Source organism: Rhizobium sp. AAP116 (genome assembly GCF_001295785.1).
In the GTDB taxonomy this organism is placed as follows: domain Bacteria; phylum Pseudomonadota; class Alphaproteobacteria; order Rhizobiales; family Rhizobiaceae; genus Allorhizobium.
This window is the reverse complement of sequence record NZ_LJIB01000007.1, coordinates 57,672-171,053: the sequence shown is the minus strand read 5'-3', so window position 1 is coordinate 171,053 and position 113,382 is coordinate 57,672. Positions and strand designations below refer to the sequence as shown.

Annotated in this window: 107 protein-coding genes and 1 tRNA gene (1 of these 108 cut by a window edge); 58 read left to right on the top strand and 50 right to left on the bottom strand. The window is 60.8% G+C overall.

The annotated features are described in order from the left end of the window. From groES to IP85_RS06180, 3 genes are all read left to right on the top strand, one after another. A protein-coding gene (gene groES, locus IP85_RS06190) for a co-chaperone GroES (RefSeq protein ID WP_054148802.1) crosses the window boundary here: on the top strand, positions 1–202 show its 3' portion. It extends 95 nt beyond the left edge of the window; 202 of the gene's 297 nt are visible here — the last part of the coding sequence; its start codon lies beyond the left edge, outside the window; the stop codon is at positions 200–202. Positions 203–272: 70 nt separating this feature from the next. Then, positions 273–1,913, top strand: coding sequence for a chaperonin GroEL (gene groL, locus IP85_RS06185; protein WP_054148801.1), 1,641 nt, complete (start codon positions 273–275; stop codon positions 1,911–1,913). An 835-nt stretch (positions 1,914–2,748) separates the two neighbouring features. Continuing rightward, the gene (locus tag IP85_RS06180) at positions 2,749–3,147 is read left to right on the top strand and encodes a hypothetical protein (protein WP_245280814.1); all 399 of its coding nucleotides are present in this window, start codon (positions 2,749–2,751) and stop codon (positions 3,145–3,147) included. A 54-nt stretch (positions 3,148–3,201) separates the two neighbouring features. Here IP85_RS06180 and IP85_RS06175 read toward each other — a convergent pair whose 3' ends face one another. Further along, positions 3,202–3,909 carry a glutathione binding-like protein gene (locus tag IP85_RS06175; protein WP_054148799.1) on the bottom strand — a complete coding sequence of 236 codons (708 nt, stop codon included), beginning with the start codon at positions 3,907–3,909 and terminating at the stop codon, positions 3,202–3,204. 223 nt (positions 3,910–4,132) lie between these two features. On the opposite strand from IP85_RS06175, the gene IP85_RS06170 reads away from it, so the two are divergent. Continuing rightward, positions 4,133–4,582, top strand: a complete 450-nt coding sequence (locus IP85_RS06170; protein ID WP_054148798.1) for a DoxX family protein — start codon at positions 4,133–4,135, stop codon at positions 4,580–4,582. 74 nt (positions 4,583–4,656) lie between these two features. Here the strand turns inward: IP85_RS06170 and IP85_RS06165 are convergent, their stop codons facing one another. From IP85_RS06165 to hisS, 4 genes are all read right to left on the bottom strand, one after another. Then, positions 4,657–5,256 (bottom strand): class I SAM-dependent methyltransferase, encoded by a 600-nt coding sequence (locus tag IP85_RS06165; protein ID WP_054148797.1) that lies wholly within the window; start codon positions 5,254–5,256, stop codon positions 4,657–4,659. Positions 5,257–5,263: 7 nt separating this feature from the next. Further along, positions 5,264–5,959, bottom strand: coding sequence for an ATP phosphoribosyltransferase (gene hisG, locus IP85_RS06160; protein WP_054148796.1), 696 nt, complete (start codon positions 5,957–5,959; stop codon positions 5,264–5,266). Continuing rightward, positions 5,956–7,077, bottom strand: coding sequence for an ATP phosphoribosyltransferase regulatory subunit (locus IP85_RS06155; protein ID WP_054148795.1), 1,122 nt, complete (start codon positions 7,075–7,077; stop codon positions 5,956–5,958). Before IP85_RS06155 ends, hisG begins: the two co-directional genes overlap by 4 nt. A gap of 205 nt (positions 7,078–7,282) precedes the next feature. Continuing rightward, positions 7,283–8,800, bottom strand: coding sequence for a histidine--tRNA ligase (hisS, locus tag IP85_RS06150; RefSeq protein WP_054148794.1), 1,518 nt, complete (start codon positions 8,798–8,800; stop codon positions 7,283–7,285). Positions 8,801–8,953: 153 nt separating this feature from the next. Here hisS and IP85_RS06145 point away from each other — a divergent pair, with 153 nt between their 5' ends. The 6 genes from IP85_RS06145 (at position 8,954) to IP85_RS06120 (ending at position 11,890) form a co-directional block, all read left to right on the top strand. Next, positions 8,954–9,181 (top strand): hypothetical protein, encoded by a 228-nt coding sequence (locus IP85_RS06145; protein WP_054148793.1) that lies wholly within the window; start codon positions 8,954–8,956, stop codon positions 9,179–9,181. Beyond that, positions 9,165–9,434 carry a type II toxin-antitoxin system RelE/ParE family toxin gene (locus IP85_RS06140; RefSeq protein ID WP_054148792.1) on the top strand — a complete coding sequence of 90 codons (270 nt, stop codon included), beginning with the start codon at positions 9,165–9,167 and terminating at the stop codon, positions 9,432–9,434. The genes IP85_RS06145 and IP85_RS06140 overlap by 17 nt, the downstream gene beginning before the upstream one ends. Before the next feature lie 3 nt (positions 9,435–9,437). Further along, complete coding sequence (locus IP85_RS06135; protein ID WP_054148791.1) at positions 9,438–10,184, top strand: hypothetical protein; 747 nt, start codon at positions 9,438–9,440, stop codon at positions 10,182–10,184. Next, entirely contained in the window at positions 10,181–10,633 is a 453-nt protein-coding gene (locus tag IP85_RS06130) for a hypothetical protein (protein WP_054148790.1), read from the top strand. Before IP85_RS06135 ends, IP85_RS06130 begins: the two co-directional genes overlap by 4 nt. Before the next feature lie 42 nt (positions 10,634–10,675). Beyond that, the gene (locus IP85_RS06125; protein ID WP_280949601.1) at positions 10,676–11,083 is read left to right on the top strand and encodes a DUF305 domain-containing protein; all 408 of its coding nucleotides are present in this window, start codon (positions 10,676–10,678) and stop codon (positions 11,081–11,083) included. A gap of 102 nt (positions 11,084–11,185) precedes the next feature. Beyond that, a complete protein-coding gene (locus IP85_RS06120) occupies positions 11,186–11,890 on the top strand; it encodes an HAD family hydrolase (protein ID WP_054148788.1) in 705 nt (234 codons plus the stop codon). On the opposite strand, the gene IP85_RS06115 is transcribed toward IP85_RS06120, so the two are convergent. After that, a complete protein-coding gene (locus IP85_RS06115) occupies positions 11,891–12,520 on the bottom strand; it encodes a DNA-3-methyladenine glycosylase I (RefSeq protein WP_054148975.1) in 630 nt (209 codons plus the stop codon). A 211-nt stretch (positions 12,521–12,731) separates the two neighbouring features. On the opposite strand from IP85_RS06115, the gene IP85_RS06110 reads away from it, so the two are divergent. Further along, positions 12,732–13,553 carry a L,D-transpeptidase gene (locus tag IP85_RS06110; RefSeq protein WP_054148787.1) on the top strand — a complete coding sequence of 274 codons (822 nt, stop codon included), beginning with the start codon at positions 12,732–12,734 and terminating at the stop codon, positions 13,551–13,553. Between the two features lie 91 nt (positions 13,554–13,644). Continuing rightward, positions 13,645–14,331 carry a L,D-transpeptidase gene (locus tag IP85_RS06105; protein ID WP_054148786.1) on the top strand — a complete coding sequence of 229 codons (687 nt, stop codon included), beginning with the start codon at positions 13,645–13,647 and terminating at the stop codon, positions 14,329–14,331. A gap of 78 nt (positions 14,332–14,409) precedes the next feature. On the opposite strand, the gene IP85_RS06100 is transcribed toward IP85_RS06105, so the two are convergent. The 5 genes from IP85_RS06100 to IP85_RS06080 form a co-directional block, all read right to left on the bottom strand. After that, complete coding sequence (locus tag IP85_RS06100; RefSeq protein ID WP_054148785.1) at positions 14,410–14,883, bottom strand: hypothetical protein; 474 nt, start codon at positions 14,881–14,883, stop codon at positions 14,410–14,412. Between the two features lie 61 nt (positions 14,884–14,944). Then, a complete protein-coding gene (gene glcF / locus IP85_RS06095) occupies positions 14,945–16,258 on the bottom strand; it encodes a glycolate oxidase subunit GlcF (RefSeq protein WP_054148784.1) in 1,314 nt (437 codons plus the stop codon). A 49-nt stretch (positions 16,259–16,307) separates the two neighbouring features. Beyond that, entirely contained in the window at positions 16,308–16,685 is a 378-nt protein-coding gene (locus tag IP85_RS06090; RefSeq protein WP_054148783.1) for a DUF4870 domain-containing protein, read from the bottom strand. 12 nt (positions 16,686–16,697) lie between these two features. Continuing rightward, positions 16,698–17,891, bottom strand: coding sequence for a glycolate oxidase subunit GlcE (glcE, locus tag IP85_RS06085; RefSeq protein ID WP_054148974.1), 1,194 nt, complete (start codon positions 17,889–17,891; stop codon positions 16,698–16,700). Positions 17,892–17,899: 8 nt separating this feature from the next. Then, positions 17,900–19,333: an FAD-linked oxidase C-terminal domain-containing protein gene (locus IP85_RS06080; RefSeq protein WP_054148782.1), complete on the bottom strand. Its 1,434-nt coding sequence runs from the start codon at positions 19,331–19,333 to the stop codon at positions 17,900–17,902. Between the two features lie 137 nt (positions 19,334–19,470). On the opposite strand from IP85_RS06080, the gene IP85_RS06075 reads away from it, so the two are divergent. After that, a complete protein-coding gene (locus tag IP85_RS06075; RefSeq protein ID WP_054148781.1) occupies positions 19,471–20,367 on the top strand; it encodes a LysR family transcriptional regulator in 897 nt (298 codons plus the stop codon). Positions 20,368–20,925: 558 nt separating this feature from the next. On the opposite strand, the gene IP85_RS06065 is transcribed toward IP85_RS06075, so the two are convergent. Continuing rightward, on the bottom strand, positions 20,926–22,338 hold the full coding sequence (locus tag IP85_RS06065; RefSeq protein ID WP_054148973.1) for a DUF6880 family protein: 1,413 nt from the start codon (positions 22,336–22,338) through the stop codon (positions 20,926–20,928). Between the two features lie 67 nt (positions 22,339–22,405). Then, positions 22,406–23,677, bottom strand: a complete 1,272-nt coding sequence (locus IP85_RS06060) for a DUF3422 family protein (RefSeq protein ID WP_054148779.1) — start codon at positions 23,675–23,677, stop codon at positions 22,406–22,408. A gap of 163 nt (positions 23,678–23,840) precedes the next feature. On the opposite strand from IP85_RS06060, the gene IP85_RS06055 reads away from it, so the two are divergent. The 11 genes from IP85_RS06055 to IP85_RS06005 all read left to right on the top strand — a co-directional run bounded on the left by IP85_RS06055 (position 23,841) and on the right by IP85_RS06005 (position 35,476). Beyond that, a complete protein-coding gene (locus tag IP85_RS06055; RefSeq protein WP_054148778.1) occupies positions 23,841–24,671 on the top strand; it encodes a FadR/GntR family transcriptional regulator in 831 nt (276 codons plus the stop codon). Next, positions 24,668–25,441 (top strand): (Fe-S)-binding protein, encoded by a 774-nt coding sequence (locus tag IP85_RS06050; RefSeq protein WP_054148777.1) that lies wholly within the window; start codon positions 24,668–24,670, stop codon positions 25,439–25,441. The genes IP85_RS06055 and IP85_RS06050 overlap by 4 nt, the downstream gene beginning before the upstream one ends. 24 nt (positions 25,442–25,465) lie before the next feature. Continuing rightward, positions 25,466–26,890 carry a LutB/LldF family L-lactate oxidation iron-sulfur protein gene (locus IP85_RS06045; RefSeq protein ID WP_054148776.1) on the top strand — a complete coding sequence of 475 codons (1,425 nt, stop codon included), beginning with the start codon at positions 25,466–25,468 and terminating at the stop codon, positions 26,888–26,890. Between the two features lie 3 nt (positions 26,891–26,893). Continuing rightward, positions 26,894–27,571: a lactate utilization protein gene (locus IP85_RS06040; protein WP_054148775.1), complete on the top strand. Its 678-nt coding sequence runs from the start codon at positions 26,894–26,896 to the stop codon at positions 27,569–27,571. 131 nt (positions 27,572–27,702) lie between these two features. Then, entirely contained in the window at positions 27,703–29,040 is a 1,338-nt protein-coding gene (locus tag IP85_RS06035; RefSeq protein WP_054148774.1) for a glycosyltransferase family 1 protein, read from the top strand. Then, the gene (locus IP85_RS06030; RefSeq protein ID WP_054148773.1) at positions 29,037–29,795 is read left to right on the top strand and encodes an HAD-IIB family hydrolase; all 759 of its coding nucleotides are present in this window, start codon (positions 29,037–29,039) and stop codon (positions 29,793–29,795) included. Before IP85_RS06035 ends, IP85_RS06030 begins: the two co-directional genes overlap by 4 nt. A 174-nt stretch (positions 29,796–29,969) precedes the next feature. Then, complete coding sequence (locus tag IP85_RS06025) at positions 29,970–30,479, top strand: NUDIX hydrolase (protein WP_194842775.1); 510 nt, start codon at positions 29,970–29,972, stop codon at positions 30,477–30,479. A 177-nt stretch (positions 30,480–30,656) separates the two neighbouring features. Next, positions 30,657–32,162, top strand: a complete 1,506-nt coding sequence (locus IP85_RS06020) for an inorganic phosphate transporter (protein WP_054148772.1) — start codon at positions 30,657–30,659, stop codon at positions 32,160–32,162. 19 nt (positions 32,163–32,181) lie between these two features. Next, positions 32,182–32,919, top strand: a complete 738-nt coding sequence (locus IP85_RS06015) for a 16S rRNA (uracil(1498)-N(3))-methyltransferase (RefSeq protein WP_054148771.1) — start codon at positions 32,182–32,184, stop codon at positions 32,917–32,919. 142 nt (positions 32,920–33,061) lie between these two features. Next, complete coding sequence (locus tag IP85_RS06010; RefSeq protein WP_054148770.1) at positions 33,062–34,435, top strand: glutamate--cysteine ligase; 1,374 nt, start codon at positions 33,062–33,064, stop codon at positions 34,433–34,435. 111 nt (positions 34,436–34,546) lie between these two features. After that, entirely contained in the window at positions 34,547–35,476 is a 930-nt protein-coding gene (locus IP85_RS06005; protein ID WP_054148769.1) for a DUF937 domain-containing protein, read from the top strand. A gap of 75 nt (positions 35,477–35,551) precedes the next feature. Here the strand turns inward: IP85_RS06005 and IP85_RS06000 are convergent, their stop codons facing one another. Beyond that, on the bottom strand, positions 35,552–38,059 hold the full coding sequence (locus IP85_RS06000) for a methyl-accepting chemotaxis protein (protein ID WP_054148768.1): 2,508 nt from the start codon (positions 38,057–38,059) through the stop codon (positions 35,552–35,554). 209 nt (positions 38,060–38,268) lie between these two features. Beyond that, positions 38,269–38,580: a DUF1127 domain-containing protein gene (locus IP85_RS05995; protein ID WP_054148767.1), complete on the bottom strand. Its 312-nt coding sequence runs from the start codon at positions 38,578–38,580 to the stop codon at positions 38,269–38,271. 194 nt (positions 38,581–38,774) lie between these two features. Between IP85_RS05995 and IP85_RS05990 the strand changes: the two genes are divergently transcribed. Further along, positions 38,775–39,728, top strand: a complete 954-nt coding sequence (locus IP85_RS05990) for a LysR substrate-binding domain-containing protein (protein WP_054148766.1) — start codon at positions 38,775–38,777, stop codon at positions 39,726–39,728. Between the two features lie 6 nt (positions 39,729–39,734). On the opposite strand, the gene IP85_RS05985 is transcribed toward IP85_RS05990, so the two are convergent. Both IP85_RS05985 and IP85_RS05980 read right to left on the bottom strand, forming a co-directional pair. Next, complete coding sequence (locus tag IP85_RS05985) at positions 39,735–40,361, bottom strand: TetR/AcrR family transcriptional regulator (protein WP_245280813.1); 627 nt, start codon at positions 40,359–40,361, stop codon at positions 39,735–39,737. A 137-nt stretch (positions 40,362–40,498) separates the two neighbouring features. Next, a complete protein-coding gene (locus IP85_RS05980) occupies positions 40,499–41,638 on the bottom strand; it encodes a DUF3734 domain-containing protein (protein WP_054148764.1) in 1,140 nt (379 codons plus the stop codon). 186 nt (positions 41,639–41,824) lie between these two features. Here IP85_RS05980 and IP85_RS05975 point away from each other — a divergent pair, with 186 nt between their 5' ends. Then, entirely contained in the window at positions 41,825–42,280 is a 456-nt protein-coding gene (locus IP85_RS05975) for a hypothetical protein (protein ID WP_054148763.1), read from the top strand. Positions 42,281–42,349: 69 nt separating this feature from the next. On the opposite strand, the gene adhP is transcribed toward IP85_RS05975, so the two are convergent. From adhP to guaB, 5 genes are all read right to left on the bottom strand, one after another. Next, positions 42,350–43,378 carry an alcohol dehydrogenase AdhP gene (gene adhP, locus IP85_RS05970; protein WP_054148762.1) on the bottom strand — a complete coding sequence of 343 codons (1,029 nt, stop codon included), beginning with the start codon at positions 43,376–43,378 and terminating at the stop codon, positions 42,350–42,352. Between the two features lie 158 nt (positions 43,379–43,536). Further along, on the bottom strand, positions 43,537–44,412 hold the full coding sequence (locus tag IP85_RS05965) for a dienelactone hydrolase family protein (protein ID WP_054148761.1): 876 nt from the start codon (positions 44,410–44,412) through the stop codon (positions 43,537–43,539). Between the two features lie 91 nt (positions 44,413–44,503). After that, positions 44,504–44,917, bottom strand: coding sequence for an MAPEG family protein (locus IP85_RS05960; protein WP_054148760.1), 414 nt, complete (start codon positions 44,915–44,917; stop codon positions 44,504–44,506). Positions 44,918–44,953: 36 nt separating this feature from the next. After that, positions 44,954–45,388, bottom strand: coding sequence for a hypothetical protein (locus tag IP85_RS05955; RefSeq protein WP_156322760.1), 435 nt, complete (start codon positions 45,386–45,388; stop codon positions 44,954–44,956). A 131-nt stretch (positions 45,389–45,519) separates the two neighbouring features. Next, positions 45,520–47,010, bottom strand: a complete 1,491-nt coding sequence (guaB, locus tag IP85_RS05950; RefSeq protein ID WP_054148758.1) for an IMP dehydrogenase — start codon at positions 47,008–47,010, stop codon at positions 45,520–45,522. Between the two features lie 301 nt (positions 47,011–47,311). Here guaB and IP85_RS05945 point away from each other — a divergent pair, with 301 nt between their 5' ends. Then, complete coding sequence (locus IP85_RS05945; protein WP_054148757.1) at positions 47,312–47,623, top strand: ATPase inhibitor subunit zeta; 312 nt, start codon at positions 47,312–47,314, stop codon at positions 47,621–47,623. 46 nt (positions 47,624–47,669) lie between these two features. On the opposite strand, the gene IP85_RS05940 is transcribed toward IP85_RS05945, so the two are convergent. Continuing rightward, positions 47,670–48,659 carry an MBL fold metallo-hydrolase gene (locus IP85_RS05940; protein WP_156322758.1) on the bottom strand — a complete coding sequence of 330 codons (990 nt, stop codon included), beginning with the start codon at positions 48,657–48,659 and terminating at the stop codon, positions 47,670–47,672. Positions 48,660–48,893: 234 nt separating this feature from the next. Here IP85_RS05940 and IP85_RS05935 point away from each other — a divergent pair, with 234 nt between their 5' ends. Then, complete coding sequence (locus tag IP85_RS05935; RefSeq protein WP_054148756.1) at positions 48,894–50,300, top strand: DHA2 family efflux MFS transporter permease subunit; 1,407 nt, start codon at positions 48,894–48,896, stop codon at positions 50,298–50,300. On the opposite strand, the gene IP85_RS05930 is transcribed toward IP85_RS05935, so the two are convergent. The 3 genes from IP85_RS05930 to IP85_RS05920 are packed head-to-tail and all read right to left on the bottom strand — an operon-like array spanning position 50,301 to position 53,184. Continuing rightward, positions 50,301–50,684 carry a VOC family protein gene (locus IP85_RS05930; protein ID WP_054148755.1) on the bottom strand — a complete coding sequence of 128 codons (384 nt, stop codon included), beginning with the start codon at positions 50,682–50,684 and terminating at the stop codon, positions 50,301–50,303. A gap of 56 nt (positions 50,685–50,740) precedes the next feature. Further along, a complete protein-coding gene (locus IP85_RS05925) occupies positions 50,741–51,523 on the bottom strand; it encodes an RlmE family RNA methyltransferase (protein ID WP_054148754.1) in 783 nt (260 codons plus the stop codon). Positions 51,524–51,525: 2 nt separating this feature from the next. After that, positions 51,526–53,184 (bottom strand): Ppx/GppA phosphatase family protein, encoded by a 1,659-nt coding sequence (locus IP85_RS05920; protein ID WP_054148753.1) that lies wholly within the window; start codon positions 53,182–53,184, stop codon positions 51,526–51,528. A gap of 298 nt (positions 53,185–53,482) precedes the next feature. On the opposite strand from IP85_RS05920, the gene IP85_RS05915 reads away from it, so the two are divergent. The 7 genes from IP85_RS05915 to IP85_RS05885 all read left to right on the top strand — a co-directional run bounded on the left by IP85_RS05915 (position 53,483) and on the right by IP85_RS05885 (position 60,587). Next, positions 53,483–53,556, top strand: a tRNA-Gln gene (locus tag IP85_RS05915). A 1,024-nt stretch (positions 53,557–54,580) separates the two neighbouring features. Then, positions 54,581–55,414 (top strand): 3-oxoacyl-[acyl-carrier-protein] synthase III C-terminal domain-containing protein, encoded by an 834-nt coding sequence (locus tag IP85_RS05910; protein WP_245280812.1) that lies wholly within the window; start codon positions 54,581–54,583, stop codon positions 55,412–55,414. Positions 55,415–55,419: 5 nt separating this feature from the next. After that, positions 55,420–56,397, top strand: a complete 978-nt coding sequence (locus tag IP85_RS05905) for an NAD(P)-dependent oxidoreductase (RefSeq protein ID WP_054148751.1) — start codon at positions 55,420–55,422, stop codon at positions 56,395–56,397. Continuing rightward, positions 56,394–57,215, top strand: coding sequence for an MBL fold metallo-hydrolase (locus IP85_RS05900; protein WP_054148750.1), 822 nt, complete (start codon positions 56,394–56,396; stop codon positions 57,213–57,215). The genes IP85_RS05905 and IP85_RS05900 overlap by 4 nt, the downstream gene beginning before the upstream one ends. Further along, positions 57,212–58,483: an AMP-binding protein gene (locus tag IP85_RS05895; protein ID WP_054148749.1), complete on the top strand. Its 1,272-nt coding sequence runs from the start codon at positions 57,212–57,214 to the stop codon at positions 58,481–58,483. Before IP85_RS05900 ends, IP85_RS05895 begins: the two co-directional genes overlap by 4 nt. Further along, entirely contained in the window at positions 58,480–59,601 is a 1,122-nt protein-coding gene (locus tag IP85_RS05890; RefSeq protein ID WP_054148748.1) for a hypothetical protein, read from the top strand. Before IP85_RS05895 ends, IP85_RS05890 begins: the two co-directional genes overlap by 4 nt. A gap of 2 nt (positions 59,602–59,603) precedes the next feature. Next, complete coding sequence (locus IP85_RS05885) at positions 59,604–60,587, top strand: Rieske (2Fe-2S) protein (RefSeq protein ID WP_054148747.1); 984 nt, start codon at positions 59,604–59,606, stop codon at positions 60,585–60,587. Here the strand turns inward: IP85_RS05885 and IP85_RS05880 are convergent. Then, positions 60,557–61,693, bottom strand: a complete 1,137-nt coding sequence (locus tag IP85_RS05880; RefSeq protein ID WP_245280811.1) for an ATP-grasp domain-containing protein — start codon at positions 61,691–61,693, stop codon at positions 60,557–60,559. The genes IP85_RS05885 and IP85_RS05880 overlap by 31 nt on opposite strands. A gap of 261 nt (positions 61,694–61,954) precedes the next feature. On the opposite strand from IP85_RS05880, the gene IP85_RS22520 reads away from it, so the two are divergent. Together IP85_RS22520 and IP85_RS05875 are read left to right on the top strand one after the other, a co-directional pair. After that, entirely contained in the window at positions 61,955–62,212 is a 258-nt protein-coding gene (locus IP85_RS22520) for a diguanylate cyclase (RefSeq protein WP_280949599.1), read from the top strand. Positions 62,213–62,525: 313 nt separating this feature from the next. Beyond that, on the top strand, positions 62,526–63,647 hold the full coding sequence (locus IP85_RS05875) for a trypsin-like serine protease (protein WP_082347603.1): 1,122 nt from the start codon (positions 62,526–62,528) through the stop codon (positions 63,645–63,647). A gap of 949 nt (positions 63,648–64,596) precedes the next feature. On the opposite strand, the gene IP85_RS05870 is transcribed toward IP85_RS05875, so the two are convergent. Beyond that, positions 64,597–65,589, bottom strand: coding sequence for a L,D-transpeptidase (locus IP85_RS05870; protein ID WP_054148744.1), 993 nt, complete (start codon positions 65,587–65,589; stop codon positions 64,597–64,599). 187 nt (positions 65,590–65,776) lie between these two features. Here IP85_RS05870 and IP85_RS05865 point away from each other — a divergent pair, with 187 nt between their 5' ends. From IP85_RS05865 to IP85_RS05825, 9 genes are all read left to right on the top strand, one after another. After that, complete coding sequence (locus IP85_RS05865; RefSeq protein ID WP_054148743.1) at positions 65,777–66,691, top strand: LysR family transcriptional regulator; 915 nt, start codon at positions 65,777–65,779, stop codon at positions 66,689–66,691. A gap of 118 nt (positions 66,692–66,809) precedes the next feature. Continuing rightward, on the top strand, positions 66,810–67,508 hold the full coding sequence (locus IP85_RS05860) for an SH3 domain-containing protein (RefSeq protein WP_245280810.1): 699 nt from the start codon (positions 66,810–66,812) through the stop codon (positions 67,506–67,508). Between the two features lie 42 nt (positions 67,509–67,550). Beyond that, positions 67,551–67,889 (top strand): hypothetical protein, encoded by a 339-nt coding sequence (locus IP85_RS05855; protein ID WP_054148742.1) that lies wholly within the window; start codon positions 67,551–67,553, stop codon positions 67,887–67,889. Between the two features lie 107 nt (positions 67,890–67,996). After that, entirely contained in the window at positions 67,997–70,063 is a 2,067-nt protein-coding gene (locus IP85_RS05850) for a M13 family metallopeptidase (RefSeq protein WP_245280809.1), read from the top strand. Between the two features lie 61 nt (positions 70,064–70,124). Continuing rightward, on the top strand, positions 70,125–70,673 hold the full coding sequence (locus IP85_RS05845; protein WP_054148741.1) for a hypothetical protein: 549 nt from the start codon (positions 70,125–70,127) through the stop codon (positions 70,671–70,673). A 77-nt stretch (positions 70,674–70,750) separates the two neighbouring features. After that, positions 70,751–72,715 carry an alpha/beta hydrolase gene (locus tag IP85_RS05840; protein WP_054148740.1) on the top strand — a complete coding sequence of 655 codons (1,965 nt, stop codon included), beginning with the start codon at positions 70,751–70,753 and terminating at the stop codon, positions 72,713–72,715. Positions 72,716–72,726: 11 nt separating this feature from the next. After that, positions 72,727–73,623, top strand: a complete 897-nt coding sequence (locus IP85_RS05835) for a CPBP family intramembrane glutamic endopeptidase (protein ID WP_245280808.1) — start codon at positions 72,727–72,729, stop codon at positions 73,621–73,623. Positions 73,624–73,696: 73 nt separating this feature from the next. Then, on the top strand, positions 73,697–74,467 hold the full coding sequence (locus tag IP85_RS05830; RefSeq protein WP_054148739.1) for a CPBP family intramembrane glutamic endopeptidase: 771 nt from the start codon (positions 73,697–73,699) through the stop codon (positions 74,465–74,467). A 358-nt stretch (positions 74,468–74,825) separates the two neighbouring features. Next, positions 74,826–76,463, top strand: coding sequence for a phosphoethanolamine--lipid A transferase (locus tag IP85_RS05825; protein ID WP_245280807.1), 1,638 nt, complete (start codon positions 74,826–74,828; stop codon positions 76,461–76,463). A 102-nt stretch (positions 76,464–76,565) separates the two neighbouring features. Here the strand turns inward: IP85_RS05825 and IP85_RS05820 are convergent, their stop codons facing one another. Further along, positions 76,566–77,105, bottom strand: coding sequence for a cytochrome b/b6 domain-containing protein (locus IP85_RS05820; protein WP_054148737.1), 540 nt, complete (start codon positions 77,103–77,105; stop codon positions 76,566–76,568). A gap of 3 nt (positions 77,106–77,108) precedes the next feature. Beyond that, positions 77,109–77,375 (bottom strand): PepSY domain-containing protein, encoded by a 267-nt coding sequence (locus tag IP85_RS05815; protein WP_054148736.1) that lies wholly within the window; start codon positions 77,373–77,375, stop codon positions 77,109–77,111. A 156-nt stretch (positions 77,376–77,531) separates the two neighbouring features. Here IP85_RS05815 and IP85_RS05810 point away from each other — a divergent pair, with 156 nt between their 5' ends. Continuing rightward, positions 77,532–78,200 carry a response regulator transcription factor gene (locus IP85_RS05810; RefSeq protein ID WP_054148735.1) on the top strand — a complete coding sequence of 223 codons (669 nt, stop codon included), beginning with the start codon at positions 77,532–77,534 and terminating at the stop codon, positions 78,198–78,200. Beyond that, positions 78,190–79,545, top strand: coding sequence for a HAMP domain-containing sensor histidine kinase (locus IP85_RS05805; RefSeq protein ID WP_054148734.1), 1,356 nt, complete (start codon positions 78,190–78,192; stop codon positions 79,543–79,545). The genes IP85_RS05810 and IP85_RS05805 overlap by 11 nt, the downstream gene beginning before the upstream one ends. A 799-nt stretch (positions 79,546–80,344) precedes the next feature. Here IP85_RS05805 and phnF read toward each other — a convergent pair. After that, positions 80,345–81,118 (bottom strand): phosphonate metabolism transcriptional regulator PhnF, encoded by a 774-nt coding sequence (gene phnF / locus IP85_RS05800; RefSeq protein WP_054148733.1) that lies wholly within the window; start codon positions 81,116–81,118, stop codon positions 80,345–80,347. 13 nt (positions 81,119–81,131) lie between these two features. Then, positions 81,132–82,298 (bottom strand): alpha-D-ribose 1-methylphosphonate 5-triphosphate diphosphatase, encoded by a 1,167-nt coding sequence (locus tag IP85_RS05795; RefSeq protein ID WP_082347602.1) that lies wholly within the window; start codon positions 82,296–82,298, stop codon positions 81,132–81,134. A gap of 119 nt (positions 82,299–82,417) precedes the next feature. Between IP85_RS05795 and IP85_RS05790 the strand changes: the two genes are divergently transcribed. The 4 genes from IP85_RS05790 to IP85_RS22515 all read left to right on the top strand — a co-directional run bounded on the left by IP85_RS05790 (position 82,418) and on the right by IP85_RS22515 (position 86,273). Next, positions 82,418–83,275, top strand: coding sequence for a PhnD/SsuA/transferrin family substrate-binding protein (locus tag IP85_RS05790; RefSeq protein ID WP_054148732.1), 858 nt, complete (start codon positions 82,418–82,420; stop codon positions 83,273–83,275). A gap of 78 nt (positions 83,276–83,353) precedes the next feature. Next, positions 83,354–84,100, top strand: coding sequence for an ATP-binding cassette domain-containing protein (locus IP85_RS05785; RefSeq protein ID WP_054148731.1), 747 nt, complete (start codon positions 83,354–83,356; stop codon positions 84,098–84,100). Continuing rightward, positions 84,093–84,884, top strand: coding sequence for a phosphonate ABC transporter, permease protein PhnE (phnE, locus tag IP85_RS05780; RefSeq protein WP_171901562.1), 792 nt, complete (start codon positions 84,093–84,095; stop codon positions 84,882–84,884). Before IP85_RS05785 ends, phnE begins: the two co-directional genes overlap by 8 nt. A gap of 726 nt (positions 84,885–85,610) precedes the next feature. Further along, entirely contained in the window at positions 85,611–86,273 is a 663-nt protein-coding gene (locus tag IP85_RS22515; RefSeq protein ID WP_245280806.1) for a hypothetical protein, read from the top strand. Between the two features lie 56 nt (positions 86,274–86,329). Here the strand turns inward: IP85_RS22515 and IP85_RS05770 are convergent, their stop codons facing one another. From IP85_RS05770 to IP85_RS05750, 5 genes are all read right to left on the bottom strand, one after another. Continuing rightward, positions 86,330–87,964: an FGGY-family carbohydrate kinase gene (locus IP85_RS05770; RefSeq protein WP_054148729.1), complete on the bottom strand. Its 1,635-nt coding sequence runs from the start codon at positions 87,962–87,964 to the stop codon at positions 86,330–86,332. A gap of 55 nt (positions 87,965–88,019) precedes the next feature. Continuing rightward, complete coding sequence (locus IP85_RS05765) at positions 88,020–88,748, bottom strand: SDR family oxidoreductase (protein WP_054148728.1); 729 nt, start codon at positions 88,746–88,748, stop codon at positions 88,020–88,022. 21 nt (positions 88,749–88,769) lie between these two features. After that, positions 88,770–90,032 (bottom strand): ABC transporter permease, encoded by a 1,263-nt coding sequence (locus tag IP85_RS05760; RefSeq protein ID WP_054148727.1) that lies wholly within the window; start codon positions 90,030–90,032, stop codon positions 88,770–88,772. Next, a complete protein-coding gene (locus tag IP85_RS05755) occupies positions 90,029–90,850 on the bottom strand; it encodes an ATP-binding cassette domain-containing protein (protein WP_054148726.1) in 822 nt (273 codons plus the stop codon). Before IP85_RS05755 ends, IP85_RS05760 begins: the two co-directional genes overlap by 4 nt. Before the next feature lie 72 nt (positions 90,851–90,922). Next, a complete protein-coding gene (locus tag IP85_RS05750; protein WP_245280822.1) occupies positions 90,923–91,924 on the bottom strand; it encodes a sugar ABC transporter substrate-binding protein in 1,002 nt (333 codons plus the stop codon). Positions 91,925–92,244: 320 nt separating this feature from the next. On the opposite strand from IP85_RS05750, the gene IP85_RS05745 reads away from it, so the two are divergent. Continuing rightward, positions 92,245–93,258, top strand: a complete 1,014-nt coding sequence (locus tag IP85_RS05745) for a LacI family DNA-binding transcriptional regulator (RefSeq protein ID WP_054148724.1) — start codon at positions 92,245–92,247, stop codon at positions 93,256–93,258. A gap of 567 nt (positions 93,259–93,825) precedes the next feature. On the opposite strand, the gene IP85_RS05740 is transcribed toward IP85_RS05745, so the two are convergent. Then, complete coding sequence (locus IP85_RS05740) at positions 93,826–95,145, bottom strand: MFS transporter (protein WP_054148723.1); 1,320 nt, start codon at positions 95,143–95,145, stop codon at positions 93,826–93,828. A 12-nt stretch (positions 95,146–95,157) separates the two neighbouring features. After that, positions 95,158–95,433, bottom strand: a complete 276-nt coding sequence (locus IP85_RS05735) for a metal-sensing transcriptional repressor (RefSeq protein ID WP_054148722.1) — start codon at positions 95,431–95,433, stop codon at positions 95,158–95,160. A gap of 119 nt (positions 95,434–95,552) precedes the next feature. Between IP85_RS05735 and IP85_RS22360 the strand changes: the two genes are divergently transcribed. The 3 genes from IP85_RS22360 to IP85_RS05720 are packed head-to-tail and all read left to right on the top strand — an operon-like array spanning position 95,553 to position 97,348. Continuing rightward, positions 95,553–95,888 (top strand): hypothetical protein, encoded by a 336-nt coding sequence (locus tag IP85_RS22360; RefSeq protein ID WP_054148721.1) that lies wholly within the window; start codon positions 95,553–95,555, stop codon positions 95,886–95,888. Positions 95,889–95,935: 47 nt separating this feature from the next. Next, positions 95,936–96,667 (top strand): HupE/UreJ family protein, encoded by a 732-nt coding sequence (locus IP85_RS05725; RefSeq protein ID WP_054148720.1) that lies wholly within the window; start codon positions 95,936–95,938, stop codon positions 96,665–96,667. An 18-nt stretch (positions 96,668–96,685) separates the two neighbouring features. Beyond that, the gene (locus tag IP85_RS05720) at positions 96,686–97,348 is read left to right on the top strand and encodes a hypothetical protein (RefSeq protein ID WP_054148719.1); all 663 of its coding nucleotides are present in this window, start codon (positions 96,686–96,688) and stop codon (positions 97,346–97,348) included. A gap of 60 nt (positions 97,349–97,408) precedes the next feature. On the opposite strand, the gene IP85_RS05715 is transcribed toward IP85_RS05720, so the two are convergent. Beyond that, the gene (locus tag IP85_RS05715) at positions 97,409–98,197 is read right to left on the bottom strand and encodes a glutaredoxin family protein (RefSeq protein ID WP_054148718.1); all 789 of its coding nucleotides are present in this window, start codon (positions 98,195–98,197) and stop codon (positions 97,409–97,411) included. 53 nt (positions 98,198–98,250) lie between these two features. On the opposite strand from IP85_RS05715, the gene IP85_RS05710 reads away from it, so the two are divergent. Continuing rightward, complete coding sequence (locus IP85_RS05710; protein ID WP_054148717.1) at positions 98,251–98,655, top strand: MerR family transcriptional regulator; 405 nt, start codon at positions 98,251–98,253, stop codon at positions 98,653–98,655. Between the two features lie 22 nt (positions 98,656–98,677). On the opposite strand, the gene IP85_RS05705 is transcribed toward IP85_RS05710, so the two are convergent. The 7 genes from IP85_RS05705 to IP85_RS21875 form a co-directional block, all read right to left on the bottom strand. After that, entirely contained in the window at positions 98,678–99,124 is a 447-nt protein-coding gene (locus IP85_RS05705) for a DUF411 domain-containing protein (RefSeq protein ID WP_054148716.1), read from the bottom strand. 157 nt (positions 99,125–99,281) lie between these two features. Next, complete coding sequence (locus IP85_RS05700; protein WP_054148715.1) at positions 99,282–99,656, bottom strand: hypothetical protein; 375 nt, start codon at positions 99,654–99,656, stop codon at positions 99,282–99,284. Positions 99,657–99,675: 19 nt separating this feature from the next. Further along, positions 99,676–102,828 (bottom strand): efflux RND transporter permease subunit, encoded by a 3,153-nt coding sequence (locus tag IP85_RS05695; protein WP_054148714.1) that lies wholly within the window; start codon positions 102,826–102,828, stop codon positions 99,676–99,678. 7 nt (positions 102,829–102,835) lie between these two features. Then, complete coding sequence (locus tag IP85_RS05690) at positions 102,836–104,515, bottom strand: HlyD family efflux transporter periplasmic adaptor subunit (RefSeq protein ID WP_054148713.1); 1,680 nt, start codon at positions 104,513–104,515, stop codon at positions 102,836–102,838. 81 nt (positions 104,516–104,596) lie between these two features. After that, on the bottom strand, positions 104,597–105,967 hold the full coding sequence (locus IP85_RS05685; RefSeq protein ID WP_197277990.1) for an ATP-binding protein: 1,371 nt from the start codon (positions 105,965–105,967) through the stop codon (positions 104,597–104,599). Next, positions 105,960–106,670 carry a response regulator gene (locus tag IP85_RS05680; protein ID WP_054148711.1) on the bottom strand — a complete coding sequence of 237 codons (711 nt, stop codon included), beginning with the start codon at positions 106,668–106,670 and terminating at the stop codon, positions 105,960–105,962. Before IP85_RS05680 ends, IP85_RS05685 begins: the two co-directional genes overlap by 8 nt. A 408-nt stretch (positions 106,671–107,078) precedes the next feature. Further along, complete coding sequence (locus IP85_RS21875) at positions 107,079–107,591, bottom strand: class I SAM-dependent methyltransferase (protein ID WP_348625553.1); 513 nt, start codon at positions 107,589–107,591, stop codon at positions 107,079–107,081. Between the two features lie 657 nt (positions 107,592–108,248). On the opposite strand from IP85_RS21875, the gene IP85_RS05670 reads away from it, so the two are divergent. Next, positions 108,249–109,280, top strand: coding sequence for a hemolysin family protein (locus IP85_RS05670; protein WP_054148709.1), 1,032 nt, complete (start codon positions 108,249–108,251; stop codon positions 109,278–109,280). Between the two features lie 22 nt (positions 109,281–109,302). On the opposite strand, the gene IP85_RS05665 is transcribed toward IP85_RS05670, so the two are convergent. The 3 genes from IP85_RS05665 to IP85_RS05655 all read right to left on the bottom strand — a co-directional run bounded on the left by IP85_RS05665 (position 109,303) and on the right by IP85_RS05655 (position 112,873). Continuing rightward, positions 109,303–110,754: a phospholipase D-like domain-containing protein gene (locus tag IP85_RS05665; protein WP_054148708.1), complete on the bottom strand. Its 1,452-nt coding sequence runs from the start codon at positions 110,752–110,754 to the stop codon at positions 109,303–109,305. Positions 110,755–110,834: 80 nt separating this feature from the next. Next, on the bottom strand, positions 110,835–111,299 hold the full coding sequence (locus IP85_RS05660; protein ID WP_054148707.1) for a hypothetical protein: 465 nt from the start codon (positions 111,297–111,299) through the stop codon (positions 110,835–110,837). Then, positions 111,296–112,873 carry a mechanosensitive ion channel family protein gene (locus IP85_RS05655; RefSeq protein ID WP_156322754.1) on the bottom strand — a complete coding sequence of 526 codons (1,578 nt, stop codon included), beginning with the start codon at positions 112,871–112,873 and terminating at the stop codon, positions 111,296–111,298. Before IP85_RS05655 ends, IP85_RS05660 begins: the two co-directional genes overlap by 4 nt. Positions 112,874–113,382: the final 509 nt, after the last annotated feature.

The following is a 113,382-nucleotide window of genomic DNA, read 5'->3' as shown; positions in this document are numbered from 1 at the left end:
CACTGCCAAGGAAAAGCCGGCTGAAGGCGAAGTCATCGCTGTTGGCCCGGGCGCCCGCGACGAAAGCGGCAAGCAGGTTGCTCTCGACGTCAAGGTCGGCGACCGCGTCCTGTTCGGCAAGTGGTCCGGCACCGAGGTCAAGCTCGATGGCGTTGACCTGCTGATCATGAAGGAAGCCGACATCATGGGCGTCATCGGCTGATTTCAGCACGATCACCCCTCTTCCTTTTTAACCAATTCACCAATGGGCTAGACGCCCGGGAGTTTTGACAATGGCTGCTAAAGAAATCAAGTTTGGCCGCACCGCGCGCGAAAAGATGCTGCATGGCGTCGACATCCTCGCAGACGCCGTGAAGGTAACGCTCGGCCCGAAGGGTCGTAACGTCATCATCGACAAGTCCTTCGGCGCACCGCGCATCACCAAGGACGGCGTATCGGTCGCCAAGGAAATCGAACTGGAAGACAAGTTCGAGAACATGGGCGCCCAGATGGTCCGCGAAGTTGCTTCGAAGACCAACGACATCGCCGGTGACGGCACCACGACCGCAACCGTTCTTGCCCAGGCCATCGTTCGCGAAGGCAACAAGGCCGTTGCTGCCGGCATGAACCCGATGGACCTGAAGCGCGGTATCGATCTGGCCGTTCTCGAAGTCGTCAAGGACCTCCAGGCCAAGGCCAAGAAGATCTCGACTTCGGAAGAAGTTGCCCAGGTCGGCACGATCTCGGCCAATGGCGACACGCAGGTCGGCAAGGACATTGCCGAAGCCATGCAGAAGGTCGGCAACGAAGGTGTTATCACCGTCGAAGAAGCCAAGACCGCTGAAACCGAACTCGAAGTCGTCGAAGGCATGCAGTTCGACCGCGGCTACCTGTCGCCTTACTTCGTGACCAACCCGGAAAAGATGGTCGCCGATCTCGACGACGCCTACATCCTCCTGCACGAAAAGAAGCTCTCGAACCTCCAGGCCATGCTGCCGGTTCTCGAAGCCGTCGTACAGACCGGCAAGCCGCTCGTCATCATCGCTGAAGACGTCGAAGGCGAAGCGCTTGCTACGCTCGTCGTCAACAAGCTGCGTGGCGGCCTGAAGATCGCTGCCGTCAAGGCTCCTGGCTTCGGCGATCGCCGCAAAGCCATGCTGGAAGACATCGCCATCCTGTCGGGCGGCACTGTCATCTCGGAAGACCTCGGCATCAAGCTCGAGTCTGTTACCCTCGACATGCTCGGCCGCGCCAAGAAGGTCTCGATCACCAAGGAAAACACCACCATCGTTGATGGTGCTGGCCAGAAGTCGGACATCGAAGGTCGCGTTGCCCAGATCAAGGCGCAGATCGAAGAAACCTCTTCGGACTACGACCGCGAAAAGCTGCAGGAACGTCTTGCCAAGCTCGCTGGCGGCGTCGCCGTCATCCGCGTTGGCGGCTCGACCGAGATCGAAGTCAAGGAACGCAAGGACCGCATCGACGACGCGCTGAACGCAACGCGCGCCGCCGTTCAGGAAGGCATCGTACCGGGCGGTGGTACCGCTCTGCTGCGTTCTTCCACGAAGATCACCGTCAAGGGTGCAAACGACGACCAGGAAGCCGGCATCAACATCGTTCGCCGCGCTCTCCAGTCGCTGGTTCGCCAGATCGCCACCAACGCTGGTGACGAAGCTTCGATCATCGTCGGCAAGATCCTCGACAAGAACGAAGAGAACTACGGCTACAACGCCCAGACCGGCGAATTCGGCGACATGATCGCCATGGGTATCGTCGATCCGGTCAAGGTTGTCCGTACGGCTCTGCAGAACGCAGCTTCGGTTGCTTCGCTGCTGATCACGACCGAAGCCATGATTGCCGAGCTTCCGAAGAAGGAATCTGCTGGCGGCATGCCGGGCGGCATGGGCGGTATGGGCGGCATGGACATGATGTAAGACCCATCGGGTCTTACCATCGGGTCCATCAAAGCCGCCCATCACTCTAAGTGGTTCAGCGCGTCAAGCGCGCTGAACAGGCGGCATGGACATGATGTAAGACCCATCGGGTCTGACATCTGAGCCATCCGGTTCAGTCTTTCGGAAGGGCGGCCCTCGGGCCGCCCTTTTGCTTGGGTGCCGCGCAAATGCCCAAAATTGGAGCGGCGACTATTGGCTCAGTGCGCTTGACACAAAACTGTCCCCTACTTCATGGTACGCACAATCACTCGGAAGAAGTGCCCCCTAACGGGAATGACCTCTTCTCTTAAAGCTCTTATTTTATTTTATTCTAATATTTGTCTATATTGCATGGCTCAAGAGTCTTGTGCCAAATTCAGACATGAGCCGTTTTCAGGCGAAATAAATCATGGTATCCATTCTATTACTTCCGGGGCACTCAACGTGTTCTTCTTTGACCTTCTTGTGGGGGAAGGTCGAAAACCTGGCGGGTGCAGCAAGCGTCGCCACGGTCAAAGACATGGCTGCGGTCGGATCAATATGCGGCGATTGACTTCGTCCAGGTCTGTCGGTCGGTCGGCCGCCGGATCTGGATCACGATGCTGTGCAGGCTCGATCAGGGGCGAGTGGGCACAGTGATTGCGGTGGCCGATTTCACCGCGCGATGACCTGAGAGGCGGGATCGTTCTTTCGGGGGGTGCCGGCCGAGGCCGGATGGGGTTCGGCTGCGGGGTTCACACACTTCGGGCCGGGGAAATTGGGGCCAGCGCTGGCTATCGACTTGGGGAACGCCTTGTTCAAAATAGCAAATGCCAATCTTGCGACCACCTTCAGGGTGAGCGAACAGGATGGAAACGGCCTGCTGGGGCAGCACGCCTGCCGCTTCGGGCTGTCCGAGGACTGGACGGGCGACCTGACCAACGGCCTGCTGAAACTCGGGAACCATGCACGCAACCTGCATGGCCTCGAAAACCATGAATGCGGCCTGCTGACCGTGATGCGCTGCTATGATCAGGCCGATCGCGGCCACATCCTTCGACTGTTCGAGCAGGCGGCCACGCAGCCGTCGCGCTTCTGCTATTCGACGACCATCGTGGCGGGCGCACAGCACCGGCAACCGGTGTTCTGCATCGGCGAATCCTCCGGATTCGAAGGCAGCGGCGGCAACATGGTCGGGCTGTTCATCTTCCCGCGTTTCCAACTGCCAACGACAGCATCCGTCATGCCGAGCTGAGCGCTCGCAGAGATACGAGAGAAGGCGCCGCGTCCGGCACCTTCTCTCATATAGTCAGTCTCGCGCCGGAATGTTCAACCCCTTCTGGCTTGCGGGACGCGCTTCGGCACGCGCCCACCAGTCAAGCACTTGCGGGAAGTCGGCAAGGCCGAGATCGGTTTCACCGGCATAGAAGATCTTGAGCGCACGCACCCAAGGCCATGTGGCGATATCGGCGATCGTATAGTCCTCGCCCGTCAACCACTGCCCCTTTTCGAGCTGAGCCTCCAGCACGCCCAGCAAGCGACGGGTCTCGTCACGGTAGCGCTCCGCCGGATAGGGATTGTTCTTCACCTTGTCGGCGGCGAACTTATAGAAGTGGCCATACTGGCCGAACATCGGCCCGACACCGCCCATCTGGAACATCAACCATTGCAGGACCTTGTAACGGGCAGCCCCGTCCTTGGGCAGCAACTTGCCAGTCTTGTCCGCGAGGTAGATCAGGATCGCGCCGGATTCAAAGATGCCGATCGGCTTGCCGTCCGGGCCATTGGGGTCGATCAGGGCCGGTATGCGACCATTCGGATTGAGCGAGACGAATTCAGGGCTCTTCTGCGCGTTACTGCCGAAATCCACCAGATGCGGCTCATAAGGGAGGCCGAGCTCTTCCAGAGCGATGGAGACCTTCACACCGTTCGGCGTCGGCAGGGAATAGAGCTGGATAATGCCGGGATCGGCGGGCGGCCATTTGGCGGTGATGGGAAAGGTCGAAAGATCTGCCATGGGGGAGGCTCCTTTGCGGTTTGAACAGGACAGAGGTAGGGAGCGCGGGTGGCGGCGGAAAGGGTTCGCGGAGAACGAAACCGCCGTGAGCGTTTCATTTTTGTGAACGATCAGTCAAAGACTGTTTACCTATGCCTGCGACAAAAAAGCATGCATCAAGGCGGCACTGACTGAGGCCGCCACCGATGGGGGTTTCAGCGTCAACGCTCAACGGAGTTCCCCCATGTCCGCGACCAATAACGGCCTTCTCGTTCTCGTCCGTATCCTTCTCTCCTTCATGTTCATCATGTCCGGCTTCGGCAAGCTGACCGATCCGGCCGGCACTGCCGGCATGATCTCCGGCGCCGGCCTGCCTGCCGCCGACCTCCTGGCCTATGCCGCCGGCCTCTATGAGCTGGTTGCCGGTCTCTTCATCCTCGTTGGCTTCCAGACCAAGGTCACTGCCTGGACCATCGCACTCTTCTGTGTGTTCACCGGTCTCGTCTTCCATTCCGGTACGGTTGCCATCGAAGGCTGGCCGGAAGGTGCTCTCGGCTGGATCAACACGCTGAACCAGATCATGATGATGAAGAACATCACGCTGGCCGGCGGCTATATCGCGCTCGCCATCGTCGGCGCCGGCGCCTACTCGCTCGACGCCCGCCGCGGTTCGGCCCAGGCCGTCGCTGCCTGATATCCCTGCCCCACAAGGCAAAAAGAAACCCGCTGGAGCGATCCGGCGGTTTTTTTTCGTGTCTGCATTTCCAACTAAGACCTTTGCGTCAGCCAGACTGTCGCGCCACCGCATAAGGGATCTTCGACCACATGTCGCAGGACCACAAAGCCGTTTTCCGACAGGAGGGACCGATACTCTTCGGGATCGAGGCTCGCGTGATAGAGTGGCTCGCCCTCAAACTCGCCGATTGCCACACCGGCTACCGGTCCCGATGTGAACATCAGGGTGCCGCCGCTGGCCGCATGTGATGCGAAGCGCGGAAACATGGCCCGCTGGGCATCGGGCGTGAGATGGAAGAAGCTGTGCCAGGCCACGATCGCCTCGAATGTCCGACCGAGGGACAGATCCCGCATGTCGCCCACCCGCCAGTCATGCGCCGGGAACCTCTCACGGCAAAGACGGATCAGAGGTTCGGAAACGTCCAACCCGGTGACGAGAAAGCCCCGGTCGATCAGATCCGCGGCGATGGGTTCGCCGGAGCCGCATCCGAGGTCGAGCACATGGGCACCGGGCTGCAACGGCGCGACAAGGAGGTCCAACCAGGGACGCTCGAAGCCGTCCTTTCCCCGCACGCGATCAAAGGCCTCAGCGTGACGCGCATATAATCCGGGGATGGCATCCGCGTGTGACATGGGGCCCTCAGAGCACGCCGCGCACAGCCTCGATGATGCGGCCGATCATGGGATTACCGTCATGCTCGGGCTTCCTTGCCCGCACGAGGCAAGCTTCGGAGCGCAGGATCACACCGTCGGACAGTACCTTCAGGTGGTTGGCGCGCAGCGTCGAACCGGTCGAGGTGATGTCCACGATGATGTCGGCTTGGCCGGCGGCGGGAGCGCCTTCGGTAGCACCTAAGCTCTCGACGATGCGATAAAGCTGGATGCCATGACTCCCTGAAAAATGCTGCTGCGTCAGGCGCCAGTATTTGGTGGCGATGGCCAGGCGCCGGCCATGGCGGGTGCGGAATTCGGCGGCGACATCGCCGAGGTCGGCCATGGTGTCGACGTCGTACCAGACCTCGGGAACGGCAACGATGACATCGGCATGGCCGAAGCCGAGGCGGGCGGAGATTTCGACACGGGCGTCTGCTTCCGCCAGACCTTCGCGGATCAGGTCTTCGCCGGTGACGCCGAAATCGACGGTGCCATTGCCGATCTCGCGCGAGATTTCGGAGGCCGAGAGATAGGCGATCTCGACATCGTCGAAGCCTTCGACGCGGCCGCGATAGGAGCGGTCATTGCCAACGGCGACGATCTTCATGCCGGCCTTTTCGAAGATGGCGGAGGCATCGTCCTTCATGCGGCCCTTGGAGGGCAGACCGATGGTGATGGTCATGACGCGCTCCTCTCGCTCTCAATTCGATCCAGCCAAAGCGAGAAGCCGACGGCCGGGATACGTGTCTCGGCGCCGAGAAGCGTCAGCAGCCGGTCGAAGCGGCCACCACCGGCGAGGACTGCGGACCTGCCCTGGACAGCCACCTCGAAGACGAGGCCGGTGTAATAGTCGAGCGGGCGACCGAAGGCGGCGCGGTAGGTGATCAGGTCGAGATCGACGCCGGTGCTGGCGAGTGCCGCAACGCGCTCGTCGAAGCGGCTGAGAGCTTGCCCGAGCTTCAGGCCGGCGGCATCAGCAAAACCGGCAAGGGCTGCCGAGGCATCGGCGAGCGGCAATTCGAGCGAGAGGAATTCACGCAGGAGCAGGAGGGCCGCACCATCGAGCCGCGTCTCCGAGAGCTCCAGCTTCTCCTTCAGGCGACGGGCGATTTCGGCGGGCGTGCGGCTGGCATTGGTGAGATAGCCGGTTTCCTGCATGGTCGTATCGATATGGGCGATCAGGGCGTTCTGGTCGCCGCTTGCGAGCAGGGCGGAAACCTCTGGGTCGAGCCCTGAAACCGGCGTCGGGGTCGCAAGCCGGCGCAGGAGTTGGTCGATCTGATCGGGATTGCCAAAGGCCTGGATCAGGCGCTTCTGCCAGCCGGCCGGCAGGCCGAGAGCCTTGACCACGGCTTCGAAGACGGACTGGTCGCCGAGGGTGACGGCAAGCGGCTTTGTCGGCAGCAGGCGGGTGAGGATGGCGACGCTATCGGCAATCGCCCGAGCGTCGGCAGCAGCGGTTGCGATGTCGCCGAGATCTTCGATGCCGGCCTGGTAGAATTCCTGCGGGCCTTCGCGGCGCTGGCGGAAGACCTCGCCGAGATAGGCATAACGCTTCGGGGTACCGGTAGCGGTTTCGATGTGGCGCAGGCAGACGGGGATGGTGAATTCCGGGCGCAGGCAGAGGCCTTCGCCGCGCTCATTTTCGGTGAGGAAAATGCGCCGGCGCAGATCCTCGCCCGCCATGTCGAGGAAGGGGGCAGCCGGCTGGATCACGGGCGTGTCCACCCGCGTGGTGCCGCGCGAGACGAATTCCTGCAGGATGGTGCCGGCGAAATCGGGCATGTCGGTCAGGGGCATGGGGAAGGTCCTGCGAGTGCGGTTAGCTGCCCCTCATCCCCGGCGCAAAATTTGCGCCTGACCTGCCGGCACCTTCTCCCCGCAAGCGGGGAGAAGACGAAAACCGCAGCGTATAGACCAGACGCCGTCAGCGCCTGGGGCACGTCCCCTCTCCCCGCTTGCGGGGAGAGGGTTAGGGTGAGGGGCAAGCTTCGCATAGGGTGCTTTATCCCTTCGCCCGACGACGATCTTCCGCCTGGGCGGACAGGATTTCCTTGACCTTGGCGACCAGATCCGCCTCGGCCACGACGTCCTGGGCAACGCGGGCCTCGCGCCATTCGGCGTTGTCGGTGATTTCGCCGGAGAGACGCTTGCCCTCGATCAGGTCCTTGATTTGCACGACGCCTTGCGCGCGCTCATCACCACCCTGAATGATGGCGATGGGGGCGCCGCGGCGGTCGGCATATTTCAGCTGGTTGCCGAACTTCTTCCAGTTGCCCTGGTACATTTCCGCGCGGATGCCGGCATTGCGCAGGTCCTGCGTGAACTTCTGGTAGCGGCCCATGCTTTCGACATCGCCATCCATGACTGTGACGAGGACCGGGCCAAGCACGTCGTCCTGGCCGAGCTTGCCGAGGTTCTTCAGCGCCGTCATCAGACGCGAGACGCCGATGGAAAAGCCCGTGGCCGGCACCGGCTGGCCCATGAAGCGCGAGACCAGGCCATCGTAGCGACCACCGCCGCCGACCGAGCCGAAGACGACCTTTTCGCCCTTTTCATTGGTGACGTCGAAGGTGAGTTCGGCTTCGTAGACGGGGCCGGTATAGTATTCGAGGCCGCGGACGACAGAGGGGTCGATCTTGATCCGGGTCGCATCGTAGCCGGCGCCCGCAACAAGTGCGCCGATCATGTTCAGCTCCTCGACGCCCTCTTCGCCCTTGGATGTTCCGGCAACGAGAGCGGCAAGTTCGGCTGCGCTTTCGGCATAGGACTTGATGCCCACGAAAAAGAGGACTTTGGCGATCTGGTCTTCGTTCAAGCCAGCGCCCTTCGTGAAGTCGCCAGACTCATCCTTGCGGCCTTCGCCGAGCAACAGCCTCACGCCTTCCGGGCCGAACTTGTCGAGCTTGTCGATCGCCCGCAGCACGTTCAGCCTACGCCCAGCATTCTCCTCGCCGCCGAGGCCAATCGCTTCCATGACGCCGTCGAGAACCTTGCGGTTGTTGACGCGGATGACATAGTCGCCGCGCTTGATGCCGAGGGCTTCCAGCGTGTCGGCCATCATCATGCACATCTCGGCATCGGACTGGACGCCCGGCGCGCCGACGGTATCGGCATCGAACTGCATGAACTGGCGGAAACGGCCCGGGCCCGGCTTCTCGTTGCGGAAGACATAGCCGGCGCGATAGGTGCGGAACGGCAGCTGGATTTCCTGGAAGTTCTCCGCGACATGACGGGCCATCGGTGCCGTCAAGTCGTAGCGCAGCGACATCCACTGGTCGTCGTCGTCCTGCAGCGAAAAGACGCCTTCGTTCGGGCGGTCGCTGTCGGGAAGGAACTTGCCGAGCGCATCGGTGTATTCAAAGAGCGGGGTCTCGATCGGGTCGAAGCCGTAGCGCTCATAGACCTCGCGGATGGTCTCCATCATCTGGTTGGCGGCACGGATATCGGCAGCCTCGCGATCGACGAAACCGCGCGGTAGGCGGGCCTTCAGCTTCTGGGGCTTCTTGTTCTTATCGCTCATGATGACAACCGGAATTTCGTTTCAAAAAGGTGCCGGTGTCTTAGAGGATCAAGGATTTGGCGGCAAGGGCGAAGGCGGGCGGGGACGAGGCCCGATGCTGGAAAATGGGTGTGTTCGGTGGTATGTTTGCACGCGAAACCAGAGGTTGGACCGATGAACAAACGCGTTACCATCCAAATTCCGGATGATCTGTATCGGGTTATTTCCCGGTATGGAGACCTTCATGGGCTCGATCCGGATGACTACGCGACGATGGCGCTGCAGCGACATCTGGAGGACCTCCAGGATATCGCCGCCGCAGAAGCGGCGATGAAGGCCATTCAGAGCGGTGAAGACCGCGTTGTGAGTTCGAAAGAATTCTGGCATGGCCTGGACGATTGAGTATCGCCAGCAAGTTCGGAAATCACTGGAAAAACTTGACCCGGTTTCTCGCAAGCGCATCCGGAAATTCCCAGAAGAGCGCGTGGCAGGGCTCGATGATCCCAGACAAATCGCCGATCGCCTGCAGGGCTCTGAGCTGGGTCAGTTCTGGCGTTACCGTGTTGGCGACTACCGCATCATCTGCGATATCCAGGACGGCAAACTCATCGTGCTTGTGGTCGAGATCGGCCATCGCAGCACCGTCTATCGGTAAGACATGATCCTTGAAGCTCTGAATTACGCCGCGACATGGCCGCTGACCTCGGCTGGCCATCGTCCGTTCATCCGTTCCTCCGTCAATCTCTGGGCGCGTGCCAATCGCTGTCGTGCGGCGTGGGCCGAGCACGAGCGCCGGACGAAGGCGGCCATTCTCGAGGCTGCGCAGGCGTGCCGGCAGCGGCGGACGGTGGTGGTGCTCGGTTCCGGGCTGTTGCGGGATGTGCCAGTGACCGAGCTTTCACGGCTGTTCGACACGGTGGTGCTGGTCGATCTCGTGCATCTGGCGAGCGTAAGAAGCTGGCTCACGGTCAAGCGGCTGAAGAATATCCGGCTGATCGAGCGGGATCTTTCCGGGCTGGATGCGCTGCTTGCCGGCCAGCCTTTGGAGCCGCTCGCGTTTCTCCGACAGGTGCCCTATCTCGATCTCGTCGTCTCAGCCAATCTGCTGTCGCAGATCGGGATCGGCATGAGCCGGCGTCTCGAAGGTCACGCCGAGGAAGAAGCGCTGATCCGTCAGGCGATCGCCGCGCATGTAGAGGGGCTGGCACAGGTTTCGGCCGAGACCTGCCTCGTGACAGACGTGAGCTGCACCGTAAACGACCGCTCCGGAGCTGTGCAGGAGACTGTAGACCTGATGCACGGCGTCGATACCGGCGCAGCTCGGGAGCGTTGGGACTGGCCGGTGGTTCCCTTCGGTGAGGAAAGCCGCGACTATCAGATCGTGCATCACGTGATTGCGCATTGAGCGGCGGCACTGTCGGCCTTGTATTCGCCTCGATCCAGCATCATCTTCATCGCATGCAATTGCTCGCCCGCCTCCTGCTGCTGATCGCGGCTTTCGCCTATGGCACCATGCCGATGACCGGCATGTCGGTGATGGCAATGCCCGTGGCACATGCGATGGACGCCAGCGATCCGCATGGGACGGTTTCCGCACCCAAGATCCAAGACATGGTCGATGTCGATTGTCCTCATTCGGTCAGCCGTATGACGGTTGCCGATGGTGGTGATGCTAGTGAGCACAGCTCCAAGCCGATGAAGATAAGCTGGCATTGCTCAGCCTGTCTGACGCTGCCGGCCCTTCCCGTCGTTGCCGACAGCGGAAAGCCGGCGCGCGCCGCCGAAGCAGCCACTCTTGCGCCAAGGCTCGTGTCACAGCTGATGGCACCGCAGACGCCCCCTCCCCGCGCCTGATCCGATGACACCGCGCGGCCTTTGGCTTCGCGCATTTTCCTCATCAGATCACTACAGGAGACTTCAATGCTTAGGAACATTCTCGTTGCGGCGTCGCTTGCGACCGCGCTTTCCGCCTCTGTCCTCGTTGCGCAGGACAATACCATGCATCAGGGGCATGACATGTCAGCCATGAGCCACGGCATGATGGATGAAAGCCCATCCTCCAAGGCCTTTGCCGAGGCCAATGCCAAGATGCATAAGGACATGGCCGTGCCGCTCACCGGCAATGCCGATGTCGATTTCGTGCAGGGCATGATTCCGCACCATCAGGGTGCCATCGACATGGCGAAGATCGTACTCGAGCACGGCAAGGATCCCGAGATCCGCAAGCTGGCCGAAGAGGTGATCGCTGCCCAGGAAGGTGAGATCGCCATGATGAAGGCCTGGCTTGCCAAGAACGGGCAGTAAGCTCTCAAACCCATATAGAAACTGTGATGGCGCCTTCGGGCGCCATTGCTTTGCCCGAGAGAGGGAATAGTCTCTCGCTTCCTGATCGAAAAAGGAGGCGTCATGTCCAACCGCCCTGTCTCCGTCATCGGCTTCGACGCCGACGACACGCTCTGGCAGAACGAGCAATACTACAAGCTGACGGAGCACCATTTTCGCAGTCTGCTCTCCGAGTTTGCGGAGGGCGAACATGTGTCCGAGCGCTTGCTCGAGGCCGAGAAGCGCAATCTTGCCCACTACGGCTTCGGCATCAAAGGCTTCACGCTATCGATGATCGAGACGGCGCTGGAGATCACCGAGGGGCGCGTGCCCTCTTCCGTGATCAGCGAAATCCTTGGCATCGGACGCGATCTGCTCAGCCACCCCGTCGAATGCCTGCCGCATGCGCGTGATGCGCTGGAGGCGCTTTCAGGCAAGTATTTCCTGGTGCTGATCACCAAAGGCGACCTTTTCGACCAGGAACGCAAGCTCGCACAATCCGGCCTCGGCGACTATTTCGATGCGGTCGAGATCGTCTCGGACAAGACGGCCACCACCTATCGGCGGGTCTTCGGTAAACATGGCGAGGGACCTGAGCGCTCGATGATGATCGGAAATTCGCTGAAATCCGACATCGTGCCGGCCATCGCCGCCGGCGCCTGGGGTGTCTTCGTGCCGCATGAACTGACCTGGGTGCTGGAGCATGTCGACAAGCCCGAGGAGGCGCCGCGCTTTCGCGAGATCCCGGATCTCGGGCATGTGCCTGATCTCGTCGCCAGCCTCGCCTGATCAGGGGCGAACGAGGCGGATCCGTAATTCCTCGGTCGGCGCGCGTCGGCAGCAGCCTTCGATGTGGTCATTGACCAGGCCCATGGCCTGCATGAAGGCATAGACGGTGGTCGGGCCGACGAAGGTCCAGCCGCGTCTCTTCAGATCCTTCGACAGGCGGATCGAGGTGGGCGATGTCGGATTGGCCCTTAGAGTGGCATAGTCCATCCGCTCCGGGCGTTCCGAGGCGTCAGGTTCGTAACTCCAGAAGTAACCAGACAGCGAGCCGAATTCCGCCGTGAGGTCGATCGCGCGGCGGGCGTTGTTGATCGTTGAGACGATCTTGCCGCGATGGCGGATGATGCCGGCATCGGCGAGGCATCGGGCGATGTCGTCATCGCCAAACGCGGCCACTGCGTGAAAGTCGAAACCGGCAAAGGCTGCTCGGAAATTTTCCCGCTTCCTGAGGATCGTCAGCCAGGACAGGCCGGACTGGAAACCTTCGAGGCAGATCTTCTCGAACAGCCTCACATCGTCGGTGACCGGTCGCCCCCATTCCTCGTCATGGTAGTGGCGATAGTCTTCGAGGCCGCCATGCCAGAAGCAACGGTCAAGGCCGTCGTCTCCCCGGATCAGGCCTTCCGCGATCATGTCCATGCGATTCTCTCCGATGCGGAAATTCGTTTACCATTTGTTCACGAATTTTCCAAACCGGACGCTAACCCTTCCGAAAGGTTTACAGCCTTGATCGCATTTTCATGAACGCCTCTTTACCAATTGGCGGCCTTCGCTCTGGCACCATCGGCTCGAATTGGCGGCATGTTGTGCCGCCGCATCCGGTCCCTAGTTCGTGAGTTGTCCGATGTCGAAGAGTTCCCTGTTACTGGCCTTGCTGACCAGCCTGTCGATTGCCCTGCCCGTCCATGCGAGTGATCGCTACAAAAGCCGTCCGCCTGTGATGGTCAGTCCCGACCTCCAGGCATCCTGGGTCCTGCAACTCGGCGGCGTTCCGGCACAGACGCGCAGTTCTGCCACGCCACAGCGCATGCGTCAGGCCGTTCCGGCAGGGCGTCAGCGGGTGGTGCAGCAGCCGCAACAGGCGCTGCGTCAGCAGCCGGTGCAGCAGCAGCGTCGTCTCGTGCAGCAGCGGCGTGTTCTTTTCCCGCAGCAGCAGCCAGCGCCGCAACAGGTCGCGATGCGGCCGGACAAGCCGGTGCGCACGCAGATCGAGCCGAAATTCCTGCCGCAGATGGTCCAGTACCAGACCAAGCACAAGCCGGGTACGATCGTCATCGATACGCGCGAGCGCTTCCTGTACCTGGTGATGGCCGACGGTATGGCCAAGCGCTACGGTGTAGGCGTTGGCAAGCCAGGCTTCGAATGGGCCGGCACGCACAAGGTGACCGCGAAGCGCGAATGGCCGGACTGGCGCCCGCCGCAGGAGATGATCGCCCGCGAGGCAGCCAAGGGGCACTTCCTGCCTGCCCACATGCCGGGCGGCCCGGAAAATCCGCTGGGTGCCCGCGCGCTCTATCTCGGCTCGACGCTGTATCGCATTCATGGAACCAACGCGCCTTGGTCGATCGGCAACGGCGTTTCCTCCGGCTGCATCCGCATGCGCAACGAGGATGTGACGGATCTCTACGAGCGCGTGAAGGTCGGCACCAGGGTCATTGTGATCTAAGGCACAGGCAATATCACAATACATCGATTAGCGCTTGCTTTGATAGGCGAAGCGGCTAGGCTTTCAGCCCTGAAAATCAGGGGGATTGTCTATGTTCAACACGACTCTTCGCAAGGCGGCGGTGGCGGTCATCACGCTTACCATCGCCTTGCCGGCGCCCGCCAGCGCCATCAGCCTTAATCGCATTCAGACGACCAGCGATGTGACGCTTGTTGCCCAGCAGCGCAAGGAAGTGCCGGAAAAATTCAAGCGCAAGGTCGTGCGCCTGACAACGGACGAAAAGCCGGGCACGATCATCATCGATACGAACAACAAGTTTCTCTACTATGTCGAGGGCAACAACCGCGCGACCCGTTACGGCGTCGGCGTCGGCCGCGAAGGCTTCGGCTGGTCGGGCGTGGTGAAGATCGGCCGCAAGGCGGAATGGCCGTCATGGCGCCCGCCGGCAGAAATGCGCCGCCGCGAAGCGGCCAAGGGCCATATCCTGCCGGTCGTACAGGAAGGCGGACCGGACAATCCGCTCGGCGCGCGCGCCATGTATCTCTACAAGGGTGGCCGTGACACGATCTTCCGCATCCATGGCACGAACCAGCCCTGGACCATCGGCCTCAACATGTCATCCGGCTGCATTCGCATGATGAACAAGGATGTCGAGCATCTCTACGAGCGCGCCGATATCGGCTCCAAGGTGATCGTGATCGGCCCGGGCAATCGCCAGGGCGACGTCTCCTTCGACGACAAGGGCGTGGACATCCTGCGCACGATCTTCGGCGGCTGAGCCCAAACATTACTCATGAAATGCAGACGGCCGCATCGCCAAGATGCGGCCGTTGTCGTTTCGGTTCGTGTCACTCGGTCAACGCTTGATGTCGCAGAAGATATCACCCTCGTGGGAGAGGATCTGCTCGCCGCCGACGGCGCTGCCCATCTTCAGCTTGACGACTTTCAGGTCGTAGCGCCCCGTAAACCGCTTTGTGGTGCTCGAATTACGGTCGGTGATCATCGCCACAGACACGCGATAGAGCGGCTCCCTTTCCGGGGCAAAGGCATGGATGCTGAAGCGCAGGTCGCGCTCATCGATCCAGTATTGCTTCAGCATTTTCGAGGTGATCTGGAAGCGCTGGAAGCCCGCTGGCGCCGCCTTGTCCTTCACGCCAGCCATGCCGCGGAAATGGACGATCCTTTCCTGATCCTTGTTGCTGAAGCCACTTTCCAGCGACATGTCGAGGATCGGGTCGGAACTGGCGCAATAGATGCGCTCTATGGCTGCAGCCGGCACCGCCATGGGACACAGAAACAGGAATACAAAGGGCAGTGTTCTCTTGGCCATGACGATCTCCCGGGATGCTTCATCCCGGGACAAGTCTTACAGAAACCGCTTAACAATTCGCCTAAACCGCCGTGCGGCGATCCAGCGCTTTCGGACGAGGACCGCCATAGGCCCAGTTCAGAAGCTCGACCGTATGGACGACGGGAATGCCGGTCGCCGAGCTGATCTGGGTCATGCAGCCGATGTTGCCGGCAGAGATTATATCGGGTTTGGTCGCCTCGATATTCTTCACCTTGCGGGCCTTCAGCCTGGCTGAAATCTCAGGCTGCATGATGTTGTAGGTGCCGGCTGAACCGCAGCAGAGATGGCCTTCCGGCGGATCCTTGACCGTGAAGCCGGCCGACTTCAACAGAAGTTTTGGCGCCATCGTCACCTTCTGGCCATGCTGCAGCGAGCAGGCGGAATGATAGGCGACGGTCAGTCCCTTCGTCTCCGCGACCGGCAGATCGAGGGTCGAAAGATACTCGGTGACGTCCTTGGCGAGTGCCGAAACGCGCGCTGCCTTTTCAGCATAGGCCGGATCGAGGCGCAGCATGTGGCCGTAGTCCTTGATCGTCGTGCCGCAGCCCGAGGTCGTGACGATGATCGCGTCGAGACCGCCCGCTTCGCTCGCGCGGGTCCAGACGTCGACATTGCGGCGAGCGCTGTCGAGAGCCTGCTCCTCGCGGCCCATATGGTGGACGAGTGCGCCACAGCAGCCCTCGCCTTGCGGTACAACGACTTCGACGCCAAGACGGGTGAGCAGCGAGATCGCGGCTTCGTTGATACCGGGATCGAGGACGGGCTGGGCGCAGCCTGTGAGGATCGCGACACGGCCACGGCGGGTTGCGGCTGGGGCATGGATGGCGGGCTTGGCGAAGTTCGAGGGTGGCGCGACCTTGGAAGGCGCGAGCCTCAACATGGCGGCCATCGGCTTGAGTGACTTTACCTGATCGAAGATGCCGGCGAAGGGGCGCCCGAGGGCGGCGAGCTTCAAGGCCAGACGGAAGCGGCCCGGATAGGGCAGAACCATGGCCAGCATATTGCGCGTCAGCCGGTTCATCAGCGGGCGGCGATAGGTCTTTTCGATATGGATGCGGGCATGATCGACCAGATGCATGTAGTCGACGCCGGAGGGACATGTCGTCGTACAGGCAAGGCAGGAGAGACAGCGGTCGATATGGGTGACGATCTGGTCATCCGCCGGACGGCCGTTCTCCAGCATGTCCTTGATCAGGTAGATGCGGCCGCGCGGGCTGTCGAGCTCGTTGCCAAGCGTCACATAGGTGGGACAGGTGGCAGTGCAGAAGCCACAATGCACGCATTTGCGCAAGATGGCTTCGGCTTCCGCGACATGGGGATCGGCGAGCTGCTCGGCGGTGAAATTGGTCTGCACGCAAATCCTCCCAAAGCGCGGCCGGCAGGGCCGCTCCCTTCATTCGTTTTCAGATCCACCAGCTGGTGGGACGGGCGATCGGCTCGCCGGCCGAGGCCTTCTGCAGGCCGATGACGCAGCGGACGACGATCCAGATGGCGACGCCGAAAATCAGGATGACGCCGACGGCAACAAGCATCAGGATGCTTGATATCAGCGCATAGAGCAGCCCGATCCAGAAGGTTCTGATGGCATAGGTATAATGGGTGTCGACCCAAGGCTCGCTCTTGCCGCGGTTCACATAGGCCATGATCAGCCCGACGATGCCGGTGAGGCCGACGACGAAGCTGACGAGATAGAGGCAGTAGACCACCTGCACATTCATACGCCCAGGGGAGAACCAGCCCTCGCCGGATGAAACGGGCGGCTGGTAATTCGGATCAGTCATGACAAAACTCCTTCATGCAATCAGTCCGGGATTGAAAATCCCGTGAGGATCGAGTTTTGCCCTGACCCGGCCCGAAAGCAAGGCGACCGCCGGGGTCTGCGGCTCGAAGGCGGCAGTTTCGGCGCGGATTTGTGGGGCAGCTCTCAGAAGCGTCGCATGGCCGCCGCCAAGGGTGCGGATGCCATGGCGCAAGACCTCTGCCTCGGGATCAGCCTCCATACGCATCCAGACGAGACCGCCCTGCCAGTCGTAATAGGCGTCGATGCCGGCGCGGAGCCTGAGGCCCGCGACCAGCTTCCAGGCTTGCGACGGAGCCATGGACAGGCGCCAGAGCGGCCGGGCCGTGCCATCGGCATAGGGCATGACATCGCGGATTTCTGCCCAGAGCGCTTTCGTCTCGTCAGCGTCGAGACGGCTGACCGGGCCGAAACCAGCAACGGCGGCCATCAGCTTTTCGGCACGCACGGCTACCGAGGCTTCGAGCCCCTCCAGGCGCATGACCGTAGCCGCACCTTGAGGAAGCTTGCCGCCAATGAATCGGCCACGCACGCTTTCCGGCAGATGGGCCGCACCGGAGACCTCGACGGAGAGCGACAGGGCAGCTGCGAGCGCCTTCATCGCCTGCTCGTCTTCCAGGCCCGAGAGAACGATGGTGGTCGCCGTTTTCGGCACGGGCAGAACCTTGAAAGTGACTTCGGTGAGAAAGCCGAGCGTGCCGTGGGAGCCGGCAAGCAGCTTGACGAGATCGAGGCCCGTGACGTTCTTCATCACCTTGCCACCGGCCTTCACGACGTCCCCTGCCCCGTTGACGAAGCGCACACCGAGCAGATGGTCACGGGCGGCACCTGCCGTGAAGCGACGCGGACCGGAGCTGTTGACCGCGAACAGGCCGCCAATGGTGGGCGTGCCCGAGGTGCCCATGGCACCCCGATGGTCCATGGGTTCGAAGGCCATGCCTTGCCCGTTTTCGGCAAGGGCCGCCTCGATCTCCGCAACGGGTGTGCCGGCACGGGCCGTGATGACCATTTCGGCGGGATTGTATTCGACGATGCCGGCGAGGGCTGCGGAAGAGAGAGTGGCGTCTGCGGCTGTAGGATTGCCAAAGCCCGCACGGCTGCCACCGCCGCGGATGTGGAGCGGGGTCTTGCGGGAGGCATGATCGCGGATGACGTCGGCGGCTTCGATTTCGGTCGAAGGGTTCAGCATACTCGTCATCATCCTCTCCCCTCCAGCGGAAAGACCTTCGACGGATTGAGAATCCAGTCCGCATCGAACGCCGAGCGCACGGCCATCTGCTGGTCAAGGTCGACCTGGGTGAACTGGTGCAGCATCAGGTCGCGTTTCTCGATGCCCACGCCATGTTCGCCGGTCAGGCAACCGCCCGCATCGACGCAGAGTTTGAGGATCTCCATGCCGGCGGCTTCGGCCTTCGCTGCGTCATCAGGGTCGTTGATGTTGTAGAGGATCAGTGGGTGCATATTGCCGTCACCGGCGTGGAAGACATTGGCGACGCGCAGGCCGTAGCGGTCGATGATCTCGGAGGTCTTGCGCAACACGTAAGCGAGCTGGCTGAGCGGCACGGTTCCGTCCATGCAGATGTAATCGGCGATGCGGCCGGTGGCGCCGAAGGCGGATTTGCGGCCCTTCCAGATGAGGGCGGCCTCGTTGGCGGACTGGCTTTCTCGCACGGTCTTGACCCCATGGCGCTTGGCGATCTCGACGATGGCGGCCAGCATCGCGTCCATCTCGGCTTCGGAGCCCTCGACCTCGACGATCAGCAGGGCCTCCACGTCGAGCGGATATCCGGCCTTGGCGAAGGCCTCGCAGATCTCGATCGCAGGCTTGTCCATGAATTCGATGGCGACGGGAATGATGCCGGCGCCGATGACATCAGCGACGCAGGAGCCGGCTTCCTCGGCGCTGTCGAAACCGAAGAGCACGGGGCGCGCACCTTCGGGCTTGGCAAGCAGGCGCACGGTGGCTTCGGTGACGATGCCGAGCTGGCCTTCCGAGCCGCAGACGAGGCCGAGCAGGTCATAACCCTCGGCGTCCAGATGCTTGCCGCCGAGATCGACCACCGTGCCGTCGACGAGGACCAATTTCACGCCGAGCAGGTTGTTGGTGGTCACACCGTATTTCAAACAGTGGGCGCCGCCAGAATTCATGGCGATATTGCCGCCGATGGTGCAGGCGAGCTGCGAGCTTGGATCGGGAGCGTAGAAATAGCCGTCAGAGCCAACGGCATCCGATATCGCGAGATTGGTGACGCCGGCCTGAACGGTCGCGCAGCGATTGGCGTAGTCGACCTCAAGGATCCGGGTCATGGCGGAGAGGCCGAGCACGACGGCATCTTCCTGCGGAATGGCGCCGCCTGATAGCGAGGTGCCGGCGCCACGGGGCACGACGGGGATGCCGTAGCGATGGCAGTATTTCATGACGGCAGCCACCTGGGCTGTCGTCTCCGGCAGGACGACCGCGAGCGGGCGGCGGCGATAGGCGATGAAGCCGTCGGTCTCGAAGGGGACGAGTGCGTTTCGCTCCTCGACGAGGCGCCCTTGCGGCACCAGCTCCTTCAAGTCGGCGAGGATCTCGGCGCGGCGCGACAGGACTTCGGGCCTCGGCGGCAGAAAGGCGATGGCTTCGCTCATGAAATGTCTCCCCTCTTTGCCCAGATCCTAGCTGCGCAGCGGCCGCCGCTCAACTGGTCTATTTTTATTACCACTAGGACTTTCGTGGAGCAAATGCTATGCACTTATGACCAAATCGGAAACAGTGGCGCTCACTCATGACCAATCTCGGTGATCTCGAAGTCTTCGTCCGTGTGATTGCGGCCGGCAGCATGTCGACCGCGGCACGCGACCTCGGCCTGTCGCCCGCCGTTGTGTCCAAACGCATCAAGCGGCTGGAGGACAAGCTCGGCACACGGCTCCTGCAGCGCACAACCCGGCAGATCTCGCTGACGGAAGCCGGCCAGGGATTTCACGAGCGGGTGCTGACCGTGCTGGGCGGGCTGGAAGAGGCCGAAGCCTTCGCGTCGGGTCGCTCCTCGGAGGTCAACGGCACGCTGAAGATCTCGGCATCGACCTCGTTTGGCCGCATGCATGTGGCGCCGCACTTGAAGCCCTTCATGGAGGCGCATCCGGATCTCGCGATCCATCTGGTGCTGTCGGATGACTTCACCGACATCGTCGGCGGCGGCTTCGATCTCGCGATCCGCATCGCGGAGTTGAACGATTCGTCGCTCGTTGCGCGCAGGCTCGCCCCGGTGCGCCGCGTGCTCTGCGCGGCTCCCAGCTATCTTGCTGCGCACGGGACGCCTGAAACCCTCGACGACCTGAAGAAGCATCGCTGCCTGCCAGCACACAATCACGATTCATGGCGCCTGGAAGGTCCGACCGGGCCGGTGACACTCAGGCCCGAGGGCATGCTGATCACGAATTCCAGCGAGGTGCTCCGCGAAGCAGTCATTGCGGGCCTCGGGATCGCGCTGCGCTCCACCTGGGATATCGGCGCGGAACTGAAGAGCGGCAAGCTGGTGCAGGTGCTGCCGCAGTATGAAAGCTCGCGCAACGTGGCGCTGTCGGCCGTCTATCCGAGCCGCCAGTTCCTGCCCGCAAAAGTACGGCTGTTCATTGATTATCTGGCGGAGCTTTATGGGCCTGTGCCCTATTGGGAACGTTAGCTCATAACCGTATTTTTAGATACTAAACAACGTAATATCGACCGTGGACACATCACAGACCAGAGCATTCCAATATGGAAAATTGAATTTATTCATGCTTCTTGCAGGAAACATGATAATATTCATTTTGTTTTCAATCGCATATTATAGTCACAGCAGCGAAAATGATCCGCAATACATCCTTGATCTGATTATCACGATTGCATCGGCGACAATATCGGCCATAATTTTATATAGAATAATTGCATTTCGCGGCGACGTTATCACCATATCCCCTGATGGATTTCATGACGTGCGGGTTAGCGCTTTAATGATCCCATGGAAAGCGATCGACGTCATTTCGACTAGTACGGTCAGAGGTATCACGGCCGGGATTGAGCTCACAGTCAGCCCGGCAGCAAAGTCCGTAGCCGGAGTGACGCGCGTAGCGCAGTTGAGAAGCCGACCTGGCCGTCTCTTCATTGATTCAAGAACTCTGGAGATCTCGCATAATGACCTCTTGTTGTGCATGAATGCTTACGCAGCAGCTGAAAAGCAACGGCTGGGAACGCACCGAGACTAGCCCGACAACCCACCCGGTACCGAGCTCCAGAAGCCATACTTCTTCGAATGATTGCGCCGCAACTCCGCGAGGAAGGCGGCATGGGTCGAGAGGCCGTGGCCTTCAGGCAGGTTCGGCATGAGGCGCGCGAGCTCGCCGACGTAACGGCCAGCATGGGGATAGGCCACGCCGATGCCGCGCCTGAGGATATCCTCGACCAGCACACGGTAGAGCACGACGGCGGCCAGCGGCTCCTTTGCCGACAGCGCTTCGGCGGCTGGGGCGAGATCGTCGTAGTGGCGGCCTTCCCAATCATGCTGGTGGCGCAGGACGTGGGCGGCGGCAAGATCGAGACGCGGCCAGGCGAGTAAGAAATCAAGCGCGAGATAGATGTCCTCGTGCTCTTTCGCCAGCGCCAGTGCCCGGTCGAGCTCATCGAATTCGGCGAAATCGTCGAGCTTCGACAGGTAGAGTTTCAGTACGGATGGATCGAGGGTTTCGCCGAATTCGCGCCAGCGCAGTTCCTGCGCGTCTTCGCGGCGCTTCAGCTTTTCGAGGATCTCGGCTTCCAGCAGACGGCGCTCATGGGCGCCATAATCCGGACCGACGGAGGCAAGAACTCCGTTGACCGGGATCAGGCGGACGCCACGCGGGCGCTCGCGCACCCATTCCAGCGCGGCCTCGAAACGACCGGCCTGATGCAGCAATTCGGCGACAGCGAGCGTATCGCGGCGGTTTTCGGGCTTCTGGCGTTCGAGCACCAGGAAATCGTCGATATCGCCCTGATGCAAAGCGAGCGACTGCAGGAGATCCAACGCGCCGAGCTTCAGGGGTTCGGAGGGCAGGACTTCGGCCAGCACCGTTCGCCATGCCTTCGCGGCCGGGCCTGAGACGACGCCGGTCAGCGCACGCAGGAAACCGGTGTGCTCACCGTAGCGATCGCGCAACCGCAGGCGCTCGATATGCGGCACGAGAAGGACCTGCTCCTCGGCCCCGACGGTCTTGATGAGGTCGAGTGTCGCCAGTTCCGTGTCGTCAAAAACCTTCCACAGGCGAGCATTGTCCGTGGCCAAACGTGCGGAGACCGGAAAGCGCAGGCCGAGGAAACGAACAATACGCTCGGCTGCGGCCTGAGGATCGGCTGACCCAAGTTCGGAGAGGATGTTGCGGGCAAGGGCTGCAAATTCCCCGGCGAGATCACGGGCGCGTGCCTTGTTGATCCGCGTCGTCGCCTGGTCGATCGCATCGAGGCGCTTGTCGATCAGGCGGGCCATCTCATCCGGCCCGGTTTCGCCGGCGAGCGCCGTCTGGAGGCGTGCCTTCAGCGCCTTGTTGGCCGCGGATTCCTCCAAGAGGATATCGACCAGTTTCTCGAGCCCAAGGCCTGACAGCCCCTTCTTGTCGAGTTTCGCCTTGGTCTGCTTCGCCATTCTGCCTGTCATCCGCCGCTTGTCTGCGATCATATATCGATCCGCAGGGCGCGTCAGCAAGAGCTGATCAGCCTTGCCGTTCGTGGCTCCTACGGATCCGTCGAACCACCCACCAGACGCCAAGCACGGAGAGCGGCACCGAAATACCGGTGATGATGGCCGTATCGAAGGGCAGGAGGTCGTGCGGGATGGCTTTGGCGGCATAACCGACGAGGCCGACGACATAGTAGGAGATGGCGGCGACCGAGAGGCCTTCGACGGTCTGCTGCAGGCGCAGCTGCATTTCGGCGCGGCTGTTCATGGCGGTCAGCAGGTCGGAATTCTGCCGTTCCAGCTCGACATCGATCCAGGACCGGACGAGAGCCGTCGCACGCGAGAGTTTCCGCGAGAGGTTGGCCTGACGTTCCTCGATCGACTGGCAGGTGCGCATGGCGGGCGCCAGGCGCCGTTCGAGGAAGGAACCCAGCGTCTCGTGACCAGGCACCGGCGTTTCATCCAGCGTCTTGATACGCTCGCGCACGATGCCGTCATAGGCGCGGCTGGCCCCAAACCGATAGAGGCTCAAGGCGGCATTGGCCTCGAGTTCGGCGGCAAGGCGTGTAAGCTCGGAAAGCATCTCGTCGGATTCGTCGCGGGCATGCGCCTTCATCCGCTGGGTGACGGCGGTCAGACCGTCCTCGATGCGGCGGATCTCGGGCGAGAGTGTCTGGGCGAGCGGCAGGCCGAGCATAGCCATGGTGCGATAGGTTTCGATGTCGAGCAGGCGCTGGACCACGGCGCCGCGGCCAGCTTCGGTCATGCCTCTGTCAATGACGAGGATCTGGGTGAGGCCATGACCGTCCTGGCGAAAGTCGGTGAGCACAGCCGCCTGGCCGTTCTTCAACTCGCTATAGCAAAGGCTTGCCGGATCGAAGGCGGCATGGGCATCGGCGATTTCGGGACCATCAGGGCGAAGTTCGAGGCGGATCCCCGAAATCAGCGGACCGGGGGCGATGAAGCCGTCGCCGAAGGGATGGATCGGCACTTCGCCACCGAAGCTTTCTGGCAGCGGGCCGTCCCAGAACCAGGTGGAAAACTCGGTATGCCGCTCCCAACGGAGCGTCCCCTGTCCCCAGGCGAGCGAATGATAGCGCCCATTTTTCTCCGGCGGGGCGACGCCGCGGGCGCGGGATAGTTCGGAAATGGCCGCATGATGCACGGCCGAACCGCCATCCATCATGAAGGCGAGCTGAAAGATGACCCGGCCGGATTTGACCAGCGCATAGGGTCTGGCATGGATTTCTCCGAGCGCCAGCGCCCGCTCCGGCGCCATTGGAAATGCAAAATCACCCTTTGCCACGCCGACCGTCTCCCTTGCCCTATCGCAAGCTAGCAGTGCGCTCGCGTCAGCGCAAAGGTGCAAACGTCACAGCCCCGCTTTCGACGAATTGCGCAGCAGTCAACTGGACAACAAAGTTGACCACTTGTCATTCCGCTTGCTATGAAACGGCATGGAGAGGGTAATGATCGAGAGCGACCAGACACTGTTTTCCGGCGTCAGCCACAGCCGCACCGCCGACGAGGTGGTACAGCAGATCGAGCTGTTGATCCTCGACGGCGTATTGCGGGATGGTGACCGGCTGCCGGGCGAGCGGGAATTGTCCCAGTCGCTCGAGGTGTCGCGGCCAATCCTTCGCGATGCGCTCAAGGAGCTGGAAAACCGGGGACTGCTGATCAGCCATCATGGCGGCGGCACCTTCGTTGCCGACATTATCGGCCAGGTGTTTTCCAAGCCGATCACCGATCTCATTTCTCGGCATGCCCGCGCCACGCGCGACTATCTCGAATATCGCCGTGAACTCGAGGGCCTGACGGCAGAGTTGGCGGCCCAACGGGCGACGGAGACCGACAAGGCGCTGTTGTCCCGGATCATCGAGGACATGCGTCACGCCCACGGGACCCAGGAGCCGGAAGACGAACTCGCGGCCGACGTGGAATTCCACAATGCCGTCGGCGAAGCGGCGCACAACATCATTCTCCTGCACACCATGCGGGCCTGCTACCGGCTTTTGTCGGAGGGCATCTTCTTCAACCGCAAGGCCGTCTTTTCGCTGCCCAATGCGCGGGAGAGGCTTCTGGATCAGCATGTAGCGATCCATGACGCAATCCTCGCCGGCGATCCGGAAGCGGCCAAGGCTGCAGCCCAAGCGCATATCGATTTCGTCATGCGGGCGGCCGACGAAAGCGCGCGAGCCGGCGAATGGGGACGGGTCGCGAAACTCAGGCTCATCCGGCGCGACGGCGGTCGCACGGGCCGTACGGCTAACCTTTCGAAAACGGAGACAAAAGCGTGAGCCAAGCCCAAATCCGGCCGAAGGTCGGCCTCTTCGCTACCTGTCTTGTGGACCTCTTCCGGCCGAGCGTCGGCTTTTCGGCCGCCAAGCTGATCGAGGATGCCGGCTGCGACGTGCACGTGCCGATCGCCCAGACCTGTTGCGGTCAACCGGCCTACAATTCCGGTGACACCAAGGATACGCGTGATCTGGCAAAGCAGGTGATCGAGCAGTTCGAAGGCTTCGACTATGTCGTTCTCCCCTCCGGGTCCTGCGGGGCCATGCTGAAGATGCATTATCCCGAGCTCTTCAAGGGCGATCCGCTCTGGGAGGAGCGCTGTCGGCGCTTCTCGGACAAGGTGTTCGAGCTCGTTTCCTTTCTCACTGATGTCAGAGGGATGACCGAGGTCAAGGTCCAGCTCGACAAGAGCGTGACCTATCACGACAGCTGTTCTGGCCTCAGGGAACTCGGCATCGCAAAGCAACCGCGCGCGCTTCTGTCCAGCGTCGAGGGGCTGGAACTGAAAGAGATGACAGGCTCGGATGTCTGCTGTGGCTTCGGCGGCACCTTCTGCGTCAAATATCCCGATATCTCAGGCAAGATCGTGTCGAAGAAGACGGCGATGATTGGGGAGACCGGCGCCGATCTGCTGCTCGCCGGCGACATGGGCTGTCTGATGAACATGGCGGGCAAGCTCAAGCGCGAGGGCTCATCCATCGAGGTTCGGCATGTCGCGGAAGTGTTGGCCGGGATGACCGACAGCCGGCCGATTGCCGGCAGCGGCAAGTAACGGACACAAAGGGAGGAGGAAGGCATGCAATTCACCGCCCCGCAGTTCAAGGACAATGCAGCCCGAGCGCTGGCCGACGGCCAGTTGCAGAAGGCGCTGACCAATGTCGAGAAGGGTTTCATCGCAAAACGTGCGGCCGCAGTCGCTGCCCTTCCCGAATTCGACGCCCTGCGTGACAAGGGCCGCGAGATCAAGAACCACACGCTCGCCCATCTCGACCTCTATCTCGAAGCCTATGAGCGCAAGGTGACGGAAACCGGCGGCCATGTGCACTGGGCCGAGAGCGCCGAGGATGCGCGCCAGCTGGTGCTCGACATCTGCCGGCGGGTCGGGGCAAAGACCGTGACCAAGGGCAAGTCGATGATCACGGAGGAGATCAATCTCAACGACTTCCTGTCCGAGCATGCGATCGAACCGGTCGAGACTGATCTCGGTGAATACATCATCCAGCTTCGCGGCGAGCATCCGAGCCATATCATTGCGCCTGCGGTGCATCTCAACAAGGAGCAGGTGGAAGAGGATTTCCGCCGGGTGCACACGCATCTCGACCCGAAGCGCGACCTCACAGCACCGGAAACGCTTTTGTCCGAAGCGCGGCAGGTGCTGCGCAAGCGTTACTTCCAGGCAGATGTCGGGATCACCGGCGCCAACTTCCTGATCGCCGAGACCGGCACCTCCGTGATCGTCACCAACGAGGGCAATGGCGACCTGACACAATCGCTGCCGAAGGTGCACATCGTCGTCGCCTCGATCGAGAAGCTGGTGCCGACGCTTGAAGACTGTTCGCAGATCCTCAGGCTTCTCGCCCGCTCGGCGACCGGCCAGGACATTTCCGTCTATACGACCTTTTCCACCGGGCCGCGCCGGGCCGAAGATCCTGATGGGCCGGAGGAGTATCACGTCATCCTGCTCGACAACGGCCGTACCGCCATGCTCGGCAGCGAGTTCCAGGACATGCTGCGCTGCATCCGCTGCGGCGCCTGCATGAACCACTGTCCAGTCTACCACGCCGTCGGCGGCCATGCCTATGGCTCGGTCTATCCGGGGCCGATGGGCGCTGTTCTCACACCGTCTCTTTTCGGTGTCGACATTTCAGGCCATCTGCCGAATGCCTCGACCTTTTGCGGGCGCTGCGAGAGTGTCTGTCCGATGCACATCCCGCTGCCGAAGATGATGCGGCACTGGCGCGAGCGCGAGTTCGAGAACCATCTCAACCCCTCGACGGCGCGCTATGGACTGGGTGTCTGGGCCTTCTTTGCCAAGCGACCGAAGCTCTACCGCATGGCGACCTCGATCGGCGCGCGAATGCTGAGCCTGATCGGCGGCAGTCGTGGACGGATCGCGTCCCTGCCCTTTGCCTCGGGCTGGACCGACATTCGCGATCTGCCGGCACCGGAGGGGCAGACCTTTGCCCAGCAATGGGCCGCACGCCAGAAGCAGGGAGCCTGAACCATGGACAGCCGCCAGGCCATTCTTTCCCGCATCCGCACCTCGCTGAAAGCGACCGGAGGCGACAGCGAGCGAGCAGCAGTCGTAGCAAATCGCCTTGTCGAGCGCCCGCAAGGAATTATTCCGAAGCGCGGCCAGCTTCCGGCCGATGAGCGGCTCGCCCTCTTCATCGCTATGGCCGAGAAATACAATGCGACAACGGAGCGGCTCGGGACATCCGGCAGCGTGCCGGCTGCCGTCGCGGAGTATCTGAAGCAGCGCAACCTGCCGGCCTCCATCCGCATCGGTGGCGATCCCCGTTTGACATCACTTTCCTGGCAAACAGCCGGCACGCTGGAGGTCCGATCTGGCGCGTCCGACGGCAATGACCTTGTCGCGGTCAGTCACGCCTTCGGCGGGATCGCCGAGACGGGTACGCTCTGCGTTCTCTCTGGGCCCGACAACCCGGTGACACTCAACTTCCTGCCCGACCATCACATCGTCGTCGTCGAGGCGGCCGCGATTGTCGGGGATATGGAAAGCCTCTGGGCGAACCTCCGGAAGGCTCAGGGCGAGACGATGCCGCGCACGGTGAACATGATCACCGGGCCGTCTCGCTCTGCCGATATCGAACAGACATTGCTGCTGGGTGCCCACGGCCCACGGGCACTCCATATCGTCATCGTCGGGACGACGGCGTGAGCGCTTGCGAAGGCCCGGACGTAAAGGTTCCGGGTCATCGCGAAAATTTCATCTAAAAAACGAAACAATTTCCGACCTAGTGCGTTACTATTCCCGCTTATTAAGAACGAAATTTTCAGAAGGTGGGGATTATGGCACTTCAAACGGATCCGCATGAGACGCCGCGCATCGCGCTCGTCTCAACGCATGGCTACGTCGCAGCCCAGCCGCCACTCGGAGCCGCCGATACCGGCGGCCAGGTGGTCTATGTTCTCGAACTTGCAAAGAAACTCGCCCAGCTCGGCCACAAGGTCGATATCTTCACCCGCCTCTTTGAAGACCAGCCTGAGATCGACGAGGTGGACGAAAACGTGCGCGTCGTGCGCATTCCCTGTGGCGGACGGGATTTCATTCCCAAGGAATATCTGCACCGGCATCTGACCGAATGGAACGAGAAGGCCCTGCGCTGGATCAAGCGCGAGGGACTGACCTATCTCTTCATCAACAGCCACTACTGGGATGCCGGCGTTGCCGGACAGCGCCTGTCAGAAGCGCTTCGCGTGCCGCATATCCACACGCCGCATTCGCTTGGGATGTGGAAAAAGCGGCAGATGGAAACCGACTATCCGGAGCGCGCCGACAGGTTCGACGAGGAATTCAACTTCAAGGAACGCATCCAGCACGAGTTGATCGTCTATCGCAGCTGCCAGCTGGTGATTGCCACCACGCCGATCCAGCTGGACATGCTGACCGAGGATTATGGACTGGCACGCAATCGCGTGCACATGATCCCGCCTGGCTATGACGACAATCGCTTCTATCCGGTCTCGGAATCCTCTCGGCAGATGGTGCGCCAACGCTTCGGCTTCGAAGGCAAAACGGTTCTGGCACTCGGGCGACTGGCAACCAACAAGGGCTATGATCTCCTGATCGACGGCTTTGCCGTCATGGCGGAGCGGGTGCCGGACGCGCGGTTGCGGCTGGCGCTCGGTGGGGAAAGCCTCGATGCGCAGGAAGAGACGATCCTAGCCCAGCTCAAGCAGCAGGTGACCGATCTCGGCATCTCAGACAAGGTAGAATTCTCCGGCTTCATTCCCGACGAAGACCTGCCTGACATGTATCGCGCCGCCGATCTCTTCGTGCTCTCCAGTCGCTACGAGCCCTTCGGCATGACGGCCATCGAGGCCATGGCGAGCGGCACGCCGACGATCGTCACCATCCATGGCGGCCTCTTCCGCGCCGTCAGTTATGGTCGTCATGCGCTGTTTGCCGACCCCTTCGACAAATATGATCTCGGCATCACCATGATGAAGCCCTTCAAGCATCCGAGGCTTTACGGGCGATTGTCGCGCATGGGTGCGCACAAGGCTCGCAGTCTTTTCACCTGGACCGGGATCGCTCAGCAACTCGTGGCTCTTGTGGAAGGCCGTCCGGTGGCGCAAGCTCTTGAAGAAAGCGACTGGGCAGAACCATGGAACGACGGGGATTGAAACCGATCCGGCTCTTTTCGTCCGATCTCGACGGGACGCTCGCGGGGGACCGCGATGCGTCAGTCGAGTTCGCGCGGCTGTGGCAGACCTTGCCGGACGGCGAGCGACCGCTGTTGGTCTACAACAGTGGCCGCCTGATCGAGGACATCATGGAATTCACATGGGAACAAGGTTTGCCGCAAGCCGATTTTCTGATCGGCGGCGTCGGCACCATGGTGCATTCGTATGACCATCCTCATCTGTCGGACCAGTATACGGCGCTGATCGCTGATGGCTTCGATGTCGACCTGATCGAGGCGGAACTCGTGATGATGGAGCGGCTGACGCGGCAACCGGCACAATATCAGCATGACTACAAGTCGAGCTGGTATCTCCATGATGCGACGGCGCAGGATATTCTGGAACTGGAACAGATGCTCGCCAGTTCTGGTCATCGAGCACGGGTCATCTATTCCAGCGCCCGCGATCTCGACGTTCTGCCTGATGTCGCCGACAAGGGAAAGGCGCTCACCTGGCTCTGCGGCGAGCTTGAGATCGGCCTGGACGAGGTGGTGGTTGCGGGCGACACCGGCAATGACAGGGCGATGTTCGAGCTCGATGGCGTGCGCGGCATCATGCCGGGCAATGCGCTTCCCGAACTCGTCAGCCTCGCGCAGGCACGGCCGGGCATGATCGCCACTCAAGGGACCGCGGCCCGCGGCGTGATTGACGGGCTGAAGGAATTCGGCGTGTTTGCGACGCCGAAAGACAACTAGATGTCGGCAAATGCGACTTTCGAGTACCGAATGTCGCATTGAATTGAACACATGGCGCCTACACCTGATAGGCAGCGATAACCATCGTGTGAAAAGCATATCATCCGCGCAAGATTGGCCGCAAGCGCGCGGCGTTTTGGCGTAGTCTTAAAAACGAATCGAGGTGCAAGTTCATTGGGTATCATTGGCCGTATCACATCTGACCTCAGGCTCATGCTGCAGCGTCCGCCGCGGCAGCAGTTTGCTGCGATCTGTCACCGGACGCGCAAGAAGACCGGCGAGCTCGAGGTGCTGCTGATCACAAGCCGGGATACCGGGCGTTGGGTCATTCCGAAGGGTTGGCACATGCCGGGCAAGCAGCCCCATGCCATCGCCGAGCGAGAGGCCTTTGAAGAGGCTGGCGTCAAGGGCAAGGCGGGCATCGAGCCCGTCGGTTATTATACCTACATGAAGAAGATGCGTGGCGGGCACAAGGTGCCGACCCGCGTTCAGGTCCACGCGCTCGACGTGAAAGGCTTCGTCAAGGAGTTCCCCGAGAAGGGCGTTCGTCGTCTCGAGTGGGTCAGTTGCGCGGAAGCAGCCACCCGCGTCGAGGAACAGGAACTCAAGTCACTGTTCCTGGAATTCCCGAAGCTGACACAAATGCCCGCGCCAATCCCAGAAAAGGCTGCAAAACGGGCCTGAAAGCGACTGTCACAAAACTGTCATATTGCAGCGCAGCCCCTTTGTCGCTAGGGGCTTCTGCGACCCGATGAGATATGCCGTGACGTGCCTGTGGCCCACGGACTATGCGTCATCATCTGCCGCTAAAACAAGAGAATGAGGAAACCGGACAGGGACCCTCTTCCGGAGACACCCGCCATGGGCAAGCCAAAGCCAAAACTCGTGAAGCCGACGCTCGACAAGGATCTCGACAAGATCGCCCATGTCGAGGAAGCGGCGCAGCACGTCTCACGAGGTTTTGCACCGCTTGGCATCGCACTGATCTTCATGGTGCTCGCCACCGTGTTTGCCGGAGCGCTCGCCATGGACCGGCCGGGCGCGTGGATCATCGTCGCTGCGGCCGCGATCGGCGCCTATATGGCGATGAATATCGGCGCCAATGATGTGACCAACAATGTCGGACCTGCCGTTGGATCACGCGCCATGACCATGGGCGTGGCTCTGACCATCGCCGTGATCTTCGAAACGGCAGGGGCGCTGATTGCCGGCGGTGACGTCGTGTCAACGATCTCGCGCGGGATCGTGGATCCGGCCAAGATGCCGAGTGCCGATGTCTTCATCTGGGCGATGATGGCGTCGCTGCTCTCCTCGGCGCTCTGGGTCAACCTTGCGACCTGGATCGGCGCACCTGTATCCACGACCCATGCCGTGGTGGGCGGCGTGCTGGGCGCAGGTGTCGCGGCAGCGGGCATGTCTGCCGTCGACTGGGGCGTCATGGGCGGCATCGCGGCAAGCTGGGTCGTTTCGCCTATCCTCGGCGGTGTGATCGCGGCGCTCTTCCTCGCCTTCATCAAGGAATTCATCGTCTACCGCGAGGACAAGATCTTGGCGGCACAACGCTGGGTGCCCTTGCTGATCGGGATCATGACAGGCTCCTTCACTGCCTATCTGGCGCTCAAGGGCCTCAACAAGCTCATTTCCATCAGCCTGTTGCAGGCCTGCCTGATCGGCCTTGCCTTCGGCTTCCTGTCGTGGTGGCTCAGCGTGCCGCTGATCCGCAGACAGTCGCGCGGGCTGGAGAACCGAAACCAGTCGCTGCGCAAGCTCTTCCAGTTGCCGCTTATCTTTGCAGCTGCCCTGCTTTCCTTCGCCCATGGCGCAAACGACGTGGCGAACGCCATCGGTCCGCTGTCTGCCATCGTGCATGCGGCGCAGGACAGCGAGATTTCCGGGCAGGTCACAGTGCCTTTCTGGGTTATGATCATCGGTGCTGCCGGCATTTCGCTGGGACTTCTGCTCTTCGGTCCGCGCCTGATCCGGCTCGTCGGCGAACAGATCACCAAGCTCAACCCGATGCGCGCCTTCTGCGTCTCGCTTTCGGCAGCCATCACCGTCATCGTCGCCTCCGCGCTTGGCTTGCCCGTCAGCTCCACGCACATCGCCGTCGGTGCCGTGTTCGGCGTCGGCTTCTTCCGTGAGTGGTACACGCGCAATTCCAAGCGACGCATGGAATACATGCGCAACAAGGCCGAGCGTTTCGTGATCGAGCCGAAGCCGGAGCGCAATCCGGAAGAGATCCGCCGTCGCTATCTGGTGCGCCGCTCACACTTCATGACGATCGTGGCGGCGTGGATCATCACCGTTCCGGCATCTGCCGGCCTTGCAGCCGTGCTGTATTGGGTTATGTCTCTGATCGCTCTTTGATCCCGGAGACGAGACCATCATGCGTGCCAATTACCGGATGCAGCGGCTCTACGTGACCGCCGACCTTGCTCTTGCCCAAGCCTTCGAGGCGACCGCGGAGCAGTTCAACTACCTCGCCAATGTGCTTCGTTTCGAAGAGGGTGCCGAATTGCTCGTCTTCAACGGACGGCATGGCGAGTGGAAGGCGCGCGTGCATTTTCCGACACGCAAAAAGATCATGATCACGCCGGCCGAAGAGACGCGTCCGCAGCCTGATGATTGCGATCTGCATTTCCTGTTTGCGCCGCTCAAGGTCGGTCGTATGGACTATCTGGTGCAGAAGGCAGTCGAGATGGGCGCCGGCATCCTGCAGCCGGTGATGACGCAACACGTCCAGGGCAAGATCGGCAATATCGATCGCCTGCAGGCGAATGCCGTGGAAGCTGCCGAGCAATGCGGTGTGCTTGCCATTCCGAAGGTCACCGAGCCGGTGAAGCTTCGCGACCTCCTCGAGCGCTGGCCCGCAGAACGCCGGATCATCTATTGCGACGAAGACAGCACCACGCAAAATCCCCTGCCCGCGCTGTCGCGGATCGAGGAAAAGTCGCTCGCGCTTCTGGTCGGTCCAGAGGGCGGCTTCTCCGACGAGGAGCGTCAGTTGCTGAGGTCCCTGCCCTTCGTGACGGCCATTCCGCTCGGGCCCCGCATCCTCAGAGCCGACACGGCCGCAGTCGCCGCAATGGCCGTCGTGCAGGCCGCCATCGGCGACTGGCGCTAAGCTTTATTTCCGCTTCACTTCGTTCCAGTTTTTTGAGCCGAGCATGAGAGATTTTCACTTGCACGGCACAGAAATCCGGTTCAATCAGCCTCAGTGATGGGCTCAACTGTGCCCACCGACGACGCCCAGCAAGGTAGCTTCCATGGCCCGTGACACGACCGACCAGACCCCTCTCGGCACTCTCGACGATATGGCGGCCTATATGGCCGAAGGGTCGAAGCCGAAGGACCAGTTCCGGATCGGCACCGAGCACGAGAAGTTCGCCTTCTTCCGGGCCGACAACAGGCCCGTTCCCTATCATGGGGAAGCCAGCATCTCGGCGCTCCTCAAGGGCATGCAGTCCAAGCTCGGCTGGGAGCCGATCATGGACGGCGATAACATCATCGGGCTCGGCGAGCAGCATGGCATGGGCGCAATCTCGATCGAACCGGGCGGCCAGTTCGAGCTTTCCGGTGCACCCGTGGAAACGCTGCACCAGACCTGCAAGGAATCGAACCAGCATCTCGCTGTGCTGCGGGAAATCGCGGAGCCGATGGGCATCCGCTTCCTCGGGATCGGTGGCAGCCCGAAATGGACGCTGGCCGAGACGCCGCGCATGCCGAAGTCACGCTACGACATCATGACCCGCTACATGCCGAAGGTCGGCAGCCAGGGGCTGGACATGATGTACCGGACCTGCACGATCCAGGTGAATCTCGACTTCTCCTCGGAAGCCGACATGCGACAGAAGATGCGGGTGTCGATGAAGCTGCAGTCGCTGGCAACCGCGCTGTTCGCCTCCTCGCCGTTTACGGAAGGCAAGCCGAACGGGCTTCTCTCCTGGCGGGGCGACATCTGGCGCGACACCGACAATCGCCGCGCCGGCGTGCTGCCCTTCACCTTCTCGAAGGACTTCTCTTTCGGCGATTACGTCGCCTGGGCCATCGATGCCCCGATGTATTTTATAGTGCGCGACGGGCGCTATCACGACTGCACTCACATCACCTTCCGCCAGTTCATGGATGGTGCGCTAAAGGGCGAGATCGCCGACTGGGCGCCGCAGCTGGGCGACTGGACAAACCACCTCTCCACCCTCTTCCCCGACGTGCGCCTGAAGCGCTTCCTCGAAATGCGTGGCGCTGACGGGGGCCCGTGGCGGCGCATCTGCGCGCTGCCGGCGCTCTGGGTCGGCCTGCTCTACGACGAAACGGCGCTGGCTGCGGCCGACGAACTGACTGCCGACTGGACCGTCGACGACGTGATTGCCATGCGCGATGCGGTTCCGGTCCAGGGGCTCAAGGCTTCGGTCGCGGGGCGCCCGCTGATGGAGGTAGCACGCGAAGTCGTCGAAATGTCACGCGCGGGGCTCAAGGCGCGCGGCCAATTGAATTCCGAAGGCCAGGACGAGACGGTGTTCCTAAACACACTGGACGAGGTTCTTGCCAAGCGGATGACGCTGGCCGATGACATGCTGGCTCTCTACCACGGACGCTGGAACGGGTCGGTCGAGCCGGTATTCGAAGACTATCAGTACTGAGCAAGCAGTCGCGCCGCGCCTGGCATTGAGCCATCCGTCAAAAAGCGGTTTGCCTGATGGCCATTCCGGATATAGTGCTGAATCAACTGCACGCATCCGGGGAGAAATGCCATGCTGCCACTGTTCGACATGATGATGCAGGCGCAGAACGGCATGGCGATGGACGCCATGGCCAAACAATATGGTCTGGCGCAGGAACAGGCCGCCAAGGCAGTTGCGGCGCTGATGCCGGCTTTCGCCTCGGGCTTCAAGCGCAACACCACCAATCCTTACGATTTCTCAGCCCTCGTCCAGGCGATGACTTCGGGCAACTATGCCAAATATTTCGAAGACATGAGCTCGGCCTTCACGCCACAGGGCATCGCCGACGGCAATCAGGTTCTGCAGCAACTCTTCGGCTCCAAGGAAGTGTCGCGCGCCATCGCCGCGCAGGCCGCCCAACTGACGGGCGTTGGGCAGGACATCCTGAAACAGATGATGCCTGTCATGGCGGATACGTTGATGGGTGGACTCTTCAAGCAGACCACCGGGCAGTTCTCTGGCGCCAATGCCTTTGCCGGAACACCGATGGGCGCGATGATGCAGCAATGGCTGGAAAATACCGGGCTGCAGCCGAAGCCTCAGCCCCAACCGGCGGCAATGGCAGCGGCGATGTTCGACAATCCATTCATGCGCGCCTTCCAGGACATGATGGGCGGACAGAAGAAGCCGGAACCACAGGCAGCGGCCAACCCCTTCATCGACAACCCCTTCATCGACAACCCCTTCACCAAGGCCTTCCAGGACATGGCGGCCGCCTATACTGCGCAAATGACCGGGCAACCCACCGGGGCAGTGAAAGCTCAGCCAGAGCCGGCAAAGGCTCCGGAGAAGGAAGCGCAGGAAAGCTTTGCGGCCATGGTCAACACCATGTTCGACAGCGGGCTTGAAGTGCAGAAGAGCTACCAGAAGAGCATGGAGCAGATCTTCGACACCTATCTTTCCGCTTCGCGCAAGGAAACGCCCGAGCGTTCCGATCAGGCTCCGGTCGACAAGGCCTGAGCGGCCGAAGCATCACAGGCAAACGAAAACGGCGCGGTTTCCCGCGCCGTTGTGCATTTTAGCTGTTGTAGCGGCTCAGAATTCTTCCCATTCGCCGTCCGGCTTGCCGTCCTTCGCCTGGTTCAGCTTGGCGCCAAGGCCGATCGAGATCTTGTCCATCAGCGAGCGCGCCGGAGAGGCAACGGCACGGCTTCCGGCTTCTGCCGGTGCCACCTTCGGCTTGAGGAAAGATCGCGTTGCGGGTTTCGCCGCGCTTCCGGCAACAGGCGCCGGCTGCGGCGCTGACGGCGGAACAGGGCGGCCGAAGCTCGTGTCGCGCTGGTCGGCGAAGCGGTTCTGAATGGTCGTGGCATTTGCTTCGAGGGTGAACTGCCCCACGAGACCGGAGAGCATCTCGGCATCACGGGTCAGCCCCGCCATGTCGGCATTGGTCTGCTCAGCCGCCCGTGCGTTCTGCTGGGTGACGTTCTCCATGCGGGCAACCGCATCATTGATCTCGTTGAGGCTTGCCGACTGCTGCTTGGCAGCCGAGGCGATCGAGTGGATGTGATCGCCGATCTGCACCACCTGGCCTGCGATCGAGGAAAGCACAGTGCCGGTCTCGCGAACCATTCCGACCCCGGTTGCCACTTCCTCACCCGACTTGGTGATCAGCGCCTTGATGTCCTTGGCAGCGGTCGCCGAGCGCTGCGCGAGTTCGCGGACTTCCTGGGCAACGACGGCAAAGCCCTTGCCGGCTTCGCCGGCACGGGCTGCCTCGACACCTGCGTTCAGGGCCAGCAGATTGGTCTGGAAGGCGATCTCGTCGATGACGTTGATGATCTTGGAGATCTCGCTTGAGGCATTCTCGATGCGCTGCATGGCATCGACGGCGCCGCCGACGATTTCGCCCGAGCGGTCGGAATTGGCCCGCGCTTCGCGAGCGAGACGCGAGGCATTCTCGGCGCGTTCCGACGAGTGGCGGATCGCATCCATGATCTGCCGGATCGCGGTCGAGGTCTCGACCAGGGCGGCCGCCTGCTGTTCGGTGCGCTGGCTGAGGTCCGCCGTGGACGAGCTGACGGTGCTGCTCTTGCGGTTGATCTCGATGACGTTGCCGTGCACGGCGGCAACGGTGCCCGACAAGCGTTCGAGCGAGGCATTGAAGTCGAGACGCAAGCGGTCAAGATTGCCGGCGAGCGGCTTGCGGATCGTGCCGGTCAGATCACCATTGGCCAGACGCTGCAGCCCTGCTCCGAGCACGTCGATCGCTTCGGTCAGCTCTGCCTGGGCGGCGGCACGTTCTGCCTCGCGCTGGTGACGCTCGCTTTCGGTGGCCGTGCGCCGGCTTTCGTTTTCCGCCTCGAGTTGGCGCTTGTCGATCTCGGCCTGACGGAAAACGGCGACCGACCGCACCATGTCGCCGATCTCGTCGGATCGGTCGATGCCCTTGAGGTCGATACCGGTATTGCCGTCGGCAAGCTGTCCCATGGAGGTGACGAGCTCGGAAATCGGACGGGTGAGGCTGCGGGAGAAGATGAAGCCGACGAGCGAGCCGACCAGCACGAGCACCGCACCGATGCCGACTGATTTCAGGCCCGCGGTGACCAGCTGCGCGGCGACTTCGTCCTCGCCGATGAGCGCCACGACGGACCAGCGGACATCGCCGAAATCGAGCGGCACGACGGCGGCATAGCTCGTCATGTCGCGATAACCGGTGATGTCGCCGCTCGCATCCTGGCCACTGATGGCACTGGCCACCATCGACGATGACAGGCTCACCTTCAAACTCTCGACGTCTGCCGTCCGAGGGCTGTCCGAAACCAGCATGCCGGACTTGTCGACCAGCACCGTTTCCCCGGTCTGACCGAGGCCTCGGGTATTGGCAAAGATGGTGTTCAGCTGATCGTTCGGCAGCTGGTAGGCAAGCACACCGAGCTTGCGCTCGTTCATGATGATGGGAACAGCGACGAAGGCGGCGGGCGCGCCAGCAGAAGGCTCGTAGGCCTCGAATTCCGAATTGGCAAAACTCTCGGGATCGTCGCTCGCGATCGCCTTCTTGAAGACCTGTGCGAGGCCTGTATCCTTGTAGGGACCATTAAGAAGGTTGGTACCGAAGTCGCGCTCCTTCATGACGGTGTAGACGATGTTGCCGTCCGCATCGATGAGGAAGATGTCGTAATAACCCTGCGCCTTAAGATGCTTGAGGAAGGTCGCGTGCCCCTGGCGGTGGGCGCGGTCGTAGCTGTCCTTCTTCGCGCTGTCGAGATTGTACTTCTCACCGACTGGGTTCGGGTTTTCGTCGATGTAGCGCCTCTGCAGTTCGCCGGCCGGATCGTCACCCAGCTTGGTCCAGGCACCGGTGATGCCGAACAGCGCCTGCTGGGTCATCATGTCGGCGGCGGTACCTCGGGCATCGAGCCTGATGGCTTCGAGGAAGCGGCGTGCCTCGTTGCGGCGACCGTCGGCTGTCGCCTCCAGCTTCTGGTAGACCTGCTCATCGAGGATGCGGCTTTGCTGAACCAGACCGATGGCCACGGAGGCACTCAGGATCACGAGGGCAAACAGCGTGGCGGCCAGGGGCAGCTTGGTCGATATACGCATGAGGGGTCTCCGAAAAAGGTAGCACGTCAAGCATTTTCATCGCTGACATACGCTCGTTAGCAACAGGTTACTTCCGGTCGCTTTTCCCCTCGTATTTCACACCCTTCATAGTTATTTTAGCGTTTACAAAAAAGCCCGGTCCAGAATAATCGGACCGGGCAAGAGGCAGGGCTATTGGCTATCACCCTGCGGGGTTGGATCAGAGTGTCTCAATCGGTCTTGTGACCGCGAAGGGATCGCTCGGCGCGGCGGCGCGCCAGGCGGGTCAACTGCTGCGAAGGATCGTCAGCATAGCCGTGTCCACGCAGCACATCCTGGACATCACCCCGGCTGAGGCCGAGGTCGTTCAGAAGGCGCTCGTCGAGATCGACCAGGCTGTTCGCGGCAAGTCGGTTGCGCACGCCCACGCGAAGGGATCCGATCCAGGCCTGAAGGCGGAACAGACGCGCGGCAAGCGTCCGGGCCGGCCGGTCAACGGCGAGGTCGAGGTCAAAGTCGAGGATCCGATCGTTCGTGCGCATGGCTATTTCCTTTCAGCGGGCACGAGAAATTTCTCCCGTCCGCGAGAAAGCGGACAGGCGACGAGGGTTGGAAGTGGATGCTTGGCCGGAGACCGGTCGGTGAGGATTACGATCATGAAGATGCCGAAAGGATATTGATCAGTCCAACGAATGTTTCTAATGGTAGCCATCAACCCTTCTGATGGATCACTCTCATGTCGGCTCCCCTCGATATCGATCAGTTGCAGACCTTCATTGCCATCGTCGATACCGGCAGCTTCACCAAGGCTGCTGGGCGTGTTTTCAAGACACAATCCGCCGTTTCCATGCAGATGCGCCGCCTGGAAGAACGGGTCGGAAAGCAGCTGTTCATCAAGGACGGCCGGGGCAACCGGCTCACAGCCGATGGCGACAAGCTGCTGAATTACGCGCGGCGCATCATCCGGCTGAATTCCGAGGCGATCGCGGCCTTCGACGACAACAGGCTCGAGGGAACGCTGCGGATCGGCACGCCGGACGACTATGCCGACCGCTACATGCCCGAGATCATCGGTCGCTTCGCCAAGACCCATCCGAATGTAGAGCTCTACATCGTCTGCGAGCCCTCCATGGATCTCGCTGACAAGATGGGCAAGGGCGAACTCGATATCGCGCTCGTCACGCACAATCCGCTGCTCAGACAGTCCGATGTCGTGCGGACCGAACCGCTCTGCTGGGTGGGATCGGCCAATCATCCGCTGAAGGATGATGCGCCCGTGCCACTCGCGGTCGGACGACGCGACTGCCAGTGGCGGCAGCTCGCCTGCTCGGCGCTGGATGCGGATGGTCGTGACTATCAGATCCTGTTCACCAGCTGGTCTTCGACGGTCGTCGCGGCCGCGGTGCTCGCCGGCATGGCGGTGTCGATCCTGCCGGAATCGGCCCTGCGAACAGGCATGAAGGTCCTGACGGCCAATGACGGCTTCCCGCCGCTGCCGCCGGTGCAGATCGGCCTGATGAAGCGGCCAGGGCTTTCGACCTCACTCGTCAATGCGATCACAGACCACATCACTGCCTGCCTGGACAACATTACGCCGGCACAGGTCGAAGACGACATGGACGGCGAGCCGAAGACCTATTCGCGCTACTATCCACGGCTGCGCGCCGGCAACATGATCCCCGGCTGGTGAAGCGGATCAGAAGGCGAAGATGCTGCCGCGTACGATGCGGCGCCACTGGTCGAGGTGAACCCGGGCGACTTCGTCCGGCTGCTGGGTGGTGAAGCGAATGACCTCGCCGGTTGCAAGGATCATCAGCTTGATGTTGACCCGGAAACGCTCGAATTCGCTTTGCGGGACGAGATGGGCCAGATCGCGGTAGAAGCTTGCGATTAGCTGTTCGTGGAATTCGTTCGACAACTGGGAAAGGTCCTTGTCGACGACGATCGCCTGCCACAAGGCCATGTAGATGCGCTGCTCGCGGAACATCGCATGAAGCTCAATCAGACTTTCGGAAGCGCGCTCCGCCGCCTCGTCCAGCGTCTTCACCTCTGCAAAGATCTGGCGGATGAAGCCTTCCAACTGGGCCGAGAAACGTTCGTGCAGCGCCTTGATGACGGCCGGCTTCTGGGGAAAGAACTGGTAGAGCGAGCCGATCGAAATGCCGGCCCGCAAGGCGATTTCGCTCATGGTTGTCTCGACGACGCCCTTTTCGAGAAAAAGCTCGACGGCGGCCTCGAGAATCGCCTCCAATCGCTGGATGCTTCGTTCCTGCTGCGGCTTCTTGCGAAGTTGCAGCCGCCCCTCCACGGCGTGGTCGTTCATCATTCTTCCCCATCCGCTGCAACCATCATGGCTGTCAGACTTGTGTCATCGACATAAGTGAGCGGTCTGGCAAAAGTGTTAATGGCAGAGGGAGCACCCATCTTTGGTTGCTTCCCCCACAAAAAAGATCGCGATCCTCAGGCTTCCAGTTGCAGATGACGCTCGCGCGCGAGGTCGAAGATCTGGATGCCGTCCTTCGGGCGACCACGATTGCGCCACTTCGAATGCTTCAGCGTATAAGAGGCGTCGTCGTAACCTGCCTTCCAGTGCTCCTCGATCGAGCGGCGGGAGAATTCCGCATCCATGGCGTGGGTGGCGTGCGAGGCACGGCGGTGGATCAGGTGAACGATGGTAACGTCATACTCGTGACCGATGGAACGGAGGATCTGCGCGTCCTCGTCGTCGCGGAATTCCGGCGGCAGCTTTTCGAGGAGACGCTTGGCGGCGCGGCGGACAATCTGACGCCTGGCAAAATCGTCGGTGTTCATGCGTGTGCGGCTGGAGTAGCGGATCTCCTTGATCCGACTTTCCACCTCGAACTGGTCGCGCGGCATGTCGCCCCGCGCATTGAAGAGATCCACCTGGAAGATTTCGAGATCGCGCGAGGCATCGTTGACGTTCAGGACATGCTGCAACGGGGTGTTGGAAACGAGACCGCCATCCCAATAGTAGCGGCCATCGATTTCGATTGGCGGAAATCCCGGCGGCAGGGCGCCGGAGGCTGCAATATGGCGCGCGTCGAGACGGCCCTTGCGATTGTCGAAATAGGCGAAATTGCCGGAGCGGATTTCCACTGCACCGAGGCTCAGCCGCGTCTGGCAGTCGTTGAGAAGGTCAAAGTCGATCAGACGGTCGAGCGTCTTCATCAACGGCTCGGTGTCGTAGAAGCTGACGCGGTGATCCGGATTGGCGAACAATTGCTGGAAGGTCGGCAAACGCGGCGAGAAGAAACCCGGAATGCCAAAGGCCATGGCGGCCGTGGCCGCGGCGTCGTTCTGCATCCGGCGCAGCGTATTGTCCTGAGCCGTCCAGCCGAAATCGAGGTTGGACGAAACGGTGTGCCAGAAGTCCCGGAGATTGGCGATGCGCGTTTCGCGCGGGCTGCCGGCGATGATAGCGGCATTGATGGCGCCGATCGAAATGCCAGCCAGCCAGTCAGGCTCCACCTCGTTTTCATGCAAGGCCTCGTAGGCGCCCGCCTGATAGGCGCCGAGCGCGCCACCGCCCTGAAAGACGAAGATCCTGTCCGTTGCGGCGTTGGTCTCTGCTTGCGTCATGTGACAATCCCTACCTTGCTGCAGTGCAATATATAGCGACCTGTCAGGCCGGCAACCAGACCCGCCTCCTTCACTCTGCGTTCACAATTGCCGCGCTCTATTGCAGATCCCTCCAAAAGTGATGCGATGCACCGTCGCAGATCTGGATTATCAGGTGGGTGAAGCTTGTTTGGGGACCAACATCACATGATCCGATCGACTGCCATTTTCTTTTCCGCCGCGCTCGCCGCAGCTGTCCTTACGACCCAGGTCGCGCGAGCCGACGAAGCCTCGGTCGATCAACAGATCGAAACCCTTCTCGGGGATGTCGCAGACTACAAGGAGCTGTTTTACGCCTTCAAGGTGGCGCTCGAGGAAGGCAAGTCCGACATCGTGGTCAGCCTCGTCAGCTATCCGATCACCGTGACCATCGACGGCGAGGAGGCGACCTATAGTTCGGAGCAGGAATTGCTGGAGGGCTATGACAGCGTGTTTACCGAAACGATCGTCGAGGCCGTATCGAACCAGAACTATGGCGATCTCTTCGTCAATTCCGAAGGCGTCATGATCGGCAATGGCGAGGTCTGGCTCTCGGGGATCTGCGAAGACACGGCCTGCACCAGTGCTCTTCCGCGCGTCGCCGTCATCCAGTCGGGCAACTGACCCGCGCGTCGGACGAAAACGTACGAGGGGCGGCATACGCGATGCCGCCCCTCGACTTGTCGTTTTGAATCAGGCTGCGAGATCGAGGACGATACGACCGTCGATCTTGCCTTCTTTCATGCGGTCGAAAATCGCGTTGATGTTCTCCAGCTTGTCCCAGCTGAAATGGGAGGCGACCTTGCCTTCGCCAGCAAACTGCAGGCTCTCCTCAAGATCCTGACGCGTGCCGACGATCGAGCCACGCACCGTGATGCGCTTCAGCACCGTCTCGAAGACCGGCAGCGAGATGAAGCCGGGCGGCAGACCGACCAGCGCCATGGTGCCCTTGGAGCGCAGGAAGCCATAGGCCTGCTCCATGGCCTTGGGCGAAACCGCGGTGACGAGCGCACCATGCACCCCGCCGGTCGCCTTCTGCACTTGTTCGATCGCATCTGCCGCCGTGCCGTTCACGACGACATCGGCGCCGAGATCCTTGGCAAGCTTCAGCTTGTCCTCGAAAATGTCGGCGGCGACCACATGCATGCCCATGGCCTTGGCATATTGCACCGCCATGTGGCCGAGGCCGCCAATGCCGGAGATGACCACCCATTCACCGGGCTTCACCTCGGTTTCCTTCAGGCCCTTGTAGACGGTGACACCGGCGCAGAGAATGGGAGCGGCGGCGCCGAACTCCAGATTGTCCGGCAGACGGCCGACATAGTCGGGATCTGCGAGGCCATATTGGGCAAAGGTGCCGTTGACCGAATAACCGGTATTCTGCTGACTGCCGCAGAGCGTTTCCCAGCCGGTGCGGCACGGCGAGCAGCAGCCGCAGGCGGTGTGCAGCCACGGCACGCCGATCCGGTCGCCTTCCTTGATGCGCGAGACGCCGGAGCCGAGCTTCGCAACATAGCCGACACCCTCATGGCCTGGAATGAATGGCGGGTTGGGCTTGACCGGCCAGTCACCATTGGCGGCATGCAAGTCGGTGTGGCAGACGCCCGTCGCCTCGTATTTCACCAGGATCTGGCCGGGGCCCGGATCCGGGATGGGCATTTCCTCGATCACCAACGGCTTGCCGAATTCGCGGACCACCGCAGCCTTCATCATCGATGCCATGTCAATCTCCCTCGCTTGATTGCGCGCGGCGCGTGTGCCGGCGAATTGAGGGCAAGCTAGGCGCAGGAGAGGTTAAGCGGTTTGATCGGTGTCAAAGGCAGGGAGATTTCATCGAAATGTCATGGATGGGGGGGAGCGCGACGCTCCCCCCCATCCGATCAGGCAAGGTTCTTCTTGAGGAACTCGATAGTGCGCGACCAGGCAAGGTCTGCGGCGGCCTTGTCGTAGCGGGCAGACGAGGTGTCGTTGTTGAAGGCGTGGTTGACGCCCTCATACATGTGCAGCTCGTAGGTCTTGCCGTTGGCGTCGAGGGCTGCCTTGTAGGCGTCGATGCCGGCATTGATGCGATCGTCGAGGCTCGCATAGTGCAACATCAGCGGCGCCTTAATCGCAGGCACCTGATCGGCAGGGGCCTGCGAGCCGTAATAGGCGACGCCGGCGCCAAGCTCCGGAGAGGCGACCGCCATGCGGTTGACCATGCCGCCGCCCCAGCAGAAGCCGATCGCACCGACCTTGCCATTGGTCTTCTCATGGCCTGCGAGGAAGGCGCGTGTCGCCTCGCCATTGGCCGTGGCACCGGCCATGTCCAGCGACTGGAACATGTTGCGCGCCTCGTCCTCATTGGCGGGCGTGCCGCCATTGGGCGACAGGAAATCGGGGGCGAGTGCGACGAAACCTTCGAGTGCCATGCGGCGGGCGACATCGCGGATGTGCGGGTTGAGGCCACGGTTTTCGTGGATGACTATCACGGCGGGCAGCCGGTCGGCGGCATCCTTCGGGATCGCCAGATATCCCTTCATCTCGCCGGAGGCGCCGGGATAGGTCACGTCCGACACGTCGAGCCGCGCGTCGTTCTCCTCGACCATGGCGGCATTTGCCTGGTTAGCGGCGAGCATGGGCATGATGGCCGCGGCGGCGGCACCGGAGCCGGCGAGCGCCGTCAGCTTCTGCATGAAGCCTCGGCGATCGAGGGTCAGGTGGGTGTATTCGTCATAGGCATCGATCATACCTTGCGTGATTTCGGGCTTCGACATGACACTCTCCTCGGGGGATGGATGGGATGCCACGCCAAGATAGGGCCGAGGCACGGAGCGCCCAGACACGTTGCCGTGAAGGGCGAAGTCGTCAGCTGGTGGCCATCCAGACGACAAGCCACAGCCACATCAAGAATAGCGTCGCGAACCCGACCATGAAGAACAGGCGGCGCAGCGGCAGATTGCCGATCAGCTGCATTGCGGCCTGAACGTAACGTGCTGCGACGAAGATCCAGGCGAGAACAACGGCAACGATATTGTCGGCCTCGGTGATGAAGAGCAGCACCGAGAGTGCATAGAACAGGACCGGCAGCTCGAACTGGTTGGCGATTGTCCTGTTCACCACCCTGCTTTCCTCTGGTTCGGCCAGGTTCTCGCGGAAGGCGATGCGCTCGACCTTGCCCGAACGGACGACCGAGGCGCGGCGCATGACCAGCAGGGCATAGAGGCAGAAGACGAGGAAGGCATGGGCCATCAGCGGCCAGAACATCTCAAAACCGGTCATGGAAAATCACGTCCTTAAATTGATGCAGCGGAGGAATCAGGGCTCGATTGCGGGCTTCGGACCAAACGTCAGCCGCAGAATGAGGATGCCCGAAATGACGAGAGCGGCAAACTTCAGACGCGTGAGCCAGGAGATGGCTTCCGCAAAAAGGTCTGCGGTGCCCGGCGCGGGCATAGCGGGGGGAAAGAGCATCAGGCTCAGGATGTTTTCGGCATAGTCGACTGCCACATAGGCCACGGGCAGAGCCGTCAGTGCCGGCAGCAGACGCTCGGCCGCGCGTCCGTAGAGGCTGGCACCCGGCGCGGCCTGTCGCATCAGCAGGAAGAGAAACACGCCAAGCACCGCCGGTAGCAGGAGGTCGGGACCGAGATGCATGGCGCGCAAGAGTTCGGCCGCTTCCGGCCTCGTCTCCAGAAGCGACTTCAGCGCGAGCAGCCCCTGCCCCGTGCTCTCGATATCCAGGTCGGGCATGGCCCGTCCGCCGGTCAATCCAGCGAACGGTCGTGCGAAGCCGATATGCATCCAGGCAAGCAGCCCAGCCGACAGGACGCCGCTTGCCCAGAGGAGCGGCGCCCGGCGCGGTCCGGGTCTCCGTTCCAGGATCACGCGGCGCCCGGGTAGTTCGGGCTTTCGCGGGTGATGGTCACGCCATGCGGATGGCTTTCACGAAGGCCGGCGCCGGAGATGCGCACAAAGGTCGCCTTTTCCTGGAAGTCCTTGATGTCCTTGCCGCCGACATAACCCATGGCGGCCTTCAGGCCACCGGCGAGCTGGTGCAGCACGGCCGAGACCGGACCCTTGTAGGGAACCTGGCCTTCGATGCCTTCCGGCACGAGCTTCAGCGTGTCGCGCACTTCCGCCTGGAAATAGCGATCTGCCGAGCCGCGGGCCATGGCACCGACGGAGCCCATGCCGCGATAGGCCTTGAACGAACGGCCCTGGTAGAGATAGACCTCGCCGGGGCTTTCATCCGTGCCGGCGAGCAGCGAGCCGACCATGACGGCCGAGGCGCCGGCGGCAATCGCCTTGGCGACATCGCCGGAAAACTTGATGCCACCATCGGCGATCACGGGAATATCGTGCTTGTTGCCTTCTTCGACGGCGGCCATGACAGCTGCGAGCTGCGGCACGCCGACGCCGGCGACGACGCGGGTAGTGCAGATCGAGCCCGGGCCGATGCCGACCTTGATGCAATCTGCGCCGGCATCGATCAGCGCACGGGTGCCCTCGCTCGTGGCGACGTTGCCGGCGATGATGCGGATGGCGTTCGACATCTTCTTTACATGGGCAACGGCATCCAGGACCTTCTGGCTATGGCCGTGGGCGGTATCGACGACGATCACGTCGCAGCCGGCATCGATCAGGCGCTCGGCGCGCTCGACGCCATCATCACCGGTGGAGATGGCAGCGGCGACGCGCAGGCGGCCCTGGGCATCCTTGGCGGCATGCGGGTTGAGCTGCGACTTCTCGATATCCTTGACGGTGATCAGGCCAACGCAGCGGCCTTCATTGTCGATGACGAGGAGCTTCTCGATGCGGTGCGAATGCAGCAAGCGCTTGGCTTCCTGCTGATCGACACCGTCCTTGACCGTCACGAGGTTCTCGCGGGTCATCAGTTCGTAAATCTTCTGGCTCGGGTCAGACGCAAAGCGCACGTCGCGGTTGGTCAGGATGCCGACGAGGCGACCGGGGCGGCTTGCACCCTCGACAACCGGAATACCGGAAATGCCGTGTGCGCCCATCAGCGCCTTGGCTTCCGCCAAAGTTGCCTCTGGGCCGATGGTCACCGGATTGACGACCATGCCGCTTTCGAACTTCTTGACCTGACGGACTTCTTCAGCCTGCTCGGTGGGTGTCAGGTTGCGGTGGATGACGCCGATGCCGCCGGCCTGGGCCATGGCGATCGCCAGCCGGCTTTCGGTGACGGTATCCATGGCGGAGGAGAGGATCGGAAGGGAGAGGTCGATATCCCGGGCAATCCGCGTCGCGATGTTGGTCTGCCCCGGCATCACTTCGGAGTGCCCCGGCTGCAGGAGGACGTCGTCAAAGGTGAGCGCTTCTGCGCCAGTTGCCGACATTACGATGCGTGCCATTGCCAATTCCTTCGTTTGAATAGGCAGAATCCGGCCGGAAAACGAGAAATCCCGTTCGGTCGCTTCTGCATGAAATGCTTGGAAGTTGGCGAGGGCTGGTAACACGTTCATGACAGGAAAGGAATAGCAAAAGCTGGCAAAGTTCCCAGGTCGCGGATCGAGGCTTCGCCAATACAGAAAAATCCGCGATCGTTAGAATTGTATCGACCCGCTACACGGTCCTTGAAGCCCTTGCTTATATAACGGGTCTGCTCTCGGGGCTGGGGGCACAACCAAGAACAAGAAGACCAGGGGATCGACAATGACTGCATTGAAGAAGCGTGCTCAGGCACTCGAAAACCAGTTCGCCCGCCAGGCGGAAATCCAGTTCAAGGCCCGCGTGCGCGGCAGCAAGATGGTCGGCCGATGGGCTGCCTATACGATGGGGCTCGACGATGTCGAAGCCTATGCGCGCACCGTTGCCGTCAAGCAGGTCGTCGAGCCGCATCGGCTGCTTGAACAGTTGCGCCAGGACTTTTCCTCGGCAGGTGTCGCTGTGAGCGATGCCGACCTCGACAGCCGCATCCATCAGTTCATCGAGCAGGCCACCGACGAAATCTTCGCCGGTCAGTGAACCTCAGAATAAAGGGGCCGCACCTTGGCGCGGCCCCTGATCAGGCTCAGATATCGAACTGGTAGGCCTTCGGCACGTAGCGATAACCCTGGTCGACCTTCTCGACGAAACCGACGGCCGGGAACGGCATGTGGTAGCCAAGGAAAGCGAGCTTGTCTGTCGCCAGCATGTCGAAGACCCTGGCACGGGTGGCTGCGGCTGCCGCCTTGTCCATGTCGAAGCGGACTTCCCAATCCGGACGCTGCAGCGACAGCACGAAGTGGTTCGCGGTGTCAGCCGTTAGAATCAGCTGGCGACCTTCCGACTCCAGGCGGTAGATCATGTGGCCCGGCGAATGGCCGAAGGCCGCCATGCCGGTAACTCCGGAGACCACTTCGCCACGGTCGCCGATGAAGGTCATCTTTTCGGCCATCGGCTGGACATTGGCGAGCACACCCTTGTGGCCGTTCTCGGCCGGTGTTCCGACGCGGGCCGGATCGGCCCAGAAGTCATATTCGGCCTGGCCCGTCACATAACGCGCATTTGGGAAGGTCGGCTGGCCACCTTCCATCAAGCCGCCGATATGGTCGCCATGCATATGGGTGAGCACTACAGTTGTCACATCTTCGCGCTTGTAGCCGGCAGCCGTCAGGCCTTCAACCAGGCGACCGAGGCCGTTTGCACGTCCGCCCTCACCGAGACCGGTGTCGAACAGGATCACGTCGGAACCGGTATTGACCAGCACCGGGGCGAAGCTGTTGACGAACTTGTCGGAGGGCAGGAAGTTTGCCTCGAGCAGCGCGCCCACGGTTTCCGGCGACTGGTTGGTGCCGAAGGTTTCCTGCGGATTTTCCGAGGGGCGCGCGCCATCCTTGACCACCACGACCTCGAACTTGCCGACATTGAAGCGGTGCGTTTCCGGCGGCATTGCATGGTCGATATTCATCGAGGTCTCCGCACCCGACTGCTGCGCCACAGCAGCACGCGTCATGATCATGGGAGCCGCCAGTGCTACACCGGCACCGCCGAGCAGCATACGTCTTTTCATAGAAATCATCGCAATCTCCTCAAACAAAATTCGCCCAGGCCCTGCGCAGGCTCACCACGACATAGGGGAAAGGCGGGCGGCGGGTAGCGGTCTCACACCATCGTGATGCTTTCTGATCCAGACGACGGGAACCTCGCTTCCTTGGGGGTCCGTTTCGCTGGCGATCGGCGGTTTCAACCCGGGCTTGTCTGCGCTATGTGACGCTTAAGACCGGCCGCAGTCGCGACATCTTCCGGAATGCCGATGAATCGCATCACACCGCTTATTCTCGCCGTAGCCCTGTTCATGGAACAGATGGACTCGACCGTGATCGCCACGGCCCTTCCGACGATCGCGGCCGATCTCGGCGTGGGGCCGATCACGCTGAAGCTCGCACTCACCTCCTATATGGTGGCGCTAGCGATCTTTATTCCCGCGAGCGGCTGGATGGCGGATCGTTACGGCGCCAAGCGGGTGTTCCGGGCGGCGATTGTCGTCTTCATGCTCGGTTCGCTGTTCTGCGCCATCTCCGATTCGCTTCTTACCTTCGTTTCTGCCCGCTTCCTGCAGGGTATGGGCGGGGCAATGATGACGCCGGTCGGACGTCTCGTTCTCTTGCGCACCACGAAGAAGAGCGAACTGGTCTCCGCAATGGCGCTGCTGACCATTCCCGGCCTGCTTGGCCCGATCACCGGGCCGCCGGTCGGCGGGTTCATCACGACATTCTTCAGCTGGCACTGGATCTTCCTGATCAATCTCCCGATCGGTCTCCTCGGCCTCTGGCTGTCCAGCGTCTACCTTCCCGAGATCGAGCCGGTCGAGACGGCGCGGATCGACTGGAAGGGCTTTCTCCTGAGTGCGGTGGCGGCATCCGGACTGGTCTTCGGCCTTTCGGTGATGAGCCTGCCGGCTTTGCCCGTCTGGGTCGGAGCCATCGCAACCTTGATCGGCATATTGTCGATGATCCTCTACGTGCTGCATGCCCGGCGACATCCCGCACCAATTTTGAACCTCACCCTCTTTGCCAACAGGAGCTTCCGCGCCTCGATCGTCGGCGGCACGCTGTTCCGCATCGCCGCCGGTGCCACGCCTTTCCTGCTGCCGCTCATGCTGCAGCTCGGCTTCGGCATGACCGCCTTCGAATCCGGCATGATCACCTTCATTGCCGCCGTCGGGGCGATCTCCACCAAGTTTATCGCAAGACGTGCCTTTGCCGCTCTGGGCTTTCGCAATGTGCTGATCATGGCCGGCATCTTTGGCGCGCTGACGACGGCTGCCAATGCGCTGTTCACACCGGCGACACCTGTTCTTCTGATCATGGCGATCCTGCTTGTCGGCGGTTTCTGCCGCTCGTTCTTCTTCACAGGAGTGAACACTCTTGGCTATGCGGAGATCGAGGATCGCGCCGCCTCCCAGGCGACCTCGCTTACCTCCGTGCTGCAGCAGGTGAGCCTGGCGCTCGGCGTCGCCGCCGCTGCCTCGATCCTCGAGGCCAGCACGCGGATGTCCGGCGAGGGCCTGTCGCTCGGTGATTTCCACCTGGCGTTTGCGATTGTCGCGGGTCTTTCGCTGTTTGCGGTCGTCCCCTTCTTCGGCCTGCCACGCGATGTCGGCTCGGCCGTCTCCGGCTACCGGCGGACAAGCGAAGACGAGACGATCAACGTCAAGTGACTATTCCGGTCGCTCGCAAAGCGCCGAAAGCTTGTTGCCGTCGGGATCCCGGACGTAACAGGCATAGAAATTGGGGTGAAAGTGGCGAATGCCGGGGGCGCCGTCGTCCGTGCCGCCATGGGCGATTGCTGCGGCATGGAACGCATCGACTGCCGCGCGCGAAGACGCCTCGAAGGCCGGCATGGAGCCATTGCCCACCGTTGCCGCGCGGCGATCGAAGGGATGATTGATCCAGAACCGGCAGCGGCTATCGCCGGCGGTGGCATAACCCGCCTCGTTCTCGTCCGTTTCACGGCGCTCGATGCCGAGCGTCGCCAGGACAGCATCATAGAAGCGGATGGCGCCGGGCAGATCGTTGATGCCGACGGTGATGTAAGTAAACATGACAGATGCTCCCTCCGCTTGGCCCAGACTTAAGACACCGCGCTTCCACCTTGACCTCAGTCCTGATCCAGATCCTCGGTGGCGGGCATATCTTCGCGCGGATCGCGGGCGAAACCTTCCTCGTCGAGTTCGACAACGCCTGGGCCATTGCGGCCCTTGAAGCCCTTGGCGAGCAGGAACATCTCGACCGATTCCTGGCGCGACGAGGCTGGCTTGATATGCAGGACCTGGCGGAAATTCTGCTTCAACATGTTGAGCAGATCCTTTTCCGTGCCGCCCTGGAAGGTCTTGGCAAGGAAATGGCCGCCCTCGGCCAGAACCTCGACGGCAAAGTGTGCCGCCACTTCGCACAGATGCATGGTGCGAATATGGTCGGTCTTCTGGTGGCCGGTGGTGGGGGCTGCCATGTCCGACAGGACCAGGTTCGGCGTGCCACCGACGGCCTCGATCAGCTGGCGGGGTGCATCCGGATCAAGGAAGTCGAGCTGCAGGATCTTCACGCCCGGAATCTGCGCCATTTCCAGGAAATCGATCGCGGCGACGCGGATATCGTCGTCGGTGGAATCGGTGACCTTGGCGGCGATCTGCGACCAGCTTCCGGGGGCCGCACCTAAGTCGATGATGCGCTTGGCGCCCTTCAGCACCTGATGCTTCTCGTCGATCTCCAGCAGCTTGAAGGCGGCACGGGCGCGATAGCCCTCGAGCTTGGCCCGCTGGACATAGGGATCATTGATATGCCGCTCGAGCCAGCGTCTGGACGAGGCCTTGAGCTTGCCCTTCTTGACCTTCTGGCCGAGCTTGCGGCCCGTGCGGTTGCCGCCGATGGGTGGTTTCGCCATGGTCAGCGCTCCCTGGATACTGGAGGACGTCGATTGCGGCCGCGGCGCCAAACGCCGTCATCGGCCATCATGTCGGTGAGCAGGCCTTCGCGAAGGCCGCGGTCGGCGACGCGCATGCGGCTCGAGGGCCAGCGACGGCGGATCGCTTCGAGGATCGCGCAGCCGGCCAGAACGAGGTCGGCGCGATCAGGGCCAATACAGGGATTGGCGGCGCGACCGGCATAATCCCAGGACAGGAGTTTTGCCTGCATCGCCGTCACCTCGGCATCGGAGAGCCAGAGGCCGTCGACCTTGCGGCGATCGTAGCGCGGCAGGTCGAGATGCACGCCGGCGAGCGTCGTCACCGTTCCCGAGGTGCCGATCAGGTGGAAATCATCCATGCTGCGCGGGATATCGGGGCATTCGAACTTGGCCAGCATGCCCTCGACCTCGCGGGTCATGCCTTCGAAGATATCAGGCGTGACGTCGCGACCGCCATGCCGTTCGGAGAGCGTCACCACGCCCACGGGCAGCGATGTCCAGTGGGTGATGTGGTTGGCAAGCCGGCTGGAGCGGTTGTCGTGGATGCGGATGACTGCAATCTCCGAGGAGCCGCCGCCGATGTCGAAGAGCACCACGGAGCGCGCTTCCCGGCCGACGAGCGAAGAGCAGCCGGAGACGGCAAGCCGTGCCTCGGTTTCCCGGTTGATGATTTCGAGCTGCAAGCCTGTCTCGGCGGTGACCCGCTCCAGGAAGAGCTCACCGTTTTCCGCCGCACGGCAGGCTTCGGTTGCGATCAGCCGCATGCGCCTGATGTCACGGCCGGACAGCTTGCTGGCGCAGACGCGCAGGGCATCGACCGCGCGGTCCATGGCGTCCTGCGACAGGCGGCCGGTGGAGCCAAGGCCTTCGCCGAGACGCACGATGCGGGAAAAGGCATCCACGACGCGAAACTGGCCAGGCCGGGTGGGCTGGGCAATCAGCAGGCGGCAATTGTTGGTGCCAAGATCGAGTGCCGCATAGAGGTCATCCGGTCCGCCGTCCTGGGCCGGGCGGCCCCGCTCAACAGCGGGCACGGTCTTTTGCTGCACATGGGCAACCGGATGCGCGTTGGATGCAGCATGCGCCTGGGCTCGACCCGGCTTTGCCGCGGCGGCCGAGGGCGGCTCGGAACCGGCCAGCGGGCGAACATGGCCCGGCTTCTGGGCTACCGCATGGCGGTTTCGATTGCGCTTGCGCTTGCGACCGGGGCGCGGGCTTGCCGGATCCGACCCGCCCTGCTCTCCGATCCGCGCCGCACGCGACTGAGGCTGCATGCCCTGCCCGCCGCGGCCGCTGTCCCGCAGGTTCGCGGACGCCACAGTCTCTGTGCTGCCCGTCGCGTCTTGGTCATGGATCTTGCCGTTGGGATTGGCACTGGTCGCAGCCGCCGCGCCGGGACCGCCGCCCTTGCCGCGACGACGGCGCTTTCGCTTGCGGATGGGACCATCCGCAAAGACTGATTCGGAACGTCGCTCGGCGACCGGCGTGCCCGCCGATCCTGCCGAGGCAGAAGCCTCGTGACCGTTTTTAACCGGCCCCGTCTTCTTGCCCTTGCCGCGCCGACGGGGAGACCCGCCCTTGCGCTTGCCTGTCGACGCCCCCTCGCTGTTCGGCTGTCCGCCGCGATTGGGGTCTGTCACTGAAGTTTTCCACTGCACCGCGCAAGGCGCCAAGATCGACGCATGCCGCTGGTGTCATCATTCGTTTCGTTGGGCAAAGCATACCAGCGCCTGCCCGGAGCACCAAACGGTTTTTCAAAAGGGCCGCCGGGAGCATGGGGCACGGCTGCGAGCGGCCGGCCATGGCGCTCAACGGGCGGCCGCCGACCTCGCGTCACGCTCTTTTGCGAAAGCTGTCATTTTTTTTGAAATTCAGTCTTTGCAATGCCGGATGTTTTGGCTATAAGCCCGCTCACCGATCGCCGCGGCGATACCCTGGTGGGGAATAGTTCAACGGTAGAACGACGGACTCTGACTCCGTTAATCTTGGTTCGAATCCAGGTTCCCCAGCCATTTCTCCCAAAAAGCCTTGATTCTCATGTTTTTCCGTCGTGCCGGATCCCGTTTTGGCGTCATCGGCGACCTGATGCCCAAAACTGATGCCCAAAGGTGAGCCCCAAGCCGAAATCGGCACGAGGTGACCTCAGGGCCTGATACAGGGTGTCTTCGTCATGGCTGTCCGCCAAGGCACAAAGATGGTGTCCATGGTCGCTTGCGGCAGTAAAACAGAGAAAAATCAAAGGCCATTTTCTTAAGCCTTTGAAATCATGTGAGAATCCAGGCTCCCCAGGCGAGCCAGTTTAGGTCGGTTTTCCGCTGAAAATCAGCGACTATTTCTCAAAGAAAAAAGCGACGCCTTCTCAACAACTTGAGCAGTCACGGCTGCTGTTCTTCAGTCCATCCGTCGTGCTGCCACGGGTCTCGCGAAAAAGGCTGGGGACCCAAGAACGATAACTGCAAAGGGGCCGAGAGCGGACTGGGTGCTGGGCTGCTGCATTCACCCAACGGATCGATAATTACCAGGTCCTGTTGACTAAGTAAGGCAGCCAAATCTTTGCGGCGGCCCGAGCAAGAAATGCGGAGAAGGATTCTCGGGTTTTGTCAAATCGGGTCGCATGCGACGAAACTGCTTGAGACGATTGCACATCCGCTCGATGATCATGTCCCGCCGCGAGCCCAATTTGCCTGCCAAAAAAGCAGTCTTGAATTACGTTTCCCTTGATTTTGGAACCAATTTTGACAACAGTTCCTGTAATCAAGCCGGGACAGCCAAACTCTGCTTTCGCCGAAGCCTATGCAGTTCCGGCCTTGTTTGCGAAACCGGATGTGACCAAGTAAAGCTTCCAATATGGATCTTGGTCGAATGAGCGGCGATATTCGTCGGTTGCGTATAGCCGGGACGGGACATTTTGTTCCGTGCCGGGTCCTTTTGTCGACGGACCTCGATCGGGAACTGGGCTTAGAAGAGGGTTCTCTTGAGCGACTATGCGGCGTGTTCAGCCGACATGTGTGTCAGGCAGAGGACGATCAGATTGCAATGGCTGTCGCCGCTGCAAACCTTGCGATGCAAAAGGCGGGCATGGGCCCTGAGGACATTGATCTTGTCATCGGCGCTTGTGGCGTTCCCTATCAGCCCCTGCCGACAACCGCCCCGCTGGTGATGGACCGGCTCGGTATTGCCGCAGGCCGTGCTGCCGCCTTCGATGTCAATGCGAGCTGTCTCAGCTTCCTGGCCGCTGTAGATCTGGCCGCCGACCGTATCGCGATGGGACGGGCACGGGTCGCCATTGTCTTCTCTGCGGATATCGCCTCGCGGGCGCTGCCCTGGCACGATCAGCCGGGCGTTGCGGCATTGTTCGGTGATGGGGCGGCTGCAATCGTCCTGACAGCGGCTTTGGAGGGCGACAGTTCGATCCGTGCAAGTCTCATGCGCACCTATCCTTCAGCCTATGAGGCTTGCGGAATCGGTGCGGGCGGTACGCGCTTCGATTTTCATCGGCAGCCGGATGAATTCGCCGCCCATGCCTCCTTCCGTATGGATGGCAAGGCGCTGTTTCGCATCACGCATCGCCATTTTTCCCGTTTCGTCGACGAGCTTCTCACCACTGCCGGATGGACAGCCGGTGATGTTGATCTGGTGGTGCCGCACCAGGCCAGTCCGTTAGCGCTGGAGCACATGATCAAGCAGACCGGTATGTCGGTTGATCGGGTGGTCAATATTGCGACGCGATTTGGCAATCAGATCGCAGCCTCCATTCCGACTGCGCTCGATATCGCCTGGGCAGACGGGCGGATCAGCAAGGGATGCAAGCTTCTCATGCTCGGTACATCGGCCGGCGTGTCCTTCGGCGGCATGGCGATAGAGGTTTGAACCCCATGCGTGTTCTCGTCACAGGCGCCACGGGTTTTCTGGGCGGTCGGTTGATCCGGGATCTGGCGGCGCGCGGATTTGAGACGGTCGGGCTCGGTCGTGATGAGGCCCGTTGCCGTCATCTCCAGGATCTGGGTTTCGCGACCGTTTGCGCGGATATGTCCCGACCCGTGCTTCACCTTGTCGATGAGATCGGCACCGTGGACGCTATGGTGCATTGTGCAGCACTTTCGGCATCCTGGGGCAAGCCTGCAGCCTTTCGCCTAGCCAATGTCGAGGGCACGGGCCATGTGCTTGATCTGGCTCATGCGCTCAAGGCCCGTCGCTTCGTCAACATATCCTCGCCGACGGTTTATTTCGAACTCAAGGACAAGACCGACGTCGCCGAAACGGCGCTGCTGCCGTCTCCGATCAACGCCTATGCCCGAACCAAGGCCGAGGCCGAAGCAATGGTTCTTGCCCGAGGGAGTGTCGGCCCGGTGAACCTGCGGCCGCGTGGCATCTATGGCCTTGGCGACCAGACGCTGCTGCCTCGCATCACGGCTGCTGCCCGCCATGGTCCCCTGCCGCTGCTGCGGTCCGGCGCGGCCGCCATCGATCTTACCCATGTTGATGATGTTGTGCAGGCCATCGAGGCGGCTTTGACGATCAGTGATATCGAGGGGCGGACCTTCAACATTTCGAGTGGCGAAATGGTGCCGGTGCGTCACATCGTCGAGCGTGTTTGTTCAAGGCTTGCAATCGAGCTCAGCTGGCGACGCATGCCGTTTTATCCGGCGCTGGCGGCTGCTCGCCTGGTGGAACTGGTGAGCCTTGCCCGTTCGGCCTCAACCGAGCCGCTGGTTACGCCCTATACGCTCGGTCTGTTTGCGTTTCGCCAGAGCCTCGATATCTCAAAGGCCCGCCGGATGCTTGGCTGGCGACCTCGGATCTCATTCGAAGAGGGGCTTGCAATGACGATTGCCCAGGGGCGCGCGCCATGAAACCGGTGTTTGCCAACAGCGCCTTTGTCAGCGCGCCGGAACGCTTCTATCTTCGCGGCGGAGGCTGGCGGCCTGTGGCTCTCAGGGTGCGCTATGGTCTTTTCGAGCATCCGATAGCGGGGCTTGTGCTGATCGATACAGGTTATGGGCCGCGGGTGACGGAAGGGAAGCGCAGTCTCGGCTTGCGCCTTTATAATGCGATCCTTCGTCCGGATCTGGTGATGGGTGGTCAGCCCGCAGCCGTTTTGCAAAGGCTCGGCTTTACGCCCGATGATGTCTCGGTCGTCATCGTCACCCATTTCCATGCCGATCATGTCGCGGGTCTCGACGCGTTTGCCAATGCGCGGATCATCGCAAAGCGAGAGATGCTGGGACGCGTCCTGCGGGCGCCCGTTCGGGCCAATCTGCGCCACGGCATATTCACCGAGCTTCTGCCTGCCGGCCTTCTTTCGCGAACGGTCGATGTCGACGGATCGGCCCTGATCGAGGCGCCGCTTGGTCTCGGGAAAGGCCGCGACCTTTTCGGTGACGGCAGCGTGCTTGCCATCGATCTTCCGGGGCATGCCGCCGGCCATTTCGGTCTGTGCTTTAGCGCCATGCCGCGGCCGCTTCTCTATGCGGTCGATGCACAATGGTGCGGGGATGCATTGGTGCCGGAGCGGCGTCCGGGCTTTCCCGCAAGCCTCGTGGCTGACGATCCCTTGGCCCTTGTCGAGAGCACCCGTCGCGTCCTTGCCTTTCAGGAGGCGAGCGGTGAGGTGCTTTTGTGTCACGACCCTGCGGTCAGCCCACATGATCTGGGTGAGGGCATGCCGTGAGCTCCCGCCTTCGCATTGCCTCCGCCTTTGCGCAAACTCTCTGGACCTCGCGGGCCGGGCGCTCGCGTGTCGCGTTCAAGCGCTGGCAGTCCTCGGCGCTTCAGCGCTGGCTCGACCACAGCCTGCCCGCTGTCGATTTCTACGAGGGTGCAGCACGTCGGCTGGAGATGCTGCCCATCATCGACAAGTCCGTGGTCATGGCAGATTTTGCCGCCTTCAATCGAGGGCGGATCAGCGCCGAGGACGGATGGCGCGCTTTTGAGACCACCGGCCAGATCGGGAAGGTCAGTCTTGGCGCAAGCACCGGCACGAGTGGCAATCGTGCGCTTTATGCTGTTGACGCCTGCGACAAAGACCGCTGGCTGGGCACCATTCTCTCAAAAGCCGTACCGCGGTTCCTCCTTGATCTCGAGAGGGTTGCTGTCATGCTGCCACAGAACTCCGCGCTTTATGACGGTGCCAATCGCTCCCGCTTGCTGCGACTGATGTTTTTCGATCTCAACCGGGGTATCGAAGCCTGGCTTGACGATCTGGAGCGGTTTGCACCCACCACCATCGTCGCGCCGCCTCGGGTTTTGCGCCATCTTGCCGAGCACGCCGAAAGGCTGCAGCCCAGACGCATCTTTGCCGGTGGCGAAACGCTGGATCCCTTCGACCGCACGATCATCGAGACCCACTTCGGCACGAGGCTGGGGCAGATCTACATGGCGACGGAAGGGCTTTTCGCTGTCTCCTGCTCGCATGGGGCCCTGCATCTTGCAGAAGACGCCAATTTCTTCGAATTCGAGGCGGTGGAGGGCGGGCTGGTTTCGCCCCGTGTCACCTGCTTCCGGCGCCGGTTCCAGATCATGGCACGGTACCGCATGAACGACCTTCTGCGCCTGTCCGACCGCCCCTGCGCCTGTGGGTCGCCGCTCCAGGTTGTCGACGAGATCGTCGGTCGGCTGGATGACGCCTTTGTTTTTTGCCGCGCGGATGGCATGCGGCTTCTGGTGACGCCTGATGTGATGCGCAATGCCGTGCTTGAGGCCGATCGCTCGATCACCGATTTTCGCATCCTGCGGGAGGGGGCCGAGCAAATTGCGCTTGTGCTGGAGCCGAAACTTGCCGCCCATGGTGCAAAGGCGGCCCGGGATGCACTCGCCGATGTGTTTTCGCGGCGCGGGCTGTCCCCGACACTTATCCTTCGACAGCAGGCGATGGAATTTGAGCCTCACCGGAAGCTTCGACGGGTGGAAAATCGGCTTCCGCCTGAGGATGCACGATGATGACACTTTCTGGAGCGGGTAGCGCGGTGTCCAATGAGCCGGAGGCGGTTCGTCGTTTCGTGGCGCTTTTCAACGCCTATCCCGTCCCGGACCTCATTGGCAACCTCTCGACAAAGGTTGATGCAATCGACGTGGAAGGGCGTCATTTTCCGATTACCCTCAACGAGCAACGCGATGCTCCGACCTGCTATATCTGTTGCCCAAGCAGCGCCTATATCGACTATGCCCTCGACGAGACACGCAATTTTGCCAGCGCTCCCCTCTTGCGTTGGGCTGCATCTGGCCTGATCCGTGCCTGCGGCCCGCTTTTGAGGGCCAGTGGGCTCGATCAGCAGGTGCAGGTCAACAACTGGCTGCTGTCCACCAATCCGGTGCCGGCCATCAGCGCCTCGGGGGCCTCCGGGCTGGTGGCAGAGTTGTGCGAGCGATATCCCAATCGGGCGATTATCATCCGCTCATTGAACGAAATGGCTGACGGGTCTTCGATCCGTCATCTGAGGGCGGCGGGATTTCGCATGATCGCGGCGCGGCGGATCTATCTGTTTTCCGGCAATGACGGACGCAAGACGCAGAACCAAGGGTATGACCGCAAGCTCATCAGTCGGACAGCCTACCGGTTTGCTGCCGGAGAAAGCTTTACCGAAGCGGATTACGAGCGTGCAGCCGAGCTTTACGCGCTGCTGTATCTGGAAAAATATACCCCGCTCAATCCGCAATATACCGCGCTTTACATCAGGGAGATGCACAGGCGCGGCCTGTTTGACCTCGTAGGCTTCCGAGACGGCGCGGGCAGGCTTGCGGCGGTGTCCGGCTTTTTCGCCAATGGTCGCACGCTGACGCAACCGATCGTCGGCTATGATACGAGCCTGCCGCTGAAGGATGGACTTTATCGGCTGGTCATGGCGACGGGTCAGATGATGGCTGCCGAACGTGGGCTGTTTTTCAACATGAGTGCCGGGGCTGGCCGTTTCAAAAGCCTGCGCGGTGCAGCACCCGTCATCGAATACAATGCCGTCTATGTCGCGCATCTTCCGGCACGCCAACGCCTGGCGGTGCGGGTCATGGAGACGTTGCTGCGGCGTATCGGCATTCCGCTTCTGGAGGGTTTTGACCTGTGAGCATGTCTCCCGACACCTGGCAGGCAGTTGCCATTGCCTCTGAGATTGGCAAGCGGCCGCGGCGCATATTGCTGGCGGGCGTGCCTGTGGTGCTGTTTCGCAGCGGCGAGACGATTGCCGCTTTGCATGATCGCTGCCCCCACCGGCATGTGGAACTCTCGAAGGGCAAAGTTGAAAATGGCGAGATCGAATGCCCGTATCACGGCTGGCGATTCAACGCGGCGGGTGGCTGCACGGCCATTCCCGGTCATACGGGTGCCGTGCCCGGCTATCGCGTGCCACGATTGACGACATTCGTGAAGGAGGGTGTGGTGTTCGTGGCAAGCGGCGCGCCCAAGGACGAGCCCTATCTGCACTGCGCCGAGGGGCAGAAGATCATCGTCAAGCTTGTGAGCAGCAGCACGCGCTCGACGCTGGTCGATGCCGCCGAGAACATTCTCGATGCAACACACACCCATTTCACCCACAAGGGCCTTCTGCGCGGATTGAGCAGCGAGCGGCAGCGCGTGCGTGTCGATGTCACCGGCGGTCCCGGCTGGGTCGAGGCGTGTTATACCGGCGAAGAACGGCAAAACGGCCTGATCAGCCGTTTGCTGGAGGGTGAGCGGGTGAGGACGATTGGGCGTTTCCGCTATCCCGGTATTGCCGAACTGGAATACTGGGGGCCGAAGGGCCTGGTACTTGCGACGACATTCCATCTCCGTCAGGCGGCGGAGAGCCAGGTGGATGGGATCGGTTGCCTGATCGGGCCGCAGGGCGGTCTGCTTGATCACCTGAAGTCTCTGGCTTTCCGGCCCATGTTCCGCATTGCCCTGGAACAGGACCGGCGGGTACTGGCATCGGCAAGCCGGAATGCGGCTTACTGCCCGCAGGCATCGGCGATCATCGGACCGCTTGATTTCCTGCGTCGAAGCATCGAGGCGATCATGGACGGTGCAGCGCCGCCTGCTGCCAATCAGCCGGAGAGTTTCTCTTTCGAACTCTGATCCGGCCCGTCCCATTCGATATCGCGGGTGGAGGCGCGTTGAAGGGAAATGCGGTGGCGAAGGGCGAGCGCCGCGATTTCGCCAAGCGCACGCCATTGCGCGCGTTTTGGTTCAGGGTCTTGCGGCCAGTCGAGAAGCTCCTCCGCGCTTTTGAGGTCATGCATAAAGCTGCGGAGATCGCCACGGCGCAGAGCGTCTGGCAGCCCGTAGATCCACAAGGCAAGGCGGACTGTCTGCGGGCTGGATATATCCGGTTTCAGGCTGCCTTCGCCTGTCCAGATCGCCTGTGCGAATGGCTTTGGATCGCAGAAGAAATGCAGCCCGCTTGTAGCGCGCGGATTGCATTCAAGCGGCAGTACGGCACCGTCGGTCTTGAGGATCAGGTCGAAGGAAAGCTGGCCCGTCCAACCGGTGCCGGCGGCAAAATCCGTCACGAAAGCCTTGGCCGCCTCGTTCTCAACAGGCTTGAAATAAATGCCCGCGCCCTTGCCGGCACGGTAGATTGAGCTGTAGAGCGAAAGCGCCTGCAGACGGCCATTCTGCGCGATGGCGTAGGCACTGATCTCCTGTCCCGCGATGAATTCCTGGGCGAGCCAGGGTGCCTGAGGCGTTGGCGCAAGAGCGTCTACCTCTTCAGGTTTCGGCTGAAGCAGCACTCGGCTCGCAAAGCGCGACCAGGCGGGTTTGAAAACCATCTGAGACGCCATCGAGCGGATAGAGGCAAGGTCGGCTCTGTTCTGCAGGAGCACGGTATGCGGCGCTGCCAGTTTGAGGCTTTTGCAGATTTCGATGAAATCAAACTTGTTGTGCGCCCGTGTAAGGACATCTGCGTCTGGCGCGAACAGCCGTGCCGTCATCCCCCGTTCGCGCCAGAGTGCAGCCAGATAAAAGATCTCCTCGCAGGTCGGCACGACCAATGAGACATTTTCCCGTTTCACCAGGTCTTCGACCACATCGGCATAGCGTTTCGGTTCAAAACGCGGCGGCGGCAAACGAAAATAGCCATCGCAGGCACGGCTGGTGGCTGAAATCGGTTTGGCTGGCGTGTCGGCAAGCAGCACGCGCCAACCTGCGCCGTGGAAGAGCCGCGCGAGGTGCAATGCCACCGGTGCCCTCGCCCCAGTGATCAAAACTGACCGACTTAAAACCGAAGCCACCATCGTTGCTGCGTCCTACTGTACTGGTGTCGTAGCGGAGATACTGGCATGCCGCAGAGCTTTGCCTGACGCATTAGCCAACAGACGTTCCAGGCACAAGATCATCGAGCCGCAACGTTGCGGTTGCTAGGCCCTGTTGACAAATTGGCGGTTTCACGACGAAAATCCACGCCCGAGCAGACGGTCATCCTTCTCATTCGAGGTCAGGACGTGGATGCACAGGCCGAGTTTAGCCGCCAAGCAATCCCAGCCACCGTCGCCAATGCGGTTCTGGGTCTCGCAGGGCCCGTGACAACGAGCATGGGCATCACACCTATCTCTAACGACGATGCCTTGACGACCTTGTATAAACGAGCGGACAAGCTTCTTTACGAAGCGAAGAGTGCGGGACGAAATAGAACCCGCAGCGCGATAGGTCCCACGCATTCATCGAAATCCGTCCAGATCGATAGGGTCATGATTGCATAGCCCGCGGCAGCGCCGGCCATGCGGTTCATAACGACGAACTGTTTTGCAGAGATCTCACTGTCTGCAAGTGGCGGAAAGGCTACGAGCCACTTGCGCGAGCCGCGTCTGATTTCAGGTGCCTGCCGCGAAGTTTCTACGACCGAGATGGTGGAGGGTTTCGGGTGCCGTCAGGCGTACGAAAGCATCCACCATTGCCGTCATTCGCTTTTGCAATTCGCTAAATCGAAAGCTGTCGTTCAATTAATTGCGCTGGTAATAGGATGAAACGGGGGGAAACCCTCGGCGTTTGGGCCGAAACAACAGAGACTAATCGATGGTATTGCCCACGGTGTATTGCGACTATTGGCTGTGGGCCAAGGGGCAAGACCATCGCCTCCAACAGCCGTCCCCCTTCACCCAACGTACCGCTGTTCGAGGCGCACGGCTTTGTCTCGCGCGAAGCTGGCATCACCACGACACCCTGCATTCTGAATACCAACCAGAGCGCAACATTGCACAAATGCCCAGTGAGACACCCAAGGGGAGAGGCATGAAATCGAGGATCGTATCGGCGCTGCTGGGCACGGCGCTGCTCAGTTTGGCTGCGGCTGGTCCAGCCCATGCGGTGATCATTCTCGACAGCACCTGGGCCGATCAGGGCGGGGCGGATGGTGCGGAAGGCGACGGATTCGGCGCCGCCAAGGCGCTGGCCATGGAGCCGCAATTTTGCGCCATTATGAGCTTTTTCGACGGCGAGCAGATTGGCGCCTCCGGCACCTGGATCGGCAACGATCAGGACGGCAATGCTTATGTATTGACTGCGGCGCATAACTTCGGCGACGGCGACGACCCCAACACCTGGACCTACTACACCCGCGCTGGTGCCGAATTTACCGGCAAGTCGGTGCATCTCCATCCCAATTACGACGCCAATAGCGACGAAACGCCGGGCTATGACTTGGCCATCGTGAAATTGAACGGACCGGTAGAGGATTGCGATAGGCCGCCGCTCCTTTATGGAGGGGACGATGAACTGGGACAACGCGCCACCATGGTCGGCTTTGGCTCGAGGGGCATCGGCTCGGTCGGCCAGGATGACAAATATTACAATAGCGAAGATGCCGCTGCGGCGCGCAACATCATCGACGTGGTCGAGGACCCCGCCCCCGACGGCAAAGGCGGCAATCAGCTGCTGGTCGATTTCGACAGCGAGGATGGCTCCACCAATGTCTTCGAGGACGGCAATTCCCTACCGGTTGATGAATATGAAGGCGTGCTGGGCTCGGGTGACAGCGGCGGCTCGCTCTGGATCGAGACCGACGAGGGTTGGGCTATTGTCGGGGTCAACGCCTGGGGCGACGATGCGGTTTATGGTTCGACCGGCGGTTTCGGCCGGATCAGCACGCAATATGACTGGGTCAAGTCCATCTTCGATGCGAACTTCACCAACGAGTAAGCACAGGTGCGGCGAACGCCGCCTGACCGTTTGGCGACCCACCACGGGCCTTTCGCCCTTGAGACATTTGCAAGCACGACATTCGGTTACCGAGCCATTGAACCACCAGGTAAAGCGTCCCGGTACCACCGTTAAGCTCGGCCAAGGATCATGGCTGATAGGGCGATTTTCTGCCTGTCCGCCGGCAGCCCTCTTTCGCCCATCTGCCTATGTCCGCTTTTCAAGCAGTGGAACCATTAACGGACAGGCAGGCCCCCCATCACGGACATCGGAGTTACGCAAACAGACCAGCAGCTTTCCACTATTCGGCGTTTCGGCTTGAATGGCCGACATGAAGGCGCAAAGCTGCCACGCGAAAATGCTCACCTCGTCTCCAGCTTTACGCCCCCGAGCGGAAATTATTGCCGCTCTCCGCCATGTTGACGTCAGCCCAAAGCCAGGGGACAGAGATGGCATCCACGGTCGCTCGCGGCGCAAAAATATAGGGAATTCAAAGGCATTTTTTACAAGTCTTTGAAATCATGTGAGAATCCAGGCTCTCCAGGCGGGCCATTTTAGGTCGCTTTTCCGCTCAAAATCAGCGACTGTTTTTCACAGAAAAAAGCGACGCCTTCTCAACAACTTGAGCAATCCTGGCTGCTGGTCTTAGGTTATCTGAAGTGCTTAGACGGGTCTCGCAAAATCGGCTGGGGACCGCCAAGCGATGTACCTTATGGGGCCGTTTCCGGACATCCAGTTCCAGCCACTTCTTCCGAAAAGCAGACACTTGGCGCCCCACTTGCTTGGGGCCATGGAGGACAAGCGCGGGCAAAGGCCCAGGCTCGCTGCTTGAGATATGATTCGCCGGAGGTCTTCACTGCCGAATAGGTCGCCAAACCGATCGCGAGCTTAAGCAGGATATGTTTGGCGAACAGCCGTCAAGACGACCCGCCTTCTTGAAGCGACCCAATCAACTCATGATCACGAAATCCGTGCCCGTCCGGCTGTCTGGAGCAAGCGGAGCGTCCGTCAGAATGAGGACTGCGCCGGGGTGCAGAACCCTTTGCATGGCCGACACGAAAGGCGGGTCGGCGGATATCCGGGAGAGAAGGTTTGCGGTCGTGCTGACAACAGCCTCGTCCTCGTTCGGATTGGCAAACGCAATCCAGCGCATGCCCAGGACGGCGTCATCGAGGTCGTCAAGCAGGAATACATGGCTGCTGAATTTGTCCCTGCCGCTCACGGTGATCCTTCCCTCGGCGCGGATTTCAGAGTTTTCGACCAGCAAGGCCCGCCCATCGAAGGTCGACATGATGACCGAAACCACGGGCTGCTTCTTCAGGTCCGTCCAGTCGTTCGGCCGCTGTTTGCCGTGCAGCGCCGCCACGGCATCGCCGAATTCCCGGGCGGCGTAGGCACCGAGCACCATGCCCGGATGGGTGAGTTCCTGCGGATCTGCGGCAGCGCCCGAAATGATGACGGGTGTGCCGAGATGGGTGATGTCGAAGAGACGTTCGGAAAAGGCCATAGGCAGGCGCACGCAGCCATGTGAGGCCGGATATCCCGGCAGATTGCCGGCATGAAGCGCGATGCCAGACCACGTCAGCCGGCTCATGTTTGGCATTGGCGCGTCGTCATAGGTGCTGGACTTGTGGTGCTTGTCCTTCTGCAGCACGACGAAAACGCCGGTCGGCGTCTCATGCCCCGGCTTTCCGGTGGAACAGGTGGCGACCGCTATGCGGATACCGTTGCGATAGACATGCACGCGCTGCTCCGGCAGCGAGACGACGATCGCCACCGGCCCGGTCCGCTGTCGTTCGGGATGCCAGGTGAATTCGCCGGGCTTCAAGGCCGCGACCTCCTTCATCACCTCCCCGGCCAAGAGTGCGACCGGACTGCCTAGAAGCGCGACCGCCGAAATGCCCTTCACAAAAAGACGCTTGTCATCGTCTGTCTTCGTCATGGTCGATCTCTCGTTCACAATTTCGACGTGAGAGACCATTTCAGGGCCGACCGCGGGTGTCCAATGAGTTTCTCTCTTGAATTTTAAATAATCCTCATGAAACGTTAGTTTCAGGCGCACCCACTCTCGCTTGTGCCGGGGTGCAGGCGCCCGATATCGAGCGCATTGCCGCATCAAGGATTACGCGATGGATTTCAGGCATAATCTCAGGGCCTTGCACACGTTTGAAACGGTATCCCGCCATCTGTCCGTGGCGGCGGCGGCGGACGAACTGGGGGTCACGCAAAGTGCCGTCAGCCATCAGTTGCGGCTGCTCGGAGAGATCGTCGGAGAACGACTGATCCAGAAAAGTGGTCGCGGCATCGCATTGACAGACGCTGGCCGGGACCTTGCGCGACGGCTGCAGCCGGCCTTTGCCGAGATCGACCGATCCTTGGCCGTAGCGATCGGCGGCACACGCGATCGGGTGCGGCTCGCGATTTGCAGCAGTTTCGCCCAGGCCTGGCTGGTACCGCGGCTGCATTCCTTCTATGCGGCCCATCCGGATATCGATCTGCAGATCATCATGTATGCGCAGGATCCGGAACTCACGGATGCAACGGGTGATGCGTTCGTGACGACGCTCCCCAAGGATCGCGGCTATTACGCGCAACTGCTCTGGCCGGAGAATCTGGTTGCAGTCGTGTCGTCAACAGTTGCAGCGCGAAACAAGAGCTTCGATTACATTACCACCGAACTGCAGCCTGGAAAGATCGGCTCGGACTGGCAGACCTATGCGCGACACAGCGGCCGGGCGGATCTCCTTCCCCTCACCTGCCGCTGGCTGTTCGCATCCCACTATGTAATCGCGCTCGACATGGTTCGCCAGAACCTCGGTGCGGCGCTCGTACCAGACTTTCTCGCACAGCCCGACATAGAAACGGGAAGAATGGTGCTTCTGGACGAAGCACTGCTTCCCACCCACGAGGATTATCACCTGTGCATCAAGGAAAGCCGCAGAACTGAACCTGCTCTCGACGCCTTGCTGCGGTGGTTCAAGCAGGAGCTCGGCAGATCGGAGCGCCGCGCGACGGACAACCGTTTGAAACTGGTGCAACCATGAAACCCTCTCACATTGGACGAATATAATTCACTGGTTCGCAGGCTTTAGGCATGTCAGTCTCGGGACATCGAGAGGTTGCAATTCGATCTCTTGAAGCCTTCCCAACGGGAGATGTCGGATGCGTATGTGGCGTGCGTTCGTGGGTGTAGTGGTCGCGATGGCGCTTGTCGTCATTGCAGATTTCGGGCAGCAAGCGGCACTCGCGCAGGAACGCAGCGCCCGGGTCGAATTCGGCCGGGGCCAGAGCTCAACGGTCATCCGCGGGACGGTCCGGGGCTACGAAGGCGCCAATTACCGCATCAATGTCCGTGGCGGCCAGAGGCTCGCCGTCACCATGGATAGCTCGAACAGCAGCAACTACTTCAACATTCTCGGCCCCGGCGGTGGCGAGGCCCTGTTCAACGGCTCAATCTCGGGCGATTTTGCCGACATCATCGTTCCCGGTAGCGGCGACTATGTCGTGCAGGTCTACCTAATGCGCAATGCCGCGCGCCGCAATGAGCAGGCGCGCTTCACGCTGCGGATCGAGGTCACTGGCGGCAGGCCGATTGCGCCGCCCGCACCCGATTTCGCCGACGGCCTGTCCGGCGGCCCGGACTTCTTCCAGGTGGCCGGCATTTCGCGTGGCGATGCCCTGAACATCCGTACCCGCCCGAGTGCCCAGAGCCCGATCGTGACGCGCGTGGTCAATGGCGAGATCCTGCGCAATGGCGGCTGCCGCATGACCGGACAAACACGCTGGTGCCGGGTTTCCCGGCCTGATGGCAGCAATGCCGGCTGGGCGGCTGGACGGTTCCTGGTCGAGGCGAGCAACTGAGCCCGATCAGGCCCTGATGAAGTAAAACAGGAGGGGAGACGCATGATCAGGTTCATCACGACTTTAGGAACGATCTGCATCGCTTTGGGGCTGCTTGCGGGCTGCACCTCGGACGGAACATCGCAACTGCCGCCAACGGCTGCCGCCACTCCGAGGTTGATGGACGAGAGCGTGCCGCCGGCTGCCCGTAGCGCCTGTCTGGCAGCAGTATCCAACACCACGAACAATGGCGATGTCGAGATCATCGAAATGATCTTCTCGGAAGCCAACTCGCAGGTCACCGTTGGCGTTGGACCGACGCGCGCACCGTGGAACTGCATCGTCTCCAATAGCGGAGTGGTCGCCAACGTGATGTCCATGACGAACGAGGGCGCTCTGTGAGGCCCGCTTCCTAACGGTGCCGGCTCGCTCCGGCACCGGATCTCCGCGCCATGAGCGGAGGACTTGGCCACGACAGGTTTTCATCATTGACCAAAACGAGGATCCTCATGCAACGCCTGACGCCTCTCGTCCTCCTGTGCCTGTCTGCCGCCATGTCCGCGCAGGCGGCCGAATTGGTTCCGGTGCCAGAGATCGGCCCGGACCAGCTATCGTTCTCTGTGACCAATATGGACATGTCGGCCGATCCGGGCACCGATTTCTATCGTTATGCGGTGGGCGGCTGGCTGGACCGCGTCGAGCGGCCGGCAGACCGCGTCAGCATCGGGACCTTCGACTTCATGGGGCTGAGACTGACGGCGCAGATGAAGAACCTGATCGCGGAGGCCGGGGAGAAATCCGCAACCGCGACAAAGGGAAGTCCGCTGCAGCAGGTCGGCGCTTTTTACAACTCCTACATGGATATTGCCGCCCTCGACGCGAAGGGCATAGCGCCCATCGAGCCTGAACTGGCCAGGATCGACGCCATCGCGAGCCTCGACGATCTCGCGACCTATCTCGGGCACTATGTTTCGGTTGCCGGAGAGGTGCCCCTGGTCGGCATCGTTCCCTCGGCAGATCAGGCTGACACGACGAAGATGGTGCTCTTCATCGTCAAGGGTTCCCTGATCTTCAATCAGGAAAACCTCTACGAGGCTCCGGCGGGTTCGGCACTCGATATTGCTCTGAGGGGCAACCTGAAGACCGTGCTGGAACAGGCCGGATACGAAACTGCCCGAGCGGCGACCGTGGTCGACATAGTTGCTGATCTGGAGCGCGAGCTGCATGGCGCAATGCTGACATCGGTCGAATCGATGAACCCGGACAACAGCTACCAGCCCAAACCCTTCGACGCTGTTCAGGCCGAGATCCCGGCACTCGATCTCACGAAAATCCTTGCAGCCGTCAACGTCGCGGTGCCGGAAACGATTGTCCAGACGCAACCCCGCTACCTTGCGGCACTTTCGCGGGTGCTGGCGGACAGGCCACTCTCCGACATCAAGGACTACCTCAAGGTCAGGGTCATCAACCACTTCAAGCCGTTCCTTGGGACACGCTTCGATGGCAGTGCCCGCGAATGGAACCGGATCGTCTTTGGCATTGACCGGCTCCCGCCGCGCGAGGAGCTCGTCCAACAGAGCCTGCAGGCCAACATCGGTCATCCCGTTTCGCGTCTCTATGTCGAGCGCCACTTCTCCGAGGAGACCAAGGTCAAGGCGACAGACATGGTGGAGCGTGTTCACCAGACTTTCGAAAACCGCATGAAGCGCCTGACCTGGCTCAACGACGACACCAAGAAAGCGGCCCTCACAAAGCTTGAAAAACTTTCTTACAAGATCGGCTATCCGGAAAACTGGATCGACTATTCGACTGTCGACATCCGCGCGGACGATCTGATCGGCAACATCATGCGGATCAATGCTTTCGATACCGCGCGCTCCTATGCGAAACTCGGCAAGCCGGTGGAACACGAGGCCTTCGCGGATTCCACCTCGACATTGCCCGTTATCATCAATGCCGGCTACGACATGCAGATCAACGGCTTTGAGGTGCCAGCCGCGATCCTGCAGCCGGCGGCTTTCGAGGCGACGAAAGATGCGCCCACCTATTTCTGCCGCATAGGTGCTGTGCTCGGGCACGAGATGACCCATGGCTTCGACAGCCGGGGCCGGCTCTACGATGCCGATGGCAATCTCAACAACTGGTGGAAGCCGGAGGACGCGAGCGCCTTCGACAAAGAGGCCGCCAAACTCATCGAACAGGCCGGTGCCTACGAGGTGTTGCCGGGCCTCAAGCTGAACGGTGCGCTGAGCGTCGGCGAAAACATGGCCGATGTCGGCGGCATCAACTTCGCCTTCGACGCACTGAAGGATTACCTGGCGGAGCATCCGGAAGAAAATGTCTCGATCGATGGCCTGACGCCCGAGCAGCGCTGCTTCATCTCCTGGGCCCAGTTCTGGGCGATGAAGGTGACGGACGAGGCCATCCGCAGCGTCTTTATGAGCAATGCGCATCCGCCCGGCTTCTACCGCGCGACGGCAGCGCTCAAGCATGTCGACGGGTTTTACGAGGCCTTCGACATCAAGGAGGGCGACAAGGAATGGGTGCCGCCGGAACGGCGCGTGAAAGCTTGGTGAGCGGATCGCCGACCGGCAGACATCAGGATCATGAACCAGACGAGTGCAAAGGAGAGGGACTATGAAACGCATCATCGCATTGCTGGCTGCCACGACCCTCGCTCTTCAGATGGGTCTCCAGCCGGTTGAGGCCGGCATGAGCGACAAGGACAAGGCGGCCGCGGCCGCTGCAGCCATCGCCATTCTCGGCATCGCCGCTCTCGCCCACAACAAGCATCATTATGAGGAGGGCTATGAGCCTGGCGGCGGCGAGGAGACGGCTGAATTCGAGCGCGGCTATCGCGACGGCGTTCACGGTTACCCCTATTGGGAAGGAAACCGGACAAGCGGTTATGCCGCAGGCTATCAGGCCGGTGATCGGGAGCGCGAGAACTCGATGGCGCATCGCCAGCAGGCGTCCGCTGCCAAGGCGCCACCCATGGCCTATCAGGGTTGCGCCCAGATTGTGGCCCGCAACTTCGCGGTCGGCATCCATCAGGTCCACTTCACCAAGGCGCGCTCGCCGGGCAAGCATGAATGGATGATCGAGGCCGCAGTCGGGCGCCAGTACATGACCTGCAAGATGCGTGACAGCGGTGAGTTGATCGACCTGAGGGGCGGCCGCCTCTAACGCCTGCTGGCAGGTCGCGGACACAGGTGCCGCGACCCGTTTCATGACCGAAGATGCAGTAAAACAGGGGTTTTACGATGGACTATACCGGCATACTGGCCTTGATCTCCTTCCTCACCGGCAACGCCGAGGACGGGTTCGCCACGTTGAAAGCGGGTACGGCTGGAAGCACGCAGATCACCCAGATCGTCTGCCCCCGCCCGCTCCCGGTGGACGAGATCGAAGGTAAGACAGTATTTTGCGGCAGGGTCCAGGTTCCGGAGGATCATGCCAAGACGGACGGAAAGAAAATCAGCCTCGACTTCGCGATCCTAAAATCGCATTCGCTCTATCCGGAACCCGATCCGGTCGTCTATCTGCAGGGTGGGCCAGGCGCGAGCGCAATGGTGCAGATCCCGCTTCTGGCCCAGACCTTCGAACCCTTCCGGAAGACCCGCGACGTGGTGTTCTGGGACCAGCGCTCGGCAGGCCTGTCCGGTCATTCGGTGAAGTGCTTCAACGCTCTGGCAGCCAATGCCGCCAGCATCGCCAAGAAGCAGTATACGACCACCGCCATTGACGGATCGAACGTCAACAACAATACGATTGCCGATTGCCTGCGGGAGATCGAGGCCGCCGGCATCGACATCTCCAAGTACAACACAACGGAAAACGCCAGGGACATCCCGACAATCATCAAGGCTCTCGGCTACGAGAGCTACAACATGTATGGCATTTCCTACGGCACGAAGCTGGCTCTGGAAGCCATGCGGGTCGCACCCGAGGGCATCCGCTCGGTCATTATAGACGGTGTGGCGCCTTCCTGGGTAAAGCTCTACGACACCTTCGCGCTCAAGGTCAGCGAGCCAATCGAACACGTGGTCGAACAGTGCAAGGCGGATGAGACCTGCAATGCGACCTTCCCGGAGCTCGACAAGATCATCATCGAGACCCTGCATGCGGCCAAGGCCGGCAAGGTCATCCACCAGGGCAAGCCAGTGGAGCCGAAGACGATCTTCCGCCCTTTCGAGGAGCGCAATGCAAAATACGGCAACCTGTCGATGACGCCCTATCTGCCTGCCTTCATCTACGAATTGCATCGCGGTAAGGAGATGCCGACCGTCGACCTGCTGGTCGGTCGCGACTTCATCATGCCGATGCCGGGCGATGACGACGTTGCCAAGGCTTCCGCGACACTGCCCAAGGCGCAACGCGCCCTGATCGGCACATTGGCCGACAATGCCATGATTTCTTCCAGGATCGCCCGTTCCAACCAGAACGTCATCGAAGAACTGCGCGACGAGATCGATGCGGAAAAGAACTATGGCCCCGTCGCCATCTTGTTCGACACCGAGCTCGAGAAAGCGCTGATTGCCGCGCGCGGAACCGATGCGACAAAAGGTGCCAGCATCGTGGCCGATTACGCCGCACTGCAGGTCATCACGCCATCAAAGGAAGCCCTCGGCACCTTCGTCAAAACCCATACCACGGGCGAAGCCACGGCCCGGTTGACCGCTCTGATTGACAGCATGAGCGAGGCCGAACTCGCCGGCTACTTCGCCATCATCCAGCGGGACGTCGCAAGATCAGAGGAAGGTTTCTTCGGCGACCTCTATCTCTTCAACTACGCCTGCCAGGAGGACCTGCCGTTTAACAGTTTCGAGGGCTACCAAGCCTTCACCGCTGCCCAGAAATACCCCTATATAGGGGATGACGCCGATGAAGCGGCCCGCTTCGTCTTCGGTTCCTGCATTCCCTTCAAGCAGGTTCAGCGCGACAACTGGCAGGTCCCGGTCAAGAGCGACATTCCGACCCTGTCGATCGGCAGCCTCTATGACAGCCAGACGCCGGCGAGCTGGGCCGAGATCGCGACCGAGGAGCTGAGCAATGCTCAGGTCTTCATGATCCCCGAGGCCGGCCATGGCGCCCTAATCTACCAGTCCTGCGTGGCCGACATGGGCGTGGCCTTCATCAACCAACCCGGGCGCAAGCTGTCGAACGATTGCGCGGAAAGCATCAGCATCGAGTGGCACATCCCCGACTGGGCAAAGGCAGCGAAGTGAGGTCAGGCACTTTGGCCCGTCAGGAACAGACGAGGGATTTATGGGATGCAACAAAGGGTGCGCCGCCACTCTGGCTGCGCATCCTGCAGTTTCCGCTGACACGCCTCCTTGTGCTCGCCCCACTGCTATTCCTCTTGATGGGCATCAGCAATGGGTTCTGGAGCGTCCAATTTGCCGATCGGCCTCTGCTGGCGATTGCCAGCGCGGCCCTCATGGCGGCGCTGGCCATTGCCGTCTATGTGGGCTTCGTCCGTTTCGTGGAAAGGCGCCCCGTGGACGAACTGGCCCTGCCGGCGATGGGCCGCGAACTGGGCCTCGGCCTGTTCGCTGGCGCCGGCCTATACACACTGTGTGTCGTGATCCTGGTCCTTCTCGGGGTCTACAGCATCGACGGCATCAATCCCGCTTCGCTCATGCTTCCGTCCGTGGCGATGGCATTGAGTTCGGGTGTCTTCGAGGAACTGCTGCACCGGGGCACGATCTTTCGCAATGTCGAAGCGCTTGCGGGAAGCTGGATTGCGCTGGTTGCCTCGGCGCTGATCTTCGGCCTGGTGCATCTTGGTAACCCGGACGGCAACATCATCGGCGCGCTCGCCATCACCATCGAGGCGGGCCTGCTGCTTGCCGCTCTTTATCTGGTCACGCGAAGGCTTTGGTTGAGCATCGGTGCCCACATCGCGTGGAACTTCACCCAGGGCGGCATCTTCTCCGGCTCGGTGTCAGGCGCCTTCGAACAGCCAGGCCTGTTCAAGGCCGTGATCGAAGGGCCGCAGCTTTTGACCGGCGGAAAATTCGGGATGGAAGCGAGCCTTGTCGCGCTTGTTATCTGTACTGCGACGGGCCTTTTGGTCCTACTCATGGCCGTGAAGCGCAAAAACATGGTGCCGCCGATGTGGAAACGGACCTGATGAGATGCCGGGAAGAGGCGCAATACTGCCGAGTATCGCCACGGCAAAGGCAAGTGAACAAAGGTAGGTTCAAATGAATTTTGCACACGGGAAGGCCCGTCTCCCTCTCAGCCTCATCGTCTACGTGCTCTGGGCCGCGATCACCATTGGCGGCGGGATCTGGCTGAGCGGCGGGCAAAAGCAGTCCTTGATTGAAGGCCTTTCCAAGGGACCACTGTGGAACGTTATCGCGGCCTTTCTCTTCCTCGTCCTCGTCATCATCACGGCGGGTTGGCGCGATATGAAATTCGGGGCACCCGACCCGATGAGCTCGCTTCGGATCATGTGGTTCCCGGCACTTTACGTCATTGCGTTCCTCAGCATGGCAGGCCTCCTCGGCTTGCCACCGTTGAGCCTGATGCTTCTGATCTTTCTCAGCACCGCATTCGTCGGCCTGTCAGAGGAGACAATGTTCCGTGGTGTGCTGTTTGAGGCTCTGCGGACCCGGGTGAAGATCTGGCCCGCGATGATATGGACATCGATCCTGTTCGGCTCCGTCCACATCCTCAACGCATTGACGACGGGCGAATTCCTGAACGCCTTGCTGCAGGCCTTTACCGCGACCTTGAGCGGCTTCGCCTTCATCGCCATTCTCGTTCGCACCGGCTCGATCTGGCCGGCGATCATCTATCATGCGCTGTGGGACTTCGGCACATTCGCGATCTCTGCCAGCAGCGAGGCAAGCGGTGCCGCGTCGAGCGGCGAAGTCGACAGATGGGCCTTCCTGCTGCCTGTACTGCTCGTCCTGCCAAACTTTCTCTATGGGATGTACCTTCTGCGACACGTTCGGAACGAGGATGTTTGAGTAGGAAGAAGCCTTTCGCCCAGTGACTAGAAAAGGGCTTCACTGTGCCTTTGTGCCAGCAGCGTTTGTCGCCGACGTCATGGTCTCTGCCGTAGTCGACGCCAAAAGTCGGGAATGCGGCGTGACGCCACTCCCGCGCTATGTCCGCTGCCAGGCGAGGGCAATGAAGACCGAACGACCGAAATGGAGGCGCATAGCAGAAATCATTACGGCAGGGGGGCCTGGGCATACTGGTGGGCTCGAAGCTGATCTGGCTGACCGTCGAGAACGCATTCCTCCATAAGCAACGTTCAGGTGTCTGTCAGCTTTGCACGGCAGTGCATCGGATCTTAGGATCCATGCACGAAAGGAAGCGGGCTTGTTGAAGACGCTTTTGAAGTTCAGACCGCGCTTGCGCAGCGAATGGCTGAGCATACTCACCGCAGTCTATCTGCTGTTTTTCATGAACGGGACTTTCTGGGGCAAGTCCTTCCTCTACCTCCAGGGGCAAGGCTTCGCGCTTGTTGGGCTGGCGGTCGGTCTTTTGGCCGCCTTTGTCGCGCTGACCGTCACGTTCTCAGCCAAATACCTGATCAAGCCGGCCCTGATCCTCATGGTGATCACCAGCGTGGCGAGTGCGTGGTTCATGGATCGTTTCGGCGTGATCGTCGACACTGAGATGATCCGCAACGCGGCCGAGACCAACACGGCCGAGGCCGGCCACCTGATGACCGGTGCCTTTGTCCTTCATATGGGGCTCTTTGGTATCCTGCCCTCGCTGTTCATCGCCTGGGTCGAGGTCGTGCACCGTCCACTCCTCAAAAAACTCATAGTCAATCTGATGATCATCGCGCCGTCTCTGCTGGTATTTGCTGGTGCTGGCCTCTCGCACAGCGGCACATTCATCTTCAGCACCCGTGAGCACCGTGACTGGTTCCGAACGCTGAACCCGATCTTTCCGGTCGGAAGCGCGGCCAGCTTCCTGATTGGACGATCACGCGAGCAAGCGATTGTTCTCCAGCCGATCGGTACCGATGCCAGGGTTTTGGATGCTCTGCCGGCCAATGGCCGCCGACCACGCGTCACGATCATCGTCGTTGGCGAAACGGCGCGGGCGCAGAGTTTCCAGCTCGGCGGCTACGAGCGCCCGACGAACCCTCAGCTTTCGAAGCGCGACATCACCTATTTCAGCGACACTTCTAGCTGCGGAACGGCGACGGCTGTCTCAGTGCCCTGCATGTTTTCGGTCTATGGTCGACGGGACTACTCGCACGCAAAAGCCTTGGCGACAGAGGACCTGATGGATGTCCTCACCCATGCCGGCATCAAGACCGAATGGTGGGACAACAACACCGGCGACAAACATGTCGCCGATCGAATCCAGAAGACCGATTTCTTCAAATCGAACGATCCGCGTTTCTGCCATGGCGGTGAGTGTCTGGACCAAATCCTGGTCGACGGCCTCGATGCCTGGCTGGACAAGGTGGATGGCGACGCCGTTCTGGTCCTCCACCAGCTCGGCAATCACGGCCCCGCCTATTATCTCCGCTATCCCGACGAGTTCCGCAAATTCGTGCCGGATTGCCGCTCGGCAGACTTTGATGCCTGTACGCCGGATACCATCAGGAACGCCTATGACAACGCCCTGCTCTACACCGACCATATTCTCTCCGAGGTAATCGACAAGCTGAGCGCCCATGCCAAAACGCTGGATACGGCGATGATCTACATGTCTGACCATGGCGAGTCGCTGGGCGAAAACGGTCTCTATCTGCACGGCGCGCCATATATGTTTGCGCCAGCCGAACAGACCCATGTTCCGCTTGTTCTCTGGACGTCACCCGACCTTCGACAGTCGACCGGCATCGACAAACCGTGCCTCACATCCAAGGCGGATTTGCCCCATTCGCACGACAACCTCTTCCACAGTGTGCTCGGCCTGATGCAGGTGAAGACTGCGGTCTATGACCCGGCCCTCGACATTTTTGCAGCCTGCCGCAGCAGAGTCTCGTCTTGAGGGGCACTTCAGAGATTCGGTCCATCAAACCCATCAAGCCTACTCACGACAGACAAGGACGCCGCGGTTTGCGGCGTCCTTTGTTTCGTTGGGGCTTCTCTTTCAGAGAATATCGCCGCCGTCCGGTGCGCGTTTGCGCCCGGTGAACATGGCAAGCGCAAGGTTTTCATGATGCCGGAGGCTGGCATGAATGACGCCCACCACGTGGACGGCGATGGCCACCAGCAGCAATTGAGCGAGCGCTTCATGTGTCTCCTCGACCCATTCAATGCCCCAATAGGCATCCGTCGTCTGCATCCAGCCGGTGAGCGCGATGCCACCGACCATCAGAAGCAACACGACCACCATGGCGGCCCCGAGCGGATTGTGGCCGAGATAGCGGGCCTCCTTGTGGCGAAGCATGTCGCCGGCATAGAGCAGCGTGCGCTTTGGCGAACGGATGAACTGGCTGAAACGGGCATAGCGCGTCCCGGCTATGCCGAGAACGAGCCGCAGGCCAATCAGGCCGGCGGCTGCATAGCCTGCCACCTCGTGCAGGCTCTGCAACTCGTCCGCCGTCAACCAGCACAAGGCGACACTGCCCGCGAGGCTCCAGTGAAAGAGCCTGACCGGACGATCCCAGACCTTGACTGTCGACGTCATCGATCAGTCCTCGATCTTCATGTCGACCGACTGGAGGGTCTGCGGGTCAAAATAGGCTTCGACCTTTTTGCCTTCGGCATTGATGGCATAGGCTTCATAGCAGCCGTCTTCGGTCTTGATCGAGCGGACCTTCCAGCCTTCGCCTTCAAGCTTGGTTTGCAGCGCCTCGCGCGGCTTCCAGTCGGCCATGGCGACATTGCATTTTTCGGAAGCAAGTGCGGTGCCGCCAAAGGCAGCTGCGAGGCCGAGAGCGATGATGATCTTCTGCATGGACTGTGTTCCTTTCCTGGTGTTGGACACGAGGGGAGGATCGACCCGCAAGCTGACAGCCACCTGAAGGGCGAGCTCGGACCTTGCGGGCGGTTCAGCGGACTGTCAGTTTCGTGCGCGACAAGAGATCTCGATCTCTTTGACAGGGGAAAATGAATGCGGGTCTTGCTGGTCGAAGACGATGAAATGCTCGGCGATGCGGTGAAGACATACGTGCACCGCCAGGGCCATGCCGTGGACTGGGCGCTCTCATGCGACGAGGCCGAGGCGAGCCTTCAAGCAGCCGCCTATGATCTCGTGCTCCTCGATCTCAGGCTGCCGGATGGGAGCGGGCTCGATATTCTGAAGGCTCTGCGGGCCCGCCGCGACGAGATGCCCGTCATCATCATGACGGCCCACGACCAGGTGTCCGATCGCATTGCCGGATTGAATGCCGGGGCCGACGACTATCTTGTCAAACCTGTCGATCTCGGCGAGCTCCAGGCCCGTATTCACGCCGTATCGCGACGCTATGGCACGCACAAGCTGCCCGATCTCACCATCGCAGGCATCGGAGTTTACCCTTCCGAGCGGCGGATTGCGGCTGGGGACGGTGCGGAAATCCTTCTCTCCTCCCGCGAATGGGCCGTGCTCGACAGGCTGATCGCCCGCAAACGCGCCATCGTGTCGAAGGCGCAGATCGAGGAAGCGCTTTACGCCTTTGGGGCGGAGGTCGAGAGCAACACGGTTGAAGTCTATGTCAGCCGCTTGCGCCGAAAGCTGGGCAAGGATGCAATCGAGACCGTGCGCGGTGTCGGCTACAGGATTTCCGCCGATGCGAGTTGAGACCCGAAGCCTTTCCGGACGCCTTGTCCTTTCTCTGTCGGTCCTGCTCGTGCTATTCTGGACGATCGCGGTCGGATTCTCCATTCACGTCATGCGTGCTGAATTCGATGAAGTGTTTGACAGCGCGCTGCAGGAGACCACGGAACGCCTCGCCCCTCTCGTCATCGACGATTTTTTCCGTCGCGACATCGGCAAAGGGCCGGACCAGGTGGCGGCGCTCAATCCTGGCGCAACAGACGAATACCTGACCTATCAGGTGCGCGATGCCTCCGGAAGGGTGCTTCTCCATTCGCACAATGTCGGAGCTGAACCTTATGCCGCACCGCTCTTGCCCGGCTTCTGGAGCGGCGATGACAGACGGATCTTCACCATCGCGGCGGTCAGCGATACGCTCTTCGTCCAGGTGGCGGACTCGCTCGCGCATCGACGCGAGGCGACGCTTGAAAGCGCCTTGACGCTGTTGCTGCCGATCCTCCTTCTGCTTCCGCTCGGCATGTTCGCAATCCGCTGGGTCGTCGTGCGGGCGACAAGGCCGGTCAATGAACTGCGGGACGCGATCAGTAGACGCGATGGCAACAACCTCGAACCCATCGCTTTGTTTGGGCTTCCGACAGAAATCGCGACGATACCGGGCTCGGTCAACACGCTTCTCGGACGCCTAAAGCTCGCGCTACAAGCCGAACGGGAGCTTGCCGCCAACAGCGCCCATGAACTTCGAACGCCACTCGCCGGTGCACTCGCCCAGATGGAGCTGCTGGCAGATCAACTAAACGAGCCGGATGACCGGTCGCGGTCGCATCGCGTGCTGGAAGCGCTCCGCCGCCTGTCGCTGATGCTGGAGAAACTACTGCAGCTCTCCCGCGCGGAGGCAGGCGTCGGATTATCTAGTACTCCGGTTGATTTGCTCGCCCTCGTAAAGCTGCTTGTCGAGACCTTCCAGCGCTCGCAGCATCCAACCGCGATGATCGAGTTGCGGCCGGAACCCGGGTTGCTGGGCCTCGTACGAGCAATCGACCCAGACGCCTTCGCCATTGCCTTCAACAACCTTCTGGAAAACGCAGCTCGTTACGGCGATGCCGAACAGCCCGTCACGATCGCCATCTCCGCGGATGGGCGCATCACGGTGACCAATGCCGTTTCCGTTCCACTCGATCCAGACCTTAATGTTTACCGAGCGCGCTTCAGGCGCGGCCATACGAGTAAGCCTGGAGCCGGTCTCGGTCTTGCGATCGTCGAAAAACTGGTGGCTCAGATGAGCGGCTCGATGAGCTTGAGGACTGTGGTTCTGCCTGAGGGAGTCACGGGATTCGAGTGTGAACTCTCACTCCCGCCGCCAGAACAATAACCCAAATGCGGGCCTGCGAAACCAGCGAGCCAAAGGAGACAGTCACATCAGCTTGTGAACCCGCCTGCGGACTAAATCACCGCTTCCGTCCCTATTTGTTTTAGCGCCTCCGCAAAAAACGCCGCTGACGTGCCGCGTAGAGCTGCGGCTTTAGAAGCCGTGAATTAACCTGGCGAACGACCGTAATGAAGACGCTTAGCTCCCCCGCGTAAGTACTCACCTGGCCTCCGGCTTGGCGCTCCCGAGCGGAAATAATTGCCGCTCCTCCGCCATGTTGACGTCGGCCCAAAGCCAGGGCACAAAGATGGCATCCACGGTCGCTTACGGCAGGAAAACATAGGAAAATCAAAGGCGAAATTTCTAAGTCTTTGAAATCATGTGAAAATTCAGGTTCTCCAGGCAGGCCATTTTAGGCCGGTTTTTCGCTGAAAATCAGCGACTATTTCTCACAGAAAAAAGCGACGCCTTCTCAACAACTTGAGCAATTCCGGCTGCTGTTCTTCAGGCCATCCGTCGTGCGCAGCGGGCCTCCCAAGATTGGCTGGGGACCCGCTAGCGCAGTATTCACGGGGCCGAAAGAAGAATGTCCGTTGCTGGAGTACCGCTAGGGTTAAGGCGACATTTTTGCGCATCAGATAAAGTTGCCTAAGTTCGGCCGAAACGCGGACATCAATCCCCGAACGTCAAGTGGTCGGTTTGCGGGTTCTTCCCGACATCAGCGAAATTCGCGTGACTGTCTAAAAGCCGTGTGTCTTTGCCCACCGCTCTGGGAGCCGCAAACGTCACCAAACGCCTGGCGCTACTTCGTCGGGGCTCCAAAAACGAATTCAACGGACATCAGCGGCCAGCAGCCAGATGTCCACTCAATCGTGCGGCCCTTGTCGTCCTCGTTGCGGGCGTTCAGGTGAAACACCGGCGTTCCCGGCGTCAGTCGCAGGTTCTCGGCCTCGTCCGCCGACGAGAAGCCGCCGCTAATCCGGGTCTCGACCCTTCGGAAGGCGGCGATGCCACTGGCGCGGAAGACATCCGTCACCGATTGGCGTTCAGTATAGAGTGCCTCGAAATCGGGAAACCGGTCGGCGGGAAAGTGCTTGTCGTTCACGTAGACTGGCTGGTCGCCAAGCAGTCGCAGACGCCGTAGGTGGATGATGCCCGCTCCCTCGGCAATGCGCAACCGCGCCGCGAGTTCGGCAGTCGCCAGTTCGCGCCGTACAAAGCGTGTGTCGGTGGTGATGGGGGCGCTGTGGGTCTCGATGTTCTCACGGAATGGATGCCCATCGCGGACAGAGAAGATTGCTGGCGGGCTGCGCACAAAGATGCCCACACCCTTGCGCGCCGTCAGATGTCCTTCGGCTTGCAACTGCTGGAGCGCCTGGCGCAGCGTGATGCGGGTGACGCCGAGGCTTGCCGCCAAATGCGTTTCGCCGGGCAATTGGCTGCCTGGCCTCAAGGCTCCGCCTTCGATCAGGCCAAGGATATGGTCGCGGATCTGCTGCCATATCGGCATGTCGCTGCGTGGTCCAAAGACCAGGCCCTCAAAGGTGGCGAGAGGGATTTCGGGCGTGTCGAGCATGATGATTTCCGGTTCAGGGGGCGGCTGAGGCAATCGTGGATTCGGTCTCTATCAGTGTATGTGCCGAGCAGACCAGCCGACCGCCGACGAAGGTCGCCACCACCTTCGGGTGGCGCATGTCCTTCGCATCGACGAGGATGACGTCGGCGCGTTTTCCCTCCTCGAGGCGCCCCCGATCCTCAAGCCCAGCAGCGGCTGCGGCGTTGGCAGACACGAGATGCCAGACCTTGGCGAAGTCAGCATCATCAGGGGATGCCAGCCTGAACGCGGCATGCAGTGGTGACGGATAGTGGTAGTCGGAGGCAAGCACGGTGCAAAGCCCGTCGCGGATTGCCGTCGTTGCATCAAGCGCTCCGTTGTGGCTACCGCCGCGCACCACGTTTGGCGCGCCGAGGATGACGTGCTCGCCGGCGGCGCGGGCTTCGGCAGCCGTTTCCAGCGTCAGCGGAAACTCTGAGGACACAGCCCCCAGAGCCCGGAAATGCCGGCGCTCTTTTGGTGAGGCCTCGTCATGCGCGAGCAGGACATTGCCGTTGTCGCGTGCCGCTGCCGCCAGTTGTTCGATGGCGCCGACCACGTCACTGCGGCGTTCCCAGACGCTGTCCAGCAGCGCCATGTAGTCGTCGCGCGACAAGCCGGAACGCTCCGCCATCTGGCCGATCTTGCGAGCAATCGTCCCCTTCAGCACCGAACCCGTCGTGTGGTCGTTGAAAGCCACGACAGGCTTTGGCTCTAGCGACAGCCAATCGATCACCTGCGGCAGCGCATCGAGTGCGAAGGTTTCCCAGCGCAGGTGCAGGCGCGTGTCGCAGACCAGATGCGGGCGGGCGGCGGCAAGTGCGGTGACGAAGTCGCCGGCTGCCTGCAGCGAACGAAGGCCGGGCTCCCAGGACACCGTCACGCCGTGAAAGGCGGTGGTGATGCCGTTGGCCACCAATTGCCGGTCGGTGTCGCGCAGGGCGAGACCGACGTCGAAGCGCACACCCGGCCGCGGCATGATCTGACGCTCGAAGCCGTCGCCATGGATGTCGACAATGCCCGGCAGGACAAGCAAGCCCCCGGCATCGATCTTGCGGCCGCCATTTTGGCTGCCCACCAGCTTGCCGCCTTCGATGAAGAGGTCGGTGTGTTCGAGCCTGTCAGGGCCCAGCACGGTGCCGTTGCGAATGGTCCAGTTCATCCGTCTCTCTCTGTTCCGTTTTTCGCCATCGGGCCGTCAGACTGTCACGTGCCCGTCACGTCTTGCCGCTAGGGATAGTCGCAGAAGATGCTCCTGTCTATACAGCAAAGGAAGATATCATGATCCGTTCCCTTCTCGCAGCCTGTGCAATCTCTCTCGTCTCGCTGGCGCCAGCCGCAGCCGAAAGCGTCAAGTTCGCCGTCACCGATATTGAGGGCCTGGAAGCCCTGCAGCAGGAATTCGGCGGCTTTGAAAAGGCCCTCGAACAGGCGACCGGCCTCGAAGTCGAGCTCTTCCCGGTAAGCTCGCGCACCGCAGCGGTCGAGGCAATGAATTCCGGTCAGGTTGACCTCGTCCTCACAGGCCCTGCCGAATATGTCGTCATGAAGGAGCTTGCACAGCCGCAGATCGTCGTCGCCTGGCAGCGTCCGGACTACTTCGCCCAGATCGCCGTCCTCGCCAATGGTCCGATCCGTACGGTCGATGATCTCAAGGGCACGAAGGTGTCCTTCGGCTCGGTCGGCTCGACCTCTCAGCATCTTGGGCCGGCCCAGACGCTCACCGACTACGGCCTCAAATACAATGAGGACTACGAACCCGTCATCCTCGCCCGCAACGTTGCCGCAGAAGCGCTGATCCGTGGCGACATCGCCGCTATCGGCCTTAACTTCGGACATCTTGCCTCCGTCCGCGAAGCCTTCCCGGATGTCGCCTTTGCCGTGGTCGCCCGCGGCCGTGATCTGCCGAACGACATTCTCGTTGCCCGCAAAGACCTGGCCGAGGAGACCGTCGCAAAGATCCGCACGGCCTTCACCGAAAAGGGCACCGACATCATGGCTGCTGTTCTCCAGGGCGAAGACAATCAGAAGTTCAAGGGTGGCTTCTTCCTGACCGACGTGAAGGACAGCGACTACGATTACGTCCGCTCGATGTATCGCACGATCGGCGTCGACACCTTCAACGACTTCGTCAACTGAACGGATTTCCCCGAGCCAGCGAACGGGTCGGCGCCATCAGCGCCGACCCCTCGCCATATCCGCAGAAAGAAGACCGCCATGGACGTTATCAGCACACAGGGCCTGAAGAAGGGTTATGCCAACGGGAAGCCGGTGTTTTCCGGCGTCGATATCCGCATCCGGGGCGGCGAGCGCGTGGCGCTGGTCGGCGCCAACGGAGTGGGCAAGTCGACGCTGCTCAAATGCCTGATCGGCCACACGCCATTCTGCGATGGTGAGATCTCGACGCTTGGCGAATCCTTTTGCCGCGCGCCGAACGGGTCGCAACTCAAGCGCATGCGCCAGCAGATCGGCTTCGTCTTCCAGAATCATGGCCTCGTCCGTCGGCAGTCGGTGCTGACCAATGTCGTCCACGGCAAACTCGGGCTGCCCGGCACCTGGCGCGCCTGGCATCAGGCGATTGCCGAGCGAGAAAGTCGCGAAGAGGCGATGGATGCGCTCGACCAGGTGAAGCTCTCGCACAAGGCGACGGCACGCGCCGACCAACTTTCGGGCGGTCAGGCGCAGCGCGTCGCCATCGCCCGCGCGCTGGTGCGCAAGCCCAGGCTGATGATCGCCGACGAGCCGGCTGCCAGCCTCGATCCGACGGCGGGCCGCGACATGATGGCGCTGTTCTCCGACCTCGTCCGCGAAAAGGGCATCACGCTGGTCTATACGACCCACGACATGGATCATGCGCTGAGCTTCGCCGACCGCATCGTCGCGCTGAAGGCCGGCCGCATACATTTCGATCTCCCGGTTGCCGATGTAGACCGCGAACGCCTGGATGGTGTCTTCCATGCGTGATGCTGTGCCTGCCCGTTTCTTCCGTGCCTCGCCCTTTGCCTTTGCCGTTCTGGTCGCTCTTGGTGCGCTCTTGATCGTCTCGGCCACGCAGGTCGCGCCGACACCGAACCAGTTGATCAACGGCGCTCCGAGAATGGCAAACCTGATCGAGCGCATGCTGCCGCCGAGCCTGGAACCCGGTTTCCTGATGCGCGTCACCTGGCGTACGATCGAGACCTTGCAGATCGCCTTCGTCGGCACCGTCATCGGTGTGCTACTGAGCCTGCCGATCGCTTGGCTTGCCTCGCGCACGCTGTCGCCGATCGGACCCTTCCGGCATGTCTTCAAAGTGATGATCTCGCTGTTCCGCACGGTGCCTGACATGGTCTGGGCGCTCCTTTTCGTCGCCTCCATCGGCCTTGGCGCAGTCGCCGGCACCATGACCATCATCATCGACACGATTGGCTTTTGCGGCCGCTTCTTCGCCGAAGCGATCGAGGATGCCGACAAGGAGCCGCAGGAAGCGCTATTTTCCGCCGGCGCCGGCCGCTTTTCCGTCCTCTCCGGCGCGGTCATCCCCGATGTCATGCCGTCCTTGATCAACACTTCGCAGTTCGCGTTGGAAAAGGCGGTCCGCTCGTCAGTCGTTCTCGGCCTCGTTGGTGCCGGTGGGATCGGCCAGGAGCTCAAGGTGGCATTCGATCTCTTCCAGTACCGTAATGCTTCCACCATCATCCTGGTAATCTTCGTAATCGTGCTTGTGATGGAGCTTGTGACCGACCGGTTACGGCTGAAGGCGCAATGAAGTGCTGCCGGGATGCACCTGTCAGAAGTGCCGTCCGATAGTCTCACCAGGTCTGAAATCACCACACGAACGCAATAGTTGGCAGTATCGCTGGGAGCGGAGAGAATTGTGCCGGTCTTGAGTTGGGCCACCACCTGGCCTAGAGCCCTAGCTCGTTGGCGAGATGAGGCCGCTATGGCCTCGATTCCGCTTTCGGGCACCGCCAGCGGATGCCCCGTCGTCCAATATGGCGGCGCATAGCTGCCCCTCCCCCGAAAACGCTCACCTCACCTCCAGCTTGGCGCTCCCGAGCGGAAATTATTGCCGCTCTCCCGCCATGTTGACGTCGGCCCAAAGCCAGGGCACAAAGATGGCATCCACGGTCGCTCGCGGCAGGAAAACATAGGGAAATCAAAGGCTATTTTTCTAAGCCATTGAAATCATGTGACAATCCAGGTTCCCCAGCCAATTCTCCCAAAAAGCCCTGATTCCTAAGTTCTTCCGTCGTGCCGGATCCCGTTTTGGCGTCATTGGCGGCCTGATGCCCAAGCCGAAAACGGCACGAGGCGACCTTCGGGCCTGATTCAGGGTGTCTACGTCATGGCAGTCCGCCACGGGGTCGAAAATCTTATCCGCCGGGGAAACATCTTCTACTGGCGGCCACGCATTCCAGCAGCCTTCATTCACTGCCACCCCGGCAGCAGACTTTCACTGACCCTTCATTGTTCGGATCATAGGAAGGCACAGATGATCGGCCGCAAACTCAACACGCGGCTCGCCGAATTGAAGATGCAGTCGAAGGAAACAATGTCCAAGCAGCAACTCCAGAAGCTCTTTGAACATGGGCGCGACAAGGAACTTGAGCGACTGGGAGAGATCAGCGAAGCCGCGAAGATCTTTGGGCGCGCGGGTGATGTCGTTGACATGGAGCTCGATCTTGAAGCTGGCTGGGCCTACCAACTTCTTGCGAAGTTCGGAACCCGTGTGGAACTCTCCCTGGAGGAAGGGTGCATCGGCCTTAGCTATCTCTTGAAGAATGGCGTACCAGTCTCTCACGTCGATGCCATCCGCATCAATTATCGTGCTGAGCGCACGACAGCCGTTAGCGCAAGTTTTGAAGCCGGCATCAGCAGGCTGATGTACCACTTCGAAATTGAAGACACCGCGATCAATCGCCAGCGAGCAGCGTCAAAGATCTTCGAGGGCCGCGCAGCAGCCCTCCTCGAGATCGATGAGCGCCACGAACTGGTTGATAGGACCTTGAGCGAGTTCACTGGCGGCGGCAGACCTGCCCGGCGCGCACCGCAGGTCCCCCGGCGTTCGAAACCGTCGCATCCGTTTTCAATCCAACGTCGATTGCTCCTGGCGACCCCGAGGCCGCACTCCCGGACCCGGTCCCGGCCCGCATAAGCCTCAAGCCGCAGTGTCACGAGTTGCACCCGCAGCCCGATTGCTGCCTAGCAATGCTAGAAGGACCTTATGGTCCGCGAAACTTCCTGAAGGTTGAGGAAGGCCTGATAGCGTCCTTCATGAAGTGTCGCTACACGCTCGCCACTTGGCGTATGGATCGACGCACTCCTTGCAAGTTCACGCATGGCATCGCGAACATCTTGGAAGGCGCCAGCCGCAACGCTACCAAGAATGGCAGAGCCGAGCAGGACAGGTTCGTCCGCTTCAGTCGCGACAACAGGCTTGCAGCAGGCGTCCGCCAGGATCTGGCGCACCAACGGGCTTGCACCAGCGCCACCGCTGATCACCACCCGCTCGACGGACGCACCGGATTTTGCCTGCGTCTCGATGATCTGGCGCAGTCCGTAGCCAATCCCACAGAGGCCGGCGATGTAGAGAGCGATCAGACTGTCGAAGTCACGTTCCATTCCAAGGCCAGCAATGACGGCGCGGGCATGCGGATCGGCAAAAGGAGCGCGGTTCCCGAGAAATTCCGGCACGACATGCAGGCCTGCAGCAAGGTTGACGGCCTCTGAGGCAGTGGCAATCTTGAGTGCTGCCTGCTCGGCCATGAAGGCGGGCAAAGACTTCCCCTCGGCCTGTGCCCGGGCGGTCGCCTCCGCGGCAGCGGGATGGAAGGAGAGAAGCTGATCTATCGCCGCGCCAGCGGCACTCTGGCCACCCTCGTTAAGCCACATGCCGGGTACCATGGCCGAATAATACGGTCCCCAGACACCGGGCACGAAGACGGGATCAGCCGTTGACGTCATGGTGCAGGAGGAGGTCCCGAACACGTAAGCCAGGTTCTCGGCCGGCTTGCCGCCGATGCCGACCGTGCCGATGCCACCCGCATGAGCATCGATCATGCCCGCGGCGACCGCAGTGCCGGGCTTGAGACCCATGGCTTCGGCGGCTTGAAGCGTCAGTCCCTGCCCCAATCGGGTGCCGGGCTCGACGATGTCAGTACCGATGCGGGTAAAGCCCTCCTTCGCCAGTTCGGCCAAGCCGATCTGATCGAAATAACTTTGATCCCAACGCGCCTCATGGGCGAGATAGGTCCATTTGCAGGTTACCGTGCAGGTCGAGCGCGAAAGATCGCCGGTCGATTTCCAGGTCAGAAAATCGGCGAGATCGAAGAACTGCCAAGCGGCTGTGAAAGTCGCCGGGCGATTTTCCTTAAGCCACAGGATCTTCGGCGTCTCCATCTCGGGCGAGATGCGGCCACCGACATAGCGCAACACATCATGCCCCATCTCATTGATTCGTTCGGCCTGGGCCACGGCGCGGTGGTCCATCCAGACGATGATGTCACGCTCCGCCTCTTCCGAGGGGCCGACTGCGAGCGGCTTACCACCCTCACCCAGCACCACCAGCGAGCAGGTCGCGTCAAAGCCGAGCCCGATGACCTGATCCGGTGCAACGCCCGCCGCATGCACGGCTTCGCGAATGATCGCACAGACGGCATTCCAGATCTCGGTGCTCGACTGCTCGACGATCGAGCCAGCCTCGCGAAAGAGCGTGATATCGCGCTTCGCGACCGACAGCATGCGGCCCTCAAGGTCGAAGAGGCCAGCACGTGCGCTGCCCGTTCCGACATCGACGCCGATGACGTAACGCGTGGCTCCCTCGGTCGAGTTCTGTGCTGAGGTCATGGTCTTCTCGTCTGTTTCGGCATTGCAAGGCAGGCTGGTGAGGATCAAGCTGGCGTCAGAGATCGACGCTGTTGGGCAGGATCACAAGGTCACGAATGGTCACATTGCGCGGCCGCGACAGCATGAAAAGCACGGCATCGGCCACCTCCTTCGGCTGCATCAGGCTGCCATTGGCAAGAGCCTCTTCCATCTTGGCCTTCGGCCAGTCGTCGAGGAGTGCTGTAACAACGGGACCCGGCAGAACCGCACCGACGCGCACGCCATGGGGCGCCACCTGGCGGCGGGTCGAATGGACAAAGGCCTGAACTGCGAATTTCGAAGCCGTGTAGATCGGCTCCCAGACAACCGGAACGACGCCGGCGATTGAGCTGGTGAACAGGATGTCCCCGGACTTCTGCGCGATCATGTGCGGCAAGACTGCATGCACGGAGCGGAAGGCAGCATTGATGTTGAGGTTCAGCATCCTGTCCCAGGCATCCGGATCGCCTTCCGCGACTGGACCGCCAATATAGGCACCGGCATTGGCGTGGAATATGTCCAGACCGCCTGCCAGCTCAAGAATGCGCGGCAGCATGCTGGAGACGGCAGGCCCATCGAAGAGGTCGACCACCAGGGGCTTCGCGCGCTCGCCGAGTTCCTGGCAGAGCGCCTCAAGCTTGTCCTTTGCGCGGTCAATCAGGACAACCGTCGCGCCTTCGGCGATCAGCGTGCGGGCGCATTCGAGGCCGATGCCCGAGGCCGCTCCGGTTATGGCGGCAACCTTGCCCTTCATAAGTTCAGTCATATCGAGTCTCCAGTCTTGGGATCAGGCGCGGCCATGGCTGACGCGGGAGCGGCGGGCAAGCGAGTCGACGATGACGGCGATGGCGAGAACAGCACCGGTGATCATATAGCGAAGCGACGAGCTGAGGTTGAGGAGCGTCAACCCGTTCGAGATCGCCTGGATGACGATGATGCCGAGCAGTGCTGAATAAGCGCTGCCGCGTCCGCCGAAGAGGCTGGTGCCGCCAATGACGGCCGCTGCGATCGCGTTGAGGTTGACGTCACCCGTGCCGGCCTGCTGGCTGGACGAAGCGAGACGCGATGCGGACAAAGTGCCGCCGAGAGCTGCCAGCGTCGAGCAAAGCATGAATGCGCTCATGTAAATGCGGCGGACATTGATACCCGAGCGTCGTGCTGCCTCACGGTTGCCACCGACTGCAAACATCGAGCGGCCCCACTTGGTCTTGGTGAGCGCATAATTGAGGATCACGACCAGGGCCACGAACAGGCCAAACATCCATGGCACGCCGCGCCCGAGGTTCAGGTAGTAGACTGCAGCTTCAAGTACGACCGTCAGGACCACGGCCTTGACGATGAGGCTGCTGATCGGCTGCGAGGAGAGATTGACGGCCTGTCGACGCGCACGGATGACCATACCGGCGACAATCAGGACGGCGCCGGGCACAAGTGCCAGCAGGTAGGACAGCCAGTCAGGCATCACGAGGATCTGGCCGAAGCGCACCAGCGGCGAGGCATATGGCAGGTTGATGCTGCCCGTCGGGCCGAGGATATAGAGCTGCAAGCCGAGCAGTGCGAGCAGACCGGCAAGCGTTGCAACGAAGCTCGGCATGCCCAGGCGATTGTACATCATCGCGTAGAGCGCACCGACGCCCGCTCCCGTCACCAGTGCCGCACCGATGGCGAGCGGCAATGAGATACCGGAGTTGACCCAGAGCACGCCGATGATCGCCGAGGCGAGACCGCTCATGGAGCCAACCGAGAGGTCGATCTCGCCGAGGATGAGTACACAGACAATGCCAAGCGAGATGATACCGACTGTCGCGCAGTCAAACAGGAGGTTCACAAGGTTGTTCGGCGCAAGAAAGATCGGATTGAGGATGCTGAAGACCGTCGAAATGACGATCAGACCAATGGCGACCGGCAACATTCCGAGGTCGCCGGAACGAATCCGGCTGACGAAGGCGCGGACCATACCGCCGATGCCATCGGCGTGGCGGACGCGCTCATCGCTGCGATCGAGAGCAAGAGGCGCAGGCTTGTTTTCATTCGACATCTGAGTGCTCATGCGGGGCTCCCGTCGATTTCGGCCTGTTCGACGGCCTTTCGGCCAGCCCGGCGCGAGACAGAGTTTTCCGTAGCGCCGGTGATGGCGGCCACGAGTTCGTGGTTGGAGGCGTCAGGCGAGAAGACGCCGTTGTTTTTGCCTAGACGCAGGACGACGACGCGGTCGGCAACGGCACGGACGTCTTCCATGTTGTGGCTGATGATGATGACCCCGAGGCCGCGCTCACGGACGCGCTCGATCAGGTTCAGGACTTCGGCCGTCTGGGCGACGCCAAGTGCCGCCGTCGGCTCGTCGAGCATGATGATCTTGGGGTCGAGAAGCAGCGAACGGGCAATCGCGACCGTCTGGCGCTGGCCACCTGACAGCGAGGCAATCGGCTCACGCACCGAGGGAATGCGGGCGGCGAGTTCGCGCAGCAACGTCCAGGCACGCACTTCCATCGCCACCTCATCGAGGTTCCAGGGCGAGAGTTCGTGTCCAAGAAAGAGGTTGGCGACGACGTCGAGATTTTCGCAGAGCGCCAGATCCTGAAAGACCGTTGCGATGCCGAGTTCGAGCGCGCGACTCGGGCTGTCGAGCGAAACTTCCTGACCCATGAACTCGATCCGGCCGGAACTGGGCTGGTGCACGCCGGCCAGGACCTTGATCAGTGTCGACTTGCCGGCACCATTGTCACCGACGAGAGCGACAACCTCGCCCGCCTTCACTTCAAGCTCGATGTCGCTCAGCGCGGAAACCGCACCGAAATTCTTCGAGACATTGCTCAGCTTCAGGATGGTCGTGCCCTTGGGCGGCAGACCGATGTCATTTCGTTGCATGACGGGGCTCTTCTTTGGGAAATGGGATACGCCCGGCCGGAGCAAGCCCCGACCGAGCGCCTTGGGAGATCATTACTTGATAATGCCGAGCTTCTTGCAACCCTCTGCATATTCACCGGTGCAGACATCTTCGGGCTTCTGGATGCCCTTATCGAAGATCTCTGCCTTGATGTTTTCCGCGGTCACAACGGCCGGCACGAAGAGCTCGGACGGCGTGTTGTAGAGTGTCGTCTTGGCTTCGACCGTCTCGCCCTTCAGAAGCTTCACAGCCACATTTGCTGCTGCAGCCGCGACGATTTCAGATGGCTTGGAAATCGTGTTGTACTGGTCGCCCGAGATGATCAACTGCAGGGCTGCGATCGTCGCGTCGTTGCCGGTGACAGGCGGGACAGGGTTTACGCCAGCGGCCTTGAAGGCAGCAATCGCGCCACCGCCTGTGCCGTCGTTGGCAGCAACGACGCCCTTGATCTCGGCGCCGAAGCGGGTGATCTGGCCGGCGGCCCATTCCTGTGCCTTTGGCGGCGCCCATTCCGGCGTGTCGAATTCGGCAAGCGTCTTGTAGCCGGAGTCCTTCAGGCCGCGATGGATGCCGTCCCGGATCAGGCCAGCCGCCGCATCGGTTGGCGAACCGTTGATCTGCAGCACGCCCGCACCTTCCGGAACGCCACTGGCCTTCAGATGGTCAACCAGCGACTTGGCGATCGCATGGCCGATGCCTTCATTGTCGAAGGACACATAGTAGTCTGCAGCCTTGTCCGGGATCGGGCGGTCATAGGCGATGACCTTGACGTCCTGGGACTGGGCGATTTCGACGAGAGCGGCGGCCGCAGCGGAATCGACCGGATCGAGAACAACGACCTTGGCGCCCTGGGCAATCACCGAATTGAACTGCTGCTGCTGGAGCGCGACATCCGCATTGGCATTCTGGTAGATGACGGTGCAGGTCGGGCAGAGCTTGGCCATCTCTGCCTTGAAGCCCGGATAATCGTGCTCTTCATAGCGCGTCGATGCCTGGTCGGGCATCAGGAAGGCGACCGTCGCCCCTTCCTGCGCGAGAGCAGAACCGGAAAGCATTGCGGCGAGACCGACGGTCGCCAGCAGCATGGAACGAATTTTCATATCTCATTCTCCTCCTTGAATGGGAACAGCTCGCCTTGTGAGGCTGCTCCGGACTGTCATTCTCCCGCCCATTCCGCGTCGCCTGATATGAGACGCAGTTTATCGTTCGTCGCCGAGCACATCGGCGCCGCAAGACATGGGCACTGGCAGAACGCCTCCCGGTCGACCCTCCACAGCCAACCTGTATCATCGATTGAGCACCACTGCTCAATCGATGAAGCAAGAATTGCCACTTCTCTCATTTGATGTCAAGTTGAGACTCGCAGGAGGAATTCGTGAATCAGCAGCGCCCGCAGAAGAAGACGACGATCTACGATCTGGCCGAACTCGCCGGAACGTCCGCAAGTGCTGTCAGCGCCGTCCTGAACGGCAATTGGAAAAAGCGCCGGATCAGTAGCCAGTTGGCAGAAAAGATCACCCGGATCGCCGAGGAACAGGGCTACGCCATCAACATGCAGGCAAGCCTGCTGCGCCGGGAAAAGTCCCGGATCATTGGCATGATTGTTCCTAAATACGACAACCGCTATTTCGGCTCGATCGTCGAGACCTTCGAAATCATGGCGCGCGAGCGCGGGCTGTTCCCGATCATAACCTGCACGCTGCGTGATCCCGACTTAGAGATGGAAGCGGCACGCACCATGCTGTCCTACCAGGTGGAATGGCTGATCTCCACGGGTGCGACCGATCCGGATCGCATAACAGACATCTGCTTGGCTGCAGGCACTCGCAGTCTGAACCTTGACCTACCAGGCACGAAGGCGACGTCGATCATCTCCGACAACTTCGCCGGCGCGCGCGAACTAACGCGGCGCACATTGATCAACCACCACACTAAGACCGGCGTCATGGCGCCGCTGCTCTTCATCGGCGGTCGTGGCAGTGACCACAACACCGCCGAACGTATCCGCGGCTTCCGCACTGCCCATCAGGATCTCGGCGTGCCGATCGAGGAACACCATGTCCTCGCCTGCGGCTACGCGCCAGAAAAGGCAGCGCAGGCGCTCAGCGCCATGGCGGCCAGAGAAGGAAGCGTGCCGCGCGGCATGTTCGTCAACTCAACCATTTCGCTCGAAGGCGTCATGCGCTGGATCAAGTCCTCAGCCCACTTTCAGGGTGAGCAACCCATCATCGGTTGCTTTGACTGGGACCCCTTCGTCGCCCTACTTGGCCACGACATCGAAATGGCACGCCAGGACGTGCCCGGCATGCTTACCGCAGCCTTCGACATCCTCGAGACAGGAAGCAGCGACGGCCGCAAGCTGATCGAGATCCCGCCGATTTTTGCGTGAGCCAAATAGATCGGCCGATCTGAAGCGTTTGGTAAATCCAAAATAGGGGGTGCAAACATCAGCACCGTCACGAGCGGTGGCACATTTTGCGATATATCAAACTGTCGCTGCGCGATCATTTAGGCTCTAACACAGCGCACTAGGGCAGCGGCGTACGAATGCCGCGTCACCTCCAACTTGGTGCTTACGAGCGGAAATGATTGCCGCTCTCCCGCCATATCGACGTCAGCCCAAAGCCAGGCCACAAAGACGGCACCCACAGTCGCTCTCGGCGGGAAAACACAGGAAAATCAAAGGATATTTTGTCAAGTCCTTGAAATAATGTGAGAATCCAGGATCTTTAGGCGAGCTCTTTTAGGTCGGTTTTCCGCTGAAAATCGGCGTCCGTTTCTCACAGGAAAAAGTGACGCCTTCTCAAAAACTTGAGCAATCCTGGCTGCCGTTCTTCAGGCCATCCGTCGTGCTTGAGCGGGTCTCGCAAAACTGGCTGGACCCCGCAAGCAATCTCTGTGTTGGGGACCGACATCGGACATTTCACAGATACCGAAAAACTTGTATCAGCCGATATTAGTGCTCGCGAGGCCAGTCCGGATGTAGCCGATCGATCAAGAAGGCATGACTGTGCCGGCGACCTTGGCGATGGTGTCCCTCGCGCAGATGTGGGTCATCATCTGCAAGGTCATCGTGACTGTGTTCCACCTCGGCTTCATCCGCCATCTCCCAAAGGGACACCGCGGTAACAAGACCCGCCGCGCCCATCGCCGCCATGATCAAGGCGGTCCCAGGAAGACCAACGACGACACCGAGCCACCCGGCAAGGGGATAGGTTATCAGCCAGCAGGCGTGAGACAGGGCGAAATGGGCCGCGAAGAGTGCTGGCCGGTCCTCCGGATGAGCTGATCGCCGCAGCAGACGGCCGGATGGTGTCTGAACAACGGAGTAGCCGATCCCAAGGAGAAACCAGAGCGCCAGCAGCAAACCGTAGGTCTCGATGAACGCGGTCGCGATCAGACCTGCACTGAGCAGTGCAGCGCCGTAGAGCATGACCAACCTATCTGGCATTCGGTCGAGAAGCCTGGGCAGCACGAGTGCCGCGAGCATCGAGCCAGACCCGAATGCAGCGAGTGCGATCGCCGTGTCGGAGGCTGTCAGTTCGAACTTTGCCTGCACGAAGACGACGGTGTTGACGATCACCATGGCGCCTGCGGCAGACACCGTGAGGCAGAGTGCGAGCAGACCGCGAAGCCGTGGCGTCGCGAGATAGATCTTCAAGCCGCGTGTCGTGCGCTCGTAGATGCTCCGGCGCTCTTTCGCGGGATGATTGGGCAGCGTCACAGAAACGACGAGTGCCGCCGAGGCCAGAAATCCGAATACGGTTCCGGCAAAGAGCGAGTGGAAGGAGATGACCGTCAGCAGGGCAGCCGCCAGCATCGGGCTGACAAGGCTTTCCAGATCATACGCGAGCCTGGAGAGAGAAAGCGCCCGGGTATAGTCCTTTTCTTCCGGCAGGACATCAGGAATGGTCGCCTGGAATGCCGGGGTGAAGGCGGCAGACGCAGACTGAAGAACGAAGATCAGGACATAGACCTGCCAGATCTCCGAAACGAAGGGCAGACAGAGCGCGACTGCGGCCCTGATGAGATCGAGCGTAACCAGCATGGCCCGGCGCGGCAGCACTTCAGCGAAGGCTCCGGCAATCGGGGCGACAGCGACATAGGCGATCATCTTGATCGCCAACGCCGTGCCGAGCACCGCTCCGGCACGATCGCCTGCGAGATCGAAGGCAAGCAGACCCAGGGCGACGGTGGCAAGCCCCGTTCCAACAAGCGCGATGACCTGCGCGAAAAACAGATGCCGGTAGATTCGATTGCGCAGAACATCCAGCATCGACCGCGTCCTTCAGAGGTACTTCGTGATGGTCTTGAAGTCGTCGATCGTCTTTCGCTGCGAAAGATCCAGCGCACCGACCGTTTCCTCCAGGCAATGGTCGAGATGGTCCTGGATCAGCGTGCGCTTGGCGTTGCGGACTGCCTTCTCAACGGCATCCAGTTGTTGGGCGATGTCGAGGCAAGGCTTGCCCGCCTCAATCATGGCGGTGACACTCCTCAGATGGCCCTCGGCGCGCTTGAGGCGCTTGATGATGTCGGGATGCGTTTCGTGTCGATGTTCGCTCATGGGCCATTCCTATCCCCCTGGAGGGGATATTTCAATCGGCTTTCTTGTTTCCGCCATCAATCAGGGCTATCTCGTCGGCCATGAAGTTTCGCGGTGGACGACGATTCGGATCTCTGTTGATGACCATGCTGGCGATCCTCGCCACGCTGGTGTTTTCGTTCGTGCCCCAGAGTAGTCATCCGCTGATCGAACACGCCTCGGCTCAGTCCATGCTGGACCATGGACATGATCATGGCGATCACTCCCATGACGATGATCTGGATTTTAGCGTCAACACGGCTGATACTGACCATCATCATGCAGATCACACCCATGAAAAAGCCGGTCTCGTTTCCGCATCCCGACCCAAGCGACCCGCTGGTCGGCACTCGGCTTTCATCCTGATCGATACGACCCGGGATGATGGCCGCCTTTATGGCATCGACCGCCCGCCACGCTTCGTGAACATCGTCTGATCCATGCCGCCCCAGGCGGCCGGTTCAACCGTTCACGGACATCAAACATGAAAACACTGCTTCTCGGAGGCGTGTGGCACAGGGATTCTACCCGCCACATCGTCGCCACCCTGCTGCTTGCCAGCCTGTCTTTGCTGCTCTTCGCCCATGGGGCGGCGGCCCATGCCGTTGCCGAAGGCGACAAAGGCTATATCCAGGAGATCTCGGGGGTCCACATCATCCCCTTCATCTATCTGGGCGCCAAGCACATGGTCACGGGCTATGACCATCTGCTCTTCCTCTTCGGTGTGATCTTCTTCCTCTACAGGCTGAAGCACATCGCCCTCTATGTCAGCCTGTTTGCCATCGGGCATTCCACCACGATGCTGCTCGGCGTCTACTTTGGCTGGAATGTCAGCGCCTATCTCATCGATGCGATCATTGGGCTTTCGGTCGTCTACAAGGCGCTCGACAATCTCGGCGCCTTCCAGCGCTGGCTCGGCTTCCAGCCGAACACCAAGGTGGCAACACTCGTCTTTGGCCTGTTCCACGGGCTTGGTCTGGCGACCAAGATCCTCGAATACGACATTGCCGAGGACGGGCTGATCCCCAACCTGCTCGCCTTCAATGTCGGCGTCGAGATCGGCCAGCTCATCGCGCTCGCCATCATCCTGATTGCCATGAGCTACTGGCGCAAGACCTCCGGCTTCCTGCGCCATGCCTATACCGCCAATGTCCTGATGATGACCGCCGGCTGGCTGCTGTTTGGCATGCAGATGACCGGCTACTTCGTTTCCTGAACCTCAGAGGAATAAACCATGTTCAATTCTCAAGCTCCCAATCCCGACGACCTCCCGTCCTCGGCACAGCTCGTCAAGTCAACAATCATTTCCGTCATCGCCGCAGGCGTTCTCCTGGTCACCGTGGTGATGCCCTCGGAATATGCCGTGGATCCGACCGGACTTGGCGCCGTCATGGGCCTGACCGAGATGGGCGAGATCAAGGCGCAGCTTGCCGAAGAAGCCGAACTCGACCGCATCAAGGACCAGAATGCAGGCGAGAGCCTCATTGCTCCGCAGCCGGCACCCGGATCACAAGAAGGATCGAACCTTCTTGAGCGTATCATCCGCGAATTCGGCATCTCCGCGGCCTATGCGCAGGATGCCGTGCGTCAGGACGAGGTTTCGATCACGCTGCAGCCTGGCGAAGGTGCTGAGGTCAAGCTCGTCATGCTCAAGGGCGCCAAGGCCAACTATAGCTGGACCGCCAATGGCTCGAAGGTGAACTTCGACACCCATGGTGACGGTGGCGGCGAAAGCATCAGCTACGAGAAGGGTCGCGGCGTTGCCGAGGACACTGGCGTTCTGGAAGCTGCCTTCGACGGCAATCATGGTTGGTTCTGGCGCAACCGGACCGGCGATCCCGTGACGGTGACGCTGAAGACCGACGGCGCCTATAGCGACATCAAGCGGGTGATGTGAGATGTCAGATGCCGGCGGATCGCTCCGCCGGCATCCTCGTTTCGTTTGATGGCTAGGTTATCACATTTGATGTCCTGGCATGATCCCGGAGTAGGCCAATGCCATCCACACCGCCATCGCGATCATCATCAGGTTCTCGGTGAGTGAGATGAACCCGAGCGGTACGTTGCTCGATCCACCGACGCAGGCGCATTTCAGCTCACGCTTGTCGATGTAAACGGCCTTGAAGACCGAAGCTGCGCCAATGCCACCAATGAACAGAGCCACGGGAACGGACAGCCAGTTCGCGATGCCGGCGACCATCAGGACGCCCGCGAGTCCTTCGGCATAGGGATAGATATAGCTGTATGGCACCCACCGCTTCGCGAGCAGATCATAGTTCAGGAACATCGTCGCGAAGGTTTCGACATTTTGAAGCTTGAGCATGGCCAGAACGACCATCGAGAAGGCGATGAACCATTCGGCTGCCTTGATGGTGAAAGGCGTCCCGAGAACGGCGTAGCTTGCTGCCGTTGCCATCAGGGCAGTCAAGACAAACAGCACGACGACAGGCCGATAGGTCGTCGCCTTGGGATCTGCAACCGGCTTTCCGAAGTGCCGCCGCAAATCGTCATAGCCTCCGATACGGCTTCCGCCGATAAAAACCTGGGGCGTTGTCTGGACGTCATGCTCCTGCTTGAACTCGTCCGTTTCCGCGCGCGTTTTCAGATGATGGTCTTCGACCTCGTAGCCTGATCGCTTGAGCAGGTCCTTGGCTTTCAGGCCGTACGGGCACGTATGCTCCGCAGTCACCATCCGGTAGAGGACGGCTTTCTTCGCTGTGGTCGAGGGTGTTACTCTGTCCAACATTTCACGTCTCCTTTGGCTTGTGAAACAGTTGGCAAGACCATAGGTTCCGTACCATGGTACGGAGTCAACACCCCATGGACATGACAATCGGAAAATTTGCATCAGCCGGCGGCGTCGGCGTGGAGACGGTCAGGTTCTACCAGCGCAAGGGTCTTCTGAAGACCCCTAAGCGTCTTGAGGGTGGCAGGCGCTATGGAACTGAGGATCTGAGGCGTCTGCAGTTCATCCGGCAGGCCCAGACCGCTGGTTTTACGCTGGAGGAGATACGAGAACTGCTCGAACTCGATGCAGGAGATGACAGGGAGCGGGCACGCGAGGCAGCAAAGGCGCGGCTAATCGCGCTGGAAACGCGGATCGCCCAACTCAATCGGACCCGCGACGCGCTCCAGCGCCTGGTTGCAGAGTGCTCATCTGGGAAGAGCGGTCCGTGCCCGATCCTCCAGTCGTTCGGACTGTAGCCTGCAAAAGCAGCAGTTCCTGTCAGTCTGGCTTGAATGACTGATAAACATACATCTCACCCCCATCGCGCGGAATTGCGATGACGTCGTAGGGTTCCGGCGAACCGCCCATGCCAAGCGAACCCAATGGCATTCCTGCGACTGCGAGCCCGGCCAGGGGTGGTCGTTCATCGAGCAACCTTCTCACGGCATCGATCGGCACATGTCCCTCGAGGAAATAGCCTTGTACTTCCGCTGTGTGGCAGGCTCGGACGGACAGCGGAACCTTGAAGCGCTGTTTGACCTGATCCATGTCCGGTACCTCAACAGCGCGAACTGAGAAGCCCGCCTTGGTAAAGGCATCGCCCCATGATGAGCAGCAGCCACAATTGGGATCCTTATGAAGGATGACCGATGGCGCTGCGGCGAAGCCAGTGGCGGGTGTCATAGCCACCGTGGCAGCCACAACCAAAAACTGTCTGCGTCTCATTCTCTCTCCTGCGACCTTCGGTTAGCCCCCCCAAAAAATGAAGGGAGATGCACGGCAGGGCTCCAGACAGTTGATGACCTGATCTTGGCACGGCGATGGCGTGACATCTTTGCCCCAAGTCAAGGATCCTACCACTCTCCCTCGCGCGCTTCCGAGATTAGAACTTCCCCTGCGCGGTGGTCCCGTCCGGGGTGATCACCTGGATCGCACCCTTGACACCCGGATTGACCGGAACGGGCGAAGTCCCCGTGAGGCGGTTGCCATCAGCAGCAGACAGCGCAAACCGACGAACAGCGCCGTCGATCAAAAGGATTGCATTGCCTGTGTGTCCGGTTGCCGAGACAGGCTGGTCTGCAGCATCGAACAGATAGACCGTCACTTCAGTCGTTCCTGTCGCCACGAGTTCGACATGGTGGTTTGCGCCTGCGTCAACCTTCAGGCCGCCATTTGGGCCGGGGCGTGGCGCGTGTGCATAGGCTGGCAAAGCTGTCATGCAGAAGACGAGGGAAAGGGCGAGCAGACTGCGACGCATGGAATTCTCCTGGTAGGACTTAAAAGGCTTCAATGGTTTGTGTGGACGTTCCGGCGGGTTGCACCGCGTCCCTCACTTGAGTGCGAGCCTGCTCGACGAGGCGCTCCAGTGGCTTGCGGCCGTATTTCAGGAACAGCGTCGGCGTGAGAAGCGTGTCGAGTACGGTCGCTGTCACCAATCCCCCGAAGATCGTGATCGCGACCGGGTGGAGGATTTCCTTGCCAGGTGCGGTCGCATCGATCATCAGCGGGATCAGGGCGACACCCGCAGACAGGGCCGTCATCAAGACCGGGGTCAGACGTTCCAGTGAGCCCCGCACGACCAGTTCCTTGCCGAACGGTAGATCTTCCTGGATCGCGAGGTTGATGTAGTGGCTGATCTTCAGGATGCCATTCCGTGTCGAGATGCCGGTCAGGGTGATAAAACCAATCATCGAGGCAACAGAAAGCGGCTGGCCGGCAATCCAGAGCGCGGTGACCGAGCCGATCAAGGCCAGCGGCACGCTCGCCATGATGATCGAGACGAACAGCACCGAGCGATAGCGGGAATAAAGGATCGCAAACACCATCGTCAGCGAGATGATGGAGAGGAGGCCGATGGTCCTCATCGATTCCTCCTGCGCCTGGAAGGTGCCTTCAAGGCTGACGAAGAAGCCGGGTGGCAGGGTCGAGGTCGCGATCACCTTTCGGATCTCGGCAATGACCGTGGCCATGTCGGCTTCGCCGTCGGTATTGGCAAGGACCACGACGCGGCGCTTGCCGTTTTCGCGCAGGATCTGGTTGGGGCCATCCGTCTCACGGACTTCTGCGATCTGGCTAACCGGGATCCAGCCTGCAGGCGTTTCAATGAGGAGATCCGATAGCCCCTTGGTACTGCGGGTCTCGTCCTCGAGACGCAGCACGACGTCGAACCGCTTGTTGCCGTCAACGATGCGGGACACGACCGTCCCGTTCGACAGGCGCTCAAGCTGCTCGGTCACGGCCGCCGGCTGGATGCCGTAAAGGGCAGCCCGCCGGTAATCGACAATGACCTCGAGATGCGGGATGCGAACCTGCTTTTCGACCTGCAGGTCGACGATCCCAGGGATCTCAGCCAGCTTGCCACGAAACTCCTCGGCAAAGCCGCGGATGCTGTCGAGATCCTCACCGAAGATCTTGAGTGCGATCTGCGCTCGCACGCCCGACAGCATATGATCGAGGCGATGGGAGATGGGCTGGCCGACATTGGTCGCGACGGGCAGGACCGAAAGTCGCGAGCGGATATCGGCAATGATCTCGTCCTTGGACCGACCGTCTGCAGCGAGCGCCACTTCGATTTCGGACGAGTGGACGCCCTCTGCATGTTCGTCGAGCTCGGCGCGTCCCGTGCGACGGCCCACCTGCTCGACCTCGGGCACTTCCATGATCAACCGCTCTGCGATCAGGCCGACCCGATGGCTCTCGGCAAGCGAGATGCCGGGGTTAAAGAGCATGCTGATCGTCAGTGTCCCTTCATTGAAGGGCGGCAGAAACGAGCGCGGCAATTGGGTGGCAAACAGAACCGCTGCAACGACACCCGCGACCACGGTCGACATCAAGATCTTCGGATGGCGGAATGACCAGTCGAGCAGCCGACGGTTGGCGCGTTTGAGAACCCGCACGACCACGCCCTCATGCTCATCGAGACGCTTCAAGCCCGGCAGCATGTAGTAGGCCATGACGGGAGTCAGCGTGATCGAGACCACGAGAGAAGCGAGGATGGAGATGATGTAGGCTTGGCCGAGCGGCGCAAAGAGCCGTCCCTCGATACCTGACAGGGCAAACAAAGGCACGAAGACCAGAACAATGATCATCGTTGCGTAGACGATGCCCGAGCGGACTTCCTGACTTGCCGAGACGACGACATCGAAGACTGATCGCGGGTTGCCCTTTTCCCGGTTCTCCCGCAGCCGCCGGAAGATGTTCTCGACGTCGACGACGGCATCGTCGACCAGTTCGCCGATGGCGATCGCCAGACCGCCAAGCGTCATGGTGTTGATCGACAACCCGAGCAGATGAAAGACGATTGCGGTGACCAGAATGGATACCGGAATAGCCGTCAGCGAGATCGCTGTCGTCCGGGTATTCAGGAGGAAGACGAACAGGATGACAGCAACAACGACGATTGCCTCGGCGAGAACCTTCTGCACGTTTCCGATCGAGGTTTCGATGAAATTGGCCTGGCGGAAAAGGACCTGATCGGCTTTCACGCCCGCGGGCAATGTGGCGCTGATTTCGCTAAGGGCTGCCTCGACTTCGCGGGTCAATTTGACAGTGTCGATATCAGGTTGCTTTTCTACCGAAACGATGACGGCAGACTGCCCCTGGTAACCGGCATCTCCGCGCTTCAGGCGCGGTGCGAACCCGACTTCGGCAACCTGCCTCAGGAGAACCGGCTGGCCATCGACGCTGGCAACCACCACGCTCGCCAGATCCTTGATGTTTTGAGTACGACCGACATTGCGGATCAGGAACTCGCGGCTGTACTGGTCTGTGAAGCCGCCTCCGGTGTTGGAGCCGAACTGCGCAAGAGCCTGTTCAATCTGTTCGAAGGACACGCCGAGTGCCCGCATGGCGGCGGAGTTCGGAGATACGCGATACTGGCGCACCTCGCCCCCGATCGGAATGACCTGCGCAACGCCGGGAATACTCAGGATGCGCGGACGGACGGTGAAATCGGCCAGTTCCCGCAACTCCATGGCCGAAATGGTTTCAGGCCCGGTCACAGCAATCAGCATGACCTGACCCATGATCGAATTGATCGGTCCCATCTGCGGCACGACATTGGCGGGCAATTGCGGCTGCACGAGTGACAGACGCTCGGCGATCTGCTGGCGGTTGCGATAGATATCCGTGTCCCAGTCGAATTCGACATAGATAATCGAGAGACCGACGCCCGAAGTCGAGCGGACACGGCTCACACCGGGAAGGCCGTTCATCTGGGATTCGAGCGGATAGGTAACGAGCTGTTCGACCTCCTCCGGTGCGAGCCCCTCGGCCTCCGTCATGATCGTGACGGTCGGCCGATTGAGATCTGGGAAGACATCGACGGGCAAACGCGTGGCCGTGAACGCCCCGTAGATCATCAGGACGGCGGCAATCGCCAATACGAAGAGGCGGTTCTTGAGTGACTGGGTGACGAGAAAATTGAACATCGGAGCCTCAGCGGATCTGGTTCAGGAGTTCGGCACCCTGTGTGACGATGCGTTTTCCGGCTTCGACCCCGGACACGATGAGAAGACGATCGCCATCCAGCGGCTCGGTACGGACTTCCCTCGGAACGAAACGTTCAGCGTTGGTGTGTTCATAGACGAGCGACTGGCCGTTTGAGGCACGCAGCACGCTCGTGCGCGGAACAGCGATGCCTGCACGCTCTTGCGTGGTCGACGACAAGACGGTCAGCAATTGCCCGGCGCGAATACCATCAGGCGTCTCCTCGACGCTGAAGTGTATGGGGATCGCCTGATTACGATCGGCAAGGCCGCTTCCTCGATAGGTGAGCTCGGCGGTCCGGCCGTCCATGAACTTGCCTCTGGCCATACCAGTGACCGAATGCGCGTCGAAGCTCAAAGCTTCAACCCAGTAACGGCTGGGATCGATGATCTGGAAGATGATGGTGTTGGGCTCTGCTATCTGTCCTGCAACGGCCTGGGCCGCAGCGATGACGCCTGATACGGGTGCGGTCAGTTTCTCAGCCGCCGTCGGTGCCTGTTCCAGATTGGCGCGCCGTGCCTTCAGGCCCTGGAGTTCCAGTGTTGCATCCTCGATCTCGGCGCGCGCCACCACCGATTGAAGCCGCTCGAAGCGTTGCAGCTTTCGTTCGACCAGCATGATTTCTTGGTCGAGCTCTCGGGCCTGCTGCTGCTGGCTCGTCAGATCAGCGGCACTGAGTGAGGGCTGGACCAGCGCCAGCACATCGCCAGCGGCGACACGCGTGCCGAGTTGGGGGAAGCCGCCGGGCGGCGGTAGAAGCCTTCCCGACACGGATGCCTGGACATAGCCGGATGTCGTTGGGTCTGGGATGATACGCGCCGGCAACTCGACGGTACCAGAATGGGCGGCCTGTTCCGTGAAAATCGTGCGGATGGCAAGGATGCGCTGGGTTGTCTTCGGCACGAAAATCGAACCATCGGCAAAACGCTGGGCGACATCCCGTTCGGCTGCTTGCGCCGTGAGTGCTGCAGGACCAGCGGCCTCGGACTGCGGTGCTCCGGCAAGCACGAGGGCTGCCGCGATCGCAGCGACAGATGCGGCAGGTTTGCGGCGGCGGAAGAGTGCAGCAAGGAGAAGCCCGACCACGATACCGCCACCGCCGACGGCCCACAGTGTCATGTCCTGTCGCTGCAGCCGCGCGCCCACGTCCTGCGCAAAAGCCGAACTGATCAGGAAACCATCAGCGGCAGCCACTGGCACGGCGCTACTGGCCATCTCGGGGATCACCATGGTGACTGTCAGGACGTCGAAGACGTCTCCGGCCATCACGGTGATGGCAAGATCATACGAGCCGGGATTTGTCAGCCATGGCGCATTCGCCACGTAGGTCCCCTCGCCCGCAGGTTCGACTGTCAGCGTTCCTGAAGGGCCGTCAATTTCAAGCATCGCACCGTCGACCGGTTCATTGCCCTTGAAGCTGTCGAGGAAGATTTCCAGCCGCTCTCCGCGCGCTACAGCAACCAGCTCGAGATCGGCCGTCGAAGCGTCGGCGCGCGGTGCGATCGTGGTGGAGACAGGCGGAGGCGGAGCGCCGTGATCATGGCCCTCATGGGCCGCAGCGGAGGATGCAGCAAGTCCTGTGATGGAAAGGCAAATTCCAGCGAGGACAGAGGCGAATCGGTCGACCATCGTAACCCTGAGCAAAAGTTGATTTGCTTCGGTGTAGCTGCGCCTCTTTGTCCGTCGATGTCCCGATTGTTACAGAATGTTTCAGGATGATTTTGGCGAGTCCTTCGGGAGGATGACACTGACGACCAGCCCTCCCGTTTGACCGTTCTCCAGGCGAAGCGTACCGGAATGCCCGTCAATGATCGCCTGGGCAATCGGGAGGCCGAGCCCGAAACCGCCAGTTTCAAGGTTCCTGGACGGCTCGAGCCGAACAAAGGGAGAAAGGGCTCGTTCGATGTTCTCTGCTGCGATGCCGGGGCCTTCATCACTGATTGTGACGACAACTTCGGACTGCCGGTCGATGACCTCGACCCGCGCCCTCTCGCCATATTTGAGTGCGTTCTCGATGAGATTGGAGAAGGCTCGCTTGAGCGCCAGCCGACGCCCCGTGATAATTGCATGAGCAGCACCGGAAAGCTCGACGGATGCGCCGCGATCGACCGCATCATCGACGAGAGTTTCAAGGATCGCGACGATGTCGATCGGCTTCAGTTCCTCGTCGCTACGATCACCGCGCAGGAAAGACAGCGTCTGATCGAGCATCCGCTCCATCTCAGTCAAATCCTCGGCCATTGCGTCGCGCGCGACACCATCGGCCAGATCCTCGGCTCTGAACCGCAGTCGTGTGATCGGCGTCTTCAAATCATGCGAAACGGCTGCGAGTGCTTGGGTGCGATCTTCGATCAATCGCTCGATGCGCCGTTGCATGTCGTTGAAGGCGACGGCCAGTTCAACCACCTCCCGCGGACCCTTTTCCGCAACGGGCACGACGGTCTTGCCTCGATAGAAATCCTTGGCCGCGGTAGCGACAGCAGTCAGAGGACGAGTGAACCAACGCACCAGAAGCATGGAGACGATGATTGCCCCGAGAGCCATCAAGGTCGTCGAAACCAGCATTCCTCCCGGCGGCGGCACTTTGCGGTCCCAGGAGACCAGATTGACGTTGATCCACGACGCATCGGGGAGCTTGATCGACACGACTGCCAGATGCGGATCATCACCTGCCTGGTTATCCGGCCCGATAATGAGACCGTCCTCGGCAATCTCTGGAGCAAGTGCTCGAAGGTTGCGACGAAGTAGTTCCCAGTTCTGACCAGCGGTATCGCCCTCAACCGCATAGGAAGTGGAACCCCAATGGGCGTCTATCGAACCGCCGGAGAAGTCGTGCGCGACATTCTCCCGTTCTTCGACCGGCGCACGCATGACGGATCGTTTGATTGTCAGTAGCTGGTCTGCAAGCCGGACTTCGTTTGCAAGGTCCAGTTCCTGTTCCAGGCTCTGGTGGTAGGTGAACAGGCTGCCGAAATGGACGAGCGAGATGCCAAACAGCACGACGAGGGCTGTCCGCAGTCTCAGGCTGTCTATCGACCGCCACCAGCCTTGTAACCGTGTTTCGGAACGACCATCAGGCACGGACGACATCCGTCGCAAAGAGATAGCCCGCGCCGCGCACCGTTTTGATGAGATCCTCACGCCCGTCGAGCTTGCGACGCAGGCGGCTGACCTGAACGTCGATAGACCGATCATAGCCTTCGATCGCACGATTGCGGGCTGCGTCCAGCAGAAACTCGCGGCTGAGAACGCGTTGTGGCGCTTCGAGAAACGCGAGCAGCAGGTCATATTCCCCCGTTGAAAGATCCACGACCACGCCGCTCGGTGCGGTCAGTTCACGTTTCATGGTGTCGAGCGACCATCCAGCAAAGGTGAAGCTCCGCCCGGCACGCTCATTCGCCGGGTTACCAGTCGTGCGGGTCCGCCTTAGCACGGCACCGATGCGTGCCAGCAATTCGCGAGGATTGAAGGGTTTGGGCAGATAGTCGTCGGCCCCGACCTCCAGACCGATAATGCGATCCGTCTCGTCACCCTTGGCCGTCAGCATGATGATCGGGACGGACGAAGTGCGACGGAGCTCACGGCAGATCTCCAGCCCGTTCTTCCCCGGGAGCATGAGGTCGAGCACGATGAGATCGACCGACAAGCGTTTCAGGGTCTCAGACATCTCGACCCCGTTACGCGCCGTGTGAACGCGAAAACCGTTTGCCCGCAGAAACTTTGCCACCAGGATCAGGATCTGTCCGTCATCGTCAACGATCAGGATTTCGGCTAAGGCATCCAAGGGTATTCTCTCCGCAAGTCCATTCTTAGAGCAGCCCTCTCATTTAGCAGAGGGCTGCGCTGCAGTTTGTGTCGAGAAGGTAACAGATTGTTTCGCGAGCAGTAGCCTACACAGGAAAACCGACACATTTAGCCTTTGGACATCATGCCTCGAACGGCTGCTTCTGCGCTATTGTGTTGCAAGCCGAACGTCTGAAATGAAGGCGCACAGACGATATGACACTTCTTGGATTCACGTCCGCTTTCGGGCACCTCAGGCGGTGGCCTCCACATCCGACATGGAGGCGCATAGCGAAAATCATTCCCGCAAGGGAGCAGTCCGATGCTTGGGTGCCGAATGGCGAGAGCCGACATCCAAACACCTGGCGATTGGTCCTAGTTCGGCCCATATCGGAATGTCGTTATGGGATTAAGGCTGATGGCGGGGCGCTTGGCCTCCGACCTTTTCAAAAGTGCTGAACTGGAATTTTTGCACCGTTCCCCATGGGGTTGTGTGTTCATGCCGCCGCGTCGTAGCGAGCCTAAACTGTTCCCCAAGAACAGCTTGCAAGCTCTCCGAATCGTAACGGGCAACGGGCAAGCCGCTGCATTTCTCTGGCCCATCCATTGCGAAGGTGCCGATCACGGCTTTGCCACCGATTTTGAGAGCCCGTGCCAGCAGGCGAACATAGGCTTGCTGATCGACGACTGTTGTCAGGAAATGGAAGGCGGCTCGATCATGCCAGAGATCATACTCGCGGTCAGGCGTCCATACGGTCACATCCGATACAACCCATTGCACATGAGCCGTGTCTGCCAGTCGGGACTTGGCTGCCCCGAGGGCCGCGCTAGAAAGATCAAGAACGCTAACGTGGGCCTGACCGGCATCCACAAGCGCATCTACCAACCGCGACACACCACCACCAATGTCGATTACTGACATTCCTGGCATCAGTCCCGCTTCATGCAGCAGCGTCAGCGATAGGTCCGGGGCCTCCTCATACCAACTGACTTCGGTGTCAGACTTGGTAGTGTATACTCCTTGCCAATGCGTCTGTCGGTCTTGTCTTGCCATTAAATCACCCCTATTCGGCATGTGAGTCTACCAGATATCGGTCCATCCAGTCGTGAAGCTTTTACGAAGCCGCCGTTCCCCAAGGGAATCATCCGGCTGCTTTTGGCGCACAGGCGACGTGCGCCGCCACAGAGCTATGTCCGCTCTCGGGCATGAGCGATGACGATCTCTCCGACCGAACTGGAGGCGCAAAGCTGCCACGCGAACATGCCCGCCTCACCCCCGGTTTGGCGTCATTGGCGACCTGATGCACAAAAAACTATGGCCAAGCCGAAATCGGCAATGGATGACCGCTGCGGCCGTGAGGGGATGGTCCGCTTCGGTCGGACGAACCACAGAAGCAGATGTCACATTTCAATCTCCAACTGGATGGAAGTGCCAGCCGCAGGAGGCATGGTAGTCAGGTCTCAGCCTCTGCGAACGCCAAGGAATAGCGAATAGGAACAATCCAGCTTCGAAACCATTGGCGAATGATGGAACCTTCCGAGGTTGCGTCCTGAAGCTCTCCTTCGATCCTGGAAAACCATGACCCTGCTTGTTCTCTACGTCGCAATTGCGATCTCTATCTCGTTTGTATGCTCGATCCTCGAAGCTGTATTGTTGAGCATCACGCCGAGCTACACTGCCACGCTCGAAGCGACACAGCCGGAGACAGCCCGCAAGGTGAAGATGCTCAAGGACGATGTCGATCGCCCCTTGGCAGCCATCCTCAGCCTGAATACCGTCGCCCACACTGCGGGTGCGGCCGGAGCGGGTGCACAGGCGGCCCATGTCTTTGGGGATGCGGCGATCGCGGTTTTTTCGGCCGTGCTGACGCTGCTAATCCTGGTGCTTTCGGAGATCATTCCAAAGACGCTGGGTGCGATGTACTGGAGAGCATTTACGCCGCTGGCCGCGCGCATCCTGCCGCCGATGATCTGGTCCATGTGGCCATTGGTGAAGATGTCTCAGCTCATTACCCGTCTGCTGTCGCGCGGCAGACCGCAGCCGCCCGTCAGCCGCGACGAGATTGCGGCAATGGCCGACATCGGCCATCGCGAAGGTGTCATCGACAAGGGGGATTCCAAGGTCTTCCGCAACCTTCTGAAGTTTGATCGGCTTACCGTCGCTGACATCATGACGCCGCGCACTGTCGTTTTTGGCCTCGAACAGATGTCCACGATCGATGCGGTGATAGCGCGCAAGGCCGAACTGAAGTTCTCTCGCATCCCGGTCTTCGACGGTTCGATCGATCAGGTCACAGGCTTCGTGCTCAAGACAGACATTCTCTATGAAGCCGTGGACGGAAAGGGCGGCACGCGCCTGCAGGACATGAAGCGCAATCTGCAGGCGGTCACAGAGGCGATGCCACTGGAGGAGCTTTTCGATTTTCTCATCCACAAGGACCGGCACGTCGCTCTGGTTGTCGATGAATTCGGAGGAACTGCCGGCATCGTGACCCTGGAAGATCTGATCGAAACGCTGATCGGCGAAGAGATCGTCGATGAGCTCGACAGCATAGCGGATCTTCAGGCCCATGCCCGCCAGAAATGGAGCGACCGTAACGTCAAGACTTAGCGCGCCTGGAAGAGGTTCCAGTTCACCGCAACGATCCCGGACGCCATCCGCCGCCCGTCAAGCTTGCGTAGAGCTTTTTGGGGCTTTCGGGGTCCAGAAGGTCGTTTTCTGCCAAGGTCTCCTCGAAGGCGCCGACCTCGTCAGGCACATAAGGCCGCAGCGTTTTTCCTGGCCCAAGCAGGCGATCGATCGCTTGCACGAACGACCCTTTCGCCAAGGCGATGGCGTCTCGGATCGCATGCGGCTCGGTCGCAAGATGCTCGGCCAAAAGCTCCGTCCGGATCGTCTCGATTACCGATGCGGTTGCGCCCGCCCTGTCGTCAGATGGGGCCTCGATGGCAACGTCACATTCGGAATCAAACCCCATCGAGCGGTTGTTGAAGTTGGAGGACCCGACACGCAGCAGCCGATCGTCGATAATCGTGATCTTCGCATGCACGTAGATCGGGCTTCCCTTTTCGGTGACTGGCGTGAAGATGCGAAATCTGTCGTGGTGGTCGGCAGCGCCTACGAGTTGGAGCAGACGTGCTCGCGCCGTGTCCATGGTTTTGGATTCCAGATATCCATCTGCGGATTCCGGGTTGATCACAATGATCTCGGGCCCCTCCGGCTCCTGCAGGCGGGCTGCCATGGCATCGGCAATCCGGCGCGATGCGAAATACTGGCTCTCGCAATAGATGATGTCTTTCGCGGCTGCGATTGCGTCGAGATAAAGCGTCTCGATTTCCCGGACCTCGGATTGATCACGATAGGCCGGGAGCGTGCGCGCGATTGCAACCTCGACATCCCTGAGCAGCACCTGGACTGCCTCCGGCCACAGAGGATCGCTGCGGTTGGGCTCGGGTAGTTTTTCGCCGGTGGCGGCAAACCATCGCTCGCGGGCGACATCCCCCAGCAGTTTTGCAACAAGCCCGCTGAGAACAGATGTCGCATCGTGCCAAGGGCCATGGGGCTTGCCATTCGGCATTTTGCGACGCGCATCCTCATCAAGATGCCAGCGCGTGTCCCAGCGCTCGGTGGTGATATCGATCCCGCCGCAGAAGGCCAGCACGTCGTCGATGACCACGATCTTCTGGTGATGGGCGGAGGCTGGCGGGTGCGCGCCATCCAGCTTGAAGTGGATATTGGAAGAGGACATGAGGTTGAGGAGACGGAAGGGCATGGTTCCCCGTCCCAGGGATGTGAACAAGCCCAGATCCCATTTGAGGATGTGGACCTGCAGATCGGGACGGGTCTTGCCGATCCACTTCAGAAACCGTCCCAGCTTGTTCGGCCCCTCGAGACTGGCGCCCTCCGGCTCGAACTCGATCCGGGTGTCGAAATCCCAGCCGATCAGGTAGACCACCTGCCGAGCTTCGAGGATGGCCTGCTTGACGGCAACGAAATAGTCTTCGGCGTCGAAGATGACGCCGAAGCGATCTGCGCGCGCCTTCTTCCAGCAGTTGCGACCTGATTGCAGGATGCTCGATGTCATGCTTCGCTCATTCTGTCCTTGACGAAAGAAGAGGCGTGATCGCCCCTTCTTGTGAACTTGGATTTCTGGGAACGAGCCAGTCACGGCGCCAGATAGATCGTCACTCGTTTTTCGGAACTCAAGCCACTCTCTGCGTCTGCGAGTTCCGCTCCGATGACATCGCTTGCAGCGACGCCCTCGCTGCGCATGGCTGTGTAAAACAATGCGCTGCTCTCGATCGCTGCCTGCAAACGCGAGACGTCGGACTCTCGCTTTGCAAGCTCCGGCGCCACCATGTCTATGATGTCCGGCTTCAGCGCAACGAAGTGGAAGCGATTGGCGCCAAAGACCATCTTCACTTCCTCGGCTGTTTCTCTGGCCCGTTGAACGGCTCTTAGCGCCTTTTCAGCGACCCGCGTGCTGTCCGTCTCCCGGGCGTCGATTTTGTATCCGAACAGCTTGGCCGGATCTTCTCCTGGATAAGGGGCCGACTGTGCAAAGGCTTGTGACGCTGCAGCCGAACTGGCGAGGGCGACCAACAGTGCAATGGCCTGACTGTGTTTCATTTTCTGCTCTTTCCTTTCATATCATCGCTCTTCTCTGCGCCTGATGTCGGATGCAGTGGTTCTTGGCGCGATGACAAAGCAATTTTCCACTCTTCCAGATGGGCAGGTGCGACGCGCCAAAGGTCAGGCTCTGGAAGAGGTAGGCCCATGTCTTCCATGGTGGAGGCAATGTGCCGGCGAACATCGGATGTGGTTTGCTTGTAATCGGACCTGAGTGAATCCGTCCAGAAACCGATGTTCATTGTGATCGCATCGGCAGCCAGTTCATCGATCCGAACCGTCACCGGGCGGTCGTCAAGCACACCCTGTACCGAAGCGACAGATCCGCGCAAACGCTCGACGAGAGTGTCGAAATCAGTGTTGTATCCGACCTGAAGCAGAACATTGCCGCGACGGATCGGATCTGCGGTGTTGTTGACGATACGCGAAGTGAAGACTTCGGCATTGGGCACCAGTGCCACGCGGCCATCATAGGTGCGGATCTGCGTTGCACGCAATTCGATCCGTTCGACAGAACCCTCCGTCGGTCCGACAACAATCTGATCCCCGATTTCGAACGGTCGAAGCGCCAGGATCAAAAGACCACTGACGAAATTCGACAGGATGTCCTTGAGCGCGAAACCGAGCACGAGACCCGTCAGGCCAAGCCCCGTCACCAGCGCGCCCGGACTGAACCCCAACGCATCAGCTGCAACAAGCACGCCAAGCAGAATGAGAGAGTAGTACGACAACTGCCGGATCAGGTTCTCGAGTGTTTTGTCCGCGATCCGGCGCTTGAAGAGAACGACGAGAACGCGATTGACACCCGAAGCAATCAGCAAGGTGGTGCCCATCACCAGTGCCGCGGCCAGCAATCGCGGAACAACGCTAACGACCGAATTCCAGGCCCGAGAGAGAACGGTTTGCAGGGCCGCGAGGGTGTCTGCGAAAAAACTGCCGCCGAAACCCTGACGGCGATCGACAGCATCTTGCAAACCCATTTCGATCGCATTTGCCCAACGGGCGGCCAGAGTGTCGATGTCGGTCAGACTGTCTTCCGCATCGATCGGCGAGACGGTCGTGATCCGAACACCTGCTACGACGATGACGCGCTGGTCTCCCGAAGCTTCGACGGCAGCCTTCGGCACAGTTTCGAGCGCCCTGACCAGAACGCCAAGGCGCTGCTCCACACGCCGAGCCCGTTCTTCGGCGCCAAGGGTATCACTCGAGCTGACAGAAAAAAGCGCGCGACCATCCAGCCTGACCGTCTCAGCGCCCTCCTGCGCCATGGCCCGATTTGCCAGAAGCAAGAGGAGCCCGAGGAACAGGGCGGCCATCAGCAGTCTGAACCGCCTGCCTGCGCCGGCAGTCTCAGGCATCAGAAGATCAGCATCAGGAGAAGAACCACCACGGCCAAGCCGATAAGAAATATGATGCCAATGGTGCCGCCGAGAAACTTGAGCATGAATAATCTCCTTTACCAATTTGAATGGAGGAAGCGGCGAGCCTTTCGAACTTCGCGTCCCATCGAGGGAACAGGTTCGGGGGAGACATAGTTCCCTCCCCAGGAACAATCGCTGTGTGCCGTCCAGCAAGATGCCGGTTGCTCAGATGGGGTTCAGCTCGACACTTTGCCCAAGACGCCAGACTGAAGGCCCTGATTGCCTTGCAGCCCAGAAGTGGCACGTCGGGATCCTTGAGACTGAACCGCCCCGGCTTTACCGAAGACCGTTTGGTTTAAGTTATGCGGCCATAGCTGGTGCTTCCGAGCGGAAACAAGTGCCGCTCTCCCGCAATGTTGACGTCAGCCCAAAGCCAGGGCCCAAAGATGGCATCCACGATCGCTCGCGGCAAAAAACAGAGGAAAATCAAAAGCTATATTTCTAATCCGTTGAAATCATGCGGGAATCCAGCTTATCCAGGCAGGCCGTTTCAAGTCCGTTTTTCCGCGGAAAACAGCGTCTGTTTATCACAGAAAAAAGACGTCTTCTCAACAACTTGTACAATGCTCGCTGCTGCTCGTCAGGTCATCTGTTGTGCTGAATGGGTGTCGCAAAATCGGCTGGGGACCCCCTACGCGCAAGCCTCTTTCAAAGACTTTGTT

What these genes read in the sequence shown, in the direction of transcription:
- groL (WP_054148801.1), top strand. Translation starts at nt 273, where the DNA reads ATGGCTGCTAAAGAAATCAAGTTTGGCCGCACCGCGCGCGAAAAGATG.
- IP85_RS06175 (WP_054148799.1), bottom strand. Translation starts at nt 3,909, where the DNA reads ATGGCAGATCTTTCGACCTTTCCCATCACCGCCAAATGGCCGCCCGCC.
- IP85_RS06170 (WP_054148798.1), top strand. Translation starts at nt 4,133, where the DNA reads ATGTCCGCGACCAATAACGGCCTTCTCGTTCTCGTCCGTATCCTTCTC.
- IP85_RS06165 (WP_054148797.1), bottom strand. Translation starts at nt 5,256, where the DNA reads ATGTCACACGCGGATGCCATCCCCGGATTATATGCGCGTCACGCTGAG.
- hisG (WP_054148796.1), bottom strand. Translation starts at nt 5,959, where the DNA reads ATGACCATCACCATCGGTCTGCCCTCCAAGGGCCGCATGAAGGACGAT.
- IP85_RS06155 (WP_054148795.1), bottom strand. Translation starts at nt 7,077, where the DNA reads ATGCCCCTGACCGACATGCCCGATTTCGCCGGCACCATCCTGCAGGAA.
- hisS (WP_054148794.1), bottom strand. Translation starts at nt 8,800, where the DNA reads ATGAGCGATAAGAACAAGAAGCCCCAGAAGCTGAAGGCCCGCCTACCG.
- IP85_RS06145 (WP_054148793.1), top strand. Translation starts at nt 8,954, where the DNA reads ATGAACAAACGCGTTACCATCCAAATTCCGGATGATCTGTATCGGGTT.
- IP85_RS06140 (WP_054148792.1), top strand. Translation starts at nt 9,165, where the DNA reads ATGGCCTGGACGATTGAGTATCGCCAGCAAGTTCGGAAATCACTGGAA.
- IP85_RS06135 (WP_054148791.1), top strand. Translation starts at nt 9,438, where the DNA reads ATGATCCTTGAAGCTCTGAATTACGCCGCGACATGGCCGCTGACCTCG.
- IP85_RS06120 (WP_054148788.1), top strand. Translation starts at nt 11,186, where the DNA reads ATGTCCAACCGCCCTGTCTCCGTCATCGGCTTCGACGCCGACGACACG.
- IP85_RS06115 (WP_054148975.1), bottom strand. Translation starts at nt 12,520, where the DNA reads ATGATCGCGGAAGGCCTGATCCGGGGAGACGACGGCCTTGACCGTTGC.
- IP85_RS06110 (WP_054148787.1), top strand. Translation starts at nt 12,732, where the DNA reads ATGTCGAAGAGTTCCCTGTTACTGGCCTTGCTGACCAGCCTGTCGATT.
- IP85_RS06105 (WP_054148786.1), top strand. Translation starts at nt 13,645, where the DNA reads ATGTTCAACACGACTCTTCGCAAGGCGGCGGTGGCGGTCATCACGCTT.
- IP85_RS06100 (WP_054148785.1), bottom strand. Translation starts at nt 14,883, where the DNA reads ATGGCCAAGAGAACACTGCCCTTTGTATTCCTGTTTCTGTGTCCCATG.
- IP85_RS06090 (WP_054148783.1), bottom strand. Translation starts at nt 16,685, where the DNA reads ATGACTGATCCGAATTACCAGCCGCCCGTTTCATCCGGCGAGGGCTGG.
- glcE (WP_054148974.1), bottom strand. Translation starts at nt 17,891, where the DNA reads ATGCTGAACCCTTCGACCGAAATCGAAGCCGCCGACGTCATCCGCGAT.
- IP85_RS06080 (WP_054148782.1), bottom strand. Translation starts at nt 19,333, where the DNA reads ATGAGCGAAGCCATCGCCTTTCTGCCGCCGAGGCCCGAAGTCCTGTCG.
- IP85_RS06075 (WP_054148781.1), top strand. Translation starts at nt 19,471, where the DNA reads ATGACCAATCTCGGTGATCTCGAAGTCTTCGTCCGTGTGATTGCGGCC.
- IP85_RS06065 (WP_054148973.1), bottom strand. Translation starts at nt 22,338, where the DNA reads ATGGCGAAGCAGACCAAGGCGAAACTCGACAAGAAGGGGCTGTCAGGC.
- IP85_RS06055 (WP_054148778.1), top strand. Translation starts at nt 23,841, where the DNA reads ATGATCGAGAGCGACCAGACACTGTTTTCCGGCGTCAGCCACAGCCGC.
- IP85_RS06045 (WP_054148776.1), top strand. Translation starts at nt 25,466, where the DNA reads ATGCAATTCACCGCCCCGCAGTTCAAGGACAATGCAGCCCGAGCGCTG.
- IP85_RS06040 (WP_054148775.1), top strand. Translation starts at nt 26,894, where the DNA reads ATGGACAGCCGCCAGGCCATTCTTTCCCGCATCCGCACCTCGCTGAAA.
- IP85_RS06035 (WP_054148774.1), top strand. Translation starts at nt 27,703, where the DNA reads ATGGCACTTCAAACGGATCCGCATGAGACGCCGCGCATCGCGCTCGTC.
- IP85_RS06020 (WP_054148772.1), top strand. Translation starts at nt 30,657, where the DNA reads ATGGGCAAGCCAAAGCCAAAACTCGTGAAGCCGACGCTCGACAAGGAT.
- IP85_RS06015 (WP_054148771.1), top strand. Translation starts at nt 32,182, where the DNA reads ATGCGTGCCAATTACCGGATGCAGCGGCTCTACGTGACCGCCGACCTT.
- IP85_RS06010 (WP_054148770.1), top strand. Translation starts at nt 33,062, where the DNA reads ATGGCCCGTGACACGACCGACCAGACCCCTCTCGGCACTCTCGACGAT.
- IP85_RS06005 (WP_054148769.1), top strand. Translation starts at nt 34,547, where the DNA reads ATGCTGCCACTGTTCGACATGATGATGCAGGCGCAGAACGGCATGGCG.
- IP85_RS06000 (WP_054148768.1), bottom strand. Translation starts at nt 38,059, where the DNA reads ATGCGTATATCGACCAAGCTGCCCCTGGCCGCCACGCTGTTTGCCCTC.
- IP85_RS05995 (WP_054148767.1), bottom strand. Translation starts at nt 38,580, where the DNA reads ATGCGCACGAACGATCGGATCCTCGACTTTGACCTCGACCTCGCCGTT.
- IP85_RS05990 (WP_054148766.1), top strand. Translation starts at nt 38,775, where the DNA reads ATGTCGGCTCCCCTCGATATCGATCAGTTGCAGACCTTCATTGCCATC.
- IP85_RS05985 (WP_245280813.1), bottom strand. Translation starts at nt 40,361, where the DNA reads ATGAACGACCACGCCGTGGAGGGGCGGCTGCAACTTCGCAAGAAGCCG.
- IP85_RS05980 (WP_054148764.1), bottom strand. Translation starts at nt 41,638, where the DNA reads ATGACGCAAGCAGAGACCAACGCCGCAACGGACAGGATCTTCGTCTTT.
- IP85_RS05975 (WP_054148763.1), top strand. Translation starts at nt 41,825, where the DNA reads ATGATCCGATCGACTGCCATTTTCTTTTCCGCCGCGCTCGCCGCAGCT.
- adhP (WP_054148762.1), bottom strand. Translation starts at nt 43,378, where the DNA reads ATGGCATCGATGATGAAGGCTGCGGTGGTCCGCGAATTCGGCAAGCCG.
- IP85_RS05965 (WP_054148761.1), bottom strand. Translation starts at nt 44,412, where the DNA reads ATGTCGAAGCCCGAAATCACGCAAGGTATGATCGATGCCTATGACGAA.
- IP85_RS05960 (WP_054148760.1), bottom strand. Translation starts at nt 44,917, where the DNA reads ATGACCGGTTTTGAGATGTTCTGGCCGCTGATGGCCCATGCCTTCCTC.
- IP85_RS05955 (WP_156322760.1), bottom strand. Translation starts at nt 45,388, where the DNA reads ATGCCCGACCTGGATATCGAGAGCACGGGGCAGGGGCTGCTCGCGCTG.
- guaB (WP_054148758.1), bottom strand. Translation starts at nt 47,010, where the DNA reads ATGGCACGCATCGTAATGTCGGCAACTGGCGCAGAAGCGCTCACCTTT.
- IP85_RS05945 (WP_054148757.1), top strand. Translation starts at nt 47,312, where the DNA reads ATGACTGCATTGAAGAAGCGTGCTCAGGCACTCGAAAACCAGTTCGCC.
- IP85_RS05940 (WP_156322758.1), bottom strand. Translation starts at nt 48,659, where the DNA reads ATGATTTCTATGAAAAGACGTATGCTGCTCGGCGGTGCCGGTGTAGCA.
- IP85_RS05935 (WP_054148756.1), top strand. Translation starts at nt 48,894, where the DNA reads ATGAATCGCATCACACCGCTTATTCTCGCCGTAGCCCTGTTCATGGAA.
- IP85_RS05930 (WP_054148755.1), bottom strand. Translation starts at nt 50,684, where the DNA reads ATGTTTACTTACATCACCGTCGGCATCAACGATCTGCCCGGCGCCATC.
- IP85_RS05925 (WP_054148754.1), bottom strand. Translation starts at nt 51,523, where the DNA reads ATGGCGAAACCACCCATCGGCGGCAACCGCACGGGCCGCAAGCTCGGC.
- IP85_RS05910 (WP_245280812.1), top strand. Translation starts at nt 54,581, where the DNA reads ATGGCTGTCGCCGCTGCAAACCTTGCGATGCAAAAGGCGGGCATGGGC.
- IP85_RS05905 (WP_054148751.1), top strand. Translation starts at nt 55,420, where the DNA reads ATGCGTGTTCTCGTCACAGGCGCCACGGGTTTTCTGGGCGGTCGGTTG.
- IP85_RS05900 (WP_054148750.1), top strand. Translation starts at nt 56,394, where the DNA reads ATGAAACCGGTGTTTGCCAACAGCGCCTTTGTCAGCGCGCCGGAACGC.
- IP85_RS05890 (WP_054148748.1), top strand. Translation starts at nt 58,480, where the DNA reads ATGATGACACTTTCTGGAGCGGGTAGCGCGGTGTCCAATGAGCCGGAG.
- IP85_RS05885 (WP_054148747.1), top strand. Translation starts at nt 59,604, where the DNA reads ATGTCTCCCGACACCTGGCAGGCAGTTGCCATTGCCTCTGAGATTGGC.
- IP85_RS05875 (WP_082347603.1), top strand. Translation starts at nt 62,526, where the DNA reads ATGGTATTGCCCACGGTGTATTGCGACTATTGGCTGTGGGCCAAGGGG.
- IP85_RS05870 (WP_054148744.1), bottom strand. Translation starts at nt 65,589, where the DNA reads ATGACGAAGACAGACGATGACAAGCGTCTTTTTGTGAAGGGCATTTCG.
- IP85_RS05865 (WP_054148743.1), top strand. Translation starts at nt 65,777, where the DNA reads ATGGATTTCAGGCATAATCTCAGGGCCTTGCACACGTTTGAAACGGTA.
- IP85_RS05860 (WP_245280810.1), top strand. Translation starts at nt 66,810, where the DNA reads ATGCGTATGTGGCGTGCGTTCGTGGGTGTAGTGGTCGCGATGGCGCTT.
- IP85_RS05855 (WP_054148742.1), top strand. Translation starts at nt 67,551, where the DNA reads ATGATCAGGTTCATCACGACTTTAGGAACGATCTGCATCGCTTTGGGG.
- IP85_RS05850 (WP_245280809.1), top strand. Translation starts at nt 67,997, where the DNA reads ATGCAACGCCTGACGCCTCTCGTCCTCCTGTGCCTGTCTGCCGCCATG.
- IP85_RS05845 (WP_054148741.1), top strand. Translation starts at nt 70,125, where the DNA reads ATGAAACGCATCATCGCATTGCTGGCTGCCACGACCCTCGCTCTTCAG.
- IP85_RS05840 (WP_054148740.1), top strand. Translation starts at nt 70,751, where the DNA reads ATGGACTATACCGGCATACTGGCCTTGATCTCCTTCCTCACCGGCAAC.
- IP85_RS05830 (WP_054148739.1), top strand. Translation starts at nt 73,697, where the DNA reads ATGAATTTTGCACACGGGAAGGCCCGTCTCCCTCTCAGCCTCATCGTC.
- IP85_RS05820 (WP_054148737.1), bottom strand. Translation starts at nt 77,105, where the DNA reads ATGACGTCGACAGTCAAGGTCTGGGATCGTCCGGTCAGGCTCTTTCAC.
- IP85_RS05815 (WP_054148736.1), bottom strand. Translation starts at nt 77,375, where the DNA reads ATGCAGAAGATCATCATCGCTCTCGGCCTCGCAGCTGCCTTTGGCGGC.
- IP85_RS05810 (WP_054148735.1), top strand. Translation starts at nt 77,532, where the DNA reads ATGCGGGTCTTGCTGGTCGAAGACGATGAAATGCTCGGCGATGCGGTG.
- IP85_RS05805 (WP_054148734.1), top strand. Translation starts at nt 78,190, where the DNA reads ATGCGAGTTGAGACCCGAAGCCTTTCCGGACGCCTTGTCCTTTCTCTG.
- phnF (WP_054148733.1), bottom strand. Translation starts at nt 81,118, where the DNA reads ATGCTCGACACGCCCGAAATCCCTCTCGCCACCTTTGAGGGCCTGGTC.
- IP85_RS05795 (WP_082347602.1), bottom strand. Translation starts at nt 82,298, where the DNA reads ATGAACTGGACCATTCGCAACGGCACCGTGCTGGGCCCTGACAGGCTC.
- IP85_RS05790 (WP_054148732.1), top strand. Translation starts at nt 82,418, where the DNA reads ATGATCCGTTCCCTTCTCGCAGCCTGTGCAATCTCTCTCGTCTCGCTG.
- IP85_RS05785 (WP_054148731.1), top strand. Translation starts at nt 83,354, where the DNA reads ATGGACGTTATCAGCACACAGGGCCTGAAGAAGGGTTATGCCAACGGG.
- phnE (WP_171901562.1), top strand. Translation starts at nt 84,093, where the DNA reads ATGCGTGATGCTGTGCCTGCCCGTTTCTTCCGTGCCTCGCCCTTTGCC.
- IP85_RS22515 (WP_245280806.1), top strand. Translation starts at nt 85,611, where the DNA reads ATGATCGGCCGCAAACTCAACACGCGGCTCGCCGAATTGAAGATGCAG.
- IP85_RS05770 (WP_054148729.1), bottom strand. Translation starts at nt 87,964, where the DNA reads ATGACCTCAGCACAGAACTCGACCGAGGGAGCCACGCGTTACGTCATC.
- IP85_RS05765 (WP_054148728.1), bottom strand. Translation starts at nt 88,748, where the DNA reads ATGACTGAACTTATGAAGGGCAAGGTTGCCGCCATAACCGGAGCGGCC.
- IP85_RS05760 (WP_054148727.1), bottom strand. Translation starts at nt 90,032, where the DNA reads ATGAGCACTCAGATGTCGAATGAAAACAAGCCTGCGCCTCTTGCTCTC.
- IP85_RS05755 (WP_054148726.1), bottom strand. Translation starts at nt 90,850, where the DNA reads ATGCAACGAAATGACATCGGTCTGCCGCCCAAGGGCACGACCATCCTG.
- IP85_RS05750 (WP_245280822.1), bottom strand. Translation starts at nt 91,924, where the DNA reads ATGCTTTCCGGTTCTGCTCTCGCGCAGGAAGGGGCGACGGTCGCCTTC.
- IP85_RS05740 (WP_054148723.1), bottom strand. Translation starts at nt 95,145, where the DNA reads ATGCTGGATGTTCTGCGCAATCGAATCTACCGGCATCTGTTTTTCGCG.
- IP85_RS05735 (WP_054148722.1), bottom strand. Translation starts at nt 95,433, where the DNA reads ATGAGCGAACATCGACACGAAACGCATCCCGACATCATCAAGCGCCTC.
- IP85_RS22360 (WP_054148721.1), top strand. Translation starts at nt 95,553, where the DNA reads ATGACCATGCTGGCGATCCTCGCCACGCTGGTGTTTTCGTTCGTGCCC.
- IP85_RS05725 (WP_054148720.1), top strand. Translation starts at nt 95,936, where the DNA reads ATGAAAACACTGCTTCTCGGAGGCGTGTGGCACAGGGATTCTACCCGC.
- IP85_RS05720 (WP_054148719.1), top strand. Translation starts at nt 96,686, where the DNA reads ATGTTCAATTCTCAAGCTCCCAATCCCGACGACCTCCCGTCCTCGGCA.
- IP85_RS05715 (WP_054148718.1), bottom strand. Translation starts at nt 98,197, where the DNA reads ATGTTGGACAGAGTAACACCCTCGACCACAGCGAAGAAAGCCGTCCTC.
- IP85_RS05710 (WP_054148717.1), top strand. Translation starts at nt 98,251, where the DNA reads ATGGTACGGAGTCAACACCCCATGGACATGACAATCGGAAAATTTGCA.
- IP85_RS05705 (WP_054148716.1), bottom strand. Translation starts at nt 99,124, where the DNA reads ATGAGACGCAGACAGTTTTTGGTTGTGGCTGCCACGGTGGCTATGACA.
- IP85_RS05700 (WP_054148715.1), bottom strand. Translation starts at nt 99,656, where the DNA reads ATGCGTCGCAGTCTGCTCGCCCTTTCCCTCGTCTTCTGCATGACAGCT.
- IP85_RS05695 (WP_054148714.1), bottom strand. Translation starts at nt 102,828, where the DNA reads ATGTTCAATTTTCTCGTCACCCAGTCACTCAAGAACCGCCTCTTCGTA.
- IP85_RS05690 (WP_054148713.1), bottom strand. Translation starts at nt 104,515, where the DNA reads ATGGTCGACCGATTCGCCTCTGTCCTCGCTGGAATTTGCCTTTCCATC.
- IP85_RS21875 (WP_348625553.1), bottom strand. Translation starts at nt 107,591, where the DNA reads ATGTCAGTAATCGACATTGGTGGTGGTGTGTCGCGGTTGGTAGATGCG.
- IP85_RS05670 (WP_054148709.1), top strand. Translation starts at nt 108,249, where the DNA reads ATGACCCTGCTTGTTCTCTACGTCGCAATTGCGATCTCTATCTCGTTT.
- IP85_RS05665 (WP_054148708.1), bottom strand. Translation starts at nt 110,754, where the DNA reads ATGACATCGAGCATCCTGCAATCAGGTCGCAACTGCTGGAAGAAGGCG.
- IP85_RS05660 (WP_054148707.1), bottom strand. Translation starts at nt 111,299, where the DNA reads ATGAAACACAGTCAGGCCATTGCACTGTTGGTCGCCCTCGCCAGTTCG.